Annotated in this window: 115 protein-coding genes, 2 tRNA genes and 1 pseudogene (2 of these 118 only partly in view); 67 read left to right on the top strand and 51 right to left on the bottom strand. The window is 64.6% G+C overall.

What is annotated here, in order from left to right:
* Positions 1-48, top strand: the final stretch of a protein-coding gene (locus tag M0R89_RS00840; RefSeq protein ID WP_248650676.1) for a DUF4013 domain-containing protein. 642 nt of this gene lie to the left of the window's left edge; 48 of the gene's 690 nt are visible here — the last part of the coding sequence; its start codon lies off the left edge, out of view; its stop codon occupies positions 46-48.
* A 75-nt stretch (positions 49-123) separates the two neighbouring features.
* Here M0R89_RS00840 and M0R89_RS00835 read toward each other — a convergent pair whose 3' ends face one another.
* Complete coding sequence (locus tag M0R89_RS00835) at positions 124-819, bottom strand: DUF4013 domain-containing protein (RefSeq protein ID WP_256478440.1); 696 nt, start codon at positions 817-819, stop codon at positions 124-126.
* 109 nt (positions 820-928) lie between these two features.
* Between M0R89_RS00835 and M0R89_RS00830 the strand changes: the two genes are divergently transcribed.
* From M0R89_RS00830 to M0R89_RS00790, 9 genes are all read left to right on the top strand, one after another.
* Entirely contained in the window at positions 929-1,996 is a 1,068-nt protein-coding gene (locus tag M0R89_RS00830) for an mRNA surveillance protein pelota (protein WP_248650674.1), read from the top strand.
* Positions 1,997-2,006: 10 nt separating this feature from the next.
* Entirely contained in the window at positions 2,007-2,429 is a 423-nt protein-coding gene (locus M0R89_RS00825) for a DUF8215 family protein (protein ID WP_248650673.1), read from the top strand.
* 110 nt (positions 2,430-2,539) lie between these two features.
* Positions 2,540-3,553 carry an amidohydrolase family protein gene (locus M0R89_RS00820; protein ID WP_248650672.1) on the top strand — a complete coding sequence of 338 codons (1,014 nt, stop codon included), beginning with the start codon at positions 2,540-2,542 and terminating at the stop codon, positions 3,551-3,553.
* A 181-nt stretch (positions 3,554-3,734) separates the two neighbouring features.
* Positions 3,735-3,890, top strand: coding sequence for a hypothetical protein (locus tag M0R89_RS00815; RefSeq protein ID WP_248650671.1), 156 nt, complete (start codon positions 3,735-3,737; stop codon positions 3,888-3,890).
* Positions 3,891-3,991: 101 nt separating this feature from the next.
* On the top strand, positions 3,992-4,738 hold the full coding sequence (locus tag M0R89_RS00810; protein WP_248650670.1) for an SDR family NAD(P)-dependent oxidoreductase: 747 nt from the start codon (positions 3,992-3,994) through the stop codon (positions 4,736-4,738).
* Between the two features lie 150 nt (positions 4,739-4,888).
* A complete protein-coding gene (locus tag M0R89_RS00805; RefSeq protein ID WP_248650669.1) occupies positions 4,889-6,223 on the top strand; it encodes a sodium-dependent transporter in 1,335 nt (444 codons plus the stop codon).
* Positions 6,224-6,623: 400 nt separating this feature from the next.
* Complete coding sequence (locus M0R89_RS00800; RefSeq protein WP_248650668.1) at positions 6,624-7,988, top strand: sodium-dependent transporter; 1,365 nt, start codon at positions 6,624-6,626, stop codon at positions 7,986-7,988.
* 97 nt (positions 7,989-8,085) lie between these two features.
* The gene (locus M0R89_RS00795; RefSeq protein WP_368408893.1) at positions 8,086-9,630 is read left to right on the top strand and encodes an acyl-CoA carboxylase subunit beta; all 1,545 of its coding nucleotides are present in this window, start codon (positions 8,086-8,088) and stop codon (positions 9,628-9,630) included.
* 2 nt (positions 9,631-9,632) lie between these two features.
* A complete protein-coding gene (locus M0R89_RS00790) occupies positions 9,633-9,968 on the top strand; it encodes a DUF8022 family protein (RefSeq protein ID WP_248650666.1) in 336 nt (111 codons plus the stop codon).
* Positions 9,969-10,112: 144 nt separating this feature from the next.
* On the opposite strand, the gene M0R89_RS00785 is transcribed toward M0R89_RS00790, so the two are convergent.
* Positions 10,113-11,531 (bottom strand): cytochrome P450, encoded by a 1,419-nt coding sequence (locus M0R89_RS00785; RefSeq protein WP_248650665.1) that lies wholly within the window; start codon positions 11,529-11,531, stop codon positions 10,113-10,115.
* An 82-nt stretch (positions 11,532-11,613) separates the two neighbouring features.
* Between M0R89_RS00785 and M0R89_RS00780 the strand changes: the two genes are divergently transcribed.
* On the top strand, positions 11,614-12,273 hold the full coding sequence (locus M0R89_RS00780; protein WP_248650664.1) for a helix-turn-helix domain-containing protein: 660 nt from the start codon (positions 11,614-11,616) through the stop codon (positions 12,271-12,273).
* 22 nt (positions 12,274-12,295) lie between these two features.
* On the opposite strand, the gene M0R89_RS00775 is transcribed toward M0R89_RS00780, so the two are convergent.
* Together M0R89_RS00775 and M0R89_RS00770 are read right to left on the bottom strand one after the other, a co-directional pair.
* Complete coding sequence (locus tag M0R89_RS00775) at positions 12,296-12,472, bottom strand: DUF7987 family protein (RefSeq protein ID WP_248650663.1); 177 nt, start codon at positions 12,470-12,472, stop codon at positions 12,296-12,298.
* 80 nt (positions 12,473-12,552) lie between these two features.
* The gene (locus M0R89_RS00770; RefSeq protein WP_248650662.1) at positions 12,553-13,995 is read right to left on the bottom strand and encodes a cytochrome P450; all 1,443 of its coding nucleotides are present in this window, start codon (positions 13,993-13,995) and stop codon (positions 12,553-12,555) included.
* 83 nt (positions 13,996-14,078) lie between these two features.
* Here M0R89_RS00770 and M0R89_RS00765 point away from each other — a divergent pair, with 83 nt between their 5' ends.
* The 4 genes from M0R89_RS00765 to M0R89_RS00750 all read left to right on the top strand — a co-directional run bounded on the left by M0R89_RS00765 (position 14,079) and on the right by M0R89_RS00750 (position 18,281).
* On the top strand, positions 14,079-14,738 hold the full coding sequence (locus tag M0R89_RS00765) for a helix-turn-helix domain-containing protein (protein WP_248650661.1): 660 nt from the start codon (positions 14,079-14,081) through the stop codon (positions 14,736-14,738).
* Positions 14,739-14,848: 110 nt separating this feature from the next.
* On the top strand, positions 14,849-16,693 hold the full coding sequence (locus tag M0R89_RS00760) for an acetyl-CoA carboxylase biotin carboxylase subunit (protein WP_248650660.1): 1,845 nt from the start codon (positions 14,849-14,851) through the stop codon (positions 16,691-16,693).
* 69 nt (positions 16,694-16,762) lie between these two features.
* Entirely contained in the window at positions 16,763-17,137 is a 375-nt protein-coding gene (locus M0R89_RS00755) for a DUF7522 family protein (protein WP_248650659.1), read from the top strand.
* Between the two features lie 88 nt (positions 17,138-17,225).
* The gene (locus tag M0R89_RS00750) at positions 17,226-18,281 is read left to right on the top strand and encodes a biotin--[acetyl-CoA-carboxylase] ligase (protein ID WP_248650658.1); all 1,056 of its coding nucleotides are present in this window, start codon (positions 17,226-17,228) and stop codon (positions 18,279-18,281) included.
* A gap of 113 nt (positions 18,282-18,394) precedes the next feature.
* On the opposite strand, the gene M0R89_RS00745 is transcribed toward M0R89_RS00750, so the two are convergent.
* The 6 genes from M0R89_RS00745 to M0R89_RS00720 all read right to left on the bottom strand — a co-directional run bounded on the left by M0R89_RS00745 (position 18,395) and on the right by M0R89_RS00720 (position 24,872).
* Positions 18,395-18,889 carry a universal stress protein gene (locus M0R89_RS00745; protein ID WP_248650657.1) on the bottom strand — a complete coding sequence of 165 codons (495 nt, stop codon included), beginning with the start codon at positions 18,887-18,889 and terminating at the stop codon, positions 18,395-18,397.
* A gap of 80 nt (positions 18,890-18,969) precedes the next feature.
* On the bottom strand, positions 18,970-19,929 hold the full coding sequence (locus M0R89_RS00740) for an NADPH:quinone reductase (RefSeq protein ID WP_248650656.1): 960 nt from the start codon (positions 19,927-19,929) through the stop codon (positions 18,970-18,972).
* Between the two features lie 40 nt (positions 19,930-19,969).
* Positions 19,970-20,764 (bottom strand): sugar phosphate isomerase/epimerase family protein, encoded by a 795-nt coding sequence (locus M0R89_RS00735; RefSeq protein WP_248650655.1) that lies wholly within the window; start codon positions 20,762-20,764, stop codon positions 19,970-19,972.
* On the bottom strand, positions 20,761-22,371 hold the full coding sequence (locus tag M0R89_RS00730) for an HAD-IIA family hydrolase (protein WP_248650654.1): 1,611 nt from the start codon (positions 22,369-22,371) through the stop codon (positions 20,761-20,763). The genes M0R89_RS00735 and M0R89_RS00730 overlap by 4 nt, the downstream gene beginning before the upstream one ends.
* An 88-nt stretch (positions 22,372-22,459) precedes the next feature.
* Positions 22,460-23,389 carry a glycerophosphodiester phosphodiesterase gene (locus M0R89_RS00725; RefSeq protein ID WP_248650653.1) on the bottom strand — a complete coding sequence of 310 codons (930 nt, stop codon included), beginning with the start codon at positions 23,387-23,389 and terminating at the stop codon, positions 22,460-22,462.
* 118 nt (positions 23,390-23,507) lie between these two features.
* A complete protein-coding gene (locus tag M0R89_RS00720; RefSeq protein ID WP_248650652.1) occupies positions 23,508-24,872 on the bottom strand; it encodes a CDP-glycerol glycerophosphotransferase family protein in 1,365 nt (454 codons plus the stop codon).
* A gap of 206 nt (positions 24,873-25,078) precedes the next feature.
* Here M0R89_RS00720 and M0R89_RS00715 point away from each other — a divergent pair, with 206 nt between their 5' ends.
* From M0R89_RS00715 to M0R89_RS00705, 3 genes are all read left to right on the top strand, one after another.
* Positions 25,079-26,272 (top strand): redox-regulated ATPase YchF, encoded by a 1,194-nt coding sequence (locus M0R89_RS00715; protein ID WP_248650651.1) that lies wholly within the window; start codon positions 25,079-25,081, stop codon positions 26,270-26,272.
* Between the two features lie 183 nt (positions 26,273-26,455).
* A complete protein-coding gene (locus M0R89_RS23395; RefSeq protein ID WP_368408847.1) occupies positions 26,456-26,788 on the top strand; it encodes a DUF5789 family protein in 333 nt (110 codons plus the stop codon).
* Between the two features lie 237 nt (positions 26,789-27,025).
* On the top strand, positions 27,026-27,226 hold the full coding sequence (locus M0R89_RS00705; protein ID WP_248650649.1) for a hypothetical protein: 201 nt from the start codon (positions 27,026-27,028) through the stop codon (positions 27,224-27,226).
* Between the two features lie 51 nt (positions 27,227-27,277).
* Here the strand turns inward: M0R89_RS00705 and M0R89_RS00700 are convergent, their stop codons facing one another.
* Complete coding sequence (locus tag M0R89_RS00700; RefSeq protein ID WP_248650648.1) at positions 27,278-27,679, bottom strand: hypothetical protein; 402 nt, start codon at positions 27,677-27,679, stop codon at positions 27,278-27,280.
* 387 nt (positions 27,680-28,066) lie between these two features.
* Between M0R89_RS00700 and sucC the strand changes: the two genes are divergently transcribed.
* From sucC to M0R89_RS23610, 3 genes are all read left to right on the top strand, one after another.
* The gene (gene sucC / locus M0R89_RS00695) at positions 28,067-29,212 is read left to right on the top strand and encodes an ADP-forming succinate--CoA ligase subunit beta (RefSeq protein ID WP_248650647.1); all 1,146 of its coding nucleotides are present in this window, start codon (positions 28,067-28,069) and stop codon (positions 29,210-29,212) included.
* Positions 29,209-30,078: a succinate--CoA ligase subunit alpha gene (gene sucD / locus M0R89_RS00690; RefSeq protein WP_248650646.1), complete on the top strand. Its 870-nt coding sequence runs from the start codon at positions 29,209-29,211 to the stop codon at positions 30,076-30,078. Before sucC ends, sucD begins: the two co-directional genes overlap by 4 nt.
* 96 nt (positions 30,079-30,174) lie before the next feature.
* The gene (locus M0R89_RS23610; protein WP_497007467.1) at positions 30,175-30,549 is read left to right on the top strand and encodes a DUF7127 family protein; all 375 of its coding nucleotides are present in this window, start codon (positions 30,175-30,177) and stop codon (positions 30,547-30,549) included.
* Positions 30,550-30,642: 93 nt separating this feature from the next.
* Here M0R89_RS23610 and M0R89_RS00685 read toward each other — a convergent pair.
* A pseudogene (locus M0R89_RS00685) lies at positions 30,643-31,215 on the bottom strand (mechanosensitive ion channel family protein); the annotation flags it as partial.
* A gap of 88 nt (positions 31,216-31,303) precedes the next feature.
* Here M0R89_RS00685 and M0R89_RS00680 point away from each other — a divergent pair.
* Positions 31,304-32,059 carry an imidazole glycerol phosphate synthase subunit HisH gene (locus tag M0R89_RS00680; protein ID WP_248650645.1) on the top strand — a complete coding sequence of 252 codons (756 nt, stop codon included), beginning with the start codon at positions 31,304-31,306 and terminating at the stop codon, positions 32,057-32,059.
* A gap of 150 nt (positions 32,060-32,209) precedes the next feature.
* On the opposite strand, the gene M0R89_RS00675 is transcribed toward M0R89_RS00680, so the two are convergent.
* Positions 32,210-32,545, bottom strand: coding sequence for a zinc ribbon domain-containing protein (locus tag M0R89_RS00675; RefSeq protein ID WP_248650644.1), 336 nt, complete (start codon positions 32,543-32,545; stop codon positions 32,210-32,212).
* A gap of 77 nt (positions 32,546-32,622) precedes the next feature.
* Entirely contained in the window at positions 32,623-32,859 is a 237-nt protein-coding gene (locus tag M0R89_RS00670) for a DUF7511 domain-containing protein (RefSeq protein WP_248650643.1), read from the bottom strand.
* Positions 32,860-33,171: 312 nt separating this feature from the next.
* Between M0R89_RS00670 and M0R89_RS00665 the strand changes: the two genes are divergently transcribed.
* Together M0R89_RS00665 and M0R89_RS00660 are read left to right on the top strand one after the other, a co-directional pair.
* Positions 33,172-33,834, top strand: coding sequence for a DUF7282 domain-containing protein (locus M0R89_RS00665; protein WP_248650642.1), 663 nt, complete (start codon positions 33,172-33,174; stop codon positions 33,832-33,834).
* A gap of 395 nt (positions 33,835-34,229) precedes the next feature.
* The gene (locus M0R89_RS00660) at positions 34,230-35,234 is read left to right on the top strand and encodes a tyrosine-type recombinase/integrase (protein ID WP_248650641.1); all 1,005 of its coding nucleotides are present in this window, start codon (positions 34,230-34,232) and stop codon (positions 35,232-35,234) included.
* Positions 35,235-35,372: 138 nt separating this feature from the next.
* Here M0R89_RS00660 and M0R89_RS00655 read toward each other — a convergent pair whose 3' ends face one another.
* From M0R89_RS00655 to M0R89_RS00645, 4 genes are all read right to left on the bottom strand, one after another.
* On the bottom strand, positions 35,373-35,522 hold the full coding sequence (locus M0R89_RS00655; RefSeq protein WP_248650640.1) for a hypothetical protein: 150 nt from the start codon (positions 35,520-35,522) through the stop codon (positions 35,373-35,375).
* 34 nt (positions 35,523-35,556) lie between these two features.
* Entirely contained in the window at positions 35,557-36,198 is a 642-nt protein-coding gene (locus tag M0R89_RS00650; RefSeq protein ID WP_248650639.1) for a hypothetical protein, read from the bottom strand.
* Positions 36,195-36,434, bottom strand: coding sequence for a DUF7563 family protein (locus M0R89_RS23520; protein ID WP_438267630.1), 240 nt, complete (start codon positions 36,432-36,434; stop codon positions 36,195-36,197). The genes M0R89_RS00650 and M0R89_RS23520 overlap by 4 nt, the downstream gene beginning before the upstream one ends.
* Before the next feature lie 192 nt (positions 36,435-36,626).
* Entirely contained in the window at positions 36,627-37,826 is a 1,200-nt protein-coding gene (locus M0R89_RS00645; protein ID WP_248650638.1) for a hypothetical protein, read from the bottom strand.
* Positions 37,827-39,516: 1,690 nt separating this feature from the next.
* Between M0R89_RS00645 and M0R89_RS00640 the strand changes: the two genes are divergently transcribed.
* Both M0R89_RS00640 and M0R89_RS00635 read left to right on the top strand, forming a co-directional pair.
* Entirely contained in the window at positions 39,517-39,753 is a 237-nt protein-coding gene (locus M0R89_RS00640; RefSeq protein WP_248650637.1) for a hypothetical protein, read from the top strand.
* Positions 39,754-39,979: 226 nt separating this feature from the next.
* Entirely contained in the window at positions 39,980-40,426 is a 447-nt protein-coding gene (locus M0R89_RS00635; RefSeq protein ID WP_248650636.1) for a hypothetical protein, read from the top strand.
* Between the two features lie 364 nt (positions 40,427-40,790).
* On the opposite strand, the gene M0R89_RS00630 is transcribed toward M0R89_RS00635, so the two are convergent.
* Entirely contained in the window at positions 40,791-41,180 is a 390-nt protein-coding gene (locus M0R89_RS00630) for a hypothetical protein (RefSeq protein WP_248650635.1), read from the bottom strand.
* A gap of 198 nt (positions 41,181-41,378) precedes the next feature.
* On the opposite strand from M0R89_RS00630, the gene M0R89_RS00625 reads away from it, so the two are divergent.
* Positions 41,379-42,320 (top strand): hypothetical protein, encoded by a 942-nt coding sequence (locus M0R89_RS00625; protein WP_248650634.1) that lies wholly within the window; start codon positions 41,379-41,381, stop codon positions 42,318-42,320.
* Here the strand turns inward: M0R89_RS00625 and M0R89_RS00620 are convergent.
* Positions 42,317-42,496, bottom strand: a complete 180-nt coding sequence (locus M0R89_RS00620; protein WP_248650633.1) for a hypothetical protein — start codon at positions 42,494-42,496, stop codon at positions 42,317-42,319. The two genes, M0R89_RS00625 and M0R89_RS00620, sit on opposite strands and share 4 nt — an antisense overlap.
* A 619-nt stretch (positions 42,497-43,115) precedes the next feature.
* On the opposite strand from M0R89_RS00620, the gene M0R89_RS00615 reads away from it, so the two are divergent.
* The 4 genes from M0R89_RS00615 to M0R89_RS00600 all read left to right on the top strand — a co-directional run bounded on the left by M0R89_RS00615 (position 43,116) and on the right by M0R89_RS00600 (position 45,306).
* Positions 43,116-43,865 (top strand): recombinase family protein, encoded by a 750-nt coding sequence (locus M0R89_RS00615; protein ID WP_248650632.1) that lies wholly within the window; start codon positions 43,116-43,118, stop codon positions 43,863-43,865.
* Positions 43,862-44,101, top strand: coding sequence for a hypothetical protein (locus M0R89_RS00610; protein ID WP_248650631.1), 240 nt, complete (start codon positions 43,862-43,864; stop codon positions 44,099-44,101). Before M0R89_RS00615 ends, M0R89_RS00610 begins: the two co-directional genes overlap by 4 nt.
* A 507-nt stretch (positions 44,102-44,608) precedes the next feature.
* Positions 44,609-44,950 (top strand): ArsR/SmtB family transcription factor, encoded by a 342-nt coding sequence (locus tag M0R89_RS00605; protein WP_248650630.1) that lies wholly within the window; start codon positions 44,609-44,611, stop codon positions 44,948-44,950.
* Between the two features lie 179 nt (positions 44,951-45,129).
* Positions 45,130-45,306: a hypothetical protein gene (locus M0R89_RS00600; protein ID WP_248650629.1), complete on the top strand. Its 177-nt coding sequence runs from the start codon at positions 45,130-45,132 to the stop codon at positions 45,304-45,306.
* A 5-nt stretch (positions 45,307-45,311) separates the two neighbouring features.
* On the opposite strand, the gene M0R89_RS00595 is transcribed toward M0R89_RS00600, so the two are convergent.
* The gene (locus M0R89_RS00595; protein ID WP_248650628.1) at positions 45,312-45,692 is read right to left on the bottom strand and encodes a hypothetical protein; all 381 of its coding nucleotides are present in this window, start codon (positions 45,690-45,692) and stop codon (positions 45,312-45,314) included.
* A gap of 137 nt (positions 45,693-45,829) precedes the next feature.
* Between M0R89_RS00595 and M0R89_RS00590 the strand changes: the two genes are divergently transcribed.
* Positions 45,830-47,242, top strand: coding sequence for a restriction endonuclease (locus M0R89_RS00590; protein WP_248650627.1), 1,413 nt, complete (start codon positions 45,830-45,832; stop codon positions 47,240-47,242).
* 2 nt (positions 47,243-47,244) lie between these two features.
* On the opposite strand, the gene M0R89_RS00585 is transcribed toward M0R89_RS00590, so the two are convergent.
* Positions 47,245-48,378 carry a DNA-methyltransferase gene (locus tag M0R89_RS00585; protein ID WP_248650626.1) on the bottom strand — a complete coding sequence of 378 codons (1,134 nt, stop codon included), beginning with the start codon at positions 48,376-48,378 and terminating at the stop codon, positions 47,245-47,247.
* 537 nt (positions 48,379-48,915) lie between these two features.
* On the bottom strand, positions 48,916-49,233 hold the full coding sequence (locus tag M0R89_RS00580; protein WP_248650625.1) for a hypothetical protein: 318 nt from the start codon (positions 49,231-49,233) through the stop codon (positions 48,916-48,918).
* Positions 49,234-49,304: 71 nt separating this feature from the next.
* Between M0R89_RS00580 and M0R89_RS00575 the strand changes: the two genes are divergently transcribed.
* Positions 49,305-49,526, top strand: coding sequence for a hypothetical protein (locus M0R89_RS00575; protein WP_248650624.1), 222 nt, complete (start codon positions 49,305-49,307; stop codon positions 49,524-49,526).
* A 333-nt stretch (positions 49,527-49,859) separates the two neighbouring features.
* Here M0R89_RS00575 and M0R89_RS00570 read toward each other — a convergent pair whose 3' ends face one another.
* The 10 genes from M0R89_RS00570 to M0R89_RS00525 form a co-directional block, all read right to left on the bottom strand.
* On the bottom strand, positions 49,860-50,888 hold the full coding sequence (locus M0R89_RS00570) for a hypothetical protein (RefSeq protein WP_248650623.1): 1,029 nt from the start codon (positions 50,886-50,888) through the stop codon (positions 49,860-49,862).
* The gene (locus tag M0R89_RS00565; RefSeq protein ID WP_248650622.1) at positions 50,885-51,700 is read right to left on the bottom strand and encodes a DUF8125 domain-containing protein; all 816 of its coding nucleotides are present in this window, start codon (positions 51,698-51,700) and stop codon (positions 50,885-50,887) included. Before M0R89_RS00565 ends, M0R89_RS00570 begins: the two co-directional genes overlap by 4 nt.
* 15 nt (positions 51,701-51,715) lie before the next feature.
* Positions 51,716-52,444, bottom strand: a complete 729-nt coding sequence (locus M0R89_RS00560; protein ID WP_248650621.1) for a DUF8063 family protein — start codon at positions 52,442-52,444, stop codon at positions 51,716-51,718.
* Between the two features lie 22 nt (positions 52,445-52,466).
* On the bottom strand, positions 52,467-52,646 hold the full coding sequence (locus M0R89_RS00555; protein WP_248650620.1) for a hypothetical protein: 180 nt from the start codon (positions 52,644-52,646) through the stop codon (positions 52,467-52,469).
* The gene (locus M0R89_RS00550; protein WP_248650619.1) at positions 52,646-53,770 is read right to left on the bottom strand and encodes a hypothetical protein; all 1,125 of its coding nucleotides are present in this window, start codon (positions 53,768-53,770) and stop codon (positions 52,646-52,648) included. Before M0R89_RS00550 ends, M0R89_RS00555 begins: the two co-directional genes overlap by 1 nt.
* 40 nt (positions 53,771-53,810) lie before the next feature.
* Positions 53,811-54,647 (bottom strand): hypothetical protein, encoded by an 837-nt coding sequence (locus M0R89_RS00545; RefSeq protein WP_248650618.1) that lies wholly within the window; start codon positions 54,645-54,647, stop codon positions 53,811-53,813.
* A gap of 1 nt (position 54,648) precedes the next feature.
* Positions 54,649-56,055 carry an Env/VP5 family phage fusion protein gene (locus tag M0R89_RS00540; protein ID WP_248650617.1) on the bottom strand — a complete coding sequence of 469 codons (1,407 nt, stop codon included), beginning with the start codon at positions 56,053-56,055 and terminating at the stop codon, positions 54,649-54,651.
* 171 nt (positions 56,056-56,226) lie between these two features.
* Entirely contained in the window at positions 56,227-56,610 is a 384-nt protein-coding gene (locus tag M0R89_RS00535; RefSeq protein WP_248650616.1) for a DUF8023 family protein, read from the bottom strand.
* Between the two features lie 561 nt (positions 56,611-57,171).
* A tRNA-Val gene (locus M0R89_RS00530) sits at positions 57,172-57,246 on the bottom strand.
* 102 nt (positions 57,247-57,348) lie between these two features.
* Positions 57,349-57,528 carry a DUF7553 family protein gene (locus tag M0R89_RS00525; RefSeq protein WP_248650615.1) on the bottom strand — a complete coding sequence of 60 codons (180 nt, stop codon included), beginning with the start codon at positions 57,526-57,528 and terminating at the stop codon, positions 57,349-57,351.
* A gap of 201 nt (positions 57,529-57,729) precedes the next feature.
* Between M0R89_RS00525 and M0R89_RS00520 the strand changes: the two genes are divergently transcribed.
* Positions 57,730-58,683: an MBL fold metallo-hydrolase gene (locus M0R89_RS00520; protein WP_248650614.1), complete on the top strand. Its 954-nt coding sequence runs from the start codon at positions 57,730-57,732 to the stop codon at positions 58,681-58,683.
* Positions 58,680-60,440 (top strand): adenine deaminase C-terminal domain-containing protein, encoded by a 1,761-nt coding sequence (locus M0R89_RS00515; RefSeq protein ID WP_248650613.1) that lies wholly within the window; start codon positions 58,680-58,682, stop codon positions 60,438-60,440. The genes M0R89_RS00520 and M0R89_RS00515 overlap by 4 nt, the downstream gene beginning before the upstream one ends.
* A 28-nt stretch (positions 60,441-60,468) precedes the next feature.
* Here the strand turns inward: M0R89_RS00515 and M0R89_RS00510 are convergent, their stop codons facing one another.
* On the bottom strand, positions 60,469-60,759 hold the full coding sequence (locus tag M0R89_RS00510; RefSeq protein ID WP_248650612.1) for a hypothetical protein: 291 nt from the start codon (positions 60,757-60,759) through the stop codon (positions 60,469-60,471).
* A gap of 93 nt (positions 60,760-60,852) precedes the next feature.
* Between M0R89_RS00510 and M0R89_RS00505 the strand changes: the two genes are divergently transcribed.
* Entirely contained in the window at positions 60,853-61,725 is an 873-nt protein-coding gene (locus M0R89_RS00505; protein ID WP_248650611.1) for an NmrA/HSCARG family protein, read from the top strand.
* Between the two features lie 103 nt (positions 61,726-61,828).
* Here the strand turns inward: M0R89_RS00505 and M0R89_RS00500 are convergent, their stop codons facing one another.
* Positions 61,829-62,131 carry a hypothetical protein gene (locus M0R89_RS00500; RefSeq protein ID WP_248650610.1) on the bottom strand — a complete coding sequence of 101 codons (303 nt, stop codon included), beginning with the start codon at positions 62,129-62,131 and terminating at the stop codon, positions 61,829-61,831.
* Positions 62,132-62,262: 131 nt separating this feature from the next.
* Here M0R89_RS00500 and M0R89_RS00495 point away from each other — a divergent pair, with 131 nt between their 5' ends.
* From M0R89_RS00495 to M0R89_RS00480, 4 genes are all read left to right on the top strand, one after another.
* The gene (locus M0R89_RS00495; protein WP_248650609.1) at positions 62,263-63,378 is read left to right on the top strand and encodes a M20/M25/M40 family metallo-hydrolase; all 1,116 of its coding nucleotides are present in this window, start codon (positions 62,263-62,265) and stop codon (positions 63,376-63,378) included.
* 139 nt (positions 63,379-63,517) lie between these two features.
* Complete coding sequence (locus tag M0R89_RS00490; protein WP_248650608.1) at positions 63,518-64,834, top strand: methyl-accepting chemotaxis protein; 1,317 nt, start codon at positions 63,518-63,520, stop codon at positions 64,832-64,834.
* Between the two features lie 102 nt (positions 64,835-64,936).
* Positions 64,937-66,184 (top strand): lactate racemase domain-containing protein, encoded by a 1,248-nt coding sequence (locus tag M0R89_RS00485; protein ID WP_248650607.1) that lies wholly within the window; start codon positions 64,937-64,939, stop codon positions 66,182-66,184.
* 73 nt (positions 66,185-66,257) lie between these two features.
* Positions 66,258-66,635 carry a hypothetical protein gene (locus tag M0R89_RS00480; protein WP_248650606.1) on the top strand — a complete coding sequence of 126 codons (378 nt, stop codon included), beginning with the start codon at positions 66,258-66,260 and terminating at the stop codon, positions 66,633-66,635.
* Between the two features lie 7 nt (positions 66,636-66,642).
* On the opposite strand, the gene M0R89_RS00475 is transcribed toward M0R89_RS00480, so the two are convergent.
* Positions 66,643-69,480 carry an ATP-dependent helicase gene (locus tag M0R89_RS00475; protein WP_248650605.1) on the bottom strand — a complete coding sequence of 946 codons (2,838 nt, stop codon included), beginning with the start codon at positions 69,478-69,480 and terminating at the stop codon, positions 66,643-66,645.
* Positions 69,481-69,867: 387 nt separating this feature from the next.
* Here M0R89_RS00475 and M0R89_RS00470 point away from each other — a divergent pair, with 387 nt between their 5' ends.
* Positions 69,868-70,611, top strand: coding sequence for an MBL fold metallo-hydrolase (locus M0R89_RS00470; RefSeq protein ID WP_248650604.1), 744 nt, complete (start codon positions 69,868-69,870; stop codon positions 70,609-70,611).
* 66 nt (positions 70,612-70,677) lie between these two features.
* On the opposite strand, the gene M0R89_RS00465 is transcribed toward M0R89_RS00470, so the two are convergent.
* Positions 70,678-71,781: an NADH:flavin oxidoreductase gene (locus M0R89_RS00465; protein WP_248650603.1), complete on the bottom strand. Its 1,104-nt coding sequence runs from the start codon at positions 71,779-71,781 to the stop codon at positions 70,678-70,680.
* Positions 71,782-71,993: 212 nt separating this feature from the next.
* Here M0R89_RS00465 and M0R89_RS00460 point away from each other — a divergent pair, with 212 nt between their 5' ends.
* A complete protein-coding gene (locus tag M0R89_RS00460) occupies positions 71,994-72,692 on the top strand; it encodes a DJ-1/PfpI family protein (protein ID WP_248650602.1) in 699 nt (232 codons plus the stop codon).
* 146 nt (positions 72,693-72,838) lie between these two features.
* Entirely contained in the window at positions 72,839-73,648 is an 810-nt protein-coding gene (locus tag M0R89_RS00455; RefSeq protein ID WP_438267671.1) for an SDR family NAD(P)-dependent oxidoreductase, read from the top strand.
* Between the two features lie 23 nt (positions 73,649-73,671).
* On the opposite strand, the gene M0R89_RS00450 is transcribed toward M0R89_RS00455, so the two are convergent.
* Complete coding sequence (locus M0R89_RS00450) at positions 73,672-73,992, bottom strand: hypothetical protein (RefSeq protein WP_248650600.1); 321 nt, start codon at positions 73,990-73,992, stop codon at positions 73,672-73,674.
* A 106-nt stretch (positions 73,993-74,098) separates the two neighbouring features.
* Here M0R89_RS00450 and M0R89_RS00445 point away from each other — a divergent pair, with 106 nt between their 5' ends.
* The 4 genes from M0R89_RS00445 (at position 74,099) to M0R89_RS00430 (ending at position 76,128) form a co-directional block, all read left to right on the top strand.
* Complete coding sequence (locus tag M0R89_RS00445; protein WP_248650599.1) at positions 74,099-74,338, top strand: hypothetical protein; 240 nt, start codon at positions 74,099-74,101, stop codon at positions 74,336-74,338.
* 2 nt (positions 74,339-74,340) lie between these two features.
* On the top strand, positions 74,341-75,180 hold the full coding sequence (locus M0R89_RS00440; protein WP_248650598.1) for a beta-keto acid cleavage family enzyme: 840 nt from the start codon (positions 74,341-74,343) through the stop codon (positions 75,178-75,180).
* A 133-nt stretch (positions 75,181-75,313) separates the two neighbouring features.
* Complete coding sequence (locus M0R89_RS00435) at positions 75,314-75,457, top strand: hypothetical protein (protein ID WP_248650597.1); 144 nt, start codon at positions 75,314-75,316, stop codon at positions 75,455-75,457.
* Complete coding sequence (locus M0R89_RS00430) at positions 75,457-76,128, top strand: alpha/beta hydrolase (protein WP_248650596.1); 672 nt, start codon at positions 75,457-75,459, stop codon at positions 76,126-76,128. Before M0R89_RS00435 ends, M0R89_RS00430 begins: the two co-directional genes overlap by 1 nt.
* 9 nt (positions 76,129-76,137) lie before the next feature.
* On the opposite strand, the gene M0R89_RS00425 is transcribed toward M0R89_RS00430, so the two are convergent.
* Together M0R89_RS00425 and M0R89_RS00420 are read right to left on the bottom strand one after the other, a co-directional pair.
* Positions 76,138-77,379, bottom strand: coding sequence for an HD domain-containing protein (locus tag M0R89_RS00425; protein ID WP_248650595.1), 1,242 nt, complete (start codon positions 77,377-77,379; stop codon positions 76,138-76,140).
* Positions 77,380-77,491: 112 nt separating this feature from the next.
* A complete protein-coding gene (locus M0R89_RS00420; RefSeq protein WP_248650594.1) occupies positions 77,492-78,292 on the bottom strand; it encodes a cupredoxin domain-containing protein in 801 nt (266 codons plus the stop codon).
* Positions 78,293-78,546: 254 nt separating this feature from the next.
* Here M0R89_RS00420 and cofD point away from each other — a divergent pair, with 254 nt between their 5' ends.
* From cofD to M0R89_RS00400, 4 genes are read left to right on the top strand one after another with little or no spacing between them, the layout of a single operon-like run.
* Positions 78,547-79,557 carry a 2-phospho-L-lactate transferase gene (gene cofD / locus M0R89_RS00415; protein WP_248650593.1) on the top strand — a complete coding sequence of 337 codons (1,011 nt, stop codon included), beginning with the start codon at positions 78,547-78,549 and terminating at the stop codon, positions 79,555-79,557.
* Positions 79,558-80,340 (top strand): tRNA-dihydrouridine synthase, encoded by a 783-nt coding sequence (locus M0R89_RS00410; RefSeq protein ID WP_248650592.1) that lies wholly within the window; start codon positions 79,558-79,560, stop codon positions 80,338-80,340.
* On the top strand, positions 80,337-81,179 hold the full coding sequence (locus M0R89_RS00405; RefSeq protein WP_248650591.1) for a triphosphoribosyl-dephospho-CoA synthase: 843 nt from the start codon (positions 80,337-80,339) through the stop codon (positions 81,177-81,179). Before M0R89_RS00410 ends, M0R89_RS00405 begins: the two co-directional genes overlap by 4 nt.
* A complete protein-coding gene (locus tag M0R89_RS00400) occupies positions 81,176-81,814 on the top strand; it encodes a DUF447 domain-containing protein (protein WP_248650590.1) in 639 nt (212 codons plus the stop codon). Before M0R89_RS00405 ends, M0R89_RS00400 begins: the two co-directional genes overlap by 4 nt.
* Positions 81,815-81,816: 2 nt before the next feature.
* On the opposite strand, the gene M0R89_RS00395 is transcribed toward M0R89_RS00400, so the two are convergent.
* Both M0R89_RS00395 and M0R89_RS00390 read right to left on the bottom strand, forming a co-directional pair.
* Positions 81,817-82,017 carry a hypothetical protein gene (locus M0R89_RS00395; RefSeq protein ID WP_248650589.1) on the bottom strand — a complete coding sequence of 67 codons (201 nt, stop codon included), beginning with the start codon at positions 82,015-82,017 and terminating at the stop codon, positions 81,817-81,819.
* A 105-nt stretch (positions 82,018-82,122) separates the two neighbouring features.
* Positions 82,123-82,695, bottom strand: a complete 573-nt coding sequence (locus M0R89_RS00390; protein ID WP_248650588.1) for a hypothetical protein — start codon at positions 82,693-82,695, stop codon at positions 82,123-82,125.
* A gap of 141 nt (positions 82,696-82,836) precedes the next feature.
* Here M0R89_RS00390 and M0R89_RS00385 point away from each other — a divergent pair, with 141 nt between their 5' ends.
* The 3 genes from M0R89_RS00385 (at position 82,837) to M0R89_RS00375 (ending at position 85,171) form a co-directional block, all read left to right on the top strand.
* Entirely contained in the window at positions 82,837-83,010 is a 174-nt protein-coding gene (locus tag M0R89_RS00385; RefSeq protein WP_248650587.1) for a 30S ribosomal protein S17e, read from the top strand.
* Between the two features lie 126 nt (positions 83,011-83,136).
* Complete coding sequence (gene asd, locus M0R89_RS00380; protein WP_248650586.1) at positions 83,137-84,171, top strand: aspartate-semialdehyde dehydrogenase; 1,035 nt, start codon at positions 83,137-83,139, stop codon at positions 84,169-84,171.
* Between the two features lie 70 nt (positions 84,172-84,241).
* Complete coding sequence (locus M0R89_RS00375) at positions 84,242-85,171, top strand: hypothetical protein (RefSeq protein ID WP_248650585.1); 930 nt, start codon at positions 84,242-84,244, stop codon at positions 85,169-85,171.
* Positions 85,172-85,224: 53 nt separating this feature from the next.
* Here the strand turns inward: M0R89_RS00375 and M0R89_RS00370 are convergent, their stop codons facing one another.
* Positions 85,225-85,452, bottom strand: coding sequence for a glycine zipper 2TM domain-containing protein (locus M0R89_RS00370; RefSeq protein ID WP_248650584.1), 228 nt, complete (start codon positions 85,450-85,452; stop codon positions 85,225-85,227).
* A gap of 110 nt (positions 85,453-85,562) precedes the next feature.
* Complete coding sequence (locus M0R89_RS00365) at positions 85,563-86,522, bottom strand: D-2-hydroxyacid dehydrogenase (RefSeq protein ID WP_248650583.1); 960 nt, start codon at positions 86,520-86,522, stop codon at positions 85,563-85,565.
* A 213-nt stretch (positions 86,523-86,735) separates the two neighbouring features.
* Here M0R89_RS00365 and M0R89_RS00360 point away from each other — a divergent pair, with 213 nt between their 5' ends.
* A complete protein-coding gene (locus tag M0R89_RS00360; protein ID WP_248650582.1) occupies positions 86,736-87,122 on the top strand; it encodes a secondary thiamine-phosphate synthase enzyme YjbQ in 387 nt (128 codons plus the stop codon).
* Positions 87,123-87,149: 27 nt separating this feature from the next.
* Here the strand turns inward: M0R89_RS00360 and M0R89_RS00355 are convergent, their stop codons facing one another.
* On the bottom strand, positions 87,150-88,142 hold the full coding sequence (locus M0R89_RS00355; RefSeq protein WP_248650581.1) for an ABC transporter permease: 993 nt from the start codon (positions 88,140-88,142) through the stop codon (positions 87,150-87,152).
* A 169-nt stretch (positions 88,143-88,311) separates the two neighbouring features.
* Between M0R89_RS00355 and M0R89_RS00350 the strand changes: the two genes are divergently transcribed.
* From M0R89_RS00350 to M0R89_RS00320, 7 genes are all read left to right on the top strand, one after another.
* Positions 88,312-89,454, top strand: coding sequence for an ABC transporter permease (locus M0R89_RS00350; protein WP_248650580.1), 1,143 nt, complete (start codon positions 88,312-88,314; stop codon positions 89,452-89,454).
* 240 nt (positions 89,455-89,694) lie between these two features.
* Positions 89,695-91,560: a vWA domain-containing protein gene (locus M0R89_RS00345; protein ID WP_248650579.1), complete on the top strand. Its 1,866-nt coding sequence runs from the start codon at positions 89,695-89,697 to the stop codon at positions 91,558-91,560.
* Positions 91,560-93,965 carry a VWA domain-containing protein gene (locus M0R89_RS00340; RefSeq protein WP_248650578.1) on the top strand — a complete coding sequence of 802 codons (2,406 nt, stop codon included), beginning with the start codon at positions 91,560-91,562 and terminating at the stop codon, positions 93,963-93,965. Before M0R89_RS00345 ends, M0R89_RS00340 begins: the two co-directional genes overlap by 1 nt.
* Positions 93,962-94,738 carry a hypothetical protein gene (locus M0R89_RS00335; protein WP_248650577.1) on the top strand — a complete coding sequence of 259 codons (777 nt, stop codon included), beginning with the start codon at positions 93,962-93,964 and terminating at the stop codon, positions 94,736-94,738. Before M0R89_RS00340 ends, M0R89_RS00335 begins: the two co-directional genes overlap by 4 nt.
* Positions 94,735-95,697: a DUF7502 family protein gene (locus M0R89_RS00330; RefSeq protein ID WP_248650576.1), complete on the top strand. Its 963-nt coding sequence runs from the start codon at positions 94,735-94,737 to the stop codon at positions 95,695-95,697. Before M0R89_RS00335 ends, M0R89_RS00330 begins: the two co-directional genes overlap by 4 nt.
* Positions 95,690-96,643 carry an AAA family ATPase gene (locus tag M0R89_RS00325; protein WP_248650575.1) on the top strand — a complete coding sequence of 318 codons (954 nt, stop codon included), beginning with the start codon at positions 95,690-95,692 and terminating at the stop codon, positions 96,641-96,643. Before M0R89_RS00330 ends, M0R89_RS00325 begins: the two co-directional genes overlap by 8 nt.
* On the top strand, positions 96,640-97,491 hold the full coding sequence (locus M0R89_RS00320; RefSeq protein WP_248650574.1) for a DUF58 domain-containing protein: 852 nt from the start codon (positions 96,640-96,642) through the stop codon (positions 97,489-97,491). The genes M0R89_RS00325 and M0R89_RS00320 overlap by 4 nt, the downstream gene beginning before the upstream one ends.
* A gap of 64 nt (positions 97,492-97,555) precedes the next feature.
* Here the strand turns inward: M0R89_RS00320 and M0R89_RS00315 are convergent.
* Both M0R89_RS00315 and M0R89_RS00310 read right to left on the bottom strand, forming a co-directional pair.
* Positions 97,556-97,630: transfer RNA gene (locus M0R89_RS00315), tRNA-Glu, on the bottom strand.
* 166 nt (positions 97,631-97,796) lie between these two features.
* On the bottom strand, positions 97,797-99,767 hold the full coding sequence (locus M0R89_RS00310) for a 3-hydroxyacyl-CoA dehydrogenase/enoyl-CoA hydratase family protein (RefSeq protein WP_248650573.1): 1,971 nt from the start codon (positions 99,765-99,767) through the stop codon (positions 97,797-97,799).
* A 115-nt stretch (positions 99,768-99,882) separates the two neighbouring features.
* Here M0R89_RS00310 and M0R89_RS00305 point away from each other — a divergent pair, with 115 nt between their 5' ends.
* Positions 99,883-101,034 (top strand): acyl-CoA dehydrogenase family protein, encoded by a 1,152-nt coding sequence (locus M0R89_RS00305; RefSeq protein ID WP_248650572.1) that lies wholly within the window; start codon positions 99,883-99,885, stop codon positions 101,032-101,034.
* A 146-nt stretch (positions 101,035-101,180) separates the two neighbouring features.
* Entirely contained in the window at positions 101,181-102,527 is a 1,347-nt protein-coding gene (locus M0R89_RS00300) for a S8 family peptidase (RefSeq protein ID WP_248650571.1), read from the top strand.
* Between the two features lie 154 nt (positions 102,528-102,681).
* On the opposite strand, the gene M0R89_RS00295 is transcribed toward M0R89_RS00300, so the two are convergent.
* The 4 genes from M0R89_RS00295 to M0R89_RS00280 form a co-directional block, all read right to left on the bottom strand.
* Positions 102,682-103,110 (bottom strand): GtrA family protein, encoded by a 429-nt coding sequence (locus M0R89_RS00295; RefSeq protein WP_248650570.1) that lies wholly within the window; start codon positions 103,108-103,110, stop codon positions 102,682-102,684.
* Positions 103,111-103,198: 88 nt separating this feature from the next.
* On the bottom strand, positions 103,199-104,317 hold the full coding sequence (locus tag M0R89_RS00290) for a dipeptidase (RefSeq protein WP_248650569.1): 1,119 nt from the start codon (positions 104,315-104,317) through the stop codon (positions 103,199-103,201).
* A gap of 169 nt (positions 104,318-104,486) precedes the next feature.
* Complete coding sequence (locus M0R89_RS00285; RefSeq protein ID WP_248650568.1) at positions 104,487-105,857, bottom strand: NAD(P)/FAD-dependent oxidoreductase; 1,371 nt, start codon at positions 105,855-105,857, stop codon at positions 104,487-104,489.
* Positions 105,858-106,116: 259 nt separating this feature from the next.
* On the bottom strand, positions 106,117-107,988 hold the full coding sequence (locus M0R89_RS00280) for a S9 family peptidase (protein ID WP_248650567.1): 1,872 nt from the start codon (positions 107,986-107,988) through the stop codon (positions 106,117-106,119).
* A 104-nt stretch (positions 107,989-108,092) separates the two neighbouring features.
* Here M0R89_RS00280 and M0R89_RS00275 point away from each other — a divergent pair, with 104 nt between their 5' ends.
* The 3 genes from M0R89_RS00275 to M0R89_RS00265 all read left to right on the top strand — a co-directional run.
* Positions 108,093-109,295: an amidohydrolase gene (locus M0R89_RS00275; protein WP_248650566.1), complete on the top strand. Its 1,203-nt coding sequence runs from the start codon at positions 108,093-108,095 to the stop codon at positions 109,293-109,295.
* A 191-nt stretch (positions 109,296-109,486) separates the two neighbouring features.
* Positions 109,487-110,059, top strand: a complete 573-nt coding sequence (locus M0R89_RS00270) for a DUF2238 domain-containing protein (protein WP_248650565.1) — start codon at positions 109,487-109,489, stop codon at positions 110,057-110,059.
* Positions 110,060-110,206: 147 nt separating this feature from the next.
* Positions 110,207-112,002: the 5' portion of a methyl-accepting chemotaxis protein gene (locus tag M0R89_RS00265; protein WP_248650564.1), read on the top strand. The gene runs 604 nt beyond the window's last position; only the first 1,796 of its 2,400 coding nucleotides appear in the window; it begins with the start codon at positions 110,207-110,209; its stop codon lies off the right edge, out of view.

Below are 112,002 nucleotides of genomic sequence, written 5' to 3'. Positions count from 1 at the left end.
GCCCTCGTCGTGGTCGCGCGCCTGTTCGGTCGTGGTATCTCGGGGTGAGGAGCAGTCGCGTCTCTCGCAGTTGCGAAAACGCCGAAAAGTAGTCGTTGCACCTGTCAGGAGTTGCCTCGCCGGTCAGGACATCTGGACCTGCTGGCTCGCCCCGGCGGGTTCCGTGTCGACGACGCTACCGAACGCCGTTCCGAACATGTAACTTCCGGCGAGGTAGAGCCAGAAGTAGAAGAACGGCGCGACGAGATAGCCGATGCCGATGGTAACCAGTGCGAACACGCTGAACGCGATGCCGCCGATGAGCGCCACGCCGAACGTCAGGATGACCGCCTTCAGGTACTCGCCGCTCGTGAGGACCGGTTTCAGCGTCTCGAAGTCGAACGCGGCGCCGAGACGTTCTTCGCGGCCCATGTTAGTGAGTGCGGCAGGGAGGGCGTACTGGAGGGCGAACAGCAGCACGACGACGACGAGCAGGCCGAGGACACCGATACCGGCGAGCACCCCGCCGGCGTTGCCGCCCGCTTCCGACCCCGCACCGAGTACGCCCGTCGTGGTGAACAGGAGAATTATCGGAACTAACGCGTACGCGATGCCGACCGCCGACGCTTTGATGCCGTCGACGAGGAGTTCGCCCCAGTCCTCGAACGCTGGCGGTTCGGCTTCCTCGCGGGACGCCGCCGCCATGGCTCGAATCATGTAACCGTACACGATGAACATCGGGAACAGTAAGAACGAAAACAGACCCAATACTCCGCCAATCAGGATGCGTGCGAGGCCGCTCTCTCCGTTCGTCGGATATGCTAACGAATCTTCTAACATAACAAACTGACCGAAAGAACAATTTCACTTAAGGCTTTGCATACCCCGACCGCCGCCGGAGACGGGTTCGACCGCAGGTGACTTATCGCCCGGCGGACGACGTTGGAACATGCGAATCACGAGCAGAGACCCCGCCGAGGGCCGACGCGAGCGCATCACGCTCGTCCCCGAGACCCTCGACGACCTCTGGCATCTCACCTACGTCCTCGAACCCGGCGACTTCGTGGCCGCCGACACGACCCGGCGCATCCAGCGCAACGACGACCAGATGCGCGACACCGGCGGCGAGCGCGAACACCTGCACGTCACGCTCGGCGTCGAGGACACCGAGTTCCACAAGTTCTCGAACCGCCTGCGCATCAGCGGCGTCATCGAGAGCGCCTCCCGGGAGGACCAACTCGGCCAGCACCACACCGTCAACGTCGAGGAGAACAAGGAACTCACCATCGAGAAGGTCTGGAAACCGGACCAACTCGACCGCCTCGAAGAGGCCGAGGAGGCGACCGAGAACACCGACGTGGCCATCGTCACCGTCGAGGAGGGGAAGGCCCACATCCACACGGTCGCCCAGTACGGCACCGACGAGTACGCCGAGTTCACGGGCACGACCGGGAAGGGCGAGTTCGCCCGGGGTCGCGACGAACTGTTCGCGGAACTGACCGGCGCGCTCGAACGCATGGACGTCGACGCCATCATCCTCGCCGGACCGGGGTTCACCAAGCAGGACGCGCTCGACTACATCGAGGAGGAGGCCCCCGACCTGTCCGAGAAGATTACCACGGTGGACACCAGCGCGGTCGGCGACCGGGGCGTCCACGAGGTGCTGAAGCGCGGCGCGGTCGAGGAGGTCCAGAAGGACACCCGCATCGCCCGCGAGGCCGAACTCATCGACGAACTCACCAAGCGCATCGGCGAGGGCGTGAAGGTTGCCTACGGGGCCGAGCAGGTCGAGAAGGCCGCCGACTTCGGAGCCATCGAACACCTCCTGCTCCTGGACGAGCGCCTGCGCGAGGAGCGAGGCGCGGACGGCGAGTGGGACTTCGACGTGAACGAACTCATCACGACGACCGAGCGGAAGGGCGGCGAGGTGACGGTGTTCTCGAGCGAGTTCGCGCCGGGCGACCAACTCGCGGGGTTCGGCGGTATCGCCGCGCTCCTGCGGTACAGACTGGAGTGAGGACGACTCTATGTCGGACATCGAACGCTGGCTGGACCACGCGTTCTTCGCCGGACTCGAAATCTCGATGCTGTCGATTCCGGCGCTCGTACTCCTGCTCGGGGCCTCGCCGCCCGGTCCCGTCGCGCTCGCCGCGCTGACCGCCGTCGGCGCCTCGACCTGCGCGGCCGGGACCTTCCGCGGCCCGTGGGTGGACCTCGGCGAGTGGCCCGCGCCGGGCGACCTCCGCACGATGCCCCTCCGGTCGGCCTACTACAGCGCGACGGTCGGAGTCGCGACCTACGCCGGGGCCGCCGCCCACCTCGCGGTCGGCGCGGGCGTCGCGGGCATCGCGGTGTCGTCGCTGGTCTCGGTCGCCGCGATGGCGGCGCTCCCCCGCGTCGTCGGCCGGTTCCGGACGCTGGCGTACCGGTTCGGGACGCCGGAGGCCTGAGACGCCCGCTCTCCCGCCTCGGCGTCGCTCACCCCGGAGCGTAACTGCATCTATTGGCACCGAATGAACGAACGAGGACGTTAAAGGCCGTCGGCGAGAACCCACCAGACATGATAGTCGAGGGGACCGTCCTCCGCGGACCGGACTTCGAACCCATCGAGGGACGGGTCGTGGTCGAGGACGGCGAAATCGTCTCCGTCGAGCAGGCATCGGTCGATTCCTCCCGAATCGTCCTCCCGGCGTTCGTCAACGCCCACACCCACATCGGCGACTCAATCGCCAAGGAGGCGGGCGGCGGTCTGAGTCTGGACGAACTCGTCGCGCCGCCGGACGGCCTGAAACACCGCCTCCTCCGGGCGGCCTCCCGCGAGGAGAAGGTCGAAGCCATGCGCCGGTCGATTCAGTTCATGCGGACGACCGGCACCGCCTCGTTCCTCGAATTCCGCGAGGGCGGCGTGGAAGGCGTCTACGCGCTCCGCGAGGCCGCGGAGGGAATCGGCGTCGACCCCGTCATCTTGGGCCGCGAGACCGTCGAGGCGATGGAGGCCGCCGACGGGTTCGGCGCGAGCGGAGCGCGCGACGGCGACTTCTCGCGCGAGCGCAACGCGACCGCCAGCGAGGACAAACTGTTCGGCATCCACGCCGGCGAGCGCGACGCCTCGGACATCAACCCCGCGCTCGACTTGGACCCCGACTTTCTGGTCCACATGGTCCACCCCGAACCGCTCCACCTCGACCGACTGGAGGACAGCGCCGTCCCGGTCGCGGTCTGCCCACGCTCGAACCTCGTGACCGGCGTCGGCGTCCCGCCCATCGCGGAACTCGCCGACCGGACCACTGTGGCGCTGGGCACCGACAACGTGATGCTCAACTCGCCGTCGATGTTCCGCGAGATGGAGTTCGCCGCCAAGTTGGCCGACGTGAGCGCCCGGGAAGTCCTCCGGATGGCGACGCTCAACGGTGCGCGAATCGCGGACCTCGACTGCGGCGTCATCGAGGAGGGTCGGGCGGGCAAACTGCTCGTCCTCGACGGCGACACGGACAACCTCGCGGGAGCGCAGGACGTGGTTCGGGCGGTCGTCCGCCGCGCCGGGGTCGGCGACGTGGCCGACGTGATTCTGTAGCTCGGCAATAATTTTGTTTCTCTAAGGAAGATATTAGTCCCTTATCGGTGGCTCTATATTTCTGAGGCCAGCGTTTTCCGCGTTCACGACCGCGAACCCGGCGCACGCTCGGCCGGAGAAACCGCGGAACGCACGCCGCTCCACCGAGAATTTAACTCCTCTCGCCGACCACCGTCGAGCGATGGCCGACCCAGCAGAAGCTATCAGCGTCCTCGTCGTGGTCGAGTTCGTCGTGATGGCCGCGGTACTGCTGGTGCTGGTTCCGTTCGAAGCCGCCGCTCCGGTTCTCCCGCTTCTGCTGTTCTTCGCGGTCGTCCTTCACCTCTACCGTTACTGACCCGTTCATCGCGTGATGACGCCGGGAAAGTCGGACCTCGACCGTCACCGACTGCCTCGCCCCACCTCTTTAACCGCTTCCGCGTAGTCTCTCTGTCCCGCATGAGCGTCAGTTTCGACTTCGGCGACGAGGTGGCACTCGTGACCGGCGCGACCGGTGCGCTCGGGAGCGCGGTCTGCGAGGCGTTCGCCGACGCGGGCGCGACTGTCGCCGCCGCGGACGTGGTGGCGCCCGACGAGGAGGACGCCCGCCTCGACGCCGACCGCGACCGAATCGACTTCTACGAGGGCGACTTCACCGACGAGAGCGAGGTCGAACGCGTCGTCTCGGCGGTCGTAGACGACCACGGCGGCCTCGACTACCTCGTCAACGTCGCGGGCACGTGGCGCGGCGGCACACCCGTCGCGGAGACCGACGCCGACGCGTTCGACTTCCTGTTCGACGTGAACCTGAAGACGATGTTCTTGGCGAGCAAGCACGCTATCCCGCACCTCCGAGGAGAGGGCGACGGGGCGAACGCGGACGAGAGCGACCGGCAGGGTGCCATCGTGAGCGTCAGCGCGCGCGCTTCGCTCGAAGGCGGGGAGGGAGACGGCCCCTACCGGGCGTCGAAGGCGGGCGTTCGCCTGCTGACCGAGACCATCGCCGAGGAGGAGAGCGGCGAGGTGCGGGCCAACGCCGTGATGCCGAGCGTCATCGACACCCCTGCCAACCGCGAGGCGATGCCCGACGCCGACCACGAGTCGTGGGTCGAACCGGCCGAAATCGCGCAGACGATGCTGGTCCTCTGCTCGGACGCGACCGGAGTCACCAGCGGTGCGGCGGTGCCGGTGTACGGCGAGGCGTGAGTATTGCTCGCAGGTGACAATTTCTCAACCCTACGTTCGTCAAATTCCGGCGCGATTCGGGCCACGTGTCAAAAAAGAACGGGCAAAAACCGCCTGCACGCTCTCGAATCGTTCCGTTTATATCGGGCTGTTTGAAAGCTACCCTCACACATGGCAGAACGAGAGACGTGGACGAGTCGCATCGGATTCATCTTCGCCGCCGTCGGGAGCGCCGTCGGACTCGGGAACATCTGGTCGTTCCCGTTCCAGACCGCCGCGAACGGCGGTGCGGCGTTCCTCGTCGTCTACCTGTTGGCCGTCTTCCTCATCGGCTTCCCGACGATGATGGTCGAGTTCGTCATCGGTCGGCGCGGCGAGAGCAACCCCGTGGCCGCGTTCCAGAAACTCGGCTACGGCAACTGGTCGTTCACCGGCGGTCTCGGGGTGTTCTCCTCGCTGGTGACGCTGTCGTTCTACAGCGTCGTCGGCGGGTGGGTCCTCAGCTACATCGTGGGTAGCGTCACGGGCGGGTACTTCGGCGACGCCGGAGCGTACTTCGGGTCCGTCGCCTCCGGTCCCGTCGCTATCGCCGCGCACGTCGTCTTCATGGTGATTACCGTCGGCATCGTCGCCTCGGGCGTCACCGACGGCATCGAGCGCGCCACGAAGTTCATGATTCCCGCGATTCTGGTTCTGCTCGTCGGACTCGCGGCGTGGGCCACCACGCTCAACGGGGCCACCGCGGGCTACGAGTACTACCTCTCGCCGGACTTCAGCGTCATCGCCAGTAACTTCGGCTCCATCGTCCCGCCCGCGATGGGACAGGCGTTCTTCACCCTCTCGCTCGGGTTCAGCGTCATGATAGCCTACTCGTCGTACCTCGGGCGCGACGACAGTCTCCCGGCCGACGGGGGCGCAATCGTCGTCGTCAACACCCTCGTCGCGCTCCTCGCGGGCTTCGTCGTCTTCCCCATCCTGTTCGCCACCGGCGGCGCGAGCGGGGCGGGCGGCGGTGCCGGGACCGCGTTCGTCGCGCTGGCGGGCGCGTTCGCCAACCTCCCCGCCGGCGGCATCATCGGCTTCATCTTCTTCACTGTCCTGCTGTTCGCGGCCCTCTCCAGTTCCATCAGTCTGCTGGAGGTGCCGGTGTCCTACGTCACCGAGAACTACGGCTACGGCCGCGCGCCGACCACCGTGGCGATGGGACTCGGCATCGCGCTCGTCGGCGTGCCCGCGACGTTCGGCACGTCGTGGCTCGGCTTCTACAACGACGTGGTGTTCAACCTCCTGCTCCCCGTCTCGGTGTTCCTGCTGGCCATCTTCGTCGGCTGGGTCGCCGACCGCGAGGCCATCGACGAACTCGGTCGGGGGTCGTCCATCGGGTCGTCGTTCACGACGGCGTGGCTCTGGTGGGTCCGACTCGTCGTCCCGGCCGTCGTCCTCATGACGCTCTGGCTCGGTCTCGAAACGCTCTACAACGGCCTCACCAACGGAGGCTACTTCTAAGGCCGACGCCGCTCGACGGACTTCGCGCTTCGCACTCGGACGTTCGAACGACCTCGTTTTTTGCGCTGTAATGCTCGACAGTCCACCGTATCGTCCGTGGGTCTCCCTCGACGTTCGGAAGTCCACACCGCCGCTCGCCGGCCTTCTTAGACGTTCGCTGAGGGTTTCCTCGGTCGTTCGTTCGCCCCGACTCGCAGCGGCGTCACGCGGCGTCCGGTTACGATTCGTAGACTGAAACTCGCTCACCGAACCGATTTCTACGAACCGTCATCCGACCACCTCTTTCCCGCAATACTGTCGGGAAAATATACCTCTAACTCCGATTATAGACCATCACATCCGGAGATTAACGGTTCCAAACTCGAAACCCTCTTACGGGTGGCTTGGCGAGTGTGTCTCAATGACACGCGAATCGTGGCACACTCGCCTCGGCTTCATCCTCGCGGCGGTGGGAAGCGCCGTCGGACTCGGGAACGTCTGGCGTTTCCCGTGGATGACCGCCGAGAACGGAGGGAGTGCCTTCCTGGTCGTGTATCTCGGCATCGTCCTGCTGGTCGGCGTCCCCGGTTTACTGGCGGAGTTCGTCATCGGGCGGCGCTCCCAGCGGAATCCCGCGGGCGCGCTCTTCCGACTCTCCTCCGGGTCGAAGTCGTGGGGCGCGGTCGGTCTGTTCGGCGTCGTGACGGCAATCGTCCTGCTGTCGTTCTACAGCGTCGTCGGCGGGTGGATTCTGAGATACTTCCTCGCCAGTTTCTCGGGGGCGTACTTCGGGTCGCCGGGCGCGTACTTCGAGTCCATCAACTTCGGGCTTCAGGCGGTCGGGTTCCACGTCGGGTTCCTCGCGCTGACAGCGCTGGTCGTGGTCGGCGGCGTCCGCGACGGCATCGAGAAGGCGACCAAGGTGATGATGCCCGCCATCGTCGTCCTGCTGGTCGCGCTGGCGGGATGGGCGGTCACGCGGCAGGGCGCGGGCGCGGGCCTGTCGTTCTACCTCGACTTCGACGCGGCCTACCTCCGCGCGAACTTCTTCGACGTGCTGGGCGCGGCGGCCGGACAGGCGCTGTTCACCCTCTCGCTCGGCGTCGGCACGATGATAACCTACGCCTCGTATCTGGGCGACGACAACAACCTCGCGTACGACGGGAGCGCCATCGCGGTCCTCAACACCGGCGTCGGCGTCCTCGCCGGGTTCGTCGTCTTCCCGCTGCTGTTCGCCACGTTCGGCGAGTTGACGGGACCGGCCGCCTCCGGCGGCGGTCCCGGCGCGCTGTTCGTGAGTCTGGCGGGCGCGTTCTCGCAGGTCCCGCTCGGACAGCCGTTGGCGATTCTGTTCTTCGGCGTCATCGTCCTCGCGGCGCTCTCCTCGTCCATCAGCATGCTCGAAATCCCGGTCGCCTACCTCGTGGACGAACACGGCGTCTCCCGGCGGACCGCGACCCTCTCGCTCGCGGGCCTCGTCCTGATAACCGGAAGCGCGAACGCGCTCAACCCCGCGCTGTTCGGCTTCGTCGCCGGGACGCTGGTGGACCTGATGCTGACCGCGGGACTCGCCGGCTTCCTCGTGTTCGTCGGGTGGGTCCTCGGCGCGGACGCCCTCTCGGAGTACTCGACGGGCGCGGGGTCGCGCGTCCGGTCGCTCGGCCCGGCGTGGCTCTGGTCGGTCCGGACGGTTCTGCCGCTCTTCCTCGTGGCCACGCTCGCGGTGAACTTGCTGGCGCTCGCGGGGGTCTCGCTCGACGGACTCGCCGCCGCGGTTCTGGGCTGAGAGCGTCGGCACCTCCTTCACTTTAGGAACGTTTTTCCGCTCCGTGGTCCTCAAATCGCCCAATGAGTAGCCATCGGAGGGTTCGACGAGCATGACGATGGAAGACAAGATAGCGGAACTGCGCGAACTGCGCGAAGAGGCCCTGAAGGGCGGCGGCGAGGACCGCATCGAGGCCCAGCACGACAGGGGCAAGATGACCGCGCGCGAGCGCATCGACTACTTCCTCGACGACGGCACGTTCAACGAGTTCGACCAGCTTCGAACGCACCGGAGTCACAACTTCGGCATGGAGGAAAAGCAGGTCAAGGGCGACGGCGTCGTGACCGGCTACGGCGAGGTCAACGGCCGGAAGACGTTCGTCTTCGCCCACGACTTCACCGTCTTCGGCGGGTCGCTCGGTGAGGTGTTCGCCGAGAAGGTCTGCAAGGTGATGGACAAGGCGATGGAGGTCGGCGCGCCGGTCATCGGTCTCAACGACTCGGCTGGGGCCCGGATTCAGGAGGGCGTCTCGTCGCTCGCGGGCTACGCCGAAATCTTCCGGCGCAACACCGAAGCGTCGGGCGTCATCCCCCAGATTTCGGCCATCATGGGTCCCTGCGCGGGCGGCGCGGTCTACTCGCCCGCCATCACCGACTTCATCTTCATGGTGGAGGACACCAGCCACATGTTCATCACCGGCCCGGACGTCATCGAGACGGTCACGGGCGAGGAGGTCACGTTCGAGGAGTTGGGCGGCGCGAAGACCCACGAATCGACCTCGGGCGTGTCGCACTTCTCCGAGAAGAGCGAGGAGGAGGCGCTCGACGACATCCGCCGCCTGCTCTCGTACGTCCCGCAGAACAACGTCGAGGACCCGCCCCGGGTCGAACCGTGGGACGACCCCGAGCGCCGCGACGAGGAACTCACGAACGTCGTGCCCGACCAACCGAAGAAGCCCTACGACATGACGCGGGTCATCGACGGCGTCGCGGACGAGGACTCGTTCTTCGAGGTCCAGGAGGGCTACGCCAAGAACATCGTCATCGGGTTCGCCCGACTCGACGGCCGTTCGGTCGGCATCGTCGCCAACCAGCCCCGGGTGAACGCCGGGACGCTCGACATCGAGGCGAGCGAGAAAGGGGCCAGATTCGTCCGGTTCTGCGACTCGTTCAACATCCCCATCCTGACGTTCGTGGACGTGCCCGGGTTCATGCCCGGCACCGACCAGGAACACGGCGGCATCATCCGCCACGGCGCGAAACTGCTCTACGCCTACTCCGAGGCGACGGTGCCGCTGATGACCGTCATCACCCGGAAGGCCTACGGCGGGGCCTACGACGTGATGGCGTCCAAGCACATCGGCGCGGACGTGAACTACGCGTGGCCGACCGCCGAAATCGCGGTGATGGGACCGAAGGGCGCGGTCAACATCCTCTACGACGACGAACTCGACGAGGCCGAGGACACCGAGGCCCGCCGCGACGAACTCATCGACGAGTACCGCGACCAGTTCGCCAACCCCTACACCGCCGCGGACCGCGGTTTCGTGGACGACGTGTTGGAACCGCCGGAGACCCGCCCGCGCCTGATTCAGGACCTCGAGATGCTGTCGAGCAAGCGCGACGAGCAACCCGACAAGAAACACGGCAACATCCCGCTCTGACCATGGCGACGCCAACCACGGACGAACGGGACGAGTCCGCCGACGGAGCGGCCGCCGAGGACGCCGACGCGGACGACCCGCTGGCCGACGCCGACCTCCGGATTCCCGACGACGCCACCGACGAGGAGGCCGCCGCCATCGCCGCCGCAATCGGAGCGCACCTCCGCGCACAGGAGGCCGCCGCGGCCGCCGCCGAGAGCGACGACGAGGAGACGTGGCAGGGCCGGCGTTGGTCGTTCGCGGGTCGCCTGCGCGGACTGCAGGGCCGCGCCGGGCGCGTCCCGACGAGCGCGCCCACCGACGCGTGGGCCGCCTCCGGACGCAGCGACAGGTTCTGACTCCGATTCGCCGCGTCTCGGGATTTCTCGGTCGGCTGTCGGGAGTCGGTAATCCGGTCTAAGTGCGTCACTCGATTACTCACTGGTCCGGAACTGGTCACCGGGAGCGGCGGAACCGCCGCCGACTGACCCGTCGCGGTCGTGCTACCCTCGCTTTCGAATCCGCACCTCGACCGGTCCGGGGTCCAGCGTCAGCCCCATCGAGAGGTCCAGATTCTCCGTCACGCGCTCGAACTCGACGCGTCGCGCCAGCGTCGCCACCGCGAGTTGCAACTCGGTCGCGGCGAACCGCATCCCGATGCAGTGGCGCGGACCGCCGCCGAACGGGAAGTAGGCGTACTCCGGCCGGTCGGAGTTCGCGGCGCCCTGAGCCTCGCCACCCCACCGCTCGGGCCGGAACTCGTCGGGCGCGTCCCACCAGCGGTCGTCGCGCTGGATGGTGTAGGTGGCGAGTTGGAGCGTCGTGCCCTCCGGGATTCGGTAGCCTCCGAGGACGGTCGCCTCTCTCGGTTCGCGGTAGAGCGCGTAGACGGGCGGGTAGAGCCGCAGGGCCTCCTTCACGACCTGCTCGGTGTACTCTAAGTTCGGCACGTCCGCGACGGTCGGGTCGCGGTCGCCGACCACCGAATCGAGTTCGGCGTCGAGTCGCCGACGGACTTCCGGACTGCCGGCGAGGAGCCAGCAGGCGTACGTCAGCGCGGTCGCGGTCGTCTCGTGGCCCGCGAACAGGAAGGTGACGAGTTGGTCGCGGACCGCGTCGCGGTCCATCCCGGTCCCCTCGGCGTCGGCGGCCGCGACGAGAAGCGAGAGGAGGTCGTCGCGTTCCCTGTCGGCGTCTCCCGCGCCCTCCGCGTTCCCGACCTCGCGTTCTGCCATCAGGTCCTCGACGAGCGCGTCCAAGTCGGCCATCGCGCGGTCGTAGCGGCGTTCGGTCGGCGTGGGGACCCACTCGGGGAGGACCGACAGCAGGCCGAACCGGTCCATCATCGCGCCGATGGCCTCGGTCGCCTCGCGGACGACTGCACCGCGTTCGGCGTCGAAGTCGAGGTCGAACAGCGCCCGCGTGAGGATGCGAAGCGTCAGCGTGGCGAAGGCGTCGCCTAGTTCGACCGTTTCGCCGTCGGCCCACTCGTCGGCCATCGCGGCGGCGTTCGCCACCATCTCGTCGGCGTACCCCCGAATCTCGTCGGGCGTGAACGCCGACTGGAGGGCGGTCCGCTGGCGTCGCCACCGCTCGCCCTCGGCGAAGGCGAGTCCGTCGGGCGCGACGAGGTCGCCGAAGGCCATCTCGAACTCGCCTTTCTCGAAGGCGTCGCTCTCCGAGACCAGCACGGTCTCGACGACCTCGGGGTCGAAGACTGCGACCATCTCCGTGCCGAACGCGTTGTAGGACACCAAATCACCGCGCGAGGCGACTCTCTCGGTGAAGGCGACGCCGTCGCGCGACGCCGCGACGGTTGAACCGACGACCGGGAGGCCCGAGCGGTGTGGCAGCGTCTCGGCGGCGGTCGCGGTTTCGGCGGCGTCGGTCGGTTCCGCGCTTCCCGCGTCGAGTTCGCTCATACGAGAAGAGAGGCGGTCCGCTTCCCTCTCGATTGCCGCGAAGCTATTGGTGTTTTTATGTAGTGCGTCCGTTCGTCCGGCCGTGAAGTCCCTCGACGTGACGATTCGACTCCCGCCCGAGATGCAGTTGTCGGTGCCAGAGCGCGTCGCGCCCGGCGACGACTTCGAGCGCGAGGAGTTGCTGTCGTGGCACACTCACGAGGACGAGGGCGTCGAGTACTTCCTCTCGCTGGTGGTCGGCGACATCGAGTCGCTTCGGGAGGCGCTGACCGCCGTCGAGGCAGTCCGGTGGTTCGACCTCGCGCCCGTGGACGACGACGCCTTCTACGCCTACGTTGCGATGGACCTCCGGCCCGAGGACGAGGCGTGGCGCTCGGCGATGGACGGCCGCCGGGTCGTCGTCGTCCCGCCCATCGTGTTCGGGCCGGACGGTGCCGTCGCGCTGACGGTACTCGGCGACCCCGAGGAACTCCGACAAGTCGTCGCGGACTTCCCGGAACAGGTCGCGGTCGAGGTCGAACGCGTCGGCGACCACAACCATCTCGCCGGGTCGCTGGCGGGTCGCCTGACGGCGCGCCAGTTCGAGGCCATCGGGGCGGCCCGCGACCTCGGGTACTACGAGGTGCCCCGCGAGGCGGAACTGGCCGAGGTGGCCGCCGCACTCGACTGCACCGAGAGTACCGCGTCGGCGCTCCTCCGGAAGGCCGAACGGGCGCTCGTGGACGCGGCGCTCGTGCGGTGACGAGGAGTGGACCGAGACGGCGCTACGTGCCGTCCGCTCGGTACCGCCCGGTTAGATACCCCGGCAGGAAGACGCCGACGACGGTGACGACGAGATAGGGAACCCAGTCGGGCAGGCCCTCGACCGAGGCGACGGCGAGACCGAGGGGGACCGCGACGGCGATGCAGGCGAGGATAATCCGGTTTTCGCGGGAGACCATACTCGGGGTTCTCACTGATAGTAGATAGCAGTTACTCACACGCCGACCGGATGACAGTTGCCGAGGCGTGCTACTTCGACTCAATCCCGCTTGCGAACCCGCATCTCCATCGGCTGGTCGGGCCGCATCGTCGCGGCCATCGAAAGGTCCGGGTCGCCGTCGTAGGTCGGGTCGAAGGCGACTTCGCGGGCCAGCGTCGCCAGCACGAGTTTCAGTTCGGCGAGGGCGAAGCGCATGCCGATGCAGTGGCGCGGGCCGCCGCCGAACGGGAAGTAGGCGTACTCCGGCCGGTCGGAGTTCGAGGCGCTCCGCGCCTCGCTATCCCACCGCTCGGGCCGGAACTCGTCGGGCGCGTCGTAGAACCGCCCGTCGCGGTGAATCTTGAAGACGGGAACCGTCATCGCGGTTCCCTCCCGGACTCGATAGGGACCCAACTGCACGTCCTCGGTCGGTTCCCGGAAGAGGACGTACGCCGGCGGGTGGAGTCGCAGGGCCTCGTCGACGACTCGCCCGGTGTAGTCGAGCGCGGGCAGGTCGGCCATCGTCGCCCGCCGGTCGCCGAGTTCGGCGTCGATTTCCGCGCGGAGTCGGTCGAGTTTGTCGGGGTTGCGCCCGAGCAGGTGCCACGCGTAGGTCAGCGCGAGCGCGGTCGTCTCGTGGCCCGCGAACAGGAACGTCACCATCTGGTCGCGGACCACCGCGTCGTCCATCGTCGTCCCGTCCGGTCCCTCGGCGGTCAACAGGATGGATAGCAGGTCGTCCGGCGAATCGGCGTCGTCCGCGTCCGCGCTGCCGTCTCGCCGTCGCTCCGCGATGAGGTCGTCCACCATCGCCTCGAAGTCTGCCATCGCGCGCTCGAACCGGCGGTTCTTCGGCGTCGGAACCCAGTCGGGAAGGAACGCCGACGCGCCGCTGGCGTCGCCCCGAGCGTTGAGCGCGGCGGCGGCCTCTCGGACCACCTCGCGGCGGTCGTCCACGTCGACGTCGAACAGCGACTTGGCCAGAATCTTGAGCGTCAGTTCCGACATCGCGTCCTCGACGTCCACGACTTCGCCGTCCGCGAGTCGGTCGCCCAACTGCTCGGCGTACGTCACCATCGCGTCGGTGTAGCTCCGAATCTTCTCGGGCGTGAACGCGGGTTGGATGCGGACGCGCTGGTCGCGCCAGACCTCGCCCTCGGTCAACAGCAGGCCCTGCTCGGCGAACCCCGCCGCGGCCTCTTGGAACATCTCGGCCTTCACGAACTTCTCGTTTTCCTCGACCAGAATCCGCTCGACGTGCTCGGGTTCGAAGACCGTGCAGAACTCCTGTCGGGCCACCTCGTACCGGACCGCGTCGCCGCGCTCGTCGAGGCGGTCGTAGAAGCCGAACGGGTCGCGCGCGAACTGGAGCGTGTTGCCGACCAGCGGCGGCGCGTCCAACTTCGGCGGGAGTCGGGCGTCGCCGTCCGCGCCGGCGGCGTCGGCCTTCGCATCCACGTCCGCGTCCGTCGGCGCGTCGGCGGCGGAATCCGGGTGGCTCATATCCGACAGTTGGGTCGGACCGTCGATAGGAGTTCCGTCGAAGTGCCTAGCTCTTTTTTAACGTCACGGAGGTAGCCCCGACCGTGAAGTACCTCACGCTCACCCTCCGCCAGTCTCGGGAGACCCGCCACCCGATGCAGAACTTCATCGCCGACTCGTCAGCGGTCGACCGGGAGGAACTCCTGACGTGGAACATCCTCCGCGAGGAGGGCGTCGAGTACCTGCTGTTCTACGTCGAGGGCGACCCCGACCCCTACCGGACGGCCGTCGCCGAGGTGGAGTCGATTCCGGAGTTCGCGCTGGTCCCCATCGACTCGCGGTCGTTCTACGCGTACGTCCAGCAGGAGACCCGGGACACCGACCGCGACTTCCGGTCGGTCTTCGCCCGGCGGCAGTTGCTCGTGGTGCCGCCCATCGAGTACACCGGCGAGGGTCACATGCGGTTCACCCTCATCGGCGCGAGCGACGACCTGCGGACGCTGCTCGAAGACCTGCCCGAACGCATCGACGCCGACGTGGAGGAGGTCGGCGACTACGACCGCAGACACGGCACCGTGGCGGCCGGACTGACCGACCGGCAGTTCGAGGCCGCGTCTGTCGCGGCGGAACTCGGCTACTACGAGGTGCCCCGCGAGGGGTCGCTGGCCGACGTGGCCGCCGAACTCGACTGCGCGGAGAGCACCGCCTCGAACCTGCTCCGGAAGGCCGAGGCGAGCGTGATGGGCCGCGTGGTCGGCGAGTAGAGTACCTCTCGCTCGTCAACCGACCCAGTCCGACGAGTAGACGACTCTGTCAGCGTTGGCGGAAAGAACCGACAGAATGAGGTATCCCACCCGAATATTTGCCGGCAAGAATGTTCGACAAGGTACTCGTCGCGAACCGCGGCGAAATCGCAGTCCGCGTGATGCGTGCCTGCGAGGAGTTGGGTATCGAGACGGTCGCCGTCTACAGCGAGGCCGACAAGGACTCGGGCCACGTCCGGTACGCCGACGAGGCGTACAACGTCGGACCGGCCCGCGCGGCCGACTCCTACCTCGACCACGAGGCGGTCGTGGACGCCGCGAAGAAGGCCGACGCCGACGCCATCCACCCCGGCTACGGCTTCCTCGCGGAGAACGCCGACTTCGCCGCCAAGGTCGAGGAGACCGAGGGCGTGAAGTGGATCGGTCCGAGCGCGGACTCGATGGAGCAACTCGGCGAGAAGACCCACGCCCGCAAGACGATGCGCGAGGCCGACGTGCCCATCGTTCCGGGCACGACCGACCCCGTCGAGGACCCCGCGGAGGTCGAGGAGTTCGGCGAGGAACACGGCTACCCCATCGCCATCAAGGCCGAGGGAGGCGGCGGCGGCCGCGGGATGAAGGTGGTCCGGAGCGCCGAGGAGGCCGAGGACCAACTCGAATCCGCCAAGCGCGAGGGCGAGGCGTACTTCGACAACGACAACGTCTACCTCGAACGCTACCTCGAAAACCCGCGCCACATCGAGGTCCAGATTATCGCCGACCACCACGGTAACGTCCGGCACCTCGGCGAGCGCGACTGCTCGCTCCAGCGTCGCCACCAGAAGGTCATCGAGGAGGGACCGTCCCCGGCGCTGACCGACGAACTCCGCGAGGAAATCGCCGAGGCCGCCCGCCGCGGCGCGGACGCCGCGGGCTACTACAACGCGGGCACCTTCGAGTTCCTCGTGGAGGAAGACGAGGACCGCGAGGACGGCGAGTTGCTCGGTCCGGACGCCAACTTCTACTTCCTCGAAGTCAACACCCGGATTCAGGTCGAACACACCGTCACCGAGGAACTCACCGACATCGACATCGTGAAGTGGCAGATTCGGGTCGCGGCCGACGAGGAACTCGAATTCTCGCAGGACGAGGTCGAACTCGAAGGCCACGCGATGGAGTTCCGCATCAACGCCGAGAACGCGGCCGACGACTTCGCGCCCGCGACCGGCGGCAAACTCGAAACCTACGACCCGCCGGGCGGCATCGGCGTCCGACTCGACGACGCCCTCCGGCAGGGCGACGAACTCGTCACCGACTACGACTCGATGGTCGCCAAACTCATCGTCCACGGGGCCGACCGCGAGGAGTGCATCGTCCGGTCCCAGCGCGCCCTCGCGGAGTACGACATCGAGGGCATCCCGACCATCATCCCGTTCCACCGCCTGATGCTGCAGGACGACGCCTTCGTCGCGGGCACCCACACCACGAAGTACCTCGACCACACGCTCGACCCCGAGCGCATCGCCGAGGCCCAGGAGAAGTGGGGCACCGAGACCGAATCGACCGCGGGCGACGACGAGGAGGTCGTCGAGCGCCAGTTCACGGTCGAGGTCAACGGCAAGCGATTCGAGGTGGACCTCGAAGAGCGCGGCGCGGCGGCGATTCCGACCGCCGGCGCGAGCGGCGGTAGCGGCGGTCAGAAGCCCCGACCCGCGGGCGGCGACGACGGCGGGAGCGACGCCGGCGGCGGGGCCGACGCCGAGGGCGAGAGCGTCACCGCCGAGATGCAGGGCACCATCCTCGACGTGAACGTCGCGGAGGGCGACGAGGTGGCCGCGGGCGACGTGGTCTGCGTGCTGGAGGCGATGAAGATGGAGAACGACGTGGTCGCCGACCGGGGCGGCACCGTCACGCAGGTCGCGGTCGGCGAGGGCGACAGCGTGGACATGGGCGACGTGCTGGTCGTCATCGAGTAATCCCCGACTCCGCCGCTGTCACCTCTTTCTGCCACAACCCACTTGCAGGACGGGGGCTAACCCTCTCTCGTGTCGAAGGTCTACCCGTATCGACTCGCGGACTTCCTGCACGAGCAGGTCGGTGACGGTCTCCGGAGCGTCATCTACCACGACCGCGACGAGTACGAAGTCGTCTTCGTCCGCGAGGACTTGGAGGACTACGACGGCGAGGAGATAGACGACATCGTCGCCGACCTCTGGGCAGACTCCTACGAGCAGGCCATTCGGGAGGACCTCCGGGGCCACGGGCCCCTCAACTGCACGGTGTGGGTGTTCGAGGACGCCATCGAGATGCACTTCGTCGCCGACGACCGGCGGGGAATCGCGGTGGCGCTCGACACCGAGACGTTTCTGGCCCAGAGCAGTTTCATCGGCCAGTGTCTCGGCGTCGCGGGTCTCAAGTGACAGGCGATTCCGCGGACCCGACTGTTCGACCGTCCGACCGCCCGACGGAAACGCACCTTTCTTGTCGCGTTCGGCCCTATCGACGGCCATGAACGACACCCGTCGGGCCGTCCTCGACGCCGTCGCGGACGGGCCGATTTCCGGTCCCGACCTCGCCGAGCGCCTCGCTATCTCGCGCAACGCGGTCTGGAAGCACGTCGAGGCGCTCCGGGACGCGGGCTTCGAAATCGCCAGCGGCGACGACGGCTACGCGCTCGACGGCGTGCCCGAGTACGGCGGTCCCGCGGTCGAGTTCGGTCTCGACGCGCCCTTCTCGGTCGAGTACCACGACGCCGTCGGTAGCACGAACGACCGCGCTCGCGAACTCGCCGAGGAGGGCGCGAGCGACGCGGTCGTGCTGGCCGACGAGCAGACCGGAAGCAGAGGCCGTCTCGACCGCGAGTGGGCCGCGCCCTCCGGTGGCGTCTGGTTGAGCGCGGTCCTCCGACCCGACCTGCCGCCCGCCCGCGCCCCGGCGCTCACGCTGGCGGCCGCGGTGGCCGCGACCGACGCGGCCCGCGAGGCGGGCGTCCCCGCCGAGATAAAGTGGCCCAACGACGTGCTCGTGAGCGAAGCGAGCGAAAGTACGTCAGCCCCGAACTCTGACGGCGCGCCCGCGTTCGACGACGCGCCGGACGGCGAGGCGGCCGAGCGCGTCGTCTCCGAGCGAGACTCGGAGGTTCGCGGAACTCCGTCTCGCGGCGGCCGGAAACTCGCGGGCATCCTGACCGAGATGGAGGGCGAGGCGGGTCGGGTCTCGTGGGTCGTGGTCGGCGTCGGCCTCAACGCCAACGTCTCGGTCGATTCGCTCCCGGAGGGCGCGACGAGCGTCCGCCACGAGGTCGGCGACGTGGACCGCCGCGTCTTCGTCCAGCGCTTCTTGGAACGGTTCGACGAACTCCGGACGGACCCCGAGGCGACGGTCGAAGCGTGGCGCGACCGGTCGGCGACGCTCGGCCGGCGGGTCAGAGTAGAGACCCCGACCGAGGAGATAGTCGGCGAGGCGGTGGACGTGGCGGTCCCGGGTGCGCTCGTGGTGGAGACCGACGACGGCGAGCGAGTCCGGGTCCACGCGGGCGACTGCGAACATCTCCGACCGGTGTGACGCAGAGAAGTATCGGCCGACGGCGGCGACTTTCTCGAACTGCCAGTACGCTCTCTCTCGAACTGTAGCCCACACCCGCGACTGGACTTCTGGACTCTCCGACCCCCTCCAAGTTACGTCACAGACTCCTCGGTCGCCGCGCTCTCGCTCTCGGGTTCCGTCGAGCGCTCGCCGTCGTCGCCGACCTGCACCGTCAGCACCGGGACCGAGCAGGCCCGGACGACGCCCTCCGCGACGCTCCCCAGCAGCAGGCGGTCGATGCCGCCCCGACCGTGGGTGCCCATCACCACGAGGTCGCAGTCCTCGCGTTCGGCGTACTCCACGATGCGCTTGCTCGGCGACCCGTCGAGCAGTTGCGACGAGCACTCGACGCCGTACTCGGCCGCGATGGCCGCGACGCGGTCGAGCGCGGTCTCGCCCTCGTCGCGCAGGACTTCGTCCACGCCCTCCCACGAGGTCTCCATGTGGAGGCCCGCGAACGTCGCCGAGTTGACGACGTAGACGCCGTGGAGTTCCGCGCCGTGTGCGGCCGCCAGTTCGGCGGCGTGTTCGACCGCGCGCTCGGTCTCGGTCGAACCGTCGGTGGGCACGAGTATCCGGTCGTACATCTATCTGTTGGATGGTACCATCTCACACGGTATAAGGGTTTGCAGTCGCGCGCGTCGAGACGGCGACCGACCGCGGCGAACTACGGTTCCACGACCAACTTCCCGAGGAAACTGTCGTGGAGGACCGCCCGCTGGGCGTCCGCGGCGTGGTCGAGGTCGTACCGCGCCGAAATCTGGGGGTCGAGGTCGCCCTCCGCGAGCATCTGTGCCAGTTTTCGCAGGACCACGGCCATGTCCGGCGTGTTGTACATGCTCATCAGGTGGAGCGCCATCTCCGTGCCCCGGGCCGCCGCGATGTTCTCGAACCCGGCCGCGGGTTCGGTGTTGCCGATGCCGACGACGCGGACGCCCTGCGCGCCAACCTCGGCGTCGAAGTCGAGGTACTGGTCGAGGCGGTGGTCCAGAATCGCGTCGGGTCGGCCCGCCGCTTCGACCACGGCGTCGGCGAGGTCCTCTCGGCGGTAGTCCAGCGCCGCGTGCGCGCCCAGTTCCTCGAGTCGCGCGTGGTACTCCTCGGAGGCGGTGGTGACGACGCGCGCCCCTGCGGCGTCGGCGAGTTGGACCGCGACGTGGCCGACGCCGCCCGACCCGCCGTGGACGAGGCAGGTCTCGGCCGGGTCGAGTTCGGCGTGGTCCACCAGCGCGCGCCACGCGGTCACGCCGACGAGCGCCGCCGCGGCGCCCTGGGCGAAGTCCACGCTCTCGGGCAGGTGTGCGACGCGGTCGGTCGGTGCGACCGCGAACTCGGCGTAGGTTCCCTGCCGGTCGTTGCCGAGTCCGGTGGCGAACACTCGGTCGCCCGCCGCGAAGTCGTCCACGCCCTCCCCGACGGCGTCTACGACGCCCGCGAGGTCCGACCCCGGAATCATCGGGAGTTCCGGCGGTTCGTAGCTCCCCTCGCGGAAGTAGGTGTCCACCGGGTTGACGCCCGCCGCCCGTACCTCGACCCGAATCTCCCCGTCGTCGGGTTCAGGTTTCTCTGCGTCTTCGACCTTCAGCACGTCCGGTCCGCCGTGTTCGTGGTATCGGACTGCTCGCATGGGCGGACGGTACGCGACCGGCCCGGATAAAGCCGGACGCTCAGAGAACCGCGTCCAACTTCTCGGCGCTGAGTTCCAGGTAGTCGAAGTCGAAGGTGTAGACCTCGACCGAGACCGTGCCCGTCCAGTCCTCGCGGAGCGGTGCCAGCGCCGTCTCGAAGTCCGTCGTCCCCGACCCCGTGGGCACGTGTTCGTCGGCGTCCTCGCGGGCGTCGTTGACGTGGACGTGCGAGACTCGGTCGCCGTGGGCGTCCAGAAAGTCGGCCATCTCGTCGGCGTCCATGCCGTCCACGCGGGCGTGGCCCGTGTCGAACGTCGCGCTCGCCTCGGTCTCCTCGAACACCCGGTCGAGATGGTGGACCGTGAACGGGACGCCCGGCAGGTTCTCGACGCAGATTTCCACCCCGCGGTCGGCCGCGAACCGGTCCAAGATTCGAATCGAGTCGAGCAAAATGGGTGCAATCTCGTCCAATTGCCACTCCGGCGGCCGGGCGCTGGTCCCGGCGTGGAGCACCGCCTTCTCCGCGCCCATCTCGGCGGCGGCCTCGATGCAGGCGCGCTGTTCGGACAGCGACCCCTCCCGGACCGGGTCCCGGGGCGACCCGATTTCGAGGTCCACGAACGGGAGGTGGACCAGCAGGTCGAGTCCCTCCTCTGCCGCCGCCGACCCGACCGAACCGGGGTCGAGTCGCGTGCGCTCGGTCGCGCCGTCCAGGTAGAGTTCAGCGAAGTCGAACCCGACCGCGGACGCTTGCCGGAGCGCCTCGTCCCACGAGACCGCTCCGGTGTGGGTCTGGGTGACGTACCCCCGGCGGACTCCGGCGTCGTCGGTCACTGTTCGGCCCCTCCGTCGGTGGACGCCACCGACTGCTCGGGGTCGGCCGCCGCCTCGTCGGTGTCGGCCTCGTCGCCCCGGACGAACTCGGAGAGGTCGGCGATGGTCGGCGCGACCAGCGTCGGCGACCGGTCGCTGGCCTCGACCTCCTCGCGGGTCGCGTCGCCCGACAGCACGCAGACCGACTCGCACCCGACGTTCTCGGCGAGTCGCACGTCGGTCTCCAGTCGGTCGCCGACCACGGCCACGTCCTCGGGCGCGTACCCCTCGGCGTCGAGGACCGGCGCGACCATCTCGGCGTTGGGCTTGCCGAAGACCCGGGCCGGGGTCTGGTCGGTCGCGGTCTCTATCATCGCGCCGATGGCCCCGCAGTCCGGGACGAATCCCTCCGCGGTCGGGCAGACCGTGTCGGGGTGGGCCAGTAGGAACGTCGCGCCGTCTCGGACCGCGAGGGTCGCCTTCCGGGCCTTCTCGTAGGTCAGTTCTGTGTCGAACCCGACGACGACGGCGTCTGGCGCGTCGTCGCCGGACTCCGGGTCCTCGACCACGTCGACGCCGGCGTCGGCCAGCGCGTCGGCCATCGCCTCGGTCCCGAGGACGAACGCGCCGTCGGGGTCGGTCCGCCGGAGGTGCTGAATCACGCCGTCGGTCGAGAGCAACACGTCCTCGGGGTCGGCCGGAACCCCGATGTTCGACAGTCTGTCGGCGTAGTCGTCCTTCCACTTCGAGGAGTTGTTCGTCAGGAAGTACACGTCGACGCCGGCCTCCCGGAGCGACGCGACCACCTCGTCGGCCCCGGTCACGAGTTCGTCGTCCAGATAGACGGTGCCGTCGAGGTCGAAGAAGACCGCCTCCTTCTCGCCGAGGGGAGACAGCGAGGCGAACCGGCGGTCGGCGGTCCGGAGGTCCTCGAAGTCGTCGATTTCGACCCACCGGCGACCCGACACGTCCGCGGTGGCCACGTCGTGGTCGCGGTCCCTGACGAGGCGGTCGATTGCGGCCTCGGTCCAGTCGCCGTAGTTCCCCTCCCGCTCGACGGTCCGCGTTATCTCCTCGAACAGCATCTCCGAGAACGCCGCGGAGAAGCGGTAGGCGTCGGTCGAGACGCCGTAGGCCGCCTCCTCGGGCACGTCCTTCGCGATGTGGGTCACGCGGCCGTCGTCGCCGACCGTCACCTTCATCGCCTCCTCGGAGTAGGTCGCGGTGTCTGTAGCGACGGCGCTCCCGGCGTCGGCGTCGAGCAGGTCGCCGAGCAGTTCCGGGTCGAACACCACGTCGCCGTTGGTCAGGACGAAGGGTTCGCCGGCGACCGCCTCGCGCGCCAGATACAGCGAGTACATGTTGTCGGTGTTGGCGAACACCTCGCTCTCGACGACGGTCACGTCGAGTTCCGGGCGCGCGTCCGCGACCCCCTCGCAGAGCGCCCGCACCTCGTCGGCCAGATACCCCGCGACGACCGTGACGTCGGTCACGCCCGCGTCGGCGTAGGCCCGAAGCTGGTGCGCGAGAACGGGCGTGCCGTCGACTTCGATACAAGATTTAGGCTTCTGAAGCGTGAGCGGCCGGAGTCGAGACCCGATACCAGCCGCTAAGATTACCCCATTCACGAATAAGTCACCGCACCAGAACCCAACGCAGGTGGTATTAACCCTATCGGCCGCGCTCACCGGAGCGTCGCCACGGCCTGCGATTCGGTCAATCCGCCGCGCCGCCGAACTGGAGGACGCCGGGGTAGTCGGCGATGATGCCGTCCACGCCCGCCTGCCGGAGTTGGTCGGCCTCGTACCACCGCTCGACGGTCCACGCGTTGACCGCGCGGCCCTCCTCGTGGGCGATTTCCACGAGGTCGATGTCCTCGTAGGGGCCGAGCGACCCGTACTCGGCGTTGAACAGCGCGGTGTCCGCGATGGCGTTCCACGGCGGATGCACCGCCTCGCAGTCGTACCGGCGGGCGATTTCCATCCCGTCGGCGATGGAGTCGGCGAACACCGCCGCGACGGGGACCGAGGGGTCGGCCTCGCGGACCGCCGCGAGCGCGCCCTCCGCGAACGACGAGACCAACACGTCGTGGTCGGTCTCCGAGAGCGTCGCGAGGACGTCGTCGGCGAACGCCTGCCAGAGTTCGCGCTGTTCGTCGCGGGCCTCCGGCGGGAGGTTCTCGCGGGGTCGCACGCCGGCCGACCCCGGGTTCTTGAACTCGACGTTGACGCCGACCTCGTCGGGAATCGCGTCCAGCATCTCGGCAAGCGTGGGGACTCGCTCGCCGGTGCCCAGCACGTCCAACTCCGCGAGCGTCTCGTAGGAGGTCTCCCAGACGTTCCGGTCGGCGAGTTCCTCGGGCGCGTCGGTCAACCGACCGAGGTCGTAGTCGTGGAACGTGACGATTTCGCCGTCTGCGGTGGGCATCACGTCGATTTCGACCATCTCGGGGGTTCCGCCCACCGCGACGCCGGCGGCCGCCTGTTCGACCGCCGCCACCGTGTTCTCGGGGTAGACCCCCGCGAACCCGCGGTGGGCGATGAGCGATACGTCGGCCCGATTCGGCGCGTCCTGCCCTGTCGTTCCGCTCGTGTGTACCATGATGTGAGTTCGAGCGCCCCCGTCCGCGGAGGCGTCGTCTGCCACCCTTAGCCGGGGGTTCCCGCGAAGCGAACTTCAAGGTTTCTTTTCGAATATAAATACCCGTTACGAACGAAACCGAGTCGATAGAGTCCTCTATAGACTACGTACCCAGGCGGTTCGTCTATCTCTCTCGATTCTCCCGCGTTTCGGCGAGTCGCCGCCGGACGAGCGCCGCGACAGCGGCCGACCGCGCGCCCGCCGCCGCGGAGTCGCTCGCCGTCGAATCGCCGGCGTCGTTCGCTCGCGGGTCGGCGCCCCCAGGGGTCGAACCGGGAGCATCGGGCGATTTTCCTACCGCCGGGTCGCCCCCGAGGAGTCGGGTCCGGACCGCCGCGCGGTCGGCCGCGTCGGCGTCGTCGGTCGGGTCGAGCGCGCGGTCGAGGCCCGCGAGCAGGCCGTCGAACGAGTCGGCGACCGGGCCGGGCGCGACCGACTCGTAGTCGAAGTAGAACCCCCGTCGAGCGCGGTACTCCGCGAGGTCGTAGGCGTAGAAGACGACCGGGCGGTCGAGCAGGAGGTAGTCGAAGTAGACCGACGAGTAGTCGGTCACGAGCGCGTCGGCGTGCCGGAGGAAGGGGTAGACGTCGGTCGCTCCCGGCAGTTGGACGACGTTCGCGAGGCCGTCCGGCAGGTCGAGGCGGTCCCGCGGGTGGGTCTTGAACACGAGGGTGGCGTCGCGTTCGGCGAGGAAGGCGTCGAGCGCCGGGAGGTCGAGGCGGTCTGCGACCGACTCGTCGGTCCACTCCCGGAACGTCGGCAGATAGAAGACCAGTTCGCGCTCCGTCGAGAGGGTCTGCACCCGGTCGAGCGCGGCCGCGTCGACACCGACGGTCTCGCCCGGAATCTCGCCGAAGAGCGCGTCGTTCCGGGGGTAGCCCGTCACGGCCATGCGCTCGCGGCCGACGCGGAGACCCGACGCGAACGGGTCGACGACGCCCTCGCCGGGCACCGTGAGCAGGTCGAACTCCCGGGCCATGTCGGCGTGAGCGCGCCGGACGGGTCCCGGTAGGTCACGGAACCCGGCGTCCCACGAGATGCGCTTGAGGGGGACCCCGTGCCAGAGCAGGACCGCGAACGCGCCCGCCGCGGCGGGCATGGCGACGTCGCGGTGGCCCTGCGTCAGGAAGACGACGCCCGCCCGGAGCGTCAGCAGGAGACCCCGCGGCGAGTAGCAGTGGTACGCCTCGAACCCCTCGGCCTGTAACTCGCGGACGACCTCGGAGTCCTTCGAGAGCCAGACCGGCCGAATGTCGGGACACTCGGCCGCGACGTGGAGGAAGAGGTACTTGGCGTTGTCCGCGAACGCCGCGCCGCCTTGCGCGCCGAAGACCCACAGCGTCTCGTCGCGGGCGGGGTCGACGGCGTCGATACCGCGGTAGAGCGCCCACTGGCCGAGAAACGAGGCGTGCCCCGCGAGCGACGGGAGCGCGCCCGCGGCGTCGGTGAGCGACTCCGTGACCTCGGGGACGCGTCCGCTCAGGTCCATCGGTCCGTCTCGAACGTCGCCGACAGTTGCAGAATCATCACACCGACCCACGACGCCCGCCGACAAAAAGGCCGCCCGCTGGCAGACCCGTCCGAACCGGTCGGACGTGGCTGGCGGCAATCGTGACACTGTCTGCCGCGACAACGCGTAACGACCGATTCCGCCATTAGCAGACCTTATTACCGCAGAACCGCCACCCAGATGCAATGAGTTACAAGATCGGTCTCGTGGGCAAGCCCTCGGTGGGCAAGTCCACTTTCTTCAACGCCGCGACGATGAACGACGTGCCCGAGGGGGCTTACCCCTTCACCACCATCGACCCCGCCGTGGGCGAAGCGTACGTCCGAGTCGAGTGCGCCGCGCCCGAGTTCGACGAGGAGTGTACGCCGAACGTCGGTTACTGCGACGACGGCACGCGGTTCGTCCCGACGAAACTGGTGGATGTGGCGGGCCTGATTCCGGGCGCCCACGAGGGCGCGGGCCTGGGCAACCAGTTCCTGACCGACCTCAACGAGGCCGACGTGCTGGTCCACGTCGTGGACTTCTCGGGGACCACCGACATCGAAGGAGAACCCACCGAGGGCCACGACCCCCGGGAAGACATCGACTTCCTCGAAGACGAACTCGACATGTGGTACCTCGAAGTGCTGGAGAAGGGCATCGACCGCTACGAGAGCGGGTACGACGGCAACGAGGACGACATCGAGGTCGAACTCGCCGAGCAGATGAGCGCGTTCCGGACCAACAAGGACGAGATCAAACGGGAAATCCTCTCGCTGGACCTCGAGTTGGACCCCGAGACGTGGGACGACGACGACCGAGAGGAACTGGCCCGCGAGATTCGCAAGACGACCAAGCCGATGGTCGTCGCCGCGAACAAGATGGACACGCCCGAGGCGCAGGCGAACTACGACGAAATCACCGACGACCCCGAGTACGACCACCTGACGTTCGTTCCGGTCTCGGCCCACGCCGAGAAGGCCCTCAAGCAGGCCGACGAGCAGGGCGCGGTCGAGTACCGCCCGGGCGACGGCGACTTCGAAATCGTGGGCGACGTGTCGGGCGAACAGCGCGAGGGTCTGGAGGCCATCGAGTCGTTCGTCGCGGAGTTCGACGGCACCGGCGTCCAGCAGGCGCTCGAAGAGGCGCTGTTCGAGGAACTGGGTCTCGTGCCCGTCTTCCCCGGCGGCGCGAACGGACTGGGCAACGAGAACGGCGAGGTCCTGCCCGACTGCTTCCTCCTGCCGGAGGGCGCGACCGCAGAGGACTTCGCCCACCACATCCACTCGGACCTCGGCGAGGGGTTCCTCCACGGCATCGACTGCCGGAGCAACCGGCAGGTCGGCGCGGACGCGGAACTCGACAGTCGCGACGTCATCGACATCGTCTCCACGAACTGAGCGCGTTCACCTCAGATAGAACTCCCCGTCTCTAAGACAGGTTTCATCCGCAGAGAAATATATTCCCTGATAGAACCGGTCTGCTGGATACAGCGGATAAATTCAGCGATGAATAGAACCTCTGCTCGCGGTTACACCATGGGCGACCAAACCGTTATGCGAATCGGTCTCCTATGGAGGAGGATGGCAGACGACAATCAAAGCCGAGACGAGCAGACGGACGACGAAGAGCGACGCCAACCGGAGCGAGAGCGAGAGGAGGTACGTGACCGTGCTACTGAAGACCAACAGAAGCACGGCGACCCGAGCGAACAGCTTGGTGACCTCGACGACGCACTCGAAGGTCACGATTATCCAACCACGACGGATGAATTGGTCGAGGCCTACGGAGACTACGAGATTCAAACCCAGAGCGGGGAGAAATCTCTCGAGGAAGTGCTTGCCGTAACCCAGAACCAAACGTACGACTCCGCTGATGACGTTCGCAGTCGGATATTGGGACTACTACATCGCTAATGGAGACGGCCGAATCACCCCGTTTCGCTAGTTGGGACGGTGCGATTGGACTGGCAACATACGAATCTACAACGACGGAATTGCGAGTAAATCCGGTGTGACGAACACCTACGCCACAGATGCGTCTGCTCCGAGTGCGGACCGGTCCGGTACGACGCCGAGTAGCGCCCGGCCGAGCTGTCGTCTGGCTGAACAAAATCCGACATGTTTTTCGTGTGACCGTGAGAATCCGCACGTATGAGTGTAGACGCGCGCTGTCCGGACTGCGACGTCGCACTGGAGGCGGCCGACCTCTTCACCGGGCAAGGGGAGTTCAGGGTCCGGACCGACGCCGAGAGCGACGACGTGTTGGCCGCCGTCGGCGTGACGAAGGCCCTCGACGTGACGCCCCGTCGGTGTCCCGAGTGCGGGTTGGTGCGCCTCTATGCCGAGGAATGAGTCGTCGCGTCTTCCGACCCGACCGGCCGCGTTCGACTGCCCGCGACGGACTCAGAGGATTTTGGCGTCGTCGATGACGATTCTGTACACCTGCCCGACGTCGAACGTGTCGTCGTACCCGTTCCCGGTGTGGCCCTCGACGCGGTATCGACCGTTGCCGAGAGAGGAGACTACGTCGTTGTTCGTCTCCGCGCCACGCCACTGCTCTGGATGCCCGACGCCGCGGACCGGTCCGTCGGCCACGAAGTGGTAGTCGAAACCGATGTGTTCGGCCGCCCACACTTGGAATCGGTGGTTGTACGTGCCGGTCTCTCTCGACTCGCCTGCCGTGTCCGTCTCCGCGGACCCTCGCGTCGCCGCTCCCGTGACGAGGGGGACGGCCAAGGCCCCCTGCCCGAATCGCTTGAGGACAGTTCGTCGCTCGGTGGTCTCGTCGTCCGTTTCTCTAGCCATACGTTACCACATGACACAGTGGGTCGGCGATACGTATCAAGTCCCGCTATCGTCCACGGCGTCGCGCCCAACTTATATCGGGCGACGACGCCGGTCTGACCTCCGAGAATCTGCCGTTACTCTCGGCCGGGAATCAAGACGGCCACTCCGGGATGGCGGTCGGTGCGCTCGCCCGTTCGGCCCGTCGGTTCGGTATCGCTCGTTGTTTCCCGACCAATGATAGGTTGACCGGCGACAACGACGATAGCTTTCAAGGCGAACGAGGCGGCGTCGCGTTCCAGTTCCGAACGCGACTCGGAGTCCGTCCTCGCCGACCTCCGCGGGACCCTTCCTACCGATTCCGATACTACTAACTCTTGCACGCGGAAAGTATAGTCCGAGCCTAGAATGAGATTACACGAGTATCAGGCGAAGAGCGTCTTCGCCGACGCAGGGATTCCGACGCCGGACGCGACGCTGGCGTCGTCGGTCGACGAGGTAGTCGAGGCCGCCGAGGACATCGGCTACCCGGTCGCCGTGAAGGCACAGGTACACGTCGGCGGCCGCGGGAAGGCCGGCGGCATCAAACTCGCCGAGAGTCGCGACGAGGCCGAGCAGGTCGCCGACGAGATTCTCGGCATGGACCTCAAGGGCTACCACGTCGACCGCGTGCTGGTCGAGGAGGCCGTGGACTTCGTGAACGAACTCTACGTCGGCGTCACGATGGACCGCGGCGAGGGCAAGCCCGTGGCCATGGTCTCGACCAAGGGCGGGGTCGACATCGAGTCGGTCGCCGAGGAGACTCCCGACGCCATCGCTCGGGAGCACATCGACCCGGCGTTCGGGATGCATCCCTATCAGGCCCGCAAGGTCGTCTACGACGCGGGCGTCCCCCGCGAACTCGCTCGCGACGTGGCCTCCGTCCTCCAGACGATGTATCAGCTCTGGGACGACCGCGACGCCAGCGAGGTCGAAATCAACCCGCTGATGGTCACCGACGACGACGAGATTATCGCGGCCGACGCCGTGATGAACATCGACGACGACGCGCTGTTCCGCCAGCAGGAACTCGCCGAGATGGAGGAGGAGACGTTCGAGGACGACCTCGAACGCAAGGCCAGCGAGTACGGCTTCGACTACGTCCGACTCTCGGGTAACGTCGGCATCATCGGCAACGGTGCCGGACTCGTGATGACGACGCTGGACCTCGTGGACTACTACGGCGGCGAACCCGCCAACTTCCTCGACATCGGGGGCGGCGCGAAGGCCGAGCGCGTGGCGAACGCGCTCGACATGGTGTTCTCCGACGAGAACGTCGACGCGGTCGTCTTCAACATCTTCGGGGGCATCACCCGCGGCGACGAAGTCGCGAAGGGCATCAACTCCGCGCTCGAACAGTTCGACGAGATTCCCAAGCCCGTGGTCGTCCGCCTCGCCGGCACCAACGCAGAGGAGGGCCGCGAGATTCTGAACGACGAACTCGTCACGGTCGAGGAGACCCTCGAAGACGCGGTTCAACGCACGGTCGAATACTCCGAGGAGGAAGCACAATGAGCGTTCTAGTCGATTCGGACACCAGAGTCGTCGTACAGGGCATCACCGGCGGGGAAGGCAAGTTCCACGCCGAACAGATGATGGACTACGGCACCAACGTCGTCGCCGGCGCAGTGCCGGGCAAGGGCGGCCAAGAGGTCAACGGCGTGCCGGTCTACGACACGGTCCACGAGGCGGCCCGCGAGGAGGACGCCGACGCCTCGGTCGTCTTCGTCCCGCCCGCGTTCGCGGGCGACGCCGTCTTCGAGGCGCTCGACGCGCCGCTGGACCTCGTGGTCGCCATCACGGAGGGCATCCCCACGCAGGACATGGCCAAGGTCAACAAGCGCCTCTCGGAAGTGGACACCCGACTCATCGGCCCGAACTGTCCGGGCATCATCACCCCCGGCGAGTCGAAACTCGGCATCCTGCCGGGCAACATCTTCGAGTCCGGCGAGGTCGGACTCGTCTCCCGGTCGGGCACCCTCACCTATCAGGTCGTGGACAACCTGACCTCCCGGGGCATCGGTCAGACCACCGCCATCGGCATCGGCGGCGACCCCATCATCGGCACCGACTTCATCGACGCGCTCGAACTGTTCGAGAACGACCCCGACACGAAGGCGGTCGTCATGTGCGGCGAAATCGGCGGCGAAGACGAAGAGGAGGCCGCCCAGTTCATCGCCGAGAACATGGACACGCCGGTCGCCGGGTTCATCGCGGGCCGGACCGCCCCGCCGGGCAAGCGCATGGGCCACGCGGGCGCAATCGTCTCCGGTAGCGGCACCGGCACCGCCGAGAGCAAGATAAACGCGCTGAACGACGCGGGCGTCCCGGTCGGCGACACGCCCAACGAAGTCGCGGACCACATCGAGGACTTCCTGTAAGTCCGCTCTATTTCCTTTTCTACTCGAAAGCGGCTAAGCAGACCGTTAGAGCGGCCAAAAGCGAAATCGCCCGACTCGCCCCGAATAAATAGCCAGATGAAACGACCCCGATATTCCGTCACTTCTCATTTATTCGATGATACACGTCTCTCTTGCGCTTTTTGCTTAATCCGCCGCGGGCACAGCACTTACCCGCGACTAACCCCTAGCGAACACGTGAAGACACCCCAACCCATTCGGTCGGCGGCGAACGAAGAAGACGACTTGACCATCGCCCGTCGGGAGTACGACGACGAGAACGTCGTGGTCGTGGACTTCGGCCGCGGCGTCGAGGTGGCGCTGGACATCCTCGGCGACACGGTAATCGTCGTCGCGGGTGACCGCCAGTTCGAGTTCGAGGTCCCCGAGGAGGCGACCGAGATTACCACCAACGACGGGATGCTCGTCATCACGGAAGCGCGAACCGACTGACGACCGCCCGGTCCGTCGGAGCCTATTCTGTCGCGGTCTACTCTGACGCCTCGCGCGATTCGTTAGCCACCCGGCCGCCGATTCGCCGGGCGTCTCCCCGGCGTCGGCCGGACTCGACCCGGCGTGCGATTTCTTGGTCCACTTCTCCTCGACCGAACTGTTGCCCATCACCACCACGTCACCGCCCTCGACCTCCAGTCTCGTCTTTCGGAGGTCGATCGTCCGGACCTCTCCCGTCACGTCGCCCGCGACGACCGTATCGCCGGGTTCGAAGTCGGGGTCCCGCAGGAGGTACACCCCGGAGACGGTGTCGGCTATCATGTCCGAGAGCGCGTAGCTGACGCCCAAGGCGACGAATCCGGTCGCGGTCCCCAGACTCGCGGCGATGTCGCCCATCCCCAGAATCTTCAGGAGCGTGAGCGCGGCCGCGAACCAGAGGAACACCGCCGCGACGGTGGTGAACAGGTCGGCGACGAGTTCGTCGGCGTAGAGTCGCCCGAGCGCGGACCGGACGAGTCGAAGCGCGACCCGAATCCCGGCGAAGGCCACTGCGAGAAAGAGGAGCGCGGTCAGGAGTTTCGGAATCGCGTCCACGAGTCCGGCCCGGAGTTCCGCGAGCGTCTCGGCGACCACCCCGGAAAGCCAGTCGGTCTGCGCGACCATCATACCACCGTCAATTCGAGCCAGCGACAAGAACCCTCGGGCGGCCCCGCCAACGGGAAAGGCCCAATACCTCCCGGTGTCACGTTCGAGTGTGAACGTCACCATCGTCGATTACGGCGTGGGCAACCTCCGTAGCCTCCGGCGGGGCTTGGAACGCGCCGACGCCGACGTGGAAGTCACCGACGACCCCGAGGAAATCGCCGACGCCGAAGCAATCGTCCTGCCCGGCGTGGGCGCGTTCGAGGAGTGCATGCGCAACTCCGCGCCGTTCCACGACGCGCTTCGAGACGCCGCCGCGGACACGCCGATTCTGGGCATCTGCGTCGGTCTCCAACTGCTGTTCACCGAGAGCGAGGAGGGCGCGCCCGACGGGGTCTCGGCGAGCGAGTCGAGTCGAGGCTCGTCGGACGAGGGAAGCGAGTCCGACGGCGAGACCGTCGAGGGCCTCGACCTGATTCCCGGCCGGGTCGAGCGCCTCCCCCGCGGCGAGGTCAAGGTCCCGCACATGGGTTGGAACGAGGTCACGGTCGAGCGCGACCACCCGCTCGCAGAGGGCATCGCGGACGGCGACTACGCCTACTTCGTCCACTCGTACTGCGCGGCGGCCGACGATCACACCGTCGCCTCCTGCGACTACGGCTTCTCCGGGGACGGAGCGACCGGAGAGTCGAACGACGCGCCGTCGGGCGTCGGGTTCGCCGCCGTCGCGGCCAACGAGGCGGGCAACGTGATGGGGACGCAGTTCCACCCCGAGAAGAGCGGCGAGACCGGACTCCGCATCCTCCAGAACTTCGTGGACTACGCGCGTCAGTACCGCGAACCCGCGTCCGAGGCTACGGCGGACTGAGACCAAGCGCGGGAACCGGGACTCGCGAGCGCCAGAAATCGGGGAGAAGACAGGAATCGAGCGGAGGAACGGAATTCAGTACGAAAGGTGGAAATCGAGCGGGGGAACCGGTCGGACGAATCGAACGGGAGGGACGGTCGCGGAACGCCGTTACCGGTTCAGTTCGCCGAGGCAGTCCTGACAGTACTTCGCGCCGACCATGTTCGACGCGCCGCAGGTCGAGCAGGCGAACGAGTCGGCCGTGGGGACGGGGTCGGCCGCGGCGTCCGCGCCGCCCGACCCCCGACCGTCGGCGCGAATCGGTCCCTTGTCGAGCGCCTCGGCGGCCGCGCTCGACACGTCCCGGGGTGCGTCGTCGCGCTCCGCGAGCGCCAACAGGAGCGCGTCGTCGCGAATTCTCTCCAGTCCGCGTATCAGCCCCAGATACAGGAGCGTGGGCGCGGCTATCACGAAACAGGCCATCAGCAGTCGGAGGGCGAGGTTCATGTCCGAACTGCGGTGAGCGATCCTTCTTAATTGTACCGATTATTTGAAGTCCTGTGCCTCGGTACCGAATCTGCGTCTCAACGGGCGACGTCGAGGTCTACGAAGGCGCTGTCGTCGGCGGTGAGCCACGAGGTCATGCGCTCGGTCCCGAAGACGCCTTCGGGGTACACCGTCCGCCGGTCCGGTCGCCCCTCGTACTCGACGACGACTGAGCGCAGCGCGATGTCCGGCCGGTCATCGTGGGCCGCTGTCTCGAAATCCGCGAGGTGGTCTGGGTCGGTCCGTGTGTCGGTGGTGTGTGGGTCCGTACTCATGATGTTCCGGCCGCACGTGTCGCTGCGACCGGATTCGGCTAAGTATTTTCTATGAACAATATATATACGTTAGGTCGAATCCGAGCCGTCAATAACCCTGGGCCGGTCCCGTTCCGAGGTTTCGGTCGGTCATTTCCGGGGCTTGTTTTCTCGTGCCAACCCTCGTGATATCTCATCACATCCGCTTCCGTAAGGTAATTTTCAGTGCCGTGTCAACCAAGTATCGCGTTCCGGAGACGTCTCAACTGCGAGTGAACTCTCGCTCGTCGGACAGTCTCCACGAGACACATCTCTCGGAACAGAGAACTAACGATGACAAGTACGACGCGAACGGTCCTCGTTGCGGGACTCGTGGCGCTCGCGGTACTCACCGGAGCGGCCCTCGCGACCCCCGCAACCACGACTACGACGACGGACGAACAGGTCAACGAAACTGCCTCCGTATCGGTGTCCGACCAACAGTTCGACGGCGAAGCGGTGACCATCGACAGCGCCTCCCTCCCCGACGGCGGGTTCGCGGTGGTCTACAACGAGAGCGGCGAGCGCGTCGGTCACACCGACTACCTCGACGCGAGCGACCACGAGAACCTCACCGTCTCGCTGAACGCGACGGTCGACCGAGCGCAGGTGCTGGTCGTGACCCTCGTCCGCAACAACGGGAGCGAGAGCTTCAACGCCTCCGCGGACTCGGTCGCTTACCAGACCGAGAACGGCGCGGACGTGTCTGACACGAGCTACGTCTACTTCCAGAAGCGCGGCGAGCAGACGACCACCGAGGAGACGACCGCAGCGGACACCTCGCTCACGACGACTGCGGAGACGAGCGAGGAGACGACCGACGAGTCGGCCGCGTCGGACGCCACCACCGAGGAGACGACCAGCGAGTCCAGCGGCGGCGGCGTCCCCGGCTTCACGCCGATTACCGGCGTCGTCGCGCTGATTACGGCGGCTCTCGTCGGTCTCCGTCGGAGCTAACGCCTCGACTCTCGCGGAATTCTCCCTTCTTTCGTCGCGGGCGCCGGCGAGTCGCCGACGCCGAGCGAAGACGAACCGACAGCCGAGTTTCGGGAATTGTATTTTCGATTCTTTTAGACCCCATTCGGCGGCGCAGACTTCTCGCTTCGCTCGTCGTTTTGCGCCGTCAGAAGTGGGTCGGGGCGGATTCGAACCGCTCCGGACTTCGGTGAAACAAAGTTTCACCTCGTCCATATAGTTCACGCCTGCTCACTTCGTTGCGCGGGCGTTCACCGCCGACCTGCTTGTAGGCTGTCAGGAGACTCTAGACAAAACGACCCGCAGGAGAACGCACGACTAATTGGGACTTGACCGGGCGCGACACCAACTGCGTCACAGGGGTAAGCACGAAAATCATGACTCGAAAACTTACCCCGGAAGACGCAGTCGAACGGTATCTAGACGAACGCAAACCCGAAGTCAGCGAATCAACCCTCTACAACTACACCTACCTCCTCGAACGGTTCGCAGACTGGTGCAACACCCAAGGAATCGACTATATCAACGAGATTGATGGATTCACCATCCACGACTTCAAACTCTTCAGACGCGACACAGACGACATTTCCAACCTCACCCTTCACAAAAATATGTGTACGCTCCGGACGTTCATCCGGCACATGGAGTCGTGGGATGTCGTAGACGATGGACTCGCGGACAACATGATTCTCCCCGAGATCGACTCTGAAACCCGTGACAGGAAAATCAGCGCAGAACAAGCGCACGAGATGCTGGAGTACCTCGACAAATACGAGTACGGAACAAAGAGACACGCGCTATTTGCGATTCTGTGGGATACAGGAATGCGGTTAGGGTCTGTCCGGTCACTAGACCTTGGCGACTACCACTCAGGAGAGAAGTACATCGAACTCCACCACCGACCCGAATCCGACACCCCTCTGAAAAACGCGGAGGGCGGAGAACGTGAAGTCAACCTCCACGCATGGGTTTGTGAAGTGATTGACGACCACATCAAGATGAACCGTCACAACGTGACCGATGATTATGGACGGAAGCCGCTGTTCACCACTGAACATGGCCGTCCGGCTCGTTCAGGGCTGAGAATGCACATTACTGCATTGAGTCGTCCTTGCCACTATACAGGAGAGTGCCCGCATGACAGGGAACAAATGGAGTGTGAAGCGTGGACTGACCGGGAGTACGCCGCCCGATGCCCTAGCAGTATCAGTCCGCACGATGTGCGCCGGTCTTCAATCACAGAGTGGCTGAAGCGGGGACACAGAAAGGAAATTGTCAGCGATAGATGTGACGTTTCACCGAAGGTTCTCGACAAGCACTACGATGTTAGGACGAAGACGGAGAAACGTGAGCTTCGGAGGGATGCATTCGGTATGGATTGAGTGTTCACACGCGGGCATTAGATACGCGAAGAACCAGCCACCAACACGTCCACCGCTGTTGGAAAAGGAATCAATCACGTCACAGAAGAAATCGACTCACGAGCAAATACAGCGACCTGAGAACAAACCCCCTACTGTTCAACTGGAAACCACTTCGTCGTCCACATCCTCATCGCCACTCGGCATCACAAACCCATCCTCGGAACTGACCCTTTCATCCCTGAACGCCAACCGGACAGGATCATCCTCATCCCCAATGTATTTTGGAAGGTCGCGTTCGTCACTCATTGATACAATATCCTTGTTGAAGACTGATAACTGTCTAGTCCGCCAACCCCGACGCCGACTCAAAACTCGTGTCGAACGTCACGTCCACCGACTCTGTTCGTGCATCTCCACGTTTCTCATGGAAGTCACGAAGTTCGTCACGCTCAACCACATAATTCAACGTATCCCGAGGCCACTTCCGAGGTTCACGGTCAAGCAATTCAGCCAACGTACACCACCCAACGAGACCTAGCACACCCTTCTCAATCTCCTCGACTAAGTAGAACGCATCAGGAATCGTCTTTTCAGGGTCGTCCAACGCCTCATAGACGTGATGCTGGTCCATCAACAGTCGCCCAGTCTCGTCGTAAGGCGTCGTCTTCACGTCCACCCCAAACCGAGCGATTTCCAAATCAACTCCATCATCCCCTTCATCCTCGTAAATCTCGTCGTCAAACGTATCTTCGACACCATACCATTTCGCTACTGCGAGTTCGCCTTGAACCCCTCTGAAATGCGCCATGAACGAGTTCTGATCCTCGTCAAGGTATCCACGTCCATCCTTGCTTGAGTCTCGTTCACGGGCAAGCTCGTAGCAACGCTGAATCTCAGACTCGTTCAAATACACAACAGGGTATGGCCGGTCGCTGTAGTCTGATTGTCTAGACGCTTCCGAACCCGGGTCGGCAACACTCATAGCCGATCCCCTCGCTCCGACGTTTCCAAAAGCCGTTCGCGGCGTTCAGGACACGCTGAACCCCCCGAGTTCAGAATCGTCTTCGACACGCACGTTCGACACGCATACACCACATCGTCGTTACTGCCGTACACACGGCGGAAATCGTCTGAAACGTGAGTTCCGCAGTTCCGGCACTGGTTATTTGCAAGCTGTACTTCCTCGGTCGATGTCTCGTCTTGGACTGTCGTTGACATCGTTCACTGCACGGTCGAGAAGAGACCACCCTTAAGTGTTCTATCAGGTATAGTTAGGAATAAAAACACACCATCCTTTCCCGTGACACCACCACTTCCGGTAGTCAACGATACCAGCGTCTAGACGCTGGCCACCAACAACCACGTAGAAACAGAACCAACTCGTCTGTCAGCACGCCCCGAAACGCATGGTCACTCGCCAGTCAATTCCTCATACTCCTCCCCCAACTCAACAAGTCGACTCATATCCAAGTCATACGTCTCAGCAAGGTCCCGCGCCTCATTATACGTCTCCGAGAAAAGCCCGTCATAAAAACTATTAATAGACGAACCCGGCTCCATATTCTCTAACTTCCGTTCAGCCTTCGCAACCAACTCCTCATACTTTTCCCGCGCCTCATCCTCACTCAAACGCTCCTCACGACGCTTCTCAGCAGCCTTCTCCTCCAACACTTCAATCACACCATCACCACTCAACAACGACTCAACACTCCCCGTCTGCACCGCAAACGACGTGAACACAGACTTCGACTCATGCAAATCAGCCGCCTCATCTTCAGACAACCAACCTTCCTCAACAGCAATCCCCATCATCCGAGTCAATACACGATTTGCTGAATAACGGTCAGGAGCCTCCTCAAGCATCGTGTTCAACTTTGTGAGACTGGCCTGACGAGCAACAATCTCCTTCGTGAAGTACGTCTGTGAAGGCTTGAACCACTTCTCAACCAACCGTCCATCATCTGTCGACCACTCCCCAGACAAGTCACGAATCTTGTTCACGTTGTTACGATACCCCTTTGCATCCTCGTCACTCCCCTTCAACTCCATAGCACGAACCACGTCTTCAACCATCTCATCCACCGCGTTACGCAACCGCCGGTCGTTCGTGACGTGTGCGTACAGTACGTCGAGATCCTCTGCAAGCGTGATGATCTTGTCCACAGTCGCACTCCGACTCACACCGAACGCAGTTCGGATAATGGACTCAAGCTGACTCTGGGTGACTCGATGGGAGAAGTCGTCCTCGTGTTCGCGCTTCCACGCGAGAATCCCCTCCAGCACGACGACTCGTTGCCGGTTAGACTGCTTGAGAACATCGTTATCACTAAAGTCAGCCTCGTCAGGGTCGATGAGTCGGTCGTGACCCAATGACAGTTCGTTGTATTCCGACTCGTCCGACTCGTCAGAAGAATCGTCGTCTGATTGCTGAACGCCTTCAATCGAGACGTTCTCGCCAGCGACCATGCGAAGCATGTCGTTATCCGCCATGACCGCCAGCTTTGCTGCACGGTTCAGGAACTCGGCCATTGAAATGCCGAGTTCATCTGCTTGAACGTCAACTTGGTTCTTGACCGATTCATCTGCACTCGTTGTCTTGAGTGTTGCCATACACTTTCCCGTATAGAACATAGGTATATAAACCCCAGATTGTGATAGACCATAACACACCAACCAGAGAAACAGGAAACATAGAGTAAAACACCTCTACCCACGGAAAACAAGAAACACGGTTGAGAAAGTGGTACTAAATCAGAACCATGTTTTCGGGATATTGCACGCCCCACCACCCTGTCACGAGAGTCATGAGTGTCGTAAGAACACACCACCATGTCATAAGTGTCCTAAGTGTCATAAGACGAATCTGGTCCAACACCCAACCCGTCAAACCCGAGAAATCACGCGGTAGAACAGAAATCGGGTTGTCGTCTGGTACTAATCGAAAACATGTTTCTCCCCCCGTCCGGTCGTTCACAGAAGGGGCAGGGGGAGTCACGTCAATCGAACCCTCGTCCAGTCATTCACAACACGCCCCCTCCACCCTCGATGTAACTGTATCACCCCGAAGTAGACCGATCTGGTACAACACCCAACCCGCGAAACACCGAGAATCACGCAGTAGAAGCAAAATCAGGTCGTGGAATGGTACAAATCGAAAGTATGTTTCCCCCTCCCCCTCGATCTCTGAAAGAGTAGGAGGGGGAGTGAGTCGCAGTAAACAGCAGAGTGACGAGTCCTCGCCCGCACCGCATCTCTCGTTCTCCGCTTCCCTCGTAATCGGTCGAGTTAGGACGCCTACTACCTCACGGTAGTAGTATTCCTACTACTACCGTTCGTTTAGGACCCTCTACGGGTATTGTTTGTACTATACCCTTATAAACCTGTTCCTATTCAAAACTAACATTAATCTTTGTTAATAGTGTATCAGTGGAAAGACCATCGTCCAAACAACACTCAGCGTCAATCAAACCAGCGACCCAGTTGATTGACTGAGCGAGCTACCCCCGCCTACTCTTTCAGAGAGCGAGGGAGGGGGGAAGACATGTTTTCGATTAGTACCAGACCGAACCCTCGAAACCGCGCTACTGTCGGAAAAACGGCGGCTCACGAGTTCGGGGTTGTACCAGATTCGTCTTATGACTCTCGTGACTCTTAGGACATGGTGGTCTTCCCCAACGCGACAAGTAATCATCTCGCTCATTCGGTTCGGTTCCCCCCGCCTACTCTTGTGAACGTCGAGGGGGAGGGGGAAACATGTTTTCGAGAAGTACCACTTCGAGAACCGAAAACCGTGCTACTGTCCGAAAATCGCCGGCTCACGGGTTCGGGGTTGTGCCAGATTGGTCTAGACCGGGTACTTACGGTTACAACGAGGGGGTAGGGGGCGTGCTGTGGATGTAAAGGATCCCCCGACTCGGCGACTTTCCTTTCGGGCGTGCATAATGCGGTCGGGGGAGATGTGTCTAGACGGGTTCGTCGTTGCGAGAAGAACGGAAAGGGGTAGGGAGTTGAAACGAGTCCAAGACGAGACGTTCTCCCTCTAAATCGTTAGTGATCGGGGACCACGAGAGAGTGAGTGAGGTTGTGGTTCCGACAATCGACTTCTGTTTCCGATGAACGTGAATCGGTCAGGGAGTAGGCACAGGCCCTAACCAGTTGAGGGTGATGGTTGCCCGTTTATAAGGGTTTCTCCTGTTCTAGATAGGTTGAGTCAGGTTTTGAGGTTGTTCGTTGTATTCCTGTTCGGTGGATTTAGCACCTAATACAGGGTTTCTTGATGTATGAGTGTCTGGGAACAGTTATGGGCGATACTGATCAAGTGTCTTCCGGGGAAGAAGAGGAGTATAAGTATAAAGGGACAGTGAGGAATCGGTTTCCTGATTCTGGCTGGAAGGCCTTAGACGAGGACGTTGAGTATCCTTTCCGGATCGAACTCATTGACCGGAGTGACATCTCTGTTCGTGACCGTGAGATGCATGAGAGGCTTGCTGAAAATCGTCGTGATGTGGATGAGGTGGTTGCTGAAGGAGAGGACTAGACGGGATTCCTAAGTTTTGTTACCGGTACACAGCACAGGTGTCCACCTGACCTACTGGGAGCGGGGACCCTGCTGGATGCGTGGGTATTCTTTGACGTTGTTTTCGTAGGTTACTCGTGCTTGCTCGTTGTGTGTGGGGGAGTTGTTACGGTCTACTCGTAGCGAGTAAAGCGTAGAGTTTGCGCGTGGAACAACTATTTAAGGTAAGAAATACTACATTTTGAGTATGAGTGAAATGGTAACAGTACACGAACAGAAGTTGGACAAGGACGCAATCGACGTGCTTCGTTGTCTAGACGAGCATGGCGAACTGACGACTTCAGAAGTGCAGAGTCGATTGAATCACAAGAACAATGACTACACTCGACGCCGATTTGAGTGGCTTGAGAACGCGAATCTGGTGGCTTTGAAGAAGGTTCCATGGAGTAAGAACGATGAAATCTCGGTGACTGAAGCGAGTATCACGGAAGACGGGAAAGAGTTCCTTGAGAGTTGGAATTTTGAAGGTATCGGCGAAGGGCTACCTGTCGAAGAACGAGTCCGGCGGTTGGAGGATCGCGTGGAAGAGTTAGAGTCGGAGAATCAGCACCTACGAGACGGGTTCGTGGCCATGGAGCGGTATTTGGAGCAGGAAGTGAATGTGGACCTGAATGAGTTCCTTCCTGAAGAGTAGTTCTTTCTTGTGTTTGGTTCGAGGTGGGCGTGGGTTCGTTGTAGAAGGAACCTCTGTCTAGACGCAGAAGAGTTCCGGTGCGGGACTTAATTCTGCAATGCGTCCAGATTCACATCCAAGTCTGTGTTCTTGCAATGCTCTCGTATGGATTGGATGACGATCATCTTTATCGGAACTGACTTGACTGCGCTTTCCTGTCTGAGTTGCTGATGCAGGTCTTCGGGGATTTCGATGTTGATTCGACCCATGTTTTCTGTGTTGTCGACTGGAGGATAGTGCCATAAGTAAGGTAGGTTGCTGCACTGTTGTCAGGTGGTCAGGAAGGGTCCCTGTCAGAAAGACGCGGGCATTATACGTCCGTGTTTCAGGACACAATGCTGTTCAGAAAACGGTAAACACGCCCCATAGACCACATCACAGGCAACCATAGCGAACGAATGTTATTTACAAGTGCTATTTTGAACGGAATGTCTTGAGTCTCAGACTCCATGTATTGCCTGACCGCGTCTGCTTCTGCTGATGTTGATGCTGACTGGAACAAGTCTGTACGGAACTCTAACGCCAAGTTTGCAAGAAAATCAGGGTTGGACCCTCCGTGTTCTGCGTGGGCGAGTTCGTGTTCGAGGATGATGTCGTGGGCTACGGGGTAGTCTTTGAGGGCTTCGTCAAGAACTACTGTTCGTTCTGCTATGTGGAACCGGTTGACGTGTGGCCCTCCCGGTGAGTATATGATTCGTACTTCGTCTTTGTTCATCGTGTTGGCAGCGTGGTCTGTCCCGGGATAAGGGTTTCATCGGTGGTTGGGTGGTCAGGAACAGGGGTGTGTTATTGCGTGCGCGAGTGTGGCCATGTCTAGACTGGTGAGTCTGGTTGATTCTGTGTAGGTGTGGTAATAGGGTTTGCAGTATTATAGATGAAAGGTATAAGTAGGGATAGTGTCTACTGACGAGTGATGACAGCTCAAAACGATACTGTCCAAGACGAGAACAGCACGCAAACCAACGAAGAAACCTACACGCTCAACGTCGAGGTCTTCCCCCACAAAGGCGCACGAGAGAAAGTAATTCGTGAAGCAACGATCACGGTTCCAGATTCAGCAGTCGAAGGATACGACCTTTCAGACGACATGAGCGAACTACCCGGAATCGGCGCAAAGACAGTGCAAACGCTCGGATTCATTGAATCCGGAACTGTCGGCGAGTTCGCCGCATGGCTGTCGTGCATGTATAAAGTAAGTCCTCTCAAGAAGGAGGCGCTCAGAACTGCCGAACTGCGGTTGGATGACCGGTACAGCATTTTCAATGACGACCGGATCGCGGTAAACGTACATGAGGAGGACGAGTCGGACGGTAGCGACGAATCGAACGAGACTGACGAAGTGTCCACAGACGGTGGCGAACAGTCGGACATCAACGACGACCAGCCCACTGTCGGAGAACGGTACACGGACGAGGACTTCCACTCTGTCGGCTACTATCTTGGCACTCGGAGTGATAACGTCGCAGAAACCTATCTCGACGATCAGGTTTCTGGACAACGTGACGACCCAAGCAATCTGGAAGGAGATTCGTTCACTCACTCTCTTGAAGACGAGGAGAGTTTGAGCGAGTACGTTGCAACGACCCACGAAAACTGGAAGTACGAGGATGTAAGTGAGCTTGGGAAGGCCATGCTGGATGCAGATCGGCTTGCCGACGCAGACCTGTTGACGCGCAAGCAGGCCGAGGTGTACGCCCTCCGGGAGATTGCAGGGTTCGACCGTCTCAAAACTTCGTCACTCCTGCAAATCACCGAGTCAGGGGTTGACAACCACTTGGCGGCAGCTCGGGAGAAGATCGAGTCTGCGGAAGAGACGCTTGACGTGCTGGACGACGTTTCGGAGGGGGATGCCTAATGCAGGGTCATCTGAGTGAGGTATGGCTTGTGCTTGGTGAACCGGTCGAAGACCGCACACACCGTCTCCATGCAGAACGCGTCAAAATCTACGAGTCCCGCGCAGGCCGTGAAGAGGTGACTAAGCAGGTTACGACTGATGCGCGTCTGTGGGATGTTGAGGATATTGAACAGCATACCTCGGGACTTGAGCTAAACGTTGGCGTCCTTGATGATGATTCTCGGGAGTTGGTTGACTCGGTGACTCGTCCGGTTGAAAAGTAGGTAACTGGTCTTCTTTTTCGTGCGGGGTGTGGTATGTGTAGTCTTGTTATGAGTGTCTAGACGCCGAAGGCGGAGCGGTCTGTTACTGTGTCTAGTTGGTGTCCCAGTAACCGGGATGTTCGAGTGGTTGGGTGGTAGGGAAGCCTCCACTGTCCAACCACGACATCTGTTTAAAAGAGAATCACACGGACTATAGCAGGCAGAATAGCAGGATGTCGATTAACGTCCTCTATGTGCATCTCCAACCAGTGCCACAGCAACCGGGGTGTAAGCGCCTAATACGAAGTATCCAAGATTTTCCAGCCATTGAGTCTCTACAGACTGGATAAGATTCACTGATCCTACGATTCCTGCGATTATCAATAGTCCGATACGTACTTGGTTTTGATTGAGTGTCATCAGGTCGACGTGACTGGCTCACTCGGGATAAGGGTTACATCGCATTGGGTTGTAAGCTGGTGTCCACTTGTTTCCAGCTTGTAAGCAACCCGGTGTAACTTATAAGGGCGGAGAGTTGTAAGCGTCGACCGCAATGTCTAGTACAAGTGACAACCAGTGGGCGACCTATATCAGGAAGTCCACAGAGGAACAGGACGACCAACATCAACGACAAGACATCAAAGACTGGTTCGACTACAAAGACATCCCTGTCGCGGACGTAGATTTCTACTCAGAGGCAGGCAGTGGAGCATCAAGTAACCGTGACGAGTTCAACGACCTTCTGAACGCAATTGAGAATGGCGAATATTCGGACGTGGTGGTTTGGGAAGTTTCCCGGATCGCCCGGAAAGGCGAGTTGGCACAACGATTCTTCGACTCCTGCGAAGACGCAGGCGTAACCATCCATGTGACCAATGGTTCCGTCAGGAAAATCGAAGCTGATGGAACAGGCCGTCTAGTCGCAGACATCATCGCGAGCGTTGCAGCTGAGGAGCGACGACAGCTTATCCGACGAACAGAGTCCGGACAGAGACGCGCCCGGGAGCAAGGAAAATGGTTGGGGCAGACCCCTGTTGGGTTCGTTCGGAGTGACGAAGGGTATCTGAAGCCGAACCTGAATCCTGACTACGATTCTGGCGAAACCGGGTTTTTCGACGTGGCAGACGCCTTAGAACGGGTTGAGTCCGGGGAGTCGTACAACAAGACTGCCGAAAACACACCGAATCTTACCCGGCAGACACTTTCAAAGATTCATCAGGACGACGACCGTCGTGGATGGTACATCGAGGGAGAGGCCGAGGATGACCGTGTTCAGGACGCATTGACTGAGGTGGATGTATGAGCTACTCGAGTATTGCTTTGGAAGATATTGTCGGGATACTGATCTGCTACGGGGTGTTAGCTCACATGTTCCTGATTATGCCTCCATATAACCCCATCTGGGTGTTTGCTGGTCTTTTTCTTCTAACAGCCCCGATTTTTGTTCCTGTGTTTGTGATACTCTACATCTGGGAAGTAGTTGAGGAGTTAGTGTTGACGGACTCATTACCTCGTCAGGCGACGTTGGACGAGTTCTGAAACTCGGTATTGGTTGCTGTCACGGACTGTAACACTCGTTCTGTTCTGTTGATAAAGGGAGAGGCGTCTAGACGCTTCGCTTGCAACCGAGGATTATAGACTGTTGCACTACTGCTTCTGCTGCAACTCCTACCTTCTCCGAGGGTTCAAGCCTGCAAAGTCAACGAGATAGATTGTGACCAATAGTTCCCAGACTGAGAGTACGAGCATTGTTCTTGAAGGAATCTCGCGGAGCGAGATTACTGAAGAGTTTGTTACCGAATTAGCAGAGCTTGCCGACCACCATGAGCTTGAAGTCTCGGGTGTCTCTGTCTTACAGGACTGAAATCAATACTATCGGAATTTGGCAGAGGAGGATTACTGACACAATTTCTAACGCGATACGGACAACTGATTCGAATTTCCAGTTTTAGCGTTTCCTCGGAACCGAGGGATTGCGCCACTCACTTAACCCTTAATTTCAGTTTGAGGACAGGGTATATCCCTTGTGAACCACGAACCCCTAATATGGCTGACGCAACCAAACCAATCACAGATCACGTACTCCTTGATGTCCTTGGAGACTCGCCCCGAACACGCATACTGACAGTCCTGATCGACCACCCAGACAAAGAGTTCGACGCTGAACATCTCGCGGAATACGCAGGCGTCAACGCGGACACAGTACGCGACCACATCCCTGCGTTACGTGCGTGGGGCGTTGTTCGAGACGAGGAGGTCATACAGACGAACAAGGACAGTGACGCTGTAGCGGCGTTCGCAGACGCAGAATGGGCGTTGACAGAGTATCTGGCGTCGAAAGAAGATGTTGGAGAGGTTGACGATGATATGAACCCAATCGACTCATGACCTGCCGAGACGACGACGAAGACGAAACTCCTGAAATCCCTGAGTCAGTGTTAGAGGGCGCGAAACAGATTGCTGAAGGGGAGACAGTGAGCAAAGAGGAACTGTTGGAAGACGCGAAGGACAGTACCGACTCTAACTAATCCCAACCCCAATACTACCGAGCGTCTAGACGAATCCACATGGACCTGAATACGAGAGCGCGAATTGCACGCGCACTTGGAACCTCAGAGGATTTTGAGAACGAGCGAATCAGCGTTATCGGTGCTGACAACGACCTGCCAGACGATGCAGAAACTCGGACGTTGGTCATCCGGGTTGAGAAAGACGAAACCGAATACGCGAACAGCGGAGAATAAGCGGGTTACAGCGTGAGAATGTGGCGTTCTTCTTCCGGGACTACCCGCTCCGGGTCTTCCCCGACCTTGACTAGATGGTGGTAATCGGCAAACTTCGGAGGGTTGGATTCCTCAACGTGCTTGAACGTCTCCCCAACCAGTCTATCCGCGTCAGGATTGTCAATGTCAATTCCTTCGATATGGTGGTCTACAAGGACGTTAATCCCCATCTCGGTCTTCAGCATCAGGATGTCGCTGTAATCATCAACCAACCTGATTACGTCTGTGACGGTGAACTCGGATTCAACAGATGGAAGCCAGCGGTCTAGTTCAGTTCGTCCTCGGTTTCTGATGCTGATGGTTTCGATGCTGTGCGTCTCGTTCGATGTCTCGTCTTGGGTTGACATCAACAGGGTGTCGAGAAGGGACAAGGGATAAGGGTTCTATCAGTTACAGTTATGAATCTACACGGAATGACTATCGGCTGGAAGTCGTGACAGCTCCGGAATACCTATAGACCCATGCTGTGACGCACGAAAACAAGATGGCCCAAAAGGACACCGACCTCCCCTTCGGTGACGCCTTCTCCCCCGGCTCACTCATCAAAGACGGAGAAGTACAGTTACCACTCGTCCTCGAACTTGTAAAGAAACACGAAGGAGACGTAGACGCATTCACCGAAGAGATCGCAGACATCTTCTACCCGGACTCCCCGAACCCAGAGACCTACGCAAAAAATGTTCCACTCGCCCTCGGCGCGGGTGACAAAGACGGATACGAACTCGTCACCGACGACTTCTACTTCACCGAGGTAGGTGAAGAACTCTACAATATCCGGAATGACGAAGACGAACTATACGACAGACTCGCCCAACACATTCTACTCAATCTCCATGGCCGCAAATGCGTCGACATAATCGACGATCTGAAACTCGGCGGTGAAGCGACGACCACTCACAATATCGCTCGAGAACTTCGGCGACAGTACGGCATCTACATGAAGGAATCCAGCACGCACTGGAACCAAATGCGAGGCTGGATGGCGCAAGCCGATCTCATCAACACGAACACCCACCATATCAAACTCGACCATGAGAAAATCGACCAACTCATCGGTCTCGACACAGAAGACCGATTAAGTCTAGACGGTCTGTCCCCTGCTCAACGCGCTTTCCTTCTCACCCTTGCCCGAATCGATCCGGACGACCCGATACGCAACAACAAAGTCCGAGAACTGGCCGAAGACACCTACGACGACATCTACTTCGACAGTAAAAGCACCACCTCACAGATTCTCGACCCGCTTACCGAAGCCGGATTCATTGAATACGAACACACGGCAGACAACCCTTCCAAACCGAGTGAGGTGTGGTTAACCAGTAAAGCAGAAGCAGACGTTTTGGAACCGCTTCTAGAAGACGCACAAGAACGAACCGGAGTTCCACGCGCAGTGCTACGTCAGTCATTCGATGAGATTCGGAGGGACATGGAGTCCGATATGAACTACCTGAAAGGCCGAGCATTGGAAGCATTCGCTATCCGAATCGGCCTCATGCTCAATTTAGAGTTCGAGGACTGGCGAGTACGAGGTGTGGAAACAGGCGGAGCAGAAGTCGACGTGGTCATGGACCAGACCGGAATCTCGCTCAACAGGTGGCAGATACAGTGCAAGAACACAAAGGAATCCGACCAAGACATCCGGACGAAACACGTCGCCAAGGAAGTCGGAATTTCTCGGATGGTTCAGTCCAATACCATTCTCATGTTCACCCGGGCAGACGTAGTTCCAGATGCCCGTCAGTACGCCCGGCAAGTCATGCAGAAGGAGAATCTCGTCATTCTGTTCTTGACCGGTGACGACCTTGACCAACTAGACGACGACCCAGACCACCTCAGCCGCACTCTCAAACGGCAAGTCAACCGTATCCGAGAACTAAAAGCGATTAGTGACGACTGACGTTAGTCCATCAGTTCCACGACCTCATCCCAGTCCTGCTGGGCATCCGGCTTCGTAATTTCTTCCATCTTCATGAACCGCAACTTCGACGTTCGGAGGTACTTCTTCTGGTACTCGAACGCCAACCACTTTCGTTCAAGGTCCTGAGCAACACGGCCAGTCATGTTCGACCCTGCAAAGATGTCTAGGACGGTATCGTCCGGCTGTGTAAGGAACTTGATGAAGAACTCGGGGAGTTGACGGGGGAAGCGAGCGGGATGTGGGTCCAAGCCGGTTTCCTTGCAGGCGTTGAGGTAGTGCGTGTTCGACGCAGTATTCGCAAGTTCCAGCACATTATCATCAACGTATTGTGACAGGATACTCTCAACTAGCTCATCGAGAACGTCATTTTCGGCTGCAACGTCAATGAGTTCTTGCGAGATGTCTGCGTCTTCTAGAATCTCCACGAACTCAGGGGCATAGTCGCTACTGTTAACTGAATCCCAGAAATTCGGACGGATTGCACCGTCTGCGTCCTCCGGGTCATCGAACGTGTCGCTGATGTCGTGTCCGGACGGACGTTTCTTGTCACGGTAGCCCTCGTCCATCAGCTTCTTCTGTGAATCGCTGTACTCCTTGAGGACACGCCGATTGTCCGCCTCGGGGCGTTCGGACTTGGAGAACCACCAAACGTGATTCACGGCGTCCTTCACCCGAATGCGTTCAATTGTGACCCATTGTGCGGGCGTCGGGAGTTTCGCTGGGTTGTACCAGTAGAAGTCTTGTGCGAGATTGAAAGGCCCCTCGTCGCCCGCGATCTGTGTCAGGAGTTCGAAGTGGTAGAGCGACCGAACGGGCTTCCCTTTCTCCCATCCTCCGCCAATATCAACGACAAAGCTCCCGTCCTCGGTGAGAACGCGGTACACTTTGTCCACGAACTCCATGAACCATTCATTGTAGTCCTCGGGGTCTTCGTTGCCGTACTCCTTCTTCTTGCGAAGTCCGAAGGGCGGGGAAGTGACGACAAGATCAATGCTGTTCTCGGGGAGTTCATCGAGAAGCTCCTTGCTGTCCCCTTGGAAAGCAGCACCGTCCGACGTTTCGTAGTACGCCTCCGAATCAGGTAGAAGACTTGTTATCTCAGTATTTCCGTCCATAGTTGATTCAATAGGTTCCGTGGTTTGGCCGCTTGTTGATGTCATGATTTCCGGGGCTACCTGATTGTATCGTTTTCTATCCATCCTACGTCGCGTAGGATGGCCGTCAGTCTACGTCTTGCAGAGCTGATTTATAAATGTTCACCATCCTACGTTGGAGAGTTAGGACTATGTATGACGATTTCGAACAGCTAGGTAAGCGGAATGGCGCGTTCACGGAATGAATCGACGGGGAAGTACGAGGAGGTTTACAGTGACGATGAGATTCTGAATCTGCTGCGAGGAACACGTTTGGGGACCTCCGAGATAGCTGACCGTCTAGACTGTCACCGGACAACAGCACACGATAAACTTGTGGGTCTTCGTGAGCGTGACTGTGTTGAGTCGACCCGAGTTGGGAATACTCTCTTATGGGAACTAGCAGGCGAAGAATAGCCTGTATAGTAGGACTTGGTTAGGAGAATAACCGGCTGAACGTCCACATCGACAACCCCATCAGCAGAAACGAGAATAAGACAAACGCAATATCTGGCCCTGTCATACCTTGCCTTCGACTATCTCGTTAACGAAGCCCATCACAGACCCCTCATCAAGAACTATCCGGCGAACGAGTTCAGCTTGCTCACGTCGCAACGCTTGATTCTCTGCTTCAAGCAGTTCAACGTCGCAGGCAAGGTCTCGACGTTCATCTTCGACCGTATGCAGGTTTTGACGTGCAATCTCTTTCTCCTTCCTGAGACGCTCGTTCTCCTGTTCTAGTTCGTGCAGGCGCTCTAACGTTGCTTCTGTAAGGTCGTCTCCGGAAACCGATTGTTTGTCAGTCGATTCTGTGATTCTATCAATGTCTGTTGACATACACAGCCCCGTCGAGGACTCTCAAGGGATAAGGGTTACATTCATAACCATACCATCGGCACATAGACTGTATGACGGTAACAGCAGTCGTCAACTTCTACGAAGACGGAGAAGACATGCTTGGATACGTCGAGATCGAGAACGCGCCACTACCACGTGAAGGAGAAATCGTATACACAGAATGGGGCGTATATGAGGTCCAGCAAGTTCGACATGACACCTACCAAAAGAGCCGGGTGAAAGCTCCTGAAATCATTCTCGACGTTGAAGACGTATCCGACGACTACGAATAATCGGTTCTCACACGCACACGCTCTCGTTTGACTGCTGGATTGGAGTCCTCTCTACGTCTAATTATAGTCACGTAAACGTAATCAGTGAGAACCGTAGCGAGAACGCGTAACACGTCGAATGCCGGTGAAAACTCTGTCTAGACGAACTAGTGTCCGTTTCCATTAAACCCAGTACAGGTATAGAAACGTTCTACGTACTGTATTCGTCAGAATCGTGCATCGGACAGGCGGCGTGGTTAACCCTTTAACGCGCCCGCGTACACGCGAAAACTCAGAACCAAGAAAACAAACCCTGAAACGACCGTGAACAAGGAATGCCGGATGTCCGGTCAGTCACGAATGGGATTTGACCGCACGCCGCACAGTCTTCTCGCTCACGTCGAACACATCCGCAACCTCTGCCTGCGTCAAATCCTGACTCTCATATGCGGTAGCCATCCACCGATCACGTTGCTGTTTGATGTCCTGTTCGTCGTCCTCCTCCTCGATACACCAATCCCAATCCGTCTCTTCCAACGTGTCGTAGGTCCAGTCCGCCGCAGGAATCCCTGACAGGCTGAACAGTTCATCTTCCGGCTCACCGTTCTCAATCGTCTCATACACCGTTGCGGACTTCTTGTTCTCCTTCCAAACCGTCTTGGACAGGCGTCGAACGTCAGGGTGAACGTCCATCCCGGTGTGACCGATAATCACCACCGATACCCCCGACTTCCGCATGAGCTTCAACGTCGAAGACAGATTTTGTTCGACCTTCGCCCGGTGGTGGCTATACCCGGAAGCGTGGCTACTGAACTCGTCACCAATGAATAGCTTGGGCGTATCCTTTTCGACGCCCTCCATGTCACCGTTAATCCAGTCGTGCAACTTCTCTACGTCCGTAATCTCGAAGTCAGCTTCCTTCGCACTCCGGATGTTAGTCCCAACAACTCCACCAGTCGCACTTTTCCAGAGTTCTGCAAGGAGGAGGGCGAGATCGGTCTTCCCCGAACCCATGTGTCCGTACACGGTTGTCACGCCCGCCGTCCGCGTGATGAACTCGCGTAGGCGCTCGTACAACTGTACGCCCGAGATGTCGTTGCTGTTGTTGACGACACCGCTGGCGAACTGCATCTGCGACACATTCCCACTCTCCACAGCCTGCCGAACATTCTGTGAGACTGCACGTCGGAGGAGACGTTGGAACAACGGGTGGTCTTCCGGGTAGTATGCCTCTTCAGACGGTTTGTGGTGCTGGACGAACGAATCCAACAGGTTAACCTCCCGTTCGGTAAGCAACCCGGCTTCTTCGAGCGCGTCAACGCCATCCTCACGCTTCAGCAATTCGCGGAGTTGAGCCGCCGAGTATCCGGCGTTGTCGCTCATGCGTCCACCTCCCCTTCGTTAGGGATGTCGCCACGGGAGACGCTGGATTTCGCCTCCTCAAACCCGGTTTGTTCCACTGAATCAGGTGCTTCGACATCTTCGAGGGAGTCAATCTCGTTCATGATTTCGTCACGGACAGCACGACTGTCGTGCGCGGTCAGATCCACCGTCTCGTTACCAATGCTCTGCCAAACGCGGCTTTCGATGTTGTCGATGATGCTGGGAAGTTTCGCGCTGAACTCTTGCCCGACACGCGCCCAGTAACGATTCCGACCACGGTTCGCACGGATCTCCTGCTCGTTGTTCATGATTTCAGTATCGGACGCTGCACCACGCCATGTACCGGTAATCTCGCCGTCCTCTGGATTGAAATCCCGACCCACCCAGCACGGACTTCCGTGGATTTGGAATTTATGCAGACGGCCTTCTCGGACGGTTAATTCTTCCGCGTTTTGAGGAGACGACACCCATAGGTCAGGCGTTTCCTCGTCTATCGCGTTAATGTCGTACAAATATTGCAGGTCAGGGTTCCAGAGTCGTTTCACGAACCAGATGGTTGCAGGACTGAACACAATCCCGAAACCAACGAGAGACACCCCAAACACCTTGATTTGATCCATCGTCGCCGGAGCAATCTCGATACTATGACCGGTCAACAGCCACCCACCAACACCGATGAGTGTGAGACTGGCAATACCAGTTAGAGACAGGATTTTGATGCCTTTCAGCCGTGTCTTTGCACGGTCGAGTTTGAGTCGTTCAATAGTCTGTTCAGCTACCGTAGAGTCGTCGTTAGAATCGTTGTTACTCATAGAGAAATCACCAAATCACGGCTTGTAGTCCTCGATAACGTTCGTCCACCCATTCTTAATCTTCCTTCTCTTGTATGCGACGAACGCCAAACCGACGAGGATGATACTTGATCCGCCAGCCGCCCCACTAAGGTAGATATGAACGGTTTTGATGCCATTCACGAGGAATGGCGTTTCAGGGTTGGAGATGTAGTCCAAATCCTCTGAAGTTCCAATCCAAAGCTCCTTATCCCCACTTTTCTCAGTCGCCCGCATATGGACGACATTACGACCGCTAGATAACGTTTCGTCAGTGAAGGCCACATCCCCTCCTTGCTTGTTTTTATCAACGCTGTACGGGTCTGTGATGGAGATTTGTTGCGGGGTCTCACTTTCGATGACAATTGTGACGACTTCGCTGTCCCAGTCAACAGCAACGACTGACGTGGAATTGTCTATCTTTTGGTAGTGGCGTGGGATGCATTGTTTCGTCGTGGTTCCTCCTTGCTTCGTGACGACTTGGATGCAGTCTTGATTGGTCTGTCCCGAGGTAGCCCCGGTAGCCGGAGTTGTCGTCGTTGTCGTCGAGGATTGTTGGTTGGTAGTCGATACGTCTGTGGTCGTTGTTGTGGGCGTCTGCGTAGTCGTAGTGTTGTGCGTGGGCGTACTCGTGGTACTGCCCGTGTCCGCACCTGCAACACCGATACCACTAGTGGCTACGAGAATGACCAGCAGCGCCGCTATACTCGTTTTGCTTGTCTGCATAGTTATGACTGAAAGAACCGCGTCAGAGAGGCGAGATTGCCTCCTGAACCTGTTGCTCGATGAACGATTCAACTGCACCGGTCGCCATTGAGATAACGTCTATCCCCGCGATTTGCGCTATCAACACCAATGCGACGATAGCGATGATCGGCTTCAGGAAGTCGTCAAGGATGCTGAACACGAACGACAGGAGGAAGAACATCAACTACCTCCCTCCCGGAACCAAAGCGCGACACCGATAACGGACATTAGGACTCCGAGGGCAATCTGTCCTGTCCGTAACCCGGCGAACACGGTTGAGAGACCGCCAAGGACAGAACTGATACCATCATTGAACGTCTCCGAGGAAACACCTCCACCGCTGTTCGCCTCATACAACAGGCCATGTGATTCGACAGTAGCGTTACCGTGAACCATCAGATCGTACTCATCGTAACCGCTCACTGCATCAAGCGTCATAAGGGTCGTCTCATTACCAACGTCTGCGTGCGTCTCTGACAGCTTGATACGCTCCCCGGACGTAGTATTCACTCCATAGAGCGAAGCATCCAGACTGCCGTTCGAGACCTCCAGATACGCCTTATCAACCGTCTCGTTCGAGTCAGACGTGAACGTGTACGTGGTCTTCGCGTCGTTCGGGTAAGGGTCGTTGTGATCGTAGATACTGTCTCCATCAGTATCCTCGGTCGGGAACTCAATCTTAACGTTATCAACCGCGTTATCGCCGGAACTCCCCGTCCATCCACGATACGAAACAAGCGAACCGGAAGCAGAGGGGTTAGAGATCGAGTACGTCAGGACAGTCTGCCCATCAATCCCAACAGTGACATCACCCTGATCATACAGGATTGATGAGTCGTAGGAGTCCTTCCCATAACTGTACGACGCCGATTTCAGGGTATTCCCTGACGATTCATTAACGAGTTTGACAGTGCCTTTCCCCTCCGTGAAGACGACACTATACCCAGTGTTTGCTGATGTCGCGTCATCACCAAACACCATGATATTGACGTTACCACCGGTAATTCGAACGGTTTGGTTAAGACGGACAGTGTCACTGCTGACCTGTGAGTACGTCCACCGTCCGTTAGACGACGAACCTGCCGGTGAGACGATGAACCGGTCACTCGTTGAGTCGTAGGTTGCTGATCCTGATTTGACGAGTTCGTCTGGGTTCGTTGACCCGTCGCTGTTGAACACTGTGTACCATCCTGTCGTCGCGAGAGTTACCCCCGTAACTACGTTTGCGACGACAAGCACTGCTATTATGACTGCTACCGTTTGTCTGGTTCTGTTCTCACCTCCATTATCGTTTGAGTTGAACATGCGTTAGTGTCACCTCCAAAGAGAAGCGTCTAGACAGTGGTTAGTCCCGGCTCAGAAGCACAATCCCGAGACCAGCGACAAACACAACGATACCGCCGAGTTGCGCGTCACTCAGACCGAACCCACTAGACGAACCGGACGAGGAACCGGAACCGGTGTACGCCTCGTAAATCAGGCCGTGCGACTGAACAGTTGCGTTACCTTCGAACTCGATGGTGTACGTGTCGTAAGTACCGTCGTCAACACTCACTTCGACAAGCTCGGACGAACTGTTAACCTGCACATTATCCATCGAACCAACAACCGAACCGTTCGCCGTCACGGTCACGTCGAAAGTACCGTTCGATGCTTCAACGTAAGCAGACGAGACGGTCTCGTTGTCAGACGCATTCTCCGTGAACGTCTGCGGAGCGTTGTCAGGGTACTCGTCCTGACTGTCCGACACACCGTCATCGTCCGAGTCAATGTCGTAGCTGATAGAGTCCGTGTACTGAGTCCCGTTCACCGTGTACGCCACGTCAACACTCCCGGAGAGCGGGACATCAGCAATATCGACATACAGCATACTATCCGTGTTATTCCCGGAGAACGTCGAAATCGTCGCCACAGCCCCTTGCTCAACCACGTAGTCGGTTGAGACAGTGGTTCCGTTCAGCGTCACAGAGTCGATTGTGACGTTAGTCGTGGCGTTCATCGCGTCAACCCCTACTGCAATCCCAGTACGGTCGTCTGTACTGTTGTCCGCCGGGTCGGGGAAGACGACGCCTTCGTTTCCAGACACAGTTCCAGCGATTGCTGGTCCTGCGAATACCGATGCTACTACCGCAAGCGCTGCCATGAGGGCAGCAAACCGTTTCGTTGTATCGTTGTTACTCATTCTAGTTCTTACCTCGACTTGAGATGAGGGCGAGACCGCCGAGAATGGCGAGAATCGCCCCAATCTGTTTCATGGACACGTTGTCCAGACCTGTTCCACTAGACGAACCCCCACCGGCAGTCGGCTCACGCTCCTCAATCTCCATGCGGAGCGTCTGCATATCCTCCATCTTCTCAAGCAACCCGCTCGCGTCACTCGTCTTGTAGACGTATTCACGAGTCTGAATCGACTGAATCTCATCACCTGACTTGTCAGTCATATTCTGAATGACGAACTCCCCTTCGACGGTTTTGAGACCGCCGTCGAGGGTCGCCAAGTTAACTGGCCCTGAGAAATTCGACGCAGTATACGTCGTATTCGTCTCCCAAGTCCCGTTCGGAGGGTTGTCGGCAAGCAGGAGACCCTCGTAGGTCTGACCATCCATCTGGACAGTCATATACCCGGATTCGTTCAGATTCGGGGTTTCAAGACCCATTGCGGCGAGACCTGCAACCGTATTATACATCCCCGACGAATTCTTCGCGTCAACCCCTTGCTCGAACATCAGGGTCGTCCGCGACATTACGTCAGAAGCGTTGATACGGTCTTCTTGGTAGGCATCCCACGTCGAATCGACGTAGGGATCAACCTCGCTTTGGAGCGAGGAGGCCTTACTGCCAAGTTTGTTCCATCGAGTTTCGAATTGCTGGAACTCCAGATATTGGAGCCGGGAGTAATCAGACGATGGAGGGGCAACTGCAATCCCCTGCAGATAGACCTGAGACCCATCAAAATTCCCTTCAGACTCGAAAGTCCCTACGTACAGACTGTTGTACGAAGGTTTCTGTGTCATTCCGGAGACAGTCACGATTGCTGGGGTGCTGTACCCCGACATGTTCATCCGGAGTGAAGACACGTTGTGAGAGGTTTCGTTAACCAGCGTAATCTGTGTGGATGTGTAGTTAGTACTGTCAACTGATGTCGTCGCATCATCACGGCTCTCAGTTGCAGTATACACGTAGTCGTCAGGGACCTTTTCCTCCATTACTGCACGTTGACGTAACGTATCTGCTGCCGTCAGCGATACATTCCACGTCTCAATCAGGTTGCGTTGTTTGACAGCGTAGTAATCCTCGATGGCTTCTTTCGCCGCGATCTTCGCTTCAGCCTTCGACTTCCCGTTTTTGTAGGCTTTGGCGATAGCTTTCTCGGCGTGCATCCACGCAACTGACTCTGTATCGTTCAAATAATTGTCCATCACCGTGAGCGAGTTCTGTGTCTGCGCCTTCTGCCCCGACGCAGCCGAGTAGATGTCGGTTTTGGTTTGGTTGGCGTCAGACTCCTGCATGTCCTCGATAACGTGGTCAACGTGGTTGTCCCCACACTTGTCCTCGTTAATCTGCCCTGCAGAGAACACGGCGACAACCATATCCAATCCGTCGCATTCGTGGGTTGCTGACGCCCGCTGAACAGGACTGGCAGGACCCAGAACCGGAGTGAGACACGCAGTCGACACAAGCAGGAAGACCGCGACAACTGACGCTACACGCCGCAGGAGGGGAGTACGTTCGTCAGACTGTGCATCATCATTCATAAGTTGTTATCCGAGGTAGGAAATGCTGGCCGCTGCGCCTGCTTCAAGCAGGAACACAGCGAGACCAACGAAGTCGTTACCAGTAATCGCGTTATTGACTTCAGGAACCCACTGCTGAATGACCATCACGAACAGCGCAGCGCCGAGAAGGGCGCGTTGCTCAAGTTCAGGGTCAGTCGAGTCGATTTCGTTCGTCGCGCCAATTCCGGCGAGAGACACGATACTGCCGACAAAGGCGTAGCTCGCGTCAAATCCAAGCGCGGTGAACAGGGTTTGGTTGAAGTCGATACCGAACAGGGAAATACTGCCGATCCCGGTCGCTACAACGCCGAACAGGGCGAATGCAGCGAGCAGTGGGATGTCGATTCCATCGAAATCAAAACTTGACATTCTATTGAATCACCGAATTAACTGTTTCTGGTCGGTTCAAACGCGAACACGCCGCGTATGCGGTATAAATCGTGTACGCGGGTCTGGGGACCACTCCAGACAACGTCACAGCCCGGTGATGGTTCGACGCTTAAAAACCCTTCATCGTGCAAACCAGTCTCACACCGTCTAGACCGAGACCCTCCAGATTACAAGTGAAAACCAGCAATTCAACCCTCGAACCCTTCGAAACCACGCTTATCATTTCGCTGACTTACGAACCTCGATTGTAAGTGTTTCTCCCAACACACCACCCCCGATACCGAGTTAAACGTTGACATATAGACCCCGTATTTTCTCTGCGTCACAGAACGAACTAGTCCAAGCTGACTCGGAGTGCTGCGAACGCTACCCCTTGCTGAGGTATATAAGGACTCACGCACTCCTTCAGAATAACCCCGTGACGTGGAAGGTGCGCGTCAGCCGAACTGGTGACTTCAAACCCAAAAACAGGACTCTCAAGACTACCACCGTGCAGCCGTCTTGCGATTATTGGTCCTTCAGAATGCGGAAACGAGCGAATGGGTCGGGGCGGATTCGAACCGCCGACCTGCTCCGTGTGAAGGAGCTGTCATAACCGGACTAGACTACCGACCCGGGCAGTCCATTCTTCCCCCTTCCCGGACTTAAGACTTACTTTACGGTCGGAAACGTGACCGCCGTCCGGGACTCTCCGCGCGACACGGAGCAGTCCCGGCGTCAGACTCGTTCGCGGGCCTTCCGCACCGCGCGCCGGGCGCGGGTCGTCGGCGTCTGCTCGCGGCCAGTGGCCTTCCGCACGCGTCGCTCGACGGGGGCCAGTTCCTCGCGGACACCCCGGGCGAGGTGTCTGCCCGCGCGCTTGCCGTAGTACCACGCGTCTTCGAAATGTTTGTTCATGTCTCACGCACCATTGTGTTCCTACGTGAAGGACAGATATAGCTCTTACTCCGACGGAGCACGGTCGCCACGAACTGCGAGACGCGCCACCTGCCGGCGGTGAAGATGCGCGCCGCCGGCGGTTTCCAGTCGCGCTACGTTTCCGTCCGAGCGCCGGAGCGTGTCAAAAACTGTTTATCGGCAGGCGGCCACAGTGTCCCTATGTTCACGCGGTTCTCGATACCGACGCCGTTCCAAGTCGGCCCGGTCAACGCCTACCTCGCTGGGCGGACGCTGGTCGACCCCGGACCGGGGAGCGAAGAGGCGTGGTCGGCGCTGCTCGACGAACTCGAAGCCCGTGAGATGGGCCCGGCCGACGTCGAACAGGTGTTGGTAACCCACCCGCACCCCGACCACTTCGGACTCGCCAAGCGGCTCCGGGAGGCGGGCGCGCGGGTCGTCGCCAGCCCCACGACCGCCGAGGTCATCGCGGACTTCGAGGCCCGACTCGACTACGAGCAGTCGTTCTTCGTGGACTTCTTCGAGACCCACGGGATGGCCCGCTCGACGGCCGAGACCATCACCGACCTGCCAGAGGTCTTCCTCAACGTCGCGCCTGGCGTCGAGACCGACACCACGCTCGAAGACGGCGAGACCGTCGACGTCACCGGAACCGCCCTCACGGCCGAGGCCGTGCAGGGCCACGCGGCCGGCGAGACCATCTTCACCTACGAGGCCGACGGAGAGAAGCGCGCCCTCGTCGGCGACCACGTCCTCCCCGACATCACGCCCAATCCCCTGCTCCAACCCCCGGCCGAGGAGGGCGGCGAGCGCCCGCGAGTCCTCCCGGCGTTCAACCGCTCGCTGGCGAGTCTCCGCGAGCGCGAGTTCGACCGCTTCCTGCCGGGCCACCGCGAGGAGATCACGAACCCCCGCGAGCGCATCGGCGAGATTCTGGACGCCCACGACGACCGGACCGAGAACGTCCGCGAAATCGTGGCGGACGGCCCGACCACCGCGGTCGAGGTGATGGAGGAACTGTTCGACGACCTGCCGGCGACCGAGTACTTCTCGGGGATGAGCGAGGCGGTCGGCCACCTCGACGTGTTGGACGACCGCGGCGAAGTCGACGCGCGCGAGCAGGGCGGCGTGGTCGTCTGGGAGGTGGCGGAGTGAACGACCTCCAGTCGGTCGCACTCGGCGACGGGGACGCAGACCTCGTCGTCACGGGCGGCCGGGTCTGCCTGCCCGAGAAGGGAGAGTTCCAGTCGCGCGACGTGGTCGTCGTGGACGGCCGCGTCGCCGCCCTCCCCGAGGACGCCGACCCGGTAATCGGCGACGAGACCCGGGTCATCACCGCGACCGACCGCGTGGTCGCGCCGGGGTTCGTCGACGCCCACACCCACCTCGACCTCCACCAGACGTTCGAGAACGCCTACCACTACGCCGTCGAGGCCGGCACTACCACGGTCGTCTCGGAGGTCACGGGCTACGGCCCGGCCTTCGGCGCGGAGGGCGTCGAGCAGTTCCTCGCGGCCACCTCGTACCTCCCGGTTCGCGTCCGGGCGGTCGTGCCCCCGCAACCCCTGCTCGACACCTTCGAACCGCGCTGGGCCGACGACGAGGAGGCCGAGGCCCTCGCCGACCTGCTGGCCGACGACCGCGTGGTCGGCGTCGGCGAGACCGACTGGATTCACGCGGTCGGCCGGGACACGCCCGCGGAACTGCTCTACGAGCGCGCGGACGCCGAGGACAAGACCGTCTCGGGCCACGCCGCCGGATGTTCGGGCGAGAAGTTCGCGGCCTTCGCCACGATAATCGACGACGACCACGAGGCCATCTCGGGCGAAGACGTCGTGGAACGCGTCGAGAACGGCGTCCACGCCATCGGGCGCTACGGTTCGATTCGCGACGACATGGACGCTATCGGCGACGCTTACCCCGACGTGCCAACCGCGGAACTCTCGCTCTCGACCGACGGGATGTGGCCCCGCGAACTCATCGACGAGGGGTGCATGGACGCGGTGGTCCGCCGGGCCATCGAGGAGGGCGTCGAACCCGCCGACGCCATCCGCATGGCGACGCTCAACCCGGCCCGTCACTTCGGACTGGCCGAGGAGGGCGTCGGGTCGCTCTCGCCCGGCAGCGTCGCCGACATCGTCCTCGTCGACGACCTCGACGAGGTGAACGTCACCACGGTCGTCAGCGGCGGGGAGGTCGTCTACAACAAGGGCGAGTCGAAGGTCGCGCCCCGGAACCACGAGTACCCCGACCACTTCTACGACTCGGTGAACGTCTCGGCCGACCCCGAGCAGTTCCGGGTGCCCGCCGACGCGGCCGGTCCCGGCGGCGAGGTCCGCGCGGTCGAGTACCAGCAGGGCCTACTGTCGGGCGAGACGACCGTCTCCCCGCCGGTCGAGGGCGACCGACTCGTCGCGGACCCCGAGTCGGGAATCCTCAAGGCGACCCTGCTCGACCGCCACCCGAGGCGCGACGCCTCCGACCGAAGCACGGACGCCGGAACCGGCTTCACCGGTTTCGTGACGGGTCTCGGCCTCGACTCGGGCGCGGTCGCCACCACGCTGGTCTGGGAGACCACGGGCGTCCTCGCAGTCGGCGCGGACGACGAGGCCATGCGGACCGCGGTCGAACGCGTCGCGGAGATGGGCGGCGGGTGGGCCGTCGTGGACGACGGGGACGTAATCGCGGAACTCCCGACTCGCGTCGCCGGCGTCTGCTCGGACCTCGAAGTCGAGGAGACCGCGAAACTCTACGACGCCGTGGAGTCGGGCCTCCGGCGTCTCGGCGCGGACGCGGAGCGTCCGATGCTGGCGGTCCAGACCATGACGTTCCCCGGCGTCCCGAAACTCAAGTTCTCGTTCTCGGGCTACGCCGACATCCTGAACCGGGAAATCGTCGGACTGACGCCCTGAGTCCGAAGCTCCGGCGCGCTCCGGCTTGCTATTCGAGCATCTCCTCTTCGGCCCCGGCGTCGCTCTCGTCGGGCGTTCGGACCTGCTCGTCGTCCGCTCGTTCGTCGTCCGCTCGCTCGTCGCCGCGGTCCTCGGGGTGCTCTCGGATGGTCCGAATCTGGTCGTAGGGGAAGAAGTTCCGCCCCTCCTCGCGGTCCAACCACACGCCGCTGTCGTAGAACTTCAGTTCGTGGCCTCGGACCGGAGACGTTACCTCTCGCTTGCCGCCCTGCTCGCCGGGTCGCTGGACGAGGTAGACGGAGTAGACACTCTCTGACATCGCAGCGGCAGTTCGACGCAGCGGAGCAAAAGCGTGTGGGTCGGTCCCACGGCCGACCGACTTATGCCTCCGTCCGTCGCACGCACGGTAACCATGCCGACGACAGTTCTCGTCACCGGCGCGACCGGGACACAGGGAGGGGCGGTCGCCGACCACCTGCTGTCAGGCGACCACGGAGAGTTCGAGGTTCACGCGCTGACTCGTCACCCCGAGAGCGGGGCGGCCCACGAACTCGCGGAGCGCGGGGCCGAGGTGGTGCAGGGCGATCTCGCCGAGAAGAACGTCCTCCGCCCCATCGTCGAGGAGGTAGACGCCGTCTTCGGCGTGACGAACTTCTGGGAACACGGCTACGACGACGAGGTGAAACAGGGGACCAACCTCGCCGAAGTCGCGGCCGAGGAGGGCGTCGACCACTTCGTGTTCAGTTCCGTCGGCGGCGCGGACCGCGATAGCGGCGTCTCTCACTTCGACTCGAAGTGGGAGATAGAGGGGCGAATCCGCGACCTTGACCTGCCCGCGACGGTCGTCCGGCCGGTCTTCTTCATGCAGAACTTCGAGGGGATGCGCGAGGAAATCGAGGGCGGCACGCTGGCGACCGGTCTCGGCGAGGGCGTCACCCTCCAGATGGTGGACGCGGACAACGTCGGCGGGTTCGTCGCCGAGACGCTGGCGGACCCCGACCGATACGTCGGCGAAAGCTACGAACTGGCCGGCGACGAACACACTCTCGAAAGCGCGGCCGAGGCCTTCTCCGACGTGATGGGTCGGGATGTCGAACCCGTTCACGTCCCCGTCGAGGAGATACGCGAGCAGATGGGCGACGAGTACGCCGAGATGTTCGAGTGGTTCAACGAGGCGGGCTACGACGCGGATATCGAGGCGCTCGGAACCGACCACGACGTGGAACTCACCTCGCTGGCGGAGTACCTCCGCGAACACGGGTGGGGGTCCGCCGACGAAGGATAGTGAGCGCGGCCGCGGAAAATCGCACGGCGGCGCGGCCCCGGACGTAATCCCTGACCGACGACTCCGCGACCGTCCGACGCCCGAGCGTCGAGGTATCGAGCGACTACCGCGACCGGAGGCGCGAGAACGGACCGCCGCCGGCCGCTTCTTCCTCCTCGGCCTCGGCGGCCCGCCGCGCTCGGCGGCCCTGAATCCGGTTGTACGCGACGCCGGCGCCGACGACGAGCGCCATGATGGCGAACGACTGGAGTTTCGGCTTGATAGACGGACGCCGGCGGGGTTCACCGCCGTCGGTGGTGGCCGACGACCCGCCGGACCCGAGCGAGAGGGACCGGCCCTCGTCGCTACCGGAGTTCACAGACCAACTGAACTCGGAGTCGTGGAAGTGGATTTCGAGGATTCCCATGGTCCGGACTTCGCGGACTGCGAACTTAGCGGTTGGGGCGGCCCCGTCGCCTCGGTGATATCGTCGCGTTTCGGACCTCCTGACAGAACACTTCCGTGACGTTCATTAGCACGAACCGACTCGACGGAGGTATGGACGAGCGACACCGCGAATTTCTCGACGACTTGCTCGCGACACCGAGTCCGTCCGGCTTCGAGGCCGACGTGCAACGGGTGTGGGTCGAGTACGTCTCGGAGTTCGCCGACGAGGTACGAACCGACGAGTACGGGAACGCCGTGGCGGTCGTGGAGGGTAGCGCGGAGCGAGACGCCGCGGACCGGTCGAGCGGGCAGGGCCCGCGAGACGGCGACCCCGCAATCGCGTTCACCGGGCACGCCGACGAAATCGGCCTGATGGTGAACAGCGTGGACGAGGACGGGTTCGTCCGCCTCTCGCGGGTCGGCGGCACCGACCGCACGGTCTCGAAGGGCCAGCACGTCGAGATTCACACCGACGACGGCGTGGTTCGGGGCGTCGTGGGCCAGACCGCCATCCACCTCCGGGACCCCGAGGACGAGGAGTTGGAGGACATCGCCGAACAGCACGTGGACATCGGCGCAGAGACCGAGGCCGAGGCCCGCGAACTCGTGGACGTGGGCGACCCCATCACCTTCGACACGCCGGTCCGCGAGTTGCAGGGCACCCGGATGGCGGCCCGCGGGATGGACAACCGCGTCGGTATCTGGGTCGCCGCGGAGGCCGCCCGGCGCGCGGCCGAGGCCGACGTGGACGCCACGGTCTACGCGGTCAGTACCGTCCAAGAGGAACTCGGTAAACAGGGCGCGAAGATGGTCGGGTTCGACCTGCCGGTGGACGCCGCCCTCGCGGTGGACGTGACTCACGCGGTCGATTCGCCCGACCTCGGGAAGGAGAAGGACCAGCACGGCGAGGTCGAGTTGGGCGCCGGTCCGGTCGTCGCCCGCGGGTCCTCGAACCACCCCGAGGTCGTCCGCACCGTCCGGGAGGCCGCGGCAGAGCGCGACCTGCCGGTTCAGTTGCAGGCCGCCGGGCGCTCGACCGGCACCGACGCCGACGCCTTCTACACCTCGCAGGGCGGCATCCCGTCGCTGAACGTCGGCCTCCCGAACCGCTACATGCACACCCCCGTCGAGGTCATCGACACCGAGGACTTGAACGCCGCGGCCGACCTGCTGGCGGCGTTCGCGGCGGAGTCGTCGGGGCGTGAATCCTTCTCGGTCGATATCTAAGCGACGCTCCGGCGCCCCTCTGACAGATAAAGTATTTTAGAATATTTTGGATTTAATTAACAACTAGTGTACTAACTCCGGTATATAGCTTCGAATATGATATATACCGCCTCTCGAAACGTTGGCGTGAATATCACAGATGGCTGTCAACGACACCTCTGAACGATTCGGACCGAGTACCCACACCGACGCGGGCGACTTCTGGCGAGGCGCGTTCGAACAACTCGTCGAACAATTGCCGGAACCCGCGTTCCTCGTGGACGACACCGGACACATCACGCGTTGGAACTCCGCCGTCGCGGAGATGACGGGGTACCCGTCCGAGGAGGTCGTCGGGAAGCACGCGTACGACGTCTTCGGGACCGAGGGGGAGGACGAGACGCTGGCCGAGACGGTGATTCGGACCGGCGAGGTCGTCCGCGAGGAGACGATTCGCTCTGCGGCGACCGCCGACGGCGACCGGGCCCACGCACGGGCGCTCGGCGTCCCCATCACCACACCCGACGGCGAGGTCGTCGGCGCGGTAGAGGTTCTCAACCGCGTCACCGCGCTGGTCGAACAGCGCGAGACGATTCGAGACCTCCAGCAGCAGATGACCGACGAGGTCGAGACGGCGGTGAGCGAACTCCGCGACTCGACCGCCGACGTCTCCGAGGACTCTCGGGAGGTCAGCGACCTCGCGCGGGAGCAGGAGGAAAACCTCCAACAGGTGCAGTCCGAGGTGTCCTCGCTGAGCGCGACGGTCGAGGAAATCGCGTCGAGCGCCGACGAGGTGAGCAAGCAGAGCGCCGAGGCGAAGGCGTCCGCCGAGGAGTCCGCCGAGAGCGCCGAGCGAACGCTCGAAACCGTCGACGAAGTCGCCGAGAAGTCCGAGGAGGTCGTCGCCGACGCCCAGAGCCTCGAAGAGCGCGTGGACGAAATCGACGAGGTCGTGGAGGTCATCGACGACATCGCCGAGCAGACCAACCTCCTCGCCCTGAACGCGAACATCGAAGCGGCGCGGTCGGACGGGAACGGCGACGGGTTCGCCGTGGTGGCGAACGAGATAAAGGAACTCGCCGAGCAGTCGAAAGACCGGGTGGACGAGATAGAGTCGATGGTCGAGGACGTGCGGGAGACGACCCACGACACGGTCGAGAAGATATCGGAGAACGACGAGCAACTCGACGAGGCCGCCGCCGACATCCGGTCGGTCGTGGAGAACCAACAGGACATCGTGGCGGCCGTCCAGCAGACCGACACCGGCGTCAGCCAAATCGCCGACACTACGGAGGAACAGGCCGCGAGCGCCGAGGAGATAGCGAGCATGACCGACACGGTGGTCGGACAGGCCGGTGACGTGTCCGACGCCGTCGAGGGCATCGCGGCCGCGAACGAGGAGCAGACCACGATGGTCCGGAACATCGCCGAGAGCATCGAGTCGCTCGAAGCGTCCATCGAGGACGTGATGGAGTGATTCGGGACGGAGAGCAGTAGACCGACGACTGGACGAGGCAGACCGACGAGAGACGGTAGCCGCGGAGCAACGATTTACGTTCGCCCCCACGTATCCCGACGTATGAAAGTTCCCTACGGAGACACCGCCGTCGAGGTTTCCCTGCCCGAGTGCGACGTGACGGTCGCCGAACCGCCGGGCGGCGACCCGGTTAATCCCCGAAACGCCGCCGAATCGGCGATGGCAGACCCTCACGGGCCGCCGCTCCGCGAACGCGTGGACGCCGACGACGAGGTGGCAATCGTCGTGACCGACGTGACCCGCGCGACGCCCGACGACGTGCTGGTGGACGCGCTGTTCGCGGACCTCCGCGAGGCGGGCGTCCCGCGCGAGCAGGTCTCCATCGTCGTCGGTCTCGGTCTCCACCGGCCGATGACCGACGAGGAGTTGCGCGCGGCGCTCGGCGGGTACGCCGACCTCGCGCAGAACCACGACGCCGAGGCGACCCGCGTGGTCGACGAACTCGAGGGACCCGACGGCGAGTCGGTCCCCGTCGAACTCAATCCGACCGTGGCCGACGCCGACGCCGTGGTCTCGACCGGGATGGTCGAACCACACCAGTACGCGGGGTTCTCCGGCGGCGCGAAGACGGTAGCCATCGGCGCGGGCGGCGAGTCGCTCATCCGCTACACCCACGGCCCGGCGATGCTCGCCCGAGACGGGGTTCGCCTCGGCAGAGTGGCGGGCAATCCGTTCCGCGAGACGCTGGACCGGGCGGGCGACCTGATAGGCGTCGATTTCTGTCTGAACGTCACGCACGGCCCGGCCGGAATTCTGGGCGCGAGCGCGGGCGACCACCGCGAGGTTGTCGAAGACCTCGCAGAGCTGTGTAAGAGCAATGTTTCCGTTTCCCTGAGCGATACGTACGATGCCGTCGTCGCGGGCGTCGGCGCGCCGAAGGACGCCAACCTCTATCAGGCCACGCGGGCCGCGACGTACGTCGCCTTGGGCGACTACGACCCGCTACGCGACGCGGGCCGAATCGTCGTTCCGGCCAGACTCGGCGAGGGCGCGGGCGAGGGAACCGGCGAGAAGCGATTCTACGACTGGCTCAGCGGTGCCGAGAGCGCCGAAACCCTGTACGAGGAGATGCGGCGGGGCTACGAACCCGGCGCACAGCGCGCGTTCGTCGTGGCCCGCGTCCTCCGGAACTACGGCCTCTACGTCACGAACAGCGAGGCACCGGAAGTCGTCGAGGACTGTCTCATGCACGCCCGCGAGTCGGTCGAAGACGCGATAGAACCGGGCAGCGACGTATTGGTGGTTCCCGACGCGCTCGACACCCTGCTCGTCGGCGAGCGCTCGTCGTGAAGTCCGGACCGTACGGTCCTGCCGCCCCAGTTCGTCCGATGCGTTTTTCTCTCCGTGCTTCGAGGCTCCGAGCATGCTACAGGCTCTCGCGCTGGTCGGACTCGCGTTCGGGGGCGCGTGCGTCGTCTTCGGCGCGGCGTGGCGTCGGGGTGCGCCGCGGTTGGACGAGCGGTACGCCGGAGACGAACTGGCCGCTAGGGCGACGCGCGACGGCGGTGCCCTCGCGTTCGCCGCGGTCGGACTCGGGGTGGCGCTGGTCGGCGTCGGCACGCTCGGAACGATGGCTCGACTCGCCGGACCAGCGGGGCCGAGCGGACCGCTGGCAACGCTCGGCGCGGCGATTCCGGCGCGAACGTTCGGCGGGCTTCTCGTCCTCGGGGGATTCGTCCTGTTCGTCGGCGCGGTGCTCGTTCCGGTCGCCGTGGAGCTCCGCGGCCGACTGCGCGGCTGACCCGTCGCTACTTGGCCGCCGAGGCCCCCTCGCTCTCGTACTCACCGCCGATTTCCTCCAGCACGCGGTCGTGGAACTCCTGCAGGACTGCGCTCTCGTCCTCGGCCAGCACCACGTCGCTGGCCATCAGCGTGGCGAGACCGAACGCCCGCGGCGTCGGCGTGTCGACGCGGTGTTGCGTGACCGCTATCTCGCCGGACTGGACGTCGGCCATCACGTCCTCGATTGCCGAGACGGCGAGTTTGTCCTCGATTATCTCCCGGTAGGTCTCCTCGATGACCGCGAACTCGTCCAACCCCTCGGCGAACCCCAGCAGCATCTCGCTGGAGACCTGCTGTTCGCTGGCGGACTTCTCGTAGCCCTTGTAGCGTTTCAGAATCATCAGCGACCGCGTGGCGTTGATGCGGAAGTACCGCTGGAGCAGGTCGGTGCCGTCGAGCGCCGACCGGAGGTCGCTTCGCACGTCCTCGGGGGCGATATCGCGCAGAATCTCGGCCACGTCCACCTTCCGGTTGAGCGGCATCGAGACCGTGAACCCGTGGTCGGCCACCGCGACCGAGACGTTGGTGTTGGCCGCGTTGGCACACCGGTAGGCCACGACCCGCGAGAGACCGTCGTTGAACCGCCGGCCGTAGTTCGAGTGGACGTAGTAGTGGCGCTCGTACTCGTCGCGGTCGAGTTCGACCTCCACCGCGAGGCGCGACGCCGTGCTGACGCTCTCGGGGCCGGCGTACCGGACCTGCTCGTCGAACATGCGGGCGAGGGCGCGGACGCTGTTCTCGTCCAGCGGGAACTCCCGTAGCCAGACCCGGACCGCGGGCTTGCCCCGCTTCTGGAACCGCTCCAGCAACTCGCCCTGAAAATCGAGGATGCCCCGGCCGAGGTCGTACGACAGCGGCAGGCGCTCGGAGAACCACGAGGGGACGGTCGGCCGACCGCTGGTCCGGTCGACGTACACCTTCGACCCCCGGCGGTACTGGTACTCGAAGTTCTGGCCGCCGAGGACGAACACGTCGCCCTTCTCCAAGGTGTCGAGGTACTCCTCGTCTAAGTCGCCGACCCACTCGTTGTCCGACCGGGTGAACACGTCGCAGGTAAAGGAGTCGGGAATCGTCCCGATGTTGGTCATGTAGATGACCCGCGCCAACCTGCCGCGCTTGCCGACGAGCGGTTCGCCCACCTCGAAGTCGGGGTAGTGGTGTTCGCCGTCGGGCGGGTCGTTCTCGTCGCGCCAGATTTTGGCGTAGACGTTCTTGTCCTCCAGTCCCTCGTAGTCCGACGTGAGATATCGGAACAGCGTCTCGAACTGGTCGTCCGAGAAGTTCCGGTACGGGTACGCGCTCCGGAGAATCTCGCGGACCTCCCGCTCGGGTCGCACGTCGTTGATGGCCATGCCGTAGACGTGCTGTGCCGCGACGTCGTAGGCCTCCTCGGGCACGAACACCCGGTCCACGAACCCCTCCTCGGCCTTCTTGAGCATGACGGCGCACTCCACGAGTTCGTCGCGGTCGAGCGCGACGACTCGCCCGGTCACGGTCTGGCCGAGTTGGTGGCCCGCCCGGCCGACGCGCTGGAGCAGGGAGGCGACCGATTTGGGCGACCCAACCTGCACCACGAGGTCGATGTGCGGCATGTCGATGCCGAGTTCGAGGCTGGTCGAGGTCGTCACCACGTCGAGTGTCCCGTCCTTGAGGTCCTGCTCGATGGACTGGCGGGCCTCCTTCGAGAGGCTTCCGTGGTGACACCCGGAGTTGTCCTCGTCGTACGCGTCGTATCGCTCCCGGAGATTCTGAAGCACCCGCTCGGCGCCCGAGCGGGTGTTCGTGAAGACGAGCGTGTTGGTGTGGTCGGCGATTAAGTCGTGCAACTGGTCGTAGAACCGCTCGTTGACCACGTCGCGGGGCGTGGCGATGAGGTCGTCGGTCGGACACTGCAACTCGATGTCGAACTCCCGGACGAACCGGGTGTCGACGATTTCGCACTCGCGGGGCGTCGCGCCGGTCTCCGCCCCGTCGCCGCCCGCTTCGTCGCCCGCGCTCGTCTCCCCGTCGGGGCCGCTCGCTCCTCCGTCGCGGTCGCCCGCTTCCCCACCGCTCGTCTCGCACCCGACCAGAAACTCCGCGATGTCTTCGAGCGGTTCGACGGTCGCCGAACAGCCGATTCTCGTCGGCGATGTCTCGGCCATGCGTTCGAGTCGCTCCAGGCTCACCGCGAGGTGGGTGCCCCGCTTGCCGCCCGCCAGACTGTGAATCTCGTCCACGACGACGTACTCGACGGTCTCCAGTTTCCTCTTGAACTTCGGGGAGTTGAGCAGGATGGCCAGCGTCTCGGGCGTCGTGTTCAGGATGTGGGGCGTCTCGGTCAGCATCTTCTGGCGCTCGGCGTCGTCGGTGTCGCCGTGCCGGATGGCGTGGCGGACCGACGGTTCGCCGTCCATCCGCTCGGCGATGCCTCGCAGGGGCACCTCCAGATTCCGGTGGATGTCGTTGGCCAGCGACTTGAGCGGCGAGACGTAGAGGCAGTAGACGGAGTTGTCCAGTCCCTCGTCCCGTTCGCGTTCGCGGCGGAACAGTTCGTTCAGGATGGCGGTGAAGGAACTGAGCGTCTTCCCGCTCCCGGTCGGGGACGCGACCAGCGCGTTCCGGCCTTCGTGGACGAGCGGGATGGTCTCCTTCTGTGGCGGCGTGAAGAAACCGCCGTTCTCGGGGGCGTACTCGCCGAACTCGTCGACCCACCACTCTCGGACCTCGGGTTCCAGCAGTTCGAGAACGGCGGCGTCGTCGAGTTCGACGGAGTCGGCGTCGAAGTCGAAATCCCCGCGCGCCAGCAACTCGCGCGCTCCCATATTGGCGATTGGTTAGGTGCCGACGGTTAAGTCGGTTTGGCCTCCGGAGTGAAAGTGAAACCGGCGCAGTCGGGCGAGTATCCGCGCCTGAATTGGCTCGGCCGCGGACCGCGACGGAGCTCGGAATCGATGACTGCGACGGACGCACGATGACGCGCCAGTTTCCGGCGCGTTCGGAGAAGTCCGACAGAGTAACCAAATTTTCACTTAAACCTTTGGCACCTATCGGAAGTAAAATACTGTCTCTCAGAGTCACTCTCTCCGTTCGAGACTAACTATTTCCGAAATTGATTGATATAAACTCCGGCGGAAGTTTCGCGGGTCCCGGCCGCTCTCGGACCGGAGAGTCCCAAAGCCATTAACCCGATTCGGACCGGCGAATCGAGTATGCGAGTTACCTTTCTCGGGACCGGAAGCGCGATGCCGACCGGCGAGCGCTATCAGACCGGTATCGTCGTGACCGACGACGAGACCGGCCGCCACCTCCTCGTCGACTGCGGGAGCGGCGTCCTCCACCGCCTCCAGCAGTCGGGCGTGGGCTACGAGTCGATTTCGAGCGTCCTGTTGACCCACCACCACCTCGACCACGTCGCCGACCTCCTCCCCCTGCTCAAAGCGCGGTGGCTGGCGGGCGAGGAACACCTCGAAGTCGTCGGCCCGACCGGCACGAAGTCGCTCGTCGACGACCTGCTCGACGTACACGACTACCTGCAGGGGCGCATGGACCTCCGAGTTCGGGAGGTCGGTGCCCACGAATTCGAGGTCGCCGGGTTCGAAGTCGAGGGGTACGAGACCCGCCACTCGTTACCCTGCTTGGCTTACCGGTTCGGCGACGCGTTCACTTTCAGCGGCGACAGCGAGGCGTTCACCGGCCTCGCTAACTTCGCCGACGGGTGCGACGTGCTGGCCCACGACTGCTCGTTCCCGGACGACGTAGACGTGGACAATCACCCGACGCCGACGCAACTCGGCGAGGCGCTCGACGGGTCGGGTGCAGACATCGACACGGTGTTCCTGACCCACCTCTACCCCCACACCGAGGGCCGCCACGAGGAGATGTTAGAGTCCATCGGGTCGGTGTACGACGGCGACGTGCGGTTCGCTGATGATTTGCGGACTATCGAACTGTAGAGCGAGACTCATCCGCAGGTCATCTGCATCGCGGAAAACGTGCGAACAGTCGTCGTAAACTCGGCCTCACTCCGACTCGGCTGGGACCTCGGCGTCGCCGATGGTCGCGTCGGGTTGGAGTATCTCGCCGAAGTCGAACTCGTCGGGCGCGCGTCCCTCGGCGACGCGGTTCGGCCAGTCCGGGTTCGCGAGCGCGCTCGTCGCCTGCGCCACGAGGTCGGCCCCGTGAGACTCGACGGTCCGCGTCGCCGCCTCGGGGTCGCCGAGACCGCCGTTGGCGATGACGGGGACGGTGGCGTACTCGTCGGCCAGTTCCGCCAGCGTCGGTCCCGAGTCGAACGCGGGCTCGGTGATGTCTTCCTCGGTGACGTGGATGAAGTCGACGCCGGCCTCGTCGAGCGCACCGAAGATTACCTCGGCGTCGTCTTCGCCGCCGGACCACCGGTAGTCGGGGTCGTTGACCTTGCTCTGCGAGATGCGGACCCCGACGACGAACTCCTCGGGGACCGCGTCCTGAACCGCCTCGACGACTTCGGTGTGATACCGGATTCGGTTCTCGACGGAACCGCCGTACTCGTCGTCGCGCTCGTTCGTGTACTCTGTCAGGAACTGGTCGAGGAGATAGCCGTTCGCGCCGTGGATTTCGACGCCGTCGAACCCGGCGTCGTCGGCCCGCTCGGCGGCCTCGACGAACCCCTGCCGGGCGTCGTCCATCTCGGCCTTCGTCATCTCCTCCGGGGTGGCGAACTCGCCGCTTCCGCCGTAGAGTTCCAACTGTTCGCCCTTCGGTTCGACGGCCGACGGACCGGCCGTCTCCTCGACGTACCGGTTGCCCTGCGAGAGGGCCCCGGCGTGCATGAGTTGCGCGAAGATGGGCGCGCCCTCGTCGTGAACTGCGTCGGTGACTTCCCGCCACGCTTCGACGTGCGACTCGTTGGCGAGTCCGGGCTGATTGTCGTAGCCTTGACTGTAGGCCTCGTCCGGGTAGGTCCCTTCGGAGATGAGAAACGAGAAGCCGCCGCGTGCGAACTTCGCGTAGTACCGTTTCATCTGCTCGGTGGCACGACCATCGGCGGTCGCGCTCGTTCGCGTCATCGGCGCTAACCCGACTCGGTTGTCGAGGTTGATACCGTCGAGGTCGAACGGGTCGAAGAGAGCGTCGTGTTCCATGGATGCGTCCGTAACAGCGGGTCACGTTTAACGCTTTTGTGCCCTATTTGCAACACTACCCGAGCGGTTCGGTTGGTTCTGACTAGCAAAGTACCGCTAATGGTGGTGAAACGTTGCGTGCTAGGATAGCAGCGTACTGGGAATGTTGCTAAGAATAGGCAAAACCGCGGCCTTTCTCTCCACTTAATGACGCGGCGACCCAACGAACTGCCGTGACATCAGCACTGTTTGTCGTCACCGAAGAAGGATACTGGGGCGAAGAGTGCGTCGAACCGCTTCGGACGCTCGACGCGGAGGGTTTCGACGTCACCGTCGCGACGCCCAGCGGGTCGAAGCCGGTCCTCGACGAGACGTCGGTCGATACCGACAACCCGCTCGTCGCCGAGGAGACGGCCGAGCGGGTCCGAGAGGTCCACGAGAACGACGAGCGACTGAACGACCCGATTCCGCTGGCGGCGGCGAGCGCCGACGACCACGACGTGGTCGTGTTCCCCGGCGGTCACGGAACGATGTGGGACGTGAACCAAGACGTTCACGCGCGGAGACTGCTGTCCGACTCGGTCGAGGGCGACGACGGCAAGGCGCTGGTCGTCTGCCACGCGGTCGGAATCCTCGGGTTCGCCCGGAACGCGGACGGCGAATTCATCGCGGACGGTCGCGACGTGACCGGCTTCCCCAACGCGTTCGAGGAGGACATCGTGGACGACAACGACGTGATGGCCGACGGTCGGAAACTCCCCTACTGGGTCGAGGACGAGGTGAAGGCCGCGGGCGGTAACTGGGACGCGGAGCTCGACGCCGACGCCAGCGTCACCGTGGACGGCGACTTGATCACGGCCCGCGGTCCCGCGTCGTCGTCGGCCGCGGCGGCGACGCTCCTCGAAGAACTCGGCGTCCGACAGACCGCGTAACCTCAGCTCTTCGCGCTTTCGTCGTTTTCACCCCCTGAAACTCACGGCATCTACTGTCACACCACTCGACCGGCGTTCTGCCGTCGAGCGACTCGCGGTAAGTTCGCGGGGTGCCGCAGGCCTGATACGAGAAAGAGCGTTACTGATTGGACGTGACCGACAACTCGACGACCCCGCAGGCGCTGAACCGATTCTCGCTCGAAGGCAAGACCGCCGTCGTGACCGGCGGGTCGAGCGGCATCGGCCGAGCGATTACCGAACTGTTCGCGGCCGACGGGGCCGACGTCGTGGCGTGCTCCCGGACGCTGGCCGACGTCGAGGCCGTCGCCGACGAAATCGCCGGGAGCGCCCGCCCCGGCGAGGTCCACCCCGTCGAGTGCGACGTGACCGACCGCGACGACGTGGAAGCGCTCGCGGAGGCGGCGAACGACGCGTTCGGGGGCGTGGACGTGCTCGTGAACAACGCGGGCGGCGCTGGCGGCGACCCCTTCGACGAGGTGACGCCCGAGGCGTGGCGACAGGTGCTGGACGTGAACCTCACCGGGACGTACAACTGCACGCGGGTGTTCGGGGACGCTCTGAAGGAGTCGGGCGGGTCGGTCGTCAACATCGGCAGCATGGCGGGACAGTACGGCGTCTCCGGGATGACGCCCTACAGCGCGGCGAAGTCGGCCGTCTCGACGTTCACTCGGGCGCTGGCCGCCGAGTGGGACGCGGAGGGCGTCCGCCTCAACGCGGTCGCGCCGGGGTTCGTCGGCACGGAAAAGGTGCGGGACAACCTCGGCGTGGACCGCGAGATAGACCGCTCGCGACCGGACCGGAACATCGGGACGCCCGGCGAAGTCGCGGACCTCGTGCGCTTCCTCGCGAGTCCGGCCGCGTCGTTCGTGGACGGCGAGACCGTCGAAATCACCGGAACTCCGTTGGTCTACGGCCCCGGCGAACTCGCCGAGTGACCGCGGCCGACCTCGACTCGGCACTACTCCTCGTTGCCCTCGCTCAGGACCAGCCACAGCACCGAGAGAACCAGCACTCCGAGGAGAGCGGCGCTGCCGGTCGTGCTGTCGGTGAACCGGTGGGTGTCCAGCCAGTAGTGGAACCAGAACAGGTTGGCCAGCGGCGTCCCGTCGGTGCGGCCGACGCCGGGTATCACCAGCCCCATGTCCGGAACCATGGCCCATATCCCGCTCGCGATGGCGATAGCGCCGTCCTGTGCGGTCTTCTCGTGGAGTCCCGTGACCAGCAGGAGTATCAGCGCGCCCGCCGCCCCGGCCGCGAAGTGCCCGATTCCCAGCGACACGGGACGACCTACGCGAGGCGGGCACGTAGATGATTCGCCGGACCGGTTCGCGGCGAGTTCGACCCCGCGCCGAACTGTTTTACCGCGACGTCCCATCTGCTGGGGCATGCCCGACGTCTGTCCGTATCTTGAGTACCGGCAGTTAGGAGACGAGACCCAGAGCGGCGACGCGACCGACTCCCGGCCCCGCGCCTACTGCAACGCCGCCGAGGAGTTCGTGCAGGCGATGCGCGCCGACGTATGCAACGACCGATACGGCCTCGACCACGAGGCCGACTGCGAAATCTTCCGCGAGGCAGCGGGCCCGCCCGAGGGAGTCGAGGGCGAGGGCGCGGGAGGCGACTGAGGATGGCCTACGACGACTACCTCGACGGCGAGAAGGTCATCATCACCGCCGCGCTCACCGGCGGCGTCCACGGCAAGGAGGCCAACCCGAACCTGCCCGAGACGCCCGAGGAGATAGGGAAGGCGGCCGCCGCGTGCGAGGAGGCGGGCGCGGCCGTCGTCCACCTCCACGCCCGCCGAGACAGCGGCGAGCGGTCGTTCGACCGCGACCGGTTTCAGGCAATCACCGAGGCGGTTCGCTCGCGGACGAACCTCGTCGTCCAGCACTCGACTGGCGGGACCGGTGCGACTCTCGAAGCGCGCCGCCAGTCGCTCCGGACCGACCCGCCGCCGGAGATGGCCAGCCTCGACATGGGACCGCTGAACCGGTACCGCCACCTCACCAGCGAGAACACTCGCGGGATGGTCGATTCGCTCTACGACGAGATGGCCGACCGCGGCATCAAGCCCGAACTTGAGGTGTTCAACGACGGCCACCTCAACGAGGTCCGGGGCCTGCTGGACCGGCGCGACTTGGCGGACCCCGTCTACGCCACGCTCATCTTCGGCGGCGGGACCACCTCGCCGCCCTCCCCGCGGAACCTGCTGAACGCGACCGAGAACCTGCCCGAGGGCGCGCTGTTCAACACGCTCGGGTTCGGTCGCCACCAGCTTCCACTCACGACGATGGGAATCCTGCTCGGCGGCCACGTCCGGGTCGGACTGGAGGACAACGTCTACTACGGACCGAACGAACTCGCCGAGAGCAACGCCCAGTTGGTCGCCCGGACCGCCGGACTCGCCGAGACGCTCGGCCGCGAACCCGCCGCCCCCGACGAGGCCCGCGAGATTCTCGGGCTGTAGCCCCGTCTGATTCCCCGTCTCCGGACTCGACGCCGGATTCTCGGTGCGCGAACCGGTCGGTGACGGACGTGTCACCTGCTTACCTCTCCGTCCGGCAAGGCTCAAGGCCGCGCCTCGGCTAGCCTCACTCAGCATGAGCGACACCGACACCGATACCGACGCATCACCGCTGGTGAACACCGACCGCGTCACGAACATCTGCACCGAGAGACGGGGCTTCGCCGTGGACGAGGAGGCTCCCAGAAGTGAGTCCGCCGAACCGCCGGAGGGGAACTGATGGCGGCCCGAAACCCTCACGCCGGCGACTCCGACCCCCACGCCGACCAACCGGTCGCCACCGCGGGCGCGGACCTCCAGTCGGCCGACGCCGCGGTCCTGTTCGTCCACGGCCGGGGCGCGACGGCCGAGGGGATGCTGGAGATGGCCGGCGAGTTCGACGCCGACGGCGTCGCCTACCTCGCGCCGCAGGCCAACGGCCGGACGTGGTACCCCAACTCCTTCCTCGCGCCCATCGACCAGAACCAACCGAGTCTGTCGTCGGCGCTCGACCTGCTTGGCGACCTGCGCCAGCGCGTCGCCGACGCCGGGATTCCGGCCGACCGGACCTGTTTCGTCGGCTTCTCGCAGGGGGCCTGCCTCTCCAGCGAGTTCGTCGCACGGAACGCCCGCGAGTACGGCGGACTCGCCGCGCTCAGCGGCGGCGTCATCGGTCCCGACGGCACCCCGCGGGACTACGACGGGAGTCTGGACGGGACGCCCGTCTTCCTCGGGTGTAGCGACAGCGACCCCCACATCCCGCTCGAACGCGTCCACGAGACTCGGGACGTGCTGGAGGACCTCGGCGGCGACGTGGAAGAGCGCATCTACGAGGGGATGGGCCACGGCATCAACGAGGACGAGATGGAGTACGTCCGGAATCTGGTCGCTGACGTTGCCTCCGGGGCGTAGAGTCTCGGTTCAGTCGCCGCTCTGGGTCCCGAACTCGTCCAGCGTCGTGCGCTTGCCGGGCGACCGGACTTCGCTGACGAGCGCACCGTCGGTCTCCAGTCCCAGCACGCTCTCGGCGGCGTGGCCGACCGCGTCGGTGTCCTCGGCGGGGGCGTACACCCCGAGTCGCCACTGCTCGCGCTGGACGTGACGGAGCGCCGACACCAGCGCGGACTGCTGGTGGAGGCGTCGAATCTCGCCGTTGACGATGACCCGCGTCGAGGACTCGGTCATGCTCGGTCGCCCGAGCACGTCGATGATGACCGACTCGGGTTCGACCTCCGCGGCGGCCGCGATTTCGTCCTCGAACTCCCGGATCGCGTCGTGGTCGGCGTCGATGACTCCCTCGGGAACGTCGGCCATCTCGGCCCAGACCGCCCGCTTGTAGAGGTCCCGCGCGCCGAGTCGCCGGGCGAAGTTCTCCGTCGCGTCGGCCGACCGAAGCGCCGCGAAGAAGTCGTGGTCGTCCATGCGCCGGAGTCGCTCGGCGCTGATTTCGGTCTCGGCCAGCAGGCGCTCGCTCGCGCGCTGGAGCATCCCCCGGCAGATGCGCGTGACGTGGTGGTTGTAGACGGTCGGGTTCATCAGCGCCCGCGCGAGCAGTAGGCTCTCTGCGGTCGGGACGTTGCCCTCCGCCAGCACGAGTTCGCCGTCGATGAGGGTGAGTTCGCGCACGAGGCGCGAGTGGTCGATGGTGCCGTAGGGAACGCCGGTGTGGTGGGCGTCTCGGACGAGGTAGTCCATGCGGTCCACGTCGAGTTCGCCCGAGACCAACTGGCCGAGTTTCCCCTCGCCCGCGATGAGGTCGGCGATAGTGTCGGGGTTGTGGCCGTGGTCCCGAAGCACGTCGCCGACCTCGTTGTCCGCGAGCAGTTCGTGAACGTCGTCGTGGTACTTGCCGGTGTGGCGGTGAATTACCTCTTCGATGGTGTGGCTGTAGGGGGCGTGGCCGATGTCGTGGAGGATGGCGGCCGCCCGGACGCGCTCTGCCTGCTTGCCCTGAATCCCGAGGTGGTCCAAGCCCTCGCAAGCGAGGTAGTAGACGCCGAGGCTGTGTTCGAACCGGGTGTGGTTCGCGGAGGGGTAGACGAGGTGGGCGGGACCCAACTGCTTGATGCGCCGGAGGCGCTGGACCGCGGGCGTGTCGAACAAGGCGCGAGCGACGCCCTCGACCTCGATGTGGTCGTGGACGCTGTCCTTGATGGTTTTCATGTTACAGGATTCGTCGGCTTCGCATAAAAACCGCCGGGAGTAGAGAGGGTCGAACCGCCGCAACACGACGCGGGGAGCGGTTGACCAAGAGACGGCCTGCGATTCGATTCCCCTACCCGGTCGTGGTCTCGGCGCTCGTCGCCGTCAGTTCACTGCGGACCGCCTCGAAGGGTACTTCCCCCTCCTCCTGAATCCGTCCGGGGTCGAGCGCGCTCGCGGTCAGTACGTCTCTCGGCGTCGGGAACACCCACTCGACGCTCTCGTTCGCGTCGCTGAACTGGACGAGCAACTGCTCGAACTCCTCGCCGAAGGGCGGAATCTCCTCGGGAGTCTCCAGATACGCCGGGTAGTCGGCTTCGTCGAGGTCCCCGACCACGACCCGCATCACCATCCCGAGGACGTGGTGCGGGCCGCAGTACAGGTCGTACACTCCTCCGTGGTCGAAACGGTAGAGCCACGCTCCGTCGAGCGGAGCAATCGGCGACGAGAACGGTGGCGCTTCCTCGGGCACGCGGGTCTGGAAGCCGATTGCTTCGTGGTACGCCGTCACCGTGTGGTCCGGCGAGTCGAAGGTGAACTGCACGATGTCACCACTGTCCACGTGCAGGCCGACCGGGTCGAAGTAGAAGAGAATCGGTATCTCGGCCGCCGGGTCGAGTTTCGAAGCCAACAGCCGAACCTCGCGGTCCGGCCGGAGCTCGTCGGGAACGTCGCCGGTGTTCCGGACGGGATACCCGAAGTTCGGGTGAATCTCGGGTTGGTCTTGCATCCCGGCGGCGACGCCGCTCGTCAGCGAGAACCCGGCACCGACGCCGAGCGCTTTCAACAACGACCGTCGCTCGAACGTCGGCCGCTCGACGGCCGATGCGTCGGACGAGTCGTCGGACCGAATCGAGTCTGTGTCTGGTGGCATGGTTCCCCCGCATAAACATCATTATCTATAATTATGTAGTTTTTTGAGCGAGAGCTATCACGTCCACACTTATCCAACAGCAGTGACGGGTAGGCGTAAATCCGGAGTCGCCGCTACATCACTTTCCCCCGGACGCGTAAATTGCGGGGGGAAGTAGTGGCTGCGGTGCGAAGCGGGGGACCGCGCTACACCGAGTCGTCGGCCCGCCGCGAGACAGCACAAGCGTTTACCACCCGGAAGACGCACCTCGGAACATGACGACGTTTCTCTCCGGGGGCACCGGAACCCCGAAGCTACTCGCCGGGGCCGAGTCGGTCTTCGACCCGGCGGAGACGACCGTGGTCGCCAACACGGGCGACGACGTGGAGTTGGGCGGCCTGCTGGTCTGCCCGGACGTAGACACCGTCCTCTTCGAGCAGGGCGACCTGCTCGACCGCGAACTGTGGTGGGGCATCGCCGACGACACCACCGAGACTCACGAGGAACTCCACGACATCGCCGAGGCTGCGGACCTCGACGGCGGCCCGCGCTACCTGCCCGACGAGGCCCAGACCGCGGGCCGGGACATCGCTCGCTGGCGGCGCTTCTCCGGGGTCGCCGAGTTCATGGAAATCGGCGACCGGGACCGCGCGGTCCACCTGACCCGGACCGGTCTGCTCGACGAGGGCCGGAGTCTCACCGAGGTCACGCGCCTGCTGGCCGACGCTTTCGACGTGCCCGTGGACGTGGTCCCGATGAGCGACGACCCGGTGGCCTCCATCGTTCACACTCCGGAGTCGGACGACGAGTACGAAGACGAGATGCACTTTCAGGAGTTCTGGGTCGCTCACCGCGGCGGCCCCGAAGTCGACCACGTGGAGTTCCGCGGCGCGGACGACGCCGACGCCGCGCCGGCCGCCCTCGGCGCGATAGAGGAGGGGCCGGTCGTCGTCGGTCCCTCGAACCCCGTGACCAGCATCGGCCCGATGCTCGCCGTGGAGGAACTCCGCGAGGCCCTCGAACGAGCGACCGTCGTCGCCGTCTCGCCCTTCGTGGAGGACGAGGTGTTCTCGGGCCCGGCGGCCGACCTGATGGAAGGCGTCGGCTTCGACCCCTCGACCGCCGGCGTCGCCGAGGCCTACCCCTTCGCCGACGCCTTCGTGCTGGACGAGGCCGACGACACCGACCTCGACCGCCCGGTCGTGCGGACCGACACCGAGATGACCGACGACGCGGACGCCGAGCGCGTGTCCCGCGCCGTCGCCGACGCGCTGGAGGTGGTCTGAGTGTTCGAACCCCGCCTCGCGCTCGCCAGCCTCAGCGGCCGGTCCGACGCCGAGTGGGCGCGGGCCGCCGACGAGTTCGCCGGCGCGGCCTTCCTCGGCGGCATCGCGCTCGACGGACCGACCCGAGCGGCCGCCCGCGAGATGGTCGAACGCGACCGCGAGGAGTTCCTGCCGGACGACCCCGCGGCCTTCGCGGACGAGCAACTCGCGGCGCTCGCCGACGCCGACCTCCGGCCGGGCCTCAACGTCAGGTCCGCCTCACTCGACCCGCTCCGGGAAGTCGCCGGAGTCTGCGCCGACCGCGACGCCGTCCTCGAACTCAACGCCCACTGCCGACAGGACGAGATGTGCGCCGCGGGCGCGGGCGAGGCCCTCCTCCGGGACCCCGACCGACTCCGCGAGCAGGTCCGGGTCGCGGCCGAGTCGGGCGCGCGAGTCGGCGTCAAGGTCCGGGCCGAGGTGCCGGGCGCGGACCTCGCCGAAATCGCCCGCGCCGTCGCCGACGCGGGCGGCGACGCGGTTCACGTGGACGCGATGGACTCCGAGGCCGTCGTCGCTGAGGTCGCCGCGGTCGCCGACGAGACCGACCTGTTCGTGATAGCGAACAACGGCGTCCGGGACGAGGCGACCGTCCGGGAGTATCTGGCCTACGGCGCCGACGCGGTCAGCGTCGGCCGACCGAGCGACGACCCCGCGGTCCTCCGGCGCGTCCGGGCGGCGGTGGACGAGTGGTTCGAGGGCGACGAGCGCGGCGCCGACCCCGAGCGGGAGGTGCGCGCATGAACCCCGCTCAGAACGCTCAAATCGCGCTCCTGCTGGAAGTCGCGGGCACGCCCAAGCCCGGAAACGTCGACAGGGAGCGCGACCTCCCGGACCTCGGATTCGAACACTTCCTCGCGGGCACGGTCGGCGCGGGGCCGGGCCTGCGCGCCGCCGAGGAGGGCGCTCCGGTCGGCGAGGCGTTCGAGCGGGCGGTCTCGGGGATGAGCCAGCAGGAGGGAGGCAACACCCAGTTCGGCGCGCTCCTCCTGCTCGTTCCCCTCGTGCGGGCCGCCGCGGACGGGGACTGCTCTCCCGAGGGCGTCACGCGCGTGGTCGAGGCGACGACCGTCGAGGACGCCGCGAACTTCTTCCGGGCGTTCGACCACGCCGACGTGTTCGTGGACGACCCGCCGGAGGACGCCGAGGCGCTGGACGTTCGCCGGGGGAGCGACGCGGTTCCGGCGGTCGAGGAGCGCGGCGCCACGCTACTCGACGTGCTGGCGCTCGGAGACGACGAGGACGACGTGGCCGCCGAGTGGACCGGCGGGTTCGAGCGTACCTTCTGGGCCGCCGACCGCCTCGCGGAACTGGCGGGGTCGGCCCCGGCCTCGGCCGTCGGCGCGCGGGTCTACCTCGAACTCCTCGCCCGGGAACCCGACACGCTGGTCGCGAAACAGCACGGCGCGAAGACCGCCGAGAGCGTCCGCGTCCGGGCCCAAGAGGCGCTCGAAGGCGGACCGGAGGTCGTCGAGGCGTTCGCCGAGTCGCTGGTCGCCGACGGCGTCAACCCGGGGACGACCGCCGACCTGACCGCCGCGGGCCTGTTCGTCGCGCTGACCCGCGGGGAGGTGTCGGTGTGAGCGAGTCGGGCGGGTCGGTCGGGGACGGGACGGCCGAGTGGCCGGTCGAACTCCGGGGCGTCACCGAGTCGCTGGTGACGACGCTCGGCCCGAACGACCTGTGGAACGTCGCGGCGCTCGGCCTCCATCCGCCGGAGGGCGGCGGCGAGGGCGACGCGAGAGACGGGCCTCCGGACGCGCCCGTGACCGCCCGGACGTGGGGCAACACTCGGACCCGGCGGAACTTTCACCGGCAGGGCGGGGGCTACGTCCAGTTCGTCCGCGACCCCGTCGATTTCGTGGACGCCACCCTCTCCATCTTCGAGGTCGAACAACCGGTCCTCGACTCGGCCGCGGCGTGGGTCGAGGTGAGCGTCGAGCAGGTCGATTCGGGCGCGGAAGGCGACACCGAGTGGGAGGAGTGGACGCTCACGCCCGTGGCCTCCGGCGTCGAACACGAGACTGTGCCGACGATAAACCGGGGGTTCAACGCGGTCGTGGAGGCGACCGTCGCGGCGTCACGGCTGGACGTAGACGCCTACGACGAGGCGGAACTCCGAAACCGCCTGTCGTACTTCGAAGAAGTCGGACGGAAGTGCGGCGACGACCGCGTGCGCGCGGCGCTGGACCGACTCCGCGACCACTCGCCGGAGTAGGCTCAGATGCCGTCCTTGCGGTCGATGGTCACGGTCCAGTCCGGAATCTCCTCGGGCGCGTACTTGAGGTCCCAGACGCCTTCGACGTCCTCGCCCTCGCCGAACGCCCGGAGTACGAGTTCTTCGAGTTCGCTCTCGAACGTCCGGTCGGAGTCCTCCGCGTCGACTGCTTCTCTGTCGGTGTCTCGGTCTGCTCCCCGCACGGTACTGATTCGACGTGTTTATCCCAGCATAATTATCCTTACGAAGGGGAAACGCCGTTCAAGACGGGAAATGACTGAAAAGTAACGTGATTTTCCGACGGTCGGTCACGCGGCGTCGATTTCCGCTTCGAGGACCACGTCGGCGGCGGTCCGGTTCGGCGGTCCGAGCGCGTCGTCCCGGGCGAACCGGGCGATTCGCTGGCGGGCCTCCTCGGGAGTCGTCTCGCCGGTCTCCAGTTCGGGCAGGAGGCGGCCGTAGAGGTCGAGTTCGTCGTCGAGCGCGCCCAGCAGCGCCGACCGGGCGGCACCGTACGACTCCTCCTCGTTCAGGTAGACCGAGAGCTTCGTGCTGTACTCCTGCAAGCGGCGCTTGGTCTGGTCGTCCACTGCGGCGTGGTCGAGCAGGTCCACCGCCGAGATGTCGCTCGGGTCCTCGCCGTCGGCCGCGTTCCGAATTTCGTCTCTGGCGAGTTGCTTGGCGGTGTCGTACTTCGACGCGAGTTCCGTCTGGGTCTCGCGGCTCTCTTCGGTCCACGTCTCCAGCAGGTCCAGCGCGTCGCCGAGCGCGTCGATTCGGTCGGCGAGTCGGCGGCGCAACTCCCCGGCGTCGGTGATGGTCTGGACTTCCTCAACGAACGTGGGCATGGGTGCTGAGAGGGCGACGTCGCGGTCGGTCACGCGAAACAGTCGGTCGGGGTGACATACTTCGACTACGTGGTCGAAGCTCCTTGGTCTGTCGGATTCCTCGACCCGCCTGACCGGCCTCCTGTCCGACCGAAGACCGCAACGCACTTACTTTACGGACGTGGAAACCAAACCATGGCAATCAAACCCGACTACGTCAAGAAGACGGGGCGCATCCTGCTGGAGCGTTACCCCGACGCCTTCACGACCGACTTCGACCAGAACAAGGAGAGCGTCCAGAAACTCACCAACATCGAGTCGAAGGGCGTCCGCAACCGCATCGCCGGCTACGTCACCCGCAAGAAGTAGCGCCGTCGAGTTCCTGCGAACTTCGTCGATTCACCGCCAGTGGCGACGCTCCCGTCGGGCCCGCGTCCCGCAAAAAGGCGGCCTTCCCAAATCGTTTTATCGACGTACCACCGAACCCACGGTACAATGACTGTACGAGTCGGCGTTCTCGGTGCTACCGGAGCGGTCGGCCAGCGATGTATCCAACTGCTGGACGGCCACCCCGAGTTCGAACTGGCGGCGGTAACGGCGAGCGAAGACAGCGCGGGCCTCTCCTACAGCGAGGCGGCGAAGTGGCGGGTCGACTCCCCGATTCCCGCCGCGGTCGCCGACCTGACCGTCAGCGAGACCGACCCCGACGCGGTGCCCGACGACGTGGACCTGCTGTTCTCGTCGCTCCCCTCGGGCGTCGCCAGCGAAGTCGAACCCGACTTCGCCGAGGCGGGCTACGTCCTCTCGTCGAACTCCTCGAACGACCGACTGGCCGACGACGTGCCCCTCGTCATCCCCGAAATCAATCCGGGCCACCTCGACCTGTTGGAGGTCCAGCGCGACGAGCGCGGCTGGGACGGCGCGGTCGTCAAGAACCCCAACTGCTCGACCATCACGATGGTCCCGACGCTCGCGGCGCTCGACCAGTTCGGACTTGAGCGGGTCCACGTCTCGACGCTGCAGGCGGTGTCCGGCGCTGGCTACTCGGGCGTCACCTCGATGGAGATAATCGACAACGTCATCCCGCACATCGGCGGCGAGGAGGAGAAGATGGAGACCGAGTCGAAGAAGCTCCTCGGCGAGTTCGACGGCGCGCGACTCTCGGTCCACGACGCCGACGTGTCGGCCTCGTGCAATCGCGTGCCGACCATCGACGGCCACCTCGAAAACGTCTGGGCCGAGACCGCAGACGACGTGACCGAGCAGGAAGTCGAGGAGGCGTTCCGCGCCGTCGAGAGCCTCGACCTGCCGAGTTCGCCCGACCCGCTCGTCGAGGTGTTCGAGGACCCGAGTCGGCCCCAGCCGCGACTCGACCGGACCTTGGGCGGCGGCATGACCATCGCGGCGGGCGGCGTGCAGGCGACGCCCGCGGGCGTCCAGTACAACACGCTGGCGCACAACACGATTCGCGGCGCGGCGGGCGCGGCGGTGCTGAACGGCGAGCTGTTACAGAGCGAAGGCTGGCTCTGAGCCGACCGGTGTAGCGCGACATCGAAACGAGACGACAGGAACTTTCTCCCCTCGGTCGCTCGGTCGGAGTATGACGACCGACCCGACGGACGCGTCCTCCGACTCGGCAGACGCCGTCTCCGAGTCGCCGACCGCCGCTTCGGAGTCGGCGACCGCTCACCCCGACTCGGCGACGTTCTCGTGGTCGCACACGCCCGCCGAGTCGCGCCTGCTCCGGGGCCTCGTCGCGCTCCCGGCGGGAATCGTCCTCGGATTCGCGCTCGGCCTCGTCCTCGGCGCGGTCGGCCTCGCGGTCCTGCTGGCGGTCGAAGGCAACTACCTGCTCGCCGTCGCGACCCTGCTCGCGTTCGCGTTCGGCGTCTCGCGGACGGCACCGCACCTCCTCGCGGGCCGCAGCGGCGAACGCGCGCCCTCGTTTCGGGGTCTCGACCGCCGGACGCTCGCGGCGGCGTCGGTCGGCGGCCTCGCGTTCCTCGCGCTCGGGGGTCTGGTTCTCCCGCCTTCCCTACTTCTGGCGGCGGTCGGCGCGGCGGTGATACTCCCGCTGGTGCTCGCGACCGTACTCGCTTCGGAGGGAGAACTCGACGCCTCGGCCGGGCGACTCACCTACTCGGGAACCGACATCGACTGCTCGACGCTCGTCGGCGTCCGCCGCCGGTCGGTCGGCGGGTACGTCGTCTACCGACTCTCCTACGCCGCTGGGGCCGCGACCTTCGGCACGCCGCGGACGCTCGTGATTCCGGCGCGAGCGGACGCCCCCGTCCGCGACGCGCTCGAATCCGGCGTCGCGGCCGACGCGGGCGACGCCGGACCGACGCGCACCGGGGTACGAGTCGCGGCTGTCGGAATCGGCGTGTTCCTCCTCGGCTTCGCCGGATTCCTGCTGACCGTGGACCCGACGGGCACCGACCCGCGGGGCGACGCCGTGCTGTGGTACGCTGCGCTCGTGGCCGGTGTCTTCGGCGGTATCTTCGTCTCGCTCGGAGTCCGCGGCGGCTGAGGCGGGTCGCTGGCAGGGCGTCACCTCCGGCCCGACTCCGACCGCGGTCGGCCCTACTTCCGCAGGCGCAGTTTCTCGGTCTGTCCGACCTCCGAGACCTGTTCGACGACCGCATCGACGGACCCCCGCTTCTCGCCGACCGTCGCGCCGACGAGCGCACCGATGCTGGCGGCGGTGCTGGCGGCGTTCCGACTGAACAGTCCGCCGATTGCTCCTCCGACGGCCGCCCCGGCGGCGGCGTACTCGGCGCGGTTCAGAACTCGTTTGATTCGTTTTCGCATGCTTCGAACGTCGGGAGTGACGCGGATAAAGATAGTCGCCGAAGCGGGCGGAACGCAGAGCGACCGCGGAGGCGTCGGGGTCGTGACCTACGGTGTAGCTTCCCCTGCTTTCAAATCACCCGATTCTCCAACTCCTCGCCCGCGTCCAACCGCCGGACGTTCTCGGCGACGATGTCGGCCAATCGCTCGTAGTACTCGGGCGTGTGGCCGGAGCAGTGGGGCGTAATCAGGCAGTTCTCGAAGTTCCAGAGCGGGTGGTCCTCGGGGAGCGGTTCGGGGTCGGTCACGTCGAGGGCCGCGCCACGGAGGTGGTGCCCGCGGAGCGCCCACACCAGCGCGTCGGTGTCCACGACCGGCCCGCGCGCGACGTTGACGAGGACGGCGTCCGGCGGCAGGGTCTTCAGTTCCGCCTCGCCGACGAGTCCGCGGGTCGTCTCGGTCAGCGGACAGGCGATAGCGAGGTAGTCGGTCCGGGCCAGCGCGTCGTGGAACGCGTCGTCCTCGAAGCCGACCACCTCGTCGGTCGGGCCGCCCTTCTCGGGCGTGTAGCGCACGCCGATGGTCTCGACGCCGAACCCCTGCAGGCGCTCGACCACCGACTGCCCGATGGCTCCGAGTCCGACCACGGTGACGGTACTGCCCTGCAACTCGTGGGACTTGAAGTGTCGCCACTCGCGGTTCTGCTGGCGTCGCCACCCCTCGTGGAGTCGGCGCGCGAAGACCAGCAGGTTACCGACGACGTGCTCGCCGATGTTCGGGCCGTGGACGCCCGAGGCGTTCGTCACCGCCACGCCGCGGTCTTCGAGGGCGTCGAGGGGCAGGTGCCCGGTGCCGGCGTAGGCGCACGCGAACAGTTCCATCGCCTCGGCCCGGTCGAGCAGGTCGGCGTCGAGTTCCATCCCCGCGACGACGGGAGCGTTCGCGACCAGTTCGCGCTCCTCCTCGGGCGTGCGAGCGTGGACGACCTCCCGGTCGGGCAGGCGCTCGCGGAGTTCGTCGGCGTACTCCGAGACGGGCGTGCCGTGGGTACTCTTCCGCAGGACGACCACGTCGGGTTCGTCTTCGGTCATTCGTGGGTCGTTTCGGCGCGGGGGATTAAAGTGGCACCTGAAACGGCGAACGAGGAGCGCGGCGGAGTGGCGACTGGTCGCGCCGGAGCGGCCGGCCGAACCGGCGTTCGTGAGGGTGCAACGTCGAGAAAGAATCATATATATTGCTCAAACATAGCAAAAGGTGTCTAGAACACCGGTGCAACTACGTGCGTCGGCGTCCGAACGACCGACGTGTTCAGCGTCGAGACCGACGAGCGAACCGAGGTCGTGGACGTGACCGACCGAGTGGCCGAGGAAGTGCCCGACGATGTCGAGTCCGGACTCTGCACCGTTTTCGTCCGCCACACCACCGCGGGCGTCGTCGTTCAGGAGGCCGAGTCGGGCCTGCTCGACGACATCGCGGCGTTCGCGACGGACCTCGCGCCGAGCGACGGCGACTACCGTCACGACCGAATCGACGACAACGCCGACGCACACCTCCGGGCGACGCTGCTCGGCGAATCGGTCTCCGTCCCGGTCGAGGACGGCGAACTCGCCCTCGGGACGTGGCAGTCCGTGCTGTTCGTTGAGTGCGACGGCCCGCGAACCCGGCGGGTCGAGGTGGTCGTGACCGAGTGAGCGCGGCGAACCGGCCCGCAGGCGTCGCTATCGGCTTCTCTCGCCGATTCGGGGGTCGAGAACGCCGTACAGCACGTCCTGCAGGAAGTTGGCCGCGACCCCAACGAACGCGATGACCATCGTGGTCCCGATGACGAGCGGCATGTCGCGCTCCTCGATGGCGTAGAGACTCAGCGCGCTCAGCCCTTGGATGCCGAATATCTCCTCGATGACGTAGATGTTGACCACGAGGACCGCAACCATGTCGGTGAAGAACAGCGACATGATGGGGACCGCCGCGTTCCGGAGGACGTGGCGAGCGACCGAGAGGCGCGAGACGCCCTTGGCCTTCAGCGCGGCGACGAACTCGGCGTTGACGTACTCCATCGACTCCGCTCGCGCGTACCGGAGTTGCCCGGCGAACAGTCCCGTGGCCAGCACCAGCGACGGGAGGACGAACTGCCGGAGGTGACCGACCGACCAGAACGCCCCGCCCGAGAAGTCGGGTTGCCCGACGCTGACGCCGTACGACCCGACCCTCACCGCGAAGAACAGCGCGACCAGTTCCGCCAGCCAGAAGTTCGGCATCCCGAGACCGAGATACGCGACCAGACTCGACGCCCGGTCGAAGATTCCCTTCCGGTTGAACGCGGCGTAGAGTCCTATCAACACCCCGTTGACCAGCGACAGCAACAGCGCCGGGACGACGTACATCGCGGTGTAGGGCAGTCGCTCCAGTATCAGGGAGGTCACCGGCCGCTCGAAACTGTACGACAGTCCCCAGTCGAACGTCGAGACGTCGACCAACCATCGAGCGTATCGCTGGAGGAGCGGGTCGTTGAGGTTGCGCGCTTCCCGATACGCCCGAACCGCCGCCCGGACCTCCTCGGCGCTCCCGCCCTTCGAGGCCACCGCGTGGGCGACCAGCGCTTGGTTCGGGTCCGGCGTGGCCGCGACGAAGACGAACGCCACGCTCATGACCAGATAGATGGCGACGAGCGCGATTATCATCCGCCGGGTGACGTGCCGGAGCAGTCTCATCGTTCCATCATCCTGAAGACAAATGATTAATACTTGCGGTCGCCGGCGGTCGACGTCTCTCGCGCCGTCTCTCGGCCGAGACGGGCTAACGGTACTCCTCTCGCTCGGGATAGGGAAAGAATGTTAACACTTATTGAGCGAGGTCCGAAACCGTTCGCACGTTGATACCATGGCTGACGGCGACGTAGTTTACGACGGACTGTCGTCCGGTCGGGCGTCGGTCGGCGACCGCTTCGCGGCGTTCGGCGTCGGCGTGGTCTGTCTCGGACTCGCCTTCGCGGTCGATTTGTTCGTCCTCGGCGAGTGGGAACTGCTGGCACTGGAACTCGACCCGTCCGGTCTCGACTGGCTGTTCGCCCTGTCGTGGCTCTCGCTGGCGACGTTCGTCGTCTGGCCGCTGGCCGCCCGCCCGCAGATGACCCGAACCTACTGGAACCGCCTCCGGACGAACCGGTTGGCGGTCGCCAGTCTCGCGTACCTCCTCGTCTTCCTCGTCGTCGGCACCGTCGGGCCGTGGTTCGTCACCCCGGACGTGAACTTCACCTACGCCCACCAACCGCCGGCGTTCTTGGCCGTCGACGCGAGCCGAGTCTACGAGTGTCTCGGTCCGGTCGTGGACGGTCGGTGCCGGGGCACGCTCCGATACCCCCTCGGAACCAACAGCACCGGCAAGAGCGTCGTCGCGCTCCTCGTCTCGGGGAGCCGCGTCGCCCTGCTCGTCTCGCTGGTCTCGGCGACGATTCTGGTGCCGGTCGGCGTCACCGTCGGCGTGGTCGCGGGCTACCTCGGCGGGTGGACCGACACGCTGCTGATGGGGTACGTGGACGTTCAGCAGACGCTCCCGGCGTTCGTCCTCTACGTCATCCTCATCTTCGTCTTCGAGAAGAGCCTCCTGCTGATAATCCTCGTGTTCGGGTTGACCAGTTGGGGCGGCACCGCTCGCATGGTCCGGAGCGAGGTCCTCCAGCGCCGCCGGGAGGGATACGTCACGGCCGCCCGGAACGCGGGCGCGAACCACTGGCACGTCCTCCGGAAGCACATCCTACCGAACGTCTCCTCGACCGTGGCGACCGCGATGAGCCGCCAGATTCCCGTCTTCCTGCTGACCGAGGCGGCCATCGCCTACCTCGACCTCAACAATCTCCTGTTGCCGTCGTGGGGCGAAATCATCGCGCTCGAACTCAGCAAGGAGTTCCCGGCGACGTGGTGGGCCTCGGCGTCCGCCGTGACGCTCCTCGCCGTCACCGTCGTCTCGTTCAGCGTGCTGGGCGACGCGCTCCGCGACGTGCTCGACCCGAAGGAGAGCGCGTGACGGGTCGCCGCGATTACTGCGGCGGCCTGTGCCCGCTACCTCTCGCCGGGCGGATGATAAGATATTTACACGACCCGCGAACACAATCGCGCAACCGCCCGTTAGTCCTCCAACAGCTTTCGCCGACGGGCGACTCCGAACGATGCCCCGAATTGGTACGACTCACGACGTTCGCCGACCGCCGCGCACGTCGCGCGCGCACCGCGACCCCCGACGCTCGCCGGAGGTGACCGAGTAGCCGTGAGTTCCGTCGAATCGATTCCGTCGGCGGTCCTCGGAGTCGGACCGCTCTCGACGGTCCCCGGACTCGAATCGCTCTCGTCGGTGTTCCTCCGACCGCTCGGTCTCGCCGCGCTGGCGGCCGCGATTCCCGTCGTCCTGCTGTACCTCCTCAAGCCAGACCCGGAGCGAATCGCGTTCCCGGCGGTCGAGTTCCTCGTCGGCGACCGGAAGACGAGTCGTCGACACCCCGCGCTCCGCCGCCTCCAGCGGAGCGCGCTCCTCGCGATTCAGTTGCTCGCCGTCCTCGCGGTCGCCGTCTCGCTGGCCGCGCCGTACGTCCCGGTCTCGGAGAGTCGAACGGTCTCCGAGACCGTCGTGGTCGTGGACGCGACCGCGAGCATGGCGACCCAGAGCGGCGGCACCGCTCGCTTCGACCGGGCGATTTCGGCGGCGAAGGACGCCGCGACCGAGGAGACCTCCGTGGTCGTCGCTGGCGCGGAGACCGCGGTCGTCACTCGGCGCGCGCCGCCCGCGACGGTCGAGACCGCGCTCGACGGTCTCTCGGTCTCGGACGCGCCGGGCGACCTCCGGGGAGCCATCGACCGGGCCGCGGCGGTGGCGGGCGACGACGCCCGCATCGTGGTGGTCAGCGACTTGGCGTCGGGCGAGTGGCGGAGCGCGGTCGCCTCGGCCCGCGCCAGAGGGTACGCGGTCACGCTCCGGCAGTTCACCCGCGGCGGGTCGGCCAACGTCGGCGTCGTGGACTACTCGTTCGCCGACGGCACCGCGTCGGTCCGCGTGAAGAACTTCGGCGACGCGAGCGCCACCCGGAAGGTCTCGCTCGGCGACGCCGCCGAGTCGGTGACGCTCGCGCCCGGCGAGGTCGCGACCGCGCAGCTCCCGGTCCCGGCGGGCGGCGGGACCCTCCGACTCTCGCCCGGCGACTCGTTCCCGACCGACGACCGACTCGCGGTCGCGGCCCCGTCCGAACCGACGATGGACGTGCTGGTCGTGACCAACGACCCGAACCGGCGACTGATAACCGCTCTGCGAGTGATTCGCGGGACGAGCGTCACCGTGAAGAACCCGCCCGCGTCGGTCTCGCGGTCCTACGACCTCGTGGTGTTCAGCGCGGTCGAACCCGGCCGACTCCTGGACGGCACCCTGCAGGTCGCCCGCGAGACGCTGGCGGCCGGCGGCGGCGTCGTGATTCAGGCCCAGTCGAACCTCTCGGGGGTCGGCTACGGCGGCCTCCTCCCGGTCGCGCCGAACGGGACCGTCTCGGACCCGGCGGTCCGCCAGCCGAACTCGACGGGTCTCACCGCGGACGTGACGTTCCCGGCACCGAAGACCGCGGTGCGGGCCGACCTCCGGGCCGGGAAGACCCACCTCCGGACGGCCAACGGCACGCCGCTGTTGACGACCGCTCCGTTCGACGCGGGCGAGGTGTTCTACTACGGCTACCCGTCCGAGGGGTCGTCGTTCGCGCACAACTACCGGTATCCGGTGTTCTGGAAGCGCGTCGTCCACGACCTGACCGGCCGTCGGTCGCTGTCGGCGATGAACCCCGAGACCGGCACCGCGCGGTCGCTCGGGCGGAACGCGACCGTCGAGACGCCCGCCGGAACGCGCGAGACGAACGTGCTCACGTTCCGACGGGCCGGATTCTACGAGGTCGGGGGCGACCGCTACGGCGCGTCGCTGGCCAGCGCGAGCGAGTCGAACGTCTCCGCGCCGAGCGTCGGCGGCGAGGGCGCGAGCGACCGGAGCGCGGACACCGAGACGACGACGGTGCCGCGGCGACTCACGCCGTTCGTCGCGGGCATCGCGGTCCTGTTCGTCCTGTCGGAACTGGCGTTCCTGCGCTACCGAGGTGACATCTGATGAGTCTGTTCGCGCTCGGAGTCTCGACCGGTCTGCCCGGAACCGACGCCACCGTCTCGCTCGCCCGACCGCTCGTCCTCGTCGGCGTGCCGGTCGCCGCGGTCGTTCTCTGGTTGCTGGTCCTGCGAGGGAGCGAGGGCGAGACGGAGGACGGCCGCGGCGACACGTCGCCCGACCGCGCCCCGAGTCGGCGCGCCCGATTCGCGCTGTACGCGACGCGACTCCTCGTCGTGACCTGCCTCGTCGTCGCGGCCGCGGGACCTACGACGGTCACGACGGCGACCACGCCGGGCGACCCGACCGTCACGATGCTGGTCGACGACTCGGCCAGCATGGGCGTCTACTCGCCGGTCGCCGACGACCTCGAATCCCGAATCGAGGACGAGGGCGTCGCGGTCGAACGGGTCACGGTCGCCGACGGAAACCGGTCGCGGGTCGGCGAGGGCGTCGTGGCCAACCTCCGGCCGAACGCGAGTCTGCTGGTGGTCTCGGACGGCCGGGTCACGGGCGGCACGTCGCTGGCGGAGGCCACGGACCTCGCGCGGTCGGTGAACGCGACAGTCAATCGGGTCCGCTTGACGACCGAGCGCTCGGACGCTCGCGTGGTCGTCACCGGCCCGCAGAAGGCCAGCGTCGGCGTCCAGAACCAGTTCGGCGTCCGGGTCGCGGGCGTCGAGGGCGCGCCGACGGGCAGAGCGGTGACGGTTTCGGTCGACGGGTCGGAAGTCGCCTCCAGACAGGTCCCGAAAGACGGGACGTTCACCGTCGAACACAACTTCTCCTCGACCGGTCCCCACCGCATCACGGCCCGACTCGGCGGCGGCGACGCCTACGCCGTCGACGACACCTACCGCAAGACCGTGCAGGTCGTTGAGCGATCTCGCGTCCTCTACGTGAGTCGGGGCGACCACGCCTTCGAGGACTACCTCCGGAAACTGTACGACGTGACCCGCGCGAAGTCGGTTCCCGACGACCTGAGCGACTACTACGCGGTCGTCGTCCACGACGTGGCCGCGCCCGACGTCGGGAACGTGAGCGCACTGCAGGACCACGTCATCGACGGCGGTGGTCTCGTCACGGTCGGCGGCGACCACGCCTACGGGAAGGGCGGCTACGGCGATTCGCGGCTCTCGTCGCTCCTCCCGGTCGAGGTCGGCGGGTCGTCCGGACGGAAGTCCCGCGTCGTGCTGGCCGTGGACGTGTCGGGGAGCGCCTCCGAAGGGATGCGAATCCAGAAGGCGCTCGCGCTGAACGTCCTCTCGCAACTGGGCGACCGCAACGAGGTCGGCATCGTCGCGTTCTCGGGGAGTCCCTACCGGGTCGCCGACCTCTCGTCGCTCGAATCCGACCGCAAGACGCTCAAGCGCAAGATTCGGAGCCTTCGGAGCGGCGGTACGACCGACATCGGGTCGGGGCTGCTCGGCGCGTCGAAACTCCTCGGCGACGAGGGCGGCACGGTCATCCTCCTGAGCGACGGCCGCGACGGCGCGAAACCCGCGTTCGCGGCGGCGAACCGACTCGCCGACCGGAACGTCCGGGTCGTCAGCGTCGGCGTCGGCAGCGTGAACGAGCGCGTCCTCCGGGGCATCGCCGAGCGGACCGACGGGACGTTCCTGCTGGCCAACGAGACCAGCAGGCTCCGGGTCCGGTTCGGCGGCGCGAACCGGCGCTACAGCGGCGACCACGCGGTCGTGGTCGACGACAGCCACTTCGTCACCCGCGGGGTCGAACCGACCGCGACTCTGCCCGGCGTCAACGACGTGAGCGTCAAGCCCGGTGCCGACCTGCTAGTGGCGACCGGCGACGGCGCGCCCGCGCTCACCTCGTGGCGGTTCGGTCTCGGCCGGGTCGCGGCGGTCACGGCCTACGGCGCGGACGGGGGTCTCGGCGAACTCCGGTCGAAGCCCGACTCGCTGCTGCTCTCGCGGACCGTCAACTGGGCCATCGGCGACCCCCAGCGGAAGGCGACCGGCGTCGTCGCCGCGCCCGACACCCGCGTCGGCGAGTCCACGACCGTCGTCTACGCCGGCGAGAACCCGCCGGAGAGCGCCAACCTGTCGTTCTCGGCGGTCGCGCCCGGCCGGTACGAGGCCGAGGCGACGCCGACCGACCCCGGCTATCGGACGGTCCCGGGGAGCGCGTACGCGGTCAACTATCCGTCGGAGTACGCCGCGCTCGGGGTCTCGCCCGCCCTGAAGCGTTCGGTCGAACGGACCGGCGGCCGGGCGTTCGGGGCGAACCAAGCCGCAAAAATCGCGGAGGCGATTCGGCGACAGGCGACCCGCGAGCGAGAGGTCCGGCGGTCGTGGGACTGGGCCGCCCTGCTCGCGGGCCTCGTCGTGCTGGTCGGGGAAGTCTGCGCCCGGCGACTCCGGCGACATCGCGGTAACGGAGTGATACCATGAGCTACATCGGCGACACCATCAACGTCGTGCTGGCGCTGCTCGTCGGTCTCTCTGCGTTCGGACTGGCCGGGACGACCGTCTACTATCAGGAGTCGGTCGACGACCTCCGGAGCCAGAACGAGCAGTTGACCGAGCGAAACGACGAACTGGCGGCGCAGGTCGAGCGCAAGCAGGCGCGTATCGACGAGTTGAACCGGTCGCTCCGGAAGGTCAACCGGACGCTTCAGACCCGACTCTCGGACATCCAAGACGTGTCCAAGCAGTTGCGCGCGACCGAAAAGCGCCTCAACGACACCCTGCGGGAACTCAACTCGACGGAACACAGCCTCGACCGCGCCCGGAGTAAGGTGAGGAAACTCAAGCAGAAGGTCTCCGACCTGAAAGACCAGCGCGACAGGCTGAAGCGGCAGTTCGAGGCCGCCCAAAACCGGACCGACCGACTCAACGAGACGGTCGAGCGCCTCCAATCGACGGCCGACGCCCGCAACGAGACGCTCGAACGGGTCAACGAGACCGTCAGGCGCCAGCAGCGTCTGCTCGACGAGAAGAACGAGACGATTCGAGAGCTTCGGAACGAAATCGACCGCCTGCAACAGCGCATCGAGGAACTGGAGTCCCAGTCGAACGACTACCGGCGGCCCGGCCGACTCCAGCGTAGTCGGCCGGTCGAGACGGTGGCGACCCCGTCGGCGTCACCGTCGCGTCGGCACGCGGCGCACCGCTCGCGCGGTCGGTTCGGGGACTCTCGTGTCGCCCCGGAGGTGACCCGATGAGCGACGACCCTCGGTCCGACGACGCCCCCGACGAGACCGCTGGCGAAGGGGCCGACACCGCTGGCGAACCGAACGACGCCGCGAGCGACCGGGACACTGCGAACGAGCGCGACGACGTCGAGGCGGCGCTCGCCGAGATTCGCCGGGAGTGCCGAAAGGTCGCGCTCGTCTACGCCAGTCTCGACGCGGTCTGCGTCCTGCTCGCGGTCCGGTTCGCCGCGACCGTCGTCGGGGTTCCCGCCCTCGGAACCGAGGTGGCCACCGCCGCTTTCGACTCGCTCGGAGTGCCAGCGCCCAGCGTGGCCACACTGGCCGCCGTCGCCGTCGGCGGGGTCGCGTTCGCCGCGGAGTTCCGACTCCGGACGCGTCGTCCCCCGGCCGAGCAGTTCGAGGTGGCCAACCCCGAGGTCGCCGAGGCGCTCCGGACCGCCCGCGACGCCGCTCGCGACGACCGGTCGAACCCGATGGCTCGGGCGCTGTACGCCGACGTGCTTGACCGACTCCGCGAGACCTCCAGCGCGAACCTCCTGCACGCGACTCGACTCGCGGCCACTTTCGTCCTCGCGGTCGCGGTGAGTCTGGCGACCGTCCAGACCGCCGTCGTCGGGTTCGACCTCGGCGTGGCGGGTCCGTCGGGGTCGGCCGACTCCGGGGCCGGCGGTTCCGGCGGCGACGGCGCGCTCCCCACCCAGTCGGCGGCCCTCCAGAGCGGCGAGGAAGTCCTCGGCGACCCGACCGACGTGTCCGCCGGGTCCGAGAACCTCTCGGCCGCGGTGGACGCGAGTCCCGGCGGCGAGGGCGAACGCGAGTGGAACTACGACGCCGGGTCGGGCGACGACGGCGAGGCAGACGCCGTGGACCCCCAGCGCGCGGGGTTCACCTCGCCCGAACGCGTCGAGGACGCGGCGCTCGTTCAGCGATACGCACACGAACTCGAAGCCAACTCCACAGATGACTGACCGAAACAACGCGATAGACGACGTGACGAACCGCATTCAGGCGATACGCTCCGAGGTCCGACGCCGAATCGTCGGCCAAGAGCAGGTCGTAGACCGGGTGCTGGCCTGCCTGCTCTGCGACGGCAACGCGCTGTTGGAGAGCACGCCCGGCCTCGGGAAGACGCTGCTCGTCCGAACGCTGGCCGAGGTCACGGGCCTGTCGTTCTCGCGCATCCAGAACACGCCCGACCTGATGCCCTCGGACGTCATCGGCACCGAGATGGTCCGCGAGACCGAGACCGGCAGGACGTTCACCTTCGAGAAGGGGCCGGTGTTCGCCAACCTCGTCCTCTCCGACGAGATAAACCGCGCGACCCCGAAGACCCAGTCGGCCCTGCTCGAAGCGATGGAGGAGGGACAGGTCACGGCGGGCAACGAGACCTACGACCTGCCGGAACCGTTCTTCGTGCTGGCGACCCAGAACCCCATCGACCAAGAGGGGACCTACCCGCTTCCGGAGGCCCAGTCCGACCGCTTCCTGATGAAGATTCTCGTTGACTACCCCGACGTCAAGGCCGAGCGCGAAATCGTGGACCGGTACACCGGCGACGTGGACGCCTCGGTCTCGGTCGAGTCGCAGGTCTCGACCCGCGAACTCCGCCAGATGCAACAGTTGACCCATCAGGTCCCTATCGCCGACGACCTCCGGAATCTCGCGGTGGACCTCGTGCGCGACACCCGAACTGCCGAGGACCTCGAATACGGCGCGAGTCCGCGCGCCAGCATGTCGCTAGTCCGGGCCGCGAAGGCCCGCGCGCTGGTGGAGGGTCGCACCCACGTCGGCCGCGAGGACATCACCGCGATGGCCGTGCCGGTCCTGCGCCACCGCGTCGTCGTGGACTTCCGGGCCGAGCGCGAGGGGATGACCCCCGACGACGCGATTCGGGCGCTGGTCGAAGACCGATGATAACCGCCGACTTCCTCGACGAACTCGACCGGTTCGACGCCGCCAACGACCGCGACGCCCGCTCCCAGCATCAGGGCGACCGGACCACACAAGCGGTCGGCGAGGGCCTGACCTTCGCCGACTACCGGCGGTACGCGCCGGGCGACGAACCCCGGTTCATCGACTGGAACCTCTACGCCCGGACCGACGAACTCTACGTCAAGCAGTTCGAGGCCGAGCGCAACTTCACGGTCCACGTGCTGGTGGACGCCAGCGCGTCGATGGACTTCGGCGACCCCCACAAGTTCGAGACCGCCGCGAAACTGGGTCTGGGGTTCGCCTACCTGACCGCCCGCGAACACAACGAGTTCCGGTTCGCGGTCTTCGACGAGACCGCCCGCCGACTCGACCGCGGGCGGTCGAACCGCGGGGAGGTCCTCGGACTGGTCGAGGAGTGCAACGCGGTCGACCCCGACGGCGAGGCCGCCTTCGAGGCCGCACTGACCGACTACGCCGCGACCATCGACTCGAAGGCGCTCGTCCTCGTCTGCAGCGACTTCCTCGCGGACGTAGACGCCATCGACGCCGGTCTGGAGGCGCTGGCCTCGAACCAACTGCTCCTCGGACACGTCGCCGCGCCGGAGGAACGGAATCTCCCGACCGGCGGCGACACCGTCTTCGAGGCGCTGGAGTCCGACCGGTCGCTCCGGGCGTACGTCAGCAACCGGTTGGAGCGGTCCTACCGCGACCGGTTCGAGGACCACGTCGACGACGTCGAAGGCGTGGCCCGGGACCTCACGGCGCGCTACGAGTTCGTAGATACAGGTCGGCCGTTCTTCGACTCGTTCGGAGACCTCTGGTTCGAGTGAGTTCTGGGCACGAACTCCGAAGGAGAGACTCGTCGCTGTTCGACGGTAGTTTCCTGCAAAAGTATGCTCCGTCTGGGATTTGAACCCAGGTCATCGGCTCGAAAGGCCGAAATGATTGGCCGGACTACACCAACGGAGCGTGCGTCCACACTCACTTCGAGTGCATTTCTTCGTTCCGGCCGGATTAGTTTAAACGTTCCGTTATCGCCCGAAGGCGGCCGTGTCGGGCGTTCACACCCGGTCGCGGTTCACTTTCCTTGGAAGTCCGGGTCTCTCGTCAGCGGAAGGCTCTGACGACGTTCGCCTCACTTCCCTTCGAACTCCGGTTCGCCGTCGCCCATGAACGCCGTGATGCCCTCCATCAGGTCGTCGGTGCTCATTAGGTGACCGAACGCCTGCGATTCGACTTCGAGTCCGGCGTCGGTGTCGTCGCGGCCCGCGAGCATCGCGCGCTTGGTGTACTTCTGGGCGATGGGCGGTCCGGCGGCGAGGTCGGCCGCGAGTTCGAAGGCCCGGTCCTCGAACTCCGAGACCTCGACGACCTCGTTGACGAAGCCGAACTCCGCCATCGTCTCGGGGTCGAAGCGGTCGGCGGTGAAGATTATCTCCTTGGCGCGGCCCTCGCCGACGATGTGCTTGAGCCGTTGGGTGCCGCCCCATCCGGGGAGGAGACCGAGGTCGTGTTCCGGCTGACCCATCTCGGAGCGCTCGCTGGCGATGCGCATGTCCGCGCAGGTCGCCATCTCCATCCCGCCGCCGAGGCAGTAGCCGTCGATGCCCGCGACGACCGGCATCGAGCAGGCTTCGAGTTTGCCGAAGGTGTCTTGGCCCTTCTTGGAGAGTTCGACCGCCTGAATCGGGTCGCCGCCGCCCGCGGCCATGCTCTGGACGTCCGCGCCCGCCGAGAAGGCCTTGTCGCCCTCGCCGACGATGAGGAGCGCGCGCACGTCGTCGTCCTCCTCCAGCGCGTCGACGGCGTCGCCGAGTTCGTCGAGCAGTTCCTCGCTGACCGTGTTCATGCGGTGGGGCCGGTCGAGGACGACCTTGCCGACCATCTCGCCGGGCTTCTCGACGCGGATGGTGTCGTAGTCGTACGCGTCGTCCTCGCCCTCGCCGCCGTAGAACCCGCCCTCCTCGGCGGCCTCGCGGAGGTAGTCGCTCGGTTCGTACCGGGCCTCGCCGGTCTCGTCGTGGAGGTCGTCGAGGGTTTCGAGCAGAGTGGCGAGTCCGGCGTCGTCGGCCATCTTCGCCGGGCCTTCGGGGAAGCCCGCGCCGAGCATCACGGCGTCGTCGATGGCGTCGGGGTCGGCCACGTCGTTGCCGACCAACTTGGCGACTTCGTTGGCCATCACGGCCTGCAGGCGGTGGACGGCCGCCTCGCTCCCGGCGTCGGTCGGGATGTCGGCACCGCCGTCCTCGTAGTCGTAGAAGCCCTCGCCGGTCTTCTTGCCGAGTTTCTCCGCGTCGACTTTCTCCACGAGCAGCGGACACGGCTCGTAGGCCTCGCCGAGCACCTCGTTCATGTATTCGAGGACGTGGTAGCCCACGTCGATTCCCACTTGGTCGGCGAGTTCGAAGCTCCCCATCGGGAGGCCCATGTCGAACTTGGTCGAGCTATCGACCTCGGCGACGGTGTAGTCGCCGGACTCGACCATCCACGCCGCCTCGTTCATCAGGGGAACGAGGACGCGGTTCACGATGAAGCCGGGACTGTCCTTCCGGACGCGGACCGGCGTCTTGCCCATCGACTCGGCGAGGTCCTCGGTCAGGTCCAGTACCTCGTCGTCGGTGTGTTCGCCCGAGATGACCTCCACGAGTTGCATCCGGACCGGCGGGTTGAAGAAGTGCATCCCGCAGAACCGCTCGGGTCGCTCGGTGACCTCCGAGAGTTCCGTGACCGAGAGGCTGGACGTGTTGGTGGCGAACACCGCGTCGTCGGCCGCGTACTCCTCCAGTTCGCCGTACACGTCCTTCTTTATCTCCATCTTCTCGGGGACCGCCTCGACGACGAAGTCGGCGTCCGAGACGGCCTCTTCGAAGTCCACGAGCGGCGTCACGCGGTCGAGCGCCGCGTCGGCCTCGTCGTCGGAAATCTGGTCTTTCTCGGCCAGTTTGTCGAGGCTCCACTCTATCTGGTCGTAGCCGTTCTGGACGAACTCGTCTTTGATGTCGCGCAGGTTGACTTCGTACCCGGCGAGGGCCGCGACTTCGGCGATGCCGTGGCCCATGTTGCCCGCTCCGAGAACCGCGATGGTGTTGATATCTTCGACTTCCATGTTCGGGAAGTCGGTTGCCGGGCGTTTCAACGTTTCCCTCTCACAAGTTAGAAACTCTGGGCGAGTTTATCGTCGGTTACGAAGTAATTTAGGGGAGGGTATGCAATCTGGACGCATGGACTTCGCACTCTCCGAGGAACAGAAGCAGATTCGCGACGAAGTGCGCCGGTTCGCCGAGAACGAAATCGCACCCGTAGCCAAGGAGTACGACGTGGCCGAGGAGTACCCCCACGAGGTCATGGACAAGGCCGCCGAGATGGGGATGCTCGGCTCCATCATCCCGATGGAGTACGGCGGCGCTGGCTACAACAACCTCGAATCGGCCATCATCACCGAGGAACTGTTCTCGGTGGACCCCGGCATCGGTCTCTGCATCACGTCGGCGTCGTTCGGCGCTCACGCCATCATGGAGTTCGGGACCGACGACCAGAAGGAGCGGTTCCTGTCGCCGGTCGCGGCGGGCGACGCCATCATGGGCGCGGCCATCTCGGAACCCGACACCGGTTCCGACGTGTCGTCGGTCTCCACCAGCGCCGAGAAGGACGGCGACGAGTGGGTCATCAACGGCAACAAGATGTGGATCACCAACGGGTCGGTCGGCGACTACTACGTCGTCCTCTGTCAGACCGACCCCGACGCCGACGGCCGATACAACGGCTTCAGCCAAATCGTCGTGGAGTCCGACCGCGACGGCTTCGAGTCCGAGAAGATCACGGGCAAACTCGGCATCCGCTCGTCGGACACCGCGGAACTGATTCTCGACGACGTGCGCGTGCCCGAGGAGAACCTCGTCGGGACCCGCGGGATGGGCTTCCTCCAGCAGATGCAGTTCTTCGACGAGACCCGGACCGCGGTCGCCGCGCAGGGCGTCGGCATCGCGAAGGGCGCGGCCGAGGCGGCGCTCGAGTACGCCGAGGAGCGCGAGCAGTTCGACCGTCCCATCTCGGAGTTTCAGGCGATTCAGCACAAACTCTCGGAGATGCACACCGAGACCGAGGCGGCGCGCAACCTGACCTACAAGGCCGCGTGGAACGTCGACCAGGGCGAGGACGTGACGAAACTCGCCAGCATGGCCAAGGAGTTCGCCTCCCGAGTCGCGGTGGACGTGGCCAACGAGGCGGTCCAGATTCACGGCGGCGCGGGCTACGTCAACGACTTCCCGGTCGAGCGGTTCTACCGCGACGCGAAGATCACCCAGATTTACGAGGGCACCACCGAGATTCAGAAGAACATCATCGCCCGCGAACTGCTCGGGAAGGGCTTCTGACGCCCCGTCTCCCCTCGGTCGCTGTCCCGCGATAACGACCGCTTCGACGGCCCGGCATCGATATTTCGTTTCTCTTCTTCAAACCGTTAATTACGAGCCTGAGGAAAGAGGATAGATTCAAGTAGAACGAACGTTCATTCTCCTCCGTGGTAGATAAAACCAATCGACGTTCGATTCTGAAGGGTGCAGGCGCGGCGCTAGGCGGTCTCGCGCTACCGACGGCGACTGTCTCGGCGAAGGCCGCAAAGAAGCGCTACATCGTGGACTTGCGGTCGGCGTCCGAGGGCGTCCTCGACGGACTGAACGTCGTCCACGACCTGAGCCAAATCGACCTCGCCGTGGTCGAGGCCGAGAAGGCCCAAGCCGAAGGCGCGGCGTTCTCGAAGGACGTCGAGATGGAGTTCGACTTCGCGGCGGCCGAAGACAACGGCAACGGCGACGAACCCGGCCCGCACCGGCTTTCGCAACTCCAGTGGGACAAGCAGTCGCAGGGCGTCTCCGGCGTCCACGGCCGGACCCGCGGCGAGGGGACCCGCGTGGCGGTCCTCGACTCGGGGGCGATTCCGAACCACCCGGACCTGGAGGGCCCGCTCAACACCGACCTCTCGCGCAACTTCACGGGAGACGGCGGCGACTTCACCCCGTGGTACAACGACCACGGCACTCACGTCGCGGGCATCATCGCGGGCGACGACAGCAACGACGAGGGCGTCGTGGGCACCGCGCCCGGCACCGAACTGGTCGCGCTTCGGGTGTTCACCGGACCGTTCGCGTTCTTCGGCGACATCATCGCGGCGATGACGTATGCGGGGGACATCGAGGCCGACGTGGCCAACATGAGCCTCGGCGCGTACCCGCTTCCGGATACGAAGGAGAACCGACTGCTGAAGGACTCCATCGAGCGTGCGACCGAGTACGCGGCGTCGCAGGGCACGCTGATGGTGGCGGCCGCGGGCAACAGCGGCGCGAACCTCGACGCCGACGGCGACGTTCTCAACCTGCCGAGCGCGGCCGACAACGTGATGAGCGTCAGCGCGACCGGTCCCGTCGGCTACCGCTGGGACGACAAGGGCAACGGCAAATTCGTCCGGAACTACCGCGCGGCGTTCAACAAACTCGACGAAGCGCCGACCGACCCCGCGCCCTACACGAACTACGGGAGCGAAGCCATCGACCTGAGCGCGCAGGGCGGCAACTACGACACCGAAGCCAAGGGCGGCGACGGCAACTGGCAGTACGACATGGTGCTGAGTACGGTCTTCGAGTGGGGCGACGACGGGAGCATGGTCCCGTCGTACGGGTGGAAGGCCGGGACGAGCATGGCGTCACCGCAGGTCTCCGCGGCGGCCGCGCTGGTCAAGAGCGCCAACCCCGACGCGACCCCCGCGGAGGTCCGCGAACACCTCGAAGCGACCGCGCGCGACGTCGGGTCGCCGAAGTACCACGGCGAGGGTCACCTCGACGTCGAGGCGGCGCTCAGCGAGTCCATCTGACCCGGCCGTAACTCGATTCCCGTTCCGCCTCGGCGCGCGCTGGCGTCGTCGTGACCGCGGCGAACGACTGCTCGGAAGTCGCGGTTGGTCTTCCGGCGTCTGCGCGAGCAGAGCGAGTGTAGGCTCGGAAGTCGCGGTCGGTCTTCCGGCGTCCTCACGCGATTTGCCACGTCCAACGCGAGTCGAGGTAGTACCGATAGAGGCCGCTGATGAAGATAGCGAGTCCGTTCGCGAGCAGGTAGACCAGACCGGCCCAGTTGACGAACGCCCAGAGGAGCGCGAGTTGAATCGGAATCGCGCTCCCGCGGACGACGTTGGTCCGGAGCAGACCGACCAGATAGTCGTATCTCGCGGTGTAGCGCGCGTGCTGGAACGTCCACGCGTTGTTCGCGACGAACTGGAGGACGATGGTCAACTCGATGGCGAGGGTGGCGGCGACCAGATAGTTGAGTCCGCCCAACTCCACGAGGAGCCACAGCACCGCGGTCTGCACGAGCGCCGCGCTCGCCCCGACGACGACGAACCGATACAGTCGGACGACGGTCGGGTTGTTCGTCACGCTGCGGTATCCGGAGTCGCCCACGATGTACACGAGAGGGTATCGAGCGTGTAGTACGTTTTGACTCGCGCCGGCCAACGGATGTTCTCGGGGTTCGGGACGCCTGAGCCGCTCACTCCCACGTCTCTCGAATCACGCGGAGCCAGTTGTCCCGCGCGATGGCGCGCACCGCCTCGTCGCCGAAGCCTCGACGCTCCACCGCCGCGATTACGTCCGGAAGACCGGTGGCGTCGCCGACCGAGTCGAGGACCGTCGCGCCGTCGAAGTCCGACCCGAGCGCGACGTGTTCGACGCCGACCCTGTCGGCGACGTACTCGACGTGGTCCACGAGCGTCGAGACGGGGGTCGGGTCGTCGGGGTCGTTCCGACCGTCGGGCCGGAGGTGGCCGGTGGCGAAGGTGATTCCGACGAGGCCGCCCGAGTCGGCCACCGCGTCGAGTTGCGCGTCGGTCAGGTTTCGGCTGGCCGGACAGAGTTCGTTGACCCCGGCGTGGCTCACGACGAGCGGGTCGGTCGAGACTTCGGCCGCGTCTCGGAACCCGGTCGCCGTCGCGTGCGCGAGGTCCACGAGGATGCCCCGCTCGTTACACCCGCGGACGAGGTCCCGCCCCGCCGGGGTGAGTCCGGGGCCGGTGTCGGGCGTGCCGGGGTACTCCGGCCGGACGCCGTGGCCGAACTCGTTGGGGCGACTCCAGACCGGGCCGACCGAGCGCACCCCTGCGGCGTGGAGGAAGTCGAGGTTCGACAGGTCCGGCGCGACGGCCTCGGCCCCTTCGAGGTGCGGAATCGCCGCGACGGGGCCGGCGTCGTCGGCGTCGAGACACGCTTCGAGGTCGTCGTACTCCCCGACGACGCGAACCGCGCCGTCAGTGCGCTGCACTGACGAGTCTCCGCTCGCTTCGCTCGCGGAGGCGCCGTCCGACTCGGCCGCGATGCGGTGGAGGCGTGCCAGCGCGTCGTAGGTGAACGACTTGGCTCGCTCGTGGCCGACGGCGGGCGGCAGGTCCATCTCGTGGCCCTCGTCGGTCTCGACGCGCTCGTACTCGTAGTCCTCGTTCGGAACGAAGACGGCGAACAGTCCGGCCCCGAGGTTCGCCTCGCGCGCCCGCGGGAGGTCGAGGTGGCCCGCCTCGCTCCGCTCGAAGAACGAGCGTCCGGAACCGGTCTCGTCGGAGAGGTCCAGCAGGGCGTCGTTGTGCCCGTCGAAGAGTCGCAACTCGGAGTCGGTCATCGGTCGAACGAACGAGCGTCGCGAGGACGTGTCAAACTATCGGAGGCGGACCGATTCGAGCTCCGGGCCGACGCGGGGTTCCGGACCGATGTGGGGTTCCGGACTGACGTGGACGCTCCGGGCCGCCGAAAGTGCGTGAAATAGCGGTGAGACCGGTCGAACTGCCGGGTCAGACCGTGTACTCCGACTCCTCGAACTGGACGTACTTGCCGTTCCGGAACTTCCGCTTTGCCGTCTTGTACTTCGTGACGAGTTTCGCACCCGTGAGTCCCGACGAGAGCTTGTACTTCAGGAGTCCGCCCTCGCCCTCGTCGGCCAGAATGTCGCTCGCGGCCGAGAACGTCTTGTCCCAGTCGTCGGGACCGTAGTCGGCCACGATGTCCGCGAAGGTGACGTTCCGGGTTATCTCCTCGCCGATGGCGTCCTTCCAGCGGTCGTTGTAGCCGCCGAGTCGGCCCTTGCCCGCGAGTTCCCCCGCGATTTGGCCGGTCCGGGCCGCGACGTGGTAGCCGCCCTCGTGGAACGCCGAGGTCGTGCCCATCGCGCCGCCCGCGACGGCGATGTTGGCCGCGGTCGGCGAGTCGATGGGTCGGGTCGAGGAGATGGGGTACGTCTCGGTGCCCTCGCTCTTGCCCCGGTCCTCCACCAGCGGGAAGTCCTCTACGTCGTACTCGTCGCCGAACTGGCGGTCGAGCAGGCGCTCGACGTACTCGGCGGGCCGCGGGATGGCGTCGTCGTCCTCGCGGAGCAGGTCGTAGTCCGCTGGGTTCTCGACGTCTTCGAGGTTCATCCCGATGGGCATCGTCAGGCCGACGCGCGCGACCGTGCCGTCGTTCGGGAAAATCCACGGATAGGCGGTCTCGCCCGGCATCACGCCCCACCAGAACTTGAGCGAACTCGGGTCGAACAGTTCCTCGGGGAACTCCCGGTACTCCTGATACGCGATGTGGTTGGCCTCGTTCGGAGCCAACACCTCCGAAATCGGTCGGTCCGCGGGCGAGAACCGGTCGAGCGCCCGCATCGTGACCTGTCGCTGGGGACCGTCGGCCAGCACCAGATAGTCGGCCACGATTTCCTCGCCGTCCGAGAGTTGGAGGGTGTGTGTCGGCGACCCCGTCAGGTCGGTCGTCACGTCGGTCACGCCGACGCCGACGCGGTACTCCGCGCCCGCCCGCTCGGCCCGGTCGCGGAACCAGTCGTCCATGCGGGTGCGGTCGAAGGTGAACCCGAACCCGTCGTACGACGACTCGATGCCCGTGCTCTCCATGACGGCGGTCTCGTTGGGTCCGAAGAATTCCGTCCGCTCTAGCTCTCGGAGGACGACGTGGTCGGGAATCTCCTCGAACGGCACGTCCAAGATGTCCACCCAGTAGTCGAGCATTCCGGCGGCGTCGGTCGAGTCCGGTCCCAACTCCTCGCGGTCGGCGCGCGGAACGCCTTTCTCGACGAGGAGCGCGTCGGCCCCCTGCTCGGCGGCCGCACGTGCGGCGGAGGTCCCTGCCGGACCGCCGCCGACGATGGCAACGTCCACTCGCTTCATACGGTTAGGGTTTCCCGCCGGATATTAAATGCTTGACCTTCCGATTTCGTGACGGTACGGCGGTGGATTTTCGCCGAGTGTCGTCAGATGGACAACCGTTCCCGCGCGCCGAAGTCCCGAATCAGGCCGAAGCGAGCGCGTGTATCGGTGTTCGATTTCCGTCCGACAGGCTGACGTGTCCGAGGCTGAGTCAGTTTAGCGAGCGGACAGATTTCCGGCGCGTTCGCCGTCGTCGCGTTCGTGGTCGTGGGAGCGTCGCTCACTCGTCGTCGGGGCGGTGGGGTCGACTGCTCCCGTCGTCGGGGTTCACTTCGAGGTACTTGGCGAACAGGTCGGCGACCCGCGAGTAGGCGTCCAGCACGTTCTCGCGCCGGAGGAAGCCGTGAGGTTCGTCCTCGTAGGTCTGGAGTTCGTGGGTCTTGCCGTGCTTCTCCAACTCGGCGACCAGTTGCTCGGACTGGCTGAGCGGGACCCGAACGTCCTGCTCGCCGTGGAGGACGAGCAACGGCGCGTCGATGTCGGGGACGCTCCGGATGGGACTCGCCTCGCGGTAGTTGTCGATGTCGGTCGCGGGGAAGCCGAGTTCGCGCTTCATGAGTCGCCAGCCAACGTCGTCGGTGTCGTCCATGAACGTCTCGTAGTCGTAGACGCCGTAGAAGGCGGCCCCGGCGTCGAAGCGGTCGGTCCGGCCCAAGGCGTTGACGGTCATCAGGCCGCCGCCCGAACCGCCGTAGATGCCCGCGCGGTCGGGGTCCACCGCGGGGTAGGCGTCTGCCAGCGCGTCCGCGGCGTTCACCACGTCGTCCAAGTCGCCCTCGCCCCACGCGAAGTCGTTGCGGTTCCGGAACTCGCGGCCGAACCCGCTGGAACCCCGGTAGTTCGGCTCTATCACGGCGAACCCCTGCGCGGCGAAGTACTGGGCGCGGTAGTTGAACTCGTAGCCGTCGAACGCGGTGGGGCCGCCGTGGGGGTGGACGAGCAGGGGAATCGAGTCGGGGTCCGCGTCGTCGTGGCCCTCCGGCAGGTAGACCATCGCGTGGATTTCGACGCCCCCGGTCGAATCGTAGGTGATGCTCTCGGGTTCGACGAATCTCTCTTCGAGACCCGCCGGAGGTCGGCCCGCCACACGCTCGCCGGTCGAGAGGTTCCGGACCTCCGGCGGCGTGGTCGGGTCCGCGGCCACGGCGAGTACGTCGCCGTCGTGCCACTCGGGGAAGTAGCGGTCGCCCGGGTCGTCGGTCAGCGTCTCGGTCTCGCCGGAGTCGGCCGCAACCGTCCGGACGTGGACCTCGCCCCGCCGAGTGGCCGTGAATGCGAGGTGGTCACCGTCGGCGTCCCACGACGGCGCGCCGAAGTCGGTGCCGCTCTCGGCGAGTAGTTGCTCGGGGTCGTCGCGGTCCGGTCCGGTGACGTAGAGCGCGTCGTAACCGCTGGCGTCGTGGACGAACGCGATTTCCTCGCCGTCGGCGTTCGCGTCGGCGCGTGGGCGGGGTCGGGGCGCGTAGGCGTTCACCGAGTCGTCGGCGAACACCGGTTCGACCTCCCCGTCCCGGTCCACGCGGACGACCTGACTCGCGCGGTCCGCGAGGTCCTCGTGGCGCGTCCGGACGGCGTAGAGCGCGTCGCCGGCCCACCGGGGGTCGGCGTAGAGGAACTCGTCGTCGCGCAGGACCTCGACGCGGCGGCCGTCGGCGGAGGCGACCGCCAGCGCGCCCGGTGACCGGTAGTCGGTCACGAACGCTATCTCCTCGCCGTCGGGCGAGAATCGGGGATTGGAGTCGGCGGCGTCGTGGGCCGTGACGCGGGTCTTCTCGCCGGTCTCGGTGTCGACGGTCCATACCGAGAGGCCGTCGTCGTCCTCGCCGGCGTAGACGATTCGGTCACCCGCGGGGTGCCAGTCGAACCACCGCGGGTCGAGGTGAGTGTAGCGCTGAGCGAGGACGCCCCTGCTGGTGAGTTTGCGGGTCTCGTCGCCGTCCTTCAGGTAGAGGTCGGTGCGATGCTCGCGGCTGACGGCGTAGGCGAGTCGGTCCCCCTCGGGTTCCGGCACGACCTGCTCGGCCATCTCGGCGGTGGCGGCGTCGGCCAGCAGGTCGTCGGCCCGGGTGTCGCGCAGGTCGCGTCGATACATGGCCGTGGTATCGCGTGACGTGCGTTTATGTCTCCGGGTAGCGGAGAGCGACGGGGGTCTTTCGAACCGAAATACTCATACTCTGCCTTTCGAACCTTCGTGGTATGCGAGCAATCGTCAATGGGACGGTCCACACGGTGTCCGAGCGCGGAACCGTAGAGGGCGGCACGGTACTGGTCGAAGACGGCGAAATCGCGGCGGTCGGGGCGGCCGACGAGGTGGCGGTTCCGGACGACGCCGAGGTGTTCGACGCCGAGGGTCGCCACGTCACGCCGGGACTCGTCGACGCCCACAGTCACGCCGGGATGGCCGAGTGGGGCGAACCCGAGGACGGCGACTTCAACGAGGTGTCGGACCCCGTGACGCCCCACGTCAACGCGCTCGACGGCTTCCACCCGCGAGACGACGAGTTGAAGCACGCGTTTCAGGGCGGCGTGACGACCGTCTCGGCGCGCATGGGGAGCGCGAACGTCGTCGGGGGCGTCATCTGTTCGATGAAGACCTACGGCGACGTGGCCGACCGGATGCTGATTCGGGAGGACGGCATGAAGGCGGCGTTCGGAGAGAACCCCAAGCGGTTCCACGGCGACCAGAAGGACCGCCAGCCGTCCACGCGGCCCGGCGTCGCGGCCACGCTCCGCCAAGCCCTGATGGACGCCGAAGACTACGTCGAGCGCCGGGCGCAGGCCCGCGAGGAGGGCGACCCCTTCGAGCGCGACCTCGGGATGGAGAACCTCGCCCGCGTCGTTGAGGGCGACTTGCCCCTGAGGGTCCACGCCCACCGCGCCGACGACATCGCCACGGTGTTCCGCATCGCCGACGAGTTCGGCATCGAGAAGTTGTCCATCGAACACGCCACCGAGGGCCACGTCCTCGCCGAGGAGTTCGTCGAGCGCGACGTGCCCGCCGTCGTCGGCCCGACCATCTCGTCGGCGAGCAAGTACGAACTCCGGAACATCACCTTCGAGACGCCGGGCATCCTCCACGAGGCGGGCGTGAAGGTCGCCATCCAGACCGACGCGCCGGTCCTCCCGCAGGAGCACCTCGACGTGTGCGTCGGTCTCGCGGTCCGGGAGGGCCTGCCGGAAGAGGCGGCGCTCCGGACGGTCACGCGCAACCCGGCCGAGATTCTGGGCGTCAAGGACCGCGTGGGAACGCTGGAGGAGGGCACCGACGCCGACCTCGTGGTCTGGGACGGCCCGATGTTCGAGTTGGACTCGGACGCCGAGCAGGTGTTCGTGGAGGGCGAACGCGTCTACGACAGCGAACGCGACGACGTGGACCCGCGCGAGGAGTACGCGTGGTGAAGTAAGGACGGAACTCCGTTCTTTAATGATTATGTAGAATCGGAAAAGAAATCTACACCATTCTCCGTCGGACGCGGGCGCTACCGCTTCTCCCACTCGGTCGTGGTCTCTCCGTTCACCGTCCTCGAACGGACCTACTCACCCGGAGACGAACAGTATTTCCTCGCTCCATCACATATCGACTACCGAGCATGAGTCGAAGCAGGCGGACCGAGGTCGGGCGGGCGGTCGAACGCGGTCTCCGGTACGGTATCGTCGCGGTGTTCGGCGAGGGGTTCCGCCGCCGGAGTCCCGGCGCCGTCGTGAACGCCGCGTTCTCGTTCGCGGCCACCTTCCTCCCCGACGCGGTCGAACGCGTCTGGGGCGTGGAGTTCCGGCCGTGGCAGCGGGTCTATGCCGGCGTCGCGATGCTCGCCCACGCTGTCGGGATGCTCGGTCCGTACGACGACACGTGGTGGTGGGACCACGTGACCCACACCCTCTCGACCACGCTGCTCGCCGGGTTCGTCCACGTCGCCGCCGACCGCCGGGGCCGCGACCCGCGACCCCGGGTCCTCGCCGTCTCGGTCTTCGCCGGACTGCTCTGGGAACTGCTCGAGTACGTCATTCACGCGGTCAGCCGTCGCCTCGGCATCGAACCCCTGCTCGTCCAGTACAGCGCCCGCGACACCGCGCTCGATTTGGCGTTCGACCTGCTCGGGGCGCTCCTCGTGCTGGCGTTCGGCGACCGCTTGCTCCGGAACTTCGCGCCCGGCGGGGAGTAGACCGCCGACCGGCGCGCACCGACGCGCTCACGCCCGAACGGCGTCGTATTCGAATTTTTAACGTTCCTTAGTTAGCGGCCCGACAGTCGAATATCAATTTTGATTCTGGTCGAAGTTATTAAGAGTACGTCGCGGTCTCCAACGAATATGTCTAAACGACCACCCGACTCGACGGGGGAGTCGTCGAAGGGGCTGTTCTCCCGGTTCGACGACCGTCTCCCGACCGGAGCGATACCGAACGTCCTCCGACGGACGTTCGCGGCCAAGTTCTTCGGCGTCGTCCTCGTCGTGATGCTCGTCACGAGTAGCGTGGGCGCGTACAACTACGCCTCCACGCAGGACGCGCTGGAGTCGGACGTGAAGAACCGCGTCACGTCCACGGCCGAACTGCAAGCCAGCAGTCTCGGCGAGTGGGTCCGGAGCAAGCGGACGCTGACCCGCACGCTCTCGCAGGCCCAAGCGTTCCGCACCTACAACCGGCGCGGCGTGAGCTACTACCTCGAAGCGCAGGAACCGTCGCTCCCCGACGACGTTCAGGCGGTTCACTTCGTCAACAGCACGTCGTGGAACGTCGTCGTCAGTTCGAACGAAGACGCCACGGGCACCGACCTCCGGAAGAGCGGCGTGCCGTGGGCGACCGACGACCGCGCGGCGGACCTCGAACGACCGCGCGACGTGTTCGTCTCGAGTCGACCCTACGACGCGCCCGGGAGCGACACCCGTGTGGTCGCGTTCGTGAGTCCCGTCCCGGACAAGCCGAACCGCGCGGTCGTCCTGACGGCGAACATCTCCGCGCAAGTCAACGGCCTCCACCAACCGGTCAAGGACGGCGAGACGGTGGTGTACAACGCCGACGGTGACGAGGTGTTCGACACCGGCGACGCCCAGTTGGACGGCAAACTCGCCGGCGACGCCATCGTCGGGTCGAGCGCGAACGACGGCCTCGTGACCACCGGCGACTTCGTCGCCAACCACAAGTCGGTCACCGGCGCGAACTGGGTCGTCGTCTCGTACGCGCCGAAGGCGAGCGCGTTCGCGATGCGCGACCGAGTCGGGACCAGTCTCCTGACGACGATTCTGGCGGCGCTCCTCGCGCTCGGCCTGGTCTCGGTCGTCTTCGAGCGCCGGACGACCGCGACGCTCAAGGAACTCACCTCGAAGGCCGAGGAGATAGAGCGCGGCGACCTCGACACCGAACTCCGGAGCGGTCGCATCGACGAACTCGGCCAACTCTACGAGGCGTTCGCGAGCATGCGCGACTCGCTCGCCGAGAAGATTCGGGCGGCCGAGTCCGCACGCGAGGAGGCCCAAGAGGCCCAGCAGGTCGCCGAGCGGGAGCGCCGCGAGGCCCAAGAGGCCAAGGAGCGGGCCGAGACGCTCAACGCCCATCTCGAACGGAAGGCCGACAGTTACAGCGACGTGATGCAGGAGGCCGCCGACGGCGACCTCTCGCGGCGGATGGACGCCGACGCCGAGAGCGACGCGATGGCGCGAATCGCCTCGGCGTACAACCGCATGATGGACGAGTTGACCGACGCGATGCTGGAGGTCAGGTCGTTCAGCCGCGAAGTCGCGGGCGAGAGCGAGCAGGCGACCGACAGCCTCGCCGAAGTCGAGCGCGCGAGCGAGGAGGTCAGCGAGTCGGTCCAGGAGATATCGGACGGCGCGGTCGAGCAGAACCGTAGCCTCCAGCGGGCCAGCGAGGAGATGAGCGACCTCTCGGCGACCGTCGAGGAGGTCGCTTCCTCGACCGAGACCGTCGCCCAGCGCGTCGAGCAGGCCGCCGAAGAGGGCGAGGAGGGCCAGCACGCCGCCGAAGACGCCATCGAGGAACTCGCCAGCATCGAGGAACGGACCGAGCGGACCGCCGAGTCGGTCGAGCGCCTCCGCGAGGAGGTCGGCGACATCGAGGAGGTCGTCGGCTTCGTGACCGACATCGCCGA

Origin of the sequence: Halorussus limi (assembly GCF_023238205.1) — an archaeon.
Taxonomy (GTDB): domain Archaea; phylum Halobacteriota; class Halobacteria; order Halobacteriales; family Haladaptataceae; genus Halorussus; species Halorussus limi.
The sequence above is the reverse complement of the archived record's forward strand: the minus strand, read 5'-3'. Positions and strand labels throughout refer to the sequence as shown.

Excerpts from the sequence above, each read along its gene's own strand:
- M0R89_RS00835 (WP_256478440.1), bottom strand. The coding sequence starts at position 819 with ATGTTAGAAGATTCGTTAGCATATCCGACGAACGGAGAGAGCGGCCTC.
- M0R89_RS00830 (WP_248650674.1), top strand. The coding sequence starts at position 929 with ATGCGAATCACGAGCAGAGACCCCGCCGAGGGCCGACGCGAGCGCATC.
- M0R89_RS00825 (WP_248650673.1), top strand. The coding sequence starts at position 2,007 with ATGTCGGACATCGAACGCTGGCTGGACCACGCGTTCTTCGCCGGACTC.
- M0R89_RS00820 (WP_248650672.1), top strand. The coding sequence starts at position 2,540 with ATGATAGTCGAGGGGACCGTCCTCCGCGGACCGGACTTCGAACCCATC.
- M0R89_RS00815 (WP_248650671.1), top strand. The coding sequence starts at position 3,735 with ATGGCCGACCCAGCAGAAGCTATCAGCGTCCTCGTCGTGGTCGAGTTC.
- M0R89_RS00810 (WP_248650670.1), top strand. The coding sequence starts at position 3,992 with ATGAGCGTCAGTTTCGACTTCGGCGACGAGGTGGCACTCGTGACCGGC.
- M0R89_RS00805 (WP_248650669.1), top strand. The coding sequence starts at position 4,889 with ATGGCAGAACGAGAGACGTGGACGAGTCGCATCGGATTCATCTTCGCC.
- M0R89_RS00800 (WP_248650668.1), top strand. The coding sequence starts at position 6,624 with ATGACACGCGAATCGTGGCACACTCGCCTCGGCTTCATCCTCGCGGCG.
- M0R89_RS00795 (WP_368408893.1), top strand. The coding sequence starts at position 8,086 with ATGGAAGACAAGATAGCGGAACTGCGCGAACTGCGCGAAGAGGCCCTG.
- M0R89_RS00790 (WP_248650666.1), top strand. The coding sequence starts at position 9,633 with ATGGCGACGCCAACCACGGACGAACGGGACGAGTCCGCCGACGGAGCG.
- M0R89_RS00785 (WP_248650665.1), bottom strand. The coding sequence starts at position 11,531 with ATGAGCGAACTCGACGCGGGAAGCGCGGAACCGACCGACGCCGCCGAA.
- M0R89_RS00775 (WP_248650663.1), bottom strand. The coding sequence starts at position 12,472 with ATGGTCTCCCGCGAAAACCGGATTATCCTCGCCTGCATCGCCGTCGCG.
- M0R89_RS00770 (WP_248650662.1), bottom strand. The coding sequence starts at position 13,995 with ATGAGCCACCCGGATTCCGCCGCCGACGCGCCGACGGACGCGGACGTG.
- M0R89_RS00760 (WP_248650660.1), top strand. The coding sequence starts at position 14,849 with ATGTTCGACAAGGTACTCGTCGCGAACCGCGGCGAAATCGCAGTCCGC.
- M0R89_RS00750 (WP_248650658.1), top strand. The coding sequence starts at position 17,226 with ATGAACGACACCCGTCGGGCCGTCCTCGACGCCGTCGCGGACGGGCCG.
- M0R89_RS00745 (WP_248650657.1), bottom strand. The coding sequence starts at position 18,889 with ATGTACGACCGGATACTCGTGCCCACCGACGGTTCGACCGAGACCGAG.
- M0R89_RS00740 (WP_248650656.1), bottom strand. The coding sequence starts at position 19,929 with ATGCGAGCAGTCCGATACCACGAACACGGCGGACCGGACGTGCTGAAG.
- M0R89_RS00720 (WP_248650652.1), bottom strand. The coding sequence starts at position 24,872 with ATGGACCTGAGCGGACGCGTCCCCGAGGTCACGGAGTCGCTCACCGAC.
- M0R89_RS00715 (WP_248650651.1), top strand. The coding sequence starts at position 25,079 with ATGAGTTACAAGATCGGTCTCGTGGGCAAGCCCTCGGTGGGCAAGTCC.
- M0R89_RS23395 (WP_368408847.1), top strand. The coding sequence starts at position 26,456 with ATGGCAGACGACAATCAAAGCCGAGACGAGCAGACGGACGACGAAGAG.
- M0R89_RS00705 (WP_248650649.1), top strand. The coding sequence starts at position 27,026 with ATGAGTGTAGACGCGCGCTGTCCGGACTGCGACGTCGCACTGGAGGCG.
- M0R89_RS00700 (WP_248650648.1), bottom strand. The coding sequence starts at position 27,679 with ATGGCTAGAGAAACGGACGACGAGACCACCGAGCGACGAACTGTCCTC.
- sucC (WP_248650647.1), top strand. The coding sequence starts at position 28,067 with ATGAGATTACACGAGTATCAGGCGAAGAGCGTCTTCGCCGACGCAGGG.
- sucD (WP_248650646.1), top strand. The coding sequence starts at position 29,209 with ATGAGCGTTCTAGTCGATTCGGACACCAGAGTCGTCGTACAGGGCATC.
- M0R89_RS23610 (WP_497007467.1), top strand. The coding sequence starts at position 30,175 with ATGAAACGACCCCGATATTCCGTCACTTCTCATTTATTCGATGATACA.
- M0R89_RS00675 (WP_248650644.1), bottom strand. The coding sequence starts at position 32,545 with ATGAACCTCGCCCTCCGACTGCTGATGGCCTGTTTCGTGATAGCCGCG.
- M0R89_RS00670 (WP_248650643.1), bottom strand. The coding sequence starts at position 32,859 with ATGAGTACGGACCCACACACCACCGACACACGGACCGACCCAGACCAC.
- M0R89_RS00665 (WP_248650642.1), top strand. The coding sequence starts at position 33,172 with ATGACAAGTACGACGCGAACGGTCCTCGTTGCGGGACTCGTGGCGCTC.
- M0R89_RS00660 (WP_248650641.1), top strand. The coding sequence starts at position 34,230 with ATGACTCGAAAACTTACCCCGGAAGACGCAGTCGAACGGTATCTAGAC.
- M0R89_RS00655 (WP_248650640.1), bottom strand. The coding sequence starts at position 35,522 with ATGAGTGACGAACGCGACCTTCCAAAATACATTGGGGATGAGGATGAT.
- M0R89_RS00650 (WP_248650639.1), bottom strand. The coding sequence starts at position 36,198 with ATGAGTGTTGCCGACCCGGGTTCGGAAGCGTCTAGACAATCAGACTAC.
- M0R89_RS23520 (WP_438267630.1), bottom strand. The coding sequence starts at position 36,434 with ATGTCAACGACAGTCCAAGACGAGACATCGACCGAGGAAGTACAGCTT.
- M0R89_RS00645 (WP_248650638.1), bottom strand. The coding sequence starts at position 37,826 with ATGGCAACACTCAAGACAACGAGTGCAGATGAATCGGTCAAGAACCAA.
- M0R89_RS00640 (WP_248650637.1), top strand. The coding sequence starts at position 39,517 with ATGGGCGATACTGATCAAGTGTCTTCCGGGGAAGAAGAGGAGTATAAG.
- M0R89_RS00635 (WP_248650636.1), top strand. The coding sequence starts at position 39,980 with ATGAGTGAAATGGTAACAGTACACGAACAGAAGTTGGACAAGGACGCA.
- M0R89_RS00630 (WP_248650635.1), bottom strand. The coding sequence starts at position 41,180 with ATGAACAAAGACGAAGTACGAATCATATACTCACCGGGAGGGCCACAC.
- M0R89_RS00625 (WP_248650634.1), top strand. The coding sequence starts at position 41,379 with ATGACAGCTCAAAACGATACTGTCCAAGACGAGAACAGCACGCAAACC.
- M0R89_RS00620 (WP_248650633.1), bottom strand. The coding sequence starts at position 42,496 with ATGCTGTTCAATATCCTCAACATCCCACAGACGCGCATCAGTCGTAAC.
- M0R89_RS00615 (WP_248650632.1), top strand. The coding sequence starts at position 43,116 with ATGTCTAGTACAAGTGACAACCAGTGGGCGACCTATATCAGGAAGTCC.
- M0R89_RS00610 (WP_248650631.1), top strand. The coding sequence starts at position 43,862 with ATGAGCTACTCGAGTATTGCTTTGGAAGATATTGTCGGGATACTGATC.
- M0R89_RS00605 (WP_248650630.1), top strand. The coding sequence starts at position 44,609 with ATGGCTGACGCAACCAAACCAATCACAGATCACGTACTCCTTGATGTC.
- M0R89_RS00600 (WP_248650629.1), top strand. The coding sequence starts at position 45,130 with ATGGACCTGAATACGAGAGCGCGAATTGCACGCGCACTTGGAACCTCA.
- M0R89_RS00595 (WP_248650628.1), bottom strand. The coding sequence starts at position 45,692 with ATGTCAACCCAAGACGAGACATCGAACGAGACGCACAGCATCGAAACC.
- M0R89_RS00590 (WP_248650627.1), top strand. The coding sequence starts at position 45,830 with ATGGCCCAAAAGGACACCGACCTCCCCTTCGGTGACGCCTTCTCCCCC.
- M0R89_RS00585 (WP_248650626.1), bottom strand. The coding sequence starts at position 48,378 with ATGGACGGAAATACTGAGATAACAAGTCTTCTACCTGATTCGGAGGCG.
- M0R89_RS00580 (WP_248650625.1), bottom strand. The coding sequence starts at position 49,233 with ATGTCAACAGACATTGATAGAATCACAGAATCGACTGACAAACAATCG.
- M0R89_RS00575 (WP_248650624.1), top strand. The coding sequence starts at position 49,305 with ATGACGGTAACAGCAGTCGTCAACTTCTACGAAGACGGAGAAGACATG.
- M0R89_RS00570 (WP_248650623.1), bottom strand. The coding sequence starts at position 50,888 with ATGAGCGACAACGCCGGATACTCGGCGGCTCAACTCCGCGAATTGCTG.
- M0R89_RS00565 (WP_248650622.1), bottom strand. The coding sequence starts at position 51,700 with ATGAGTAACAACGATTCTAACGACGACTCTACGGTAGCTGAACAGACT.
- M0R89_RS00560 (WP_248650621.1), bottom strand. The coding sequence starts at position 52,444 with ATGCAGACAAGCAAAACGAGTATAGCGGCGCTGCTGGTCATTCTCGTA.
- M0R89_RS00555 (WP_248650620.1), bottom strand. The coding sequence starts at position 52,646 with ATGTTCTTCCTCCTGTCGTTCGTGTTCAGCATCCTTGACGACTTCCTG.
- M0R89_RS00550 (WP_248650619.1), bottom strand. The coding sequence starts at position 53,770 with ATGTTCAACTCAAACGATAATGGAGGTGAGAACAGAACCAGACAAACG.
- M0R89_RS00545 (WP_248650618.1), bottom strand. The coding sequence starts at position 54,647 with ATGAGTAACAACGATACAACGAAACGGTTTGCTGCCCTCATGGCAGCG.
- M0R89_RS00540 (WP_248650617.1), bottom strand. The coding sequence starts at position 56,055 with ATGGTTGTCGCCGTGTTCTCTGCAGGGCAGATTAACGAGGACAAGTGT.
- M0R89_RS00535 (WP_248650616.1), bottom strand. The coding sequence starts at position 56,610 with ATGTCAAGTTTTGATTTCGATGGAATCGACATCCCACTGCTCGCTGCA.
- M0R89_RS00525 (WP_248650615.1), bottom strand. The coding sequence starts at position 57,528 with ATGAACAAACATTTCGAAGACGCGTGGTACTACGGCAAGCGCGCGGGC.
- M0R89_RS00520 (WP_248650614.1), top strand. The coding sequence starts at position 57,730 with ATGTTCACGCGGTTCTCGATACCGACGCCGTTCCAAGTCGGCCCGGTC.
- M0R89_RS00510 (WP_248650612.1), bottom strand. The coding sequence starts at position 60,759 with ATGTCAGAGAGTGTCTACTCCGTCTACCTCGTCCAGCGACCCGGCGAG.
- M0R89_RS00505 (WP_248650611.1), top strand. The coding sequence starts at position 60,853 with ATGCCGACGACAGTTCTCGTCACCGGCGCGACCGGGACACAGGGAGGG.
- M0R89_RS00500 (WP_248650610.1), bottom strand. The coding sequence starts at position 62,131 with ATGGGAATCCTCGAAATCCACTTCCACGACTCCGAGTTCAGTTGGTCT.
- M0R89_RS00495 (WP_248650609.1), top strand. The coding sequence starts at position 62,263 with ATGGACGAGCGACACCGCGAATTTCTCGACGACTTGCTCGCGACACCG.
- M0R89_RS00490 (WP_248650608.1), top strand. The coding sequence starts at position 63,518 with ATGGCTGTCAACGACACCTCTGAACGATTCGGACCGAGTACCCACACC.
- M0R89_RS00485 (WP_248650607.1), top strand. The coding sequence starts at position 64,937 with ATGAAAGTTCCCTACGGAGACACCGCCGTCGAGGTTTCCCTGCCCGAG.
- M0R89_RS00480 (WP_248650606.1), top strand. The coding sequence starts at position 66,258 with ATGCTACAGGCTCTCGCGCTGGTCGGACTCGCGTTCGGGGGCGCGTGC.
- M0R89_RS00475 (WP_248650605.1), bottom strand. The coding sequence starts at position 69,480 with ATGGGAGCGCGCGAGTTGCTGGCGCGCGGGGATTTCGACTTCGACGCC.
- M0R89_RS00470 (WP_248650604.1), top strand. The coding sequence starts at position 69,868 with ATGCGAGTTACCTTTCTCGGGACCGGAAGCGCGATGCCGACCGGCGAG.
- M0R89_RS00465 (WP_248650603.1), bottom strand. The coding sequence starts at position 71,781 with ATGGAACACGACGCTCTCTTCGACCCGTTCGACCTCGACGGTATCAAC.
- M0R89_RS00445 (WP_248650599.1), top strand. The coding sequence starts at position 74,099 with ATGCCCGACGTCTGTCCGTATCTTGAGTACCGGCAGTTAGGAGACGAG.
- M0R89_RS00440 (WP_248650598.1), top strand. The coding sequence starts at position 74,341 with ATGGCCTACGACGACTACCTCGACGGCGAGAAGGTCATCATCACCGCC.
- M0R89_RS00435 (WP_248650597.1), top strand. The coding sequence starts at position 75,314 with ATGAGCGACACCGACACCGATACCGACGCATCACCGCTGGTGAACACC.
- M0R89_RS00430 (WP_248650596.1), top strand. The coding sequence starts at position 75,457 with ATGGCGGCCCGAAACCCTCACGCCGGCGACTCCGACCCCCACGCCGAC.
- M0R89_RS00425 (WP_248650595.1), bottom strand. The coding sequence starts at position 77,379 with ATGAAAACCATCAAGGACAGCGTCCACGACCACATCGAGGTCGAGGGC.
- M0R89_RS00420 (WP_248650594.1), bottom strand. The coding sequence starts at position 78,292 with ATGCCACCAGACACAGACTCGATTCGGTCCGACGACTCGTCCGACGCA.
- cofD (WP_248650593.1), top strand. The coding sequence starts at position 78,547 with ATGACGACGTTTCTCTCCGGGGGCACCGGAACCCCGAAGCTACTCGCC.
- M0R89_RS00405 (WP_248650591.1), top strand. The coding sequence starts at position 80,337 with ATGAACCCCGCTCAGAACGCTCAAATCGCGCTCCTGCTGGAAGTCGCG.
- M0R89_RS00385 (WP_248650587.1), top strand. The coding sequence starts at position 82,837 with ATGGCAATCAAACCCGACTACGTCAAGAAGACGGGGCGCATCCTGCTG.
- asd (WP_248650586.1), top strand. The coding sequence starts at position 83,137 with ATGACTGTACGAGTCGGCGTTCTCGGTGCTACCGGAGCGGTCGGCCAG.
- M0R89_RS00375 (WP_248650585.1), top strand. The coding sequence starts at position 84,242 with ATGACGACCGACCCGACGGACGCGTCCTCCGACTCGGCAGACGCCGTC.
- M0R89_RS00370 (WP_248650584.1), bottom strand. The coding sequence starts at position 85,452 with ATGCGAAAACGAATCAAACGAGTTCTGAACCGCGCCGAGTACGCCGCC.
- M0R89_RS00365 (WP_248650583.1), bottom strand. The coding sequence starts at position 86,522 with ATGACCGAAGACGAACCCGACGTGGTCGTCCTGCGGAAGAGTACCCAC.
- M0R89_RS00355 (WP_248650581.1), bottom strand. The coding sequence starts at position 88,142 with ATGAGACTGCTCCGGCACGTCACCCGGCGGATGATAATCGCGCTCGTC.
- M0R89_RS00350 (WP_248650580.1), top strand. The coding sequence starts at position 88,312 with ATGGCTGACGGCGACGTAGTTTACGACGGACTGTCGTCCGGTCGGGCG.
- M0R89_RS00340 (WP_248650578.1), top strand. The coding sequence starts at position 91,560 with ATGAGTCTGTTCGCGCTCGGAGTCTCGACCGGTCTGCCCGGAACCGAC.
- M0R89_RS00335 (WP_248650577.1), top strand. The coding sequence starts at position 93,962 with ATGAGCTACATCGGCGACACCATCAACGTCGTGCTGGCGCTGCTCGTC.
- M0R89_RS00330 (WP_248650576.1), top strand. The coding sequence starts at position 94,735 with ATGAGCGACGACCCTCGGTCCGACGACGCCCCCGACGAGACCGCTGGC.
- M0R89_RS00325 (WP_248650575.1), top strand. The coding sequence starts at position 95,690 with ATGACTGACCGAAACAACGCGATAGACGACGTGACGAACCGCATTCAG.
- M0R89_RS00320 (WP_248650574.1), top strand. The coding sequence starts at position 96,640 with ATGATAACCGCCGACTTCCTCGACGAACTCGACCGGTTCGACGCCGCC.
- M0R89_RS00310 (WP_248650573.1), bottom strand. The coding sequence starts at position 99,767 with ATGGAAGTCGAAGATATCAACACCATCGCGGTTCTCGGAGCGGGCAAC.
- M0R89_RS00305 (WP_248650572.1), top strand. The coding sequence starts at position 99,883 with ATGGACTTCGCACTCTCCGAGGAACAGAAGCAGATTCGCGACGAAGTG.
- M0R89_RS00290 (WP_248650569.1), bottom strand. The coding sequence starts at position 104,317 with ATGACCGACTCCGAGTTGCGACTCTTCGACGGGCACAACGACGCCCTG.
- M0R89_RS00285 (WP_248650568.1), bottom strand. The coding sequence starts at position 105,857 with ATGAAGCGAGTGGACGTTGCCATCGTCGGCGGCGGTCCGGCAGGGACC.
- M0R89_RS00280 (WP_248650567.1), bottom strand. The coding sequence starts at position 107,988 with ATGTATCGACGCGACCTGCGCGACACCCGGGCCGACGACCTGCTGGCC.
- M0R89_RS00275 (WP_248650566.1), top strand. The coding sequence starts at position 108,093 with ATGCGAGCAATCGTCAATGGGACGGTCCACACGGTGTCCGAGCGCGGA.
- M0R89_RS00270 (WP_248650565.1), top strand. The coding sequence starts at position 109,487 with ATGAGTCGAAGCAGGCGGACCGAGGTCGGGCGGGCGGTCGAACGCGGT.